The organism is Sporolactobacillus shoreicorticis (assembly GCF_024125445.1).
Lineage (GTDB): Bacteria > Bacillota > Bacilli > Bacillales > Sporolactobacillaceae > Sporolactobacillus > Sporolactobacillus shoreicorticis.
Genome location: NZ_JAMXWM010000014.1, coordinates 1 through 105,850 on the forward strand (window position 1 = coordinate 1; position 105,850 = coordinate 105,850).

Consider the following 105,850-nt stretch of genomic DNA (forward strand, 5'->3'; position numbering starts at 1 on the left):
CGACTATCAAAACCGCTAACGCGATTCAATCAAGTCCCAAGTAAAGTCAAATTACTTGGGACTTTTTCTTGCTCATTTCACCGTGCCTCCACACAATGACACTCGACTTCAACTTCTTCCCCTTTTGTCAGGCCGTACCAACTTTAGGAGGGCAGTTCATGTTTAGAAATCATCCGACAATGTCCTTTTTTATATGGTTAGATTGATCGTTAATTAACTTTTACAACCATTCTTCCGACAGCCTTTCCATCCAGCAATTGTGGAAGCTTACTCGGAAGTTCAGAAAAGTTAATTTCTCTTTTAATAAGATTAAGTTTCCGGCTGTCTTTAAATTCGTCCGCCATTCGGTTCCAAACTGTTTTTCTGAGGGACATCGGGCAATACACGGAATCAATGCCAAGCAGATTTACACCACGAAGAATGAACGGAAAAACAGTAGTTGGGACCTTGCTGCCGCCAGTTAAGCCGCATGCAGCAACTGATCCGGAATAGTTGATTTTGCTTAAAAGTGAGGCAAGTTGATTTCCGCCGACCGGGTCAACTGCTGCCGCAAATTGTGTTTTATCTAGAGCTTTAATTTTTCCATCGAAAACAGCAGTTCTCGGTAAAACGGCAGTAGCACCAAGCTGTTTCAAAAAGGCTGTTTGCGAAAATTTTCCGGTACTTGCAACCACATCATAGCCTAGCTTTGCAAGCATAGCTATAGCCGACGTCCCAACGCCACCGGTCGCTCCAGTGACTAGAATTTTTCCTTTTTCTGGTGTAATTCCATTTTGTTCGAGCTTGTTTATGGCAAGTGCAGCCGTGAATCCGGCGGTACCGTAAATCATTGCTTCTTCTAATGTAAGTGCATCAGGCAGTGGTACAATCCAGTCGCCCGGAAGTGATGCATAGTCGCAGAAACCTCCGAAATGACTGACACCGATACCGTAGCCGGTAGCAATGATTTTATCACCTTCTTTGAATCGCTTATCCGTAGATGAAACGACGATACCCGCCAAATCAATGCCCGGAATAAAGGGATATGATGCCACGATTTTTCCATCAGGAATGCACGCAAGCGCATCTTTATAATTGATACTGGAATAATGAACCTTAACCACTACATCATCCTCAGGCAATTGACTCATGGTTATGTTTTTAATTGCGACCGAGAATTGTTCACTGGTTTTATTGACAACTAACGCCTGAATTGTTGAGTTCATAGCAATCCCACCTTCCATCTCCATTGTAAATGTAAACGGTTTAAATTGATATATAAATCAATGAATAGAAATAGAAAATGATATTAAGACTGGACAGCATCGATATTCTATATTAAAATAATTATAGATAAGTAATTAATTCAATTAAAAGGAGAGATTTCTATGGCCATTGCACGAGGCAAGACAACAAAAACCTTTTTAAACCAGCAAGTAGCAAATTTCGGATTGTTTTACACAAAGCTTCATCAACTACATTGGTATGTGAAGGGCCCGAGTTTCTTTACACTGCACATTAAGTTCGAAGAGCTGTATGATGAGGTAACTGCTATTCTTGATGAGGTAGCAGAACGACTGATTCAAATTGACGGCGAACCTTATTCGACACTGCAGGAATTTCTAGAGCATGCCACAATCAAGGAAAAGCCCTATACCAAACTATTGAGTGAAGATGAAATGGTACAGATTGCCATTGATGATTTGGTACAGCTGCGTGATGAACTGGCAGAAGGCATTGTCTTGGCGGATCAGGAGGGCGATGCTGTAAGCAATGATCTGCTGATTGCGGTAAAGAACAAGATTGACAAAGATATTTGGTTCTATTCTTCATTTCTTGGAAAAGATCCGGTACCTCAGAACAACCCTAAATGAGAATAGTTATATAAAAATGAAAATCGATATTTTTCGGTTTTCATTTTTTGTATCCAAATTATTAGCACCTAGTACTAATAACTGATATAATATTAAAATCAGAAGTAAGGAGGGCGGACGGCGATTGGAATCAAAAGCGATAATAACGGCGATCGGAGCATATGTTCCGGAACATCGAATGACGAATCATGATTTAGAACAACTTGTCGATACATCAGATGAATGGATCGTAAGGCGGACAGGGATGAAAGAGCGAAGAATCGCTGCTCCTGAGGAATTTTCCAGTGATTTGGCTTGTGGTGCGGTTCGGGATCTTGTTGACCGTTGCAAGACAGATCTCACTGATGTGGATTTAGTGATTGTTTCGACAACGACGCCGGATTATGGGTTTCCAAATGTTTCTTCAAGAGTTCAAGCAGCCTTTCAACTCAAGCATGCAGGAGCAATTGATTTGAGTGCAGCCTGCTCGGGATTTGAATATGCGTTACACGTAGCGAATGGACTTGTTTCAAGCGGATTGAATAAAAAAATACTGGTGATCGCAGCCGAAACAATGTCCAAGGTTACTGATTATACAGATCGAACAACCTGCGTGTTGCTCGGTGACGGAGCGGGTGCTGCCCTTGTGGAAGATACAGAAGCGAAGGGCGGTTTTCTCGGTTCATATATGGGTGCTGATGGAAGCCTTGGGAAGGCGCTTTATCGCACAGGCTTGTCGAATGTTATGGACGGTGAACCGCTGATTGATACGCAAAAGATGGTTCAAAACGGACGGGAAGTATTTAAATGGGCAGTTAAAACGGTGACTTCAGGAATTTCGATATTGCTTGAAAACAGCGGGTTGCAGATTCCAGAGATCGACTGGTTTATTCCGCACAGTGCAAATTTAAGGCTGATTGAAGCCATATTTGAACGATTGAACGTGCCGATGGACAAAGTGTTATATAGTCTGGAATATTATGGAAACACCTCTTCTGCTTCAATTGCTTTATCAATATCCGAGGCAGCCAAAGCAGGAAAAATTAAGAAAAATGATCGCTTGCTCTTATATGGATTTGGCGGAGGGCTTTGCCACTGCGGTCAAATTATTGAATGGAAACTGTAAATACAATAGATCAGGAAGAAAATGTCGTTGGTTTCTTCCTGATCTATTTTTCTATATGAGTCAATGAAAATCAAGCTGCCTTATTGAACTGTTCACTTTATATCGGCCGAATCGTAAAAGCCGTGTGCAGAACTCGTCCAGCATTTGCACTTCAGGAAAACAGGTCTTCAAAATATAGCAGCCGTCACCAGAAATCTTATGAGCTTCGATACAATGCGAATGTTCAGCGATCATCTTTTCAAATCCGCCGTAATCGGCCGAAGACATATAAACGGTTATAAATTGAATCGAATCATGGCGCTGATCGATAGTAAAACGGCGAATGATACCTTGCTCGATCATGTGCTGGACGCGAAGGCCTGTTGCTTGTCCGGTCATATGAATTTTATCGCCAATCTGTTTCCATGTGAGGCGGCTGTTTTTGGTTAATAAGCAAATGATCTTCCGGTCGATTTCATCCATCGTCGATTTCCTTTCATCTTGAAAAAATAAGGGAGTAATTCTGTTCATCAGCTACTGTAAAGCAATACTTCCATTCCTGTACAATCACCTTATCAGATCTTTTGGAGGGTGACAAACATGAATGAAGCCTTACTTATTATTGATGTTCAGAACGATTACTTTGCGGGAGGCAAGATGCAGCTCGAAAAAACTGAAGCGGCACTTGGTGAAATCGAAAAAGTGCTCGATTATTTTCGCAAAGAAGAAAAGACGATCGTATTTATTCAACATATTGTGAAAAGCGCAAGCGCAGCATTTTTTGTTGAAAATACGTTCGGGGCAGAGATTCATTCTGCGCTCACGTCAAAAAATCACGGAAATGAATTCATTGTACAGAAGAACTTTCCAAATAGTTTTCTTAAAACACGATTGCAAGAGGTGCTTACAAGTAAACAAATCGATTCGTTAGTGATCTGCGGCATGATGACTCATATGTGTGTGGATTCAACAACGCGGCAGGCGGCTGAACTTGGTTATCATTGCACACTGCTTGGTGATGCCTGTGCAACGAAAGATTTAGCACTAAAAGATAGCACCGTGCAGGCCGGTCAAGTACAGGCTTCTTTTCTCGCAGCTTTGCAAAGTTTTGCGACAGTAAACACAACGAATGACTTTCTACAAGAACAGTGAAGTTTGTGATCACCTGCACATGAATCATACAAAAAACTAGATGTACTTGCCCCCGGCAATCCACAAGCACCGCTTCAGTGGATTACCGAGCGAGATGATCTAGCTTTATGGCTTCTGAAGCTGGCAGAGAAGGAGCGAACCGGTGTGTATCATGCGACCGTCCCGAAATTCTCATTGACATGGAGCAATTCCTTGAAGCATGTAAAGACATTTTAAATTCGGTGCGTCATCATGGGCTTCAATTCTTAATGAACAGCACGTTGCCTATTGGTTGGGGATACCGTTTTGGGTTCCAAAAGAAGCTCATATGGATGAATTTTTAGCTATAGATAATAGAAAAGCAATCAAAGGCATGGCTTAAATTTCGCTTCATTTAAAGAAATCAACCGAGGTGCTGCGGCATGGCTTGAGACCCGCACAGCAAATTATAAATGGAGGCGAGATCGGACGCTAATCGTAAAAAGGAACTTTTGATGCTACATGGCAATAGGAATGAATAATTTAAGAAGATTGCGCTCATTAATTCAATGAAATAAAATGTCTTCGCAAAGTCGCGATTCATTGTATAATGAAGATTAAATCTGATCTCATTTCAAGAATTAAGGCGGTGTTCTGGTGAGCAAGTGGCAGACGAAAGAGGCATTGATTGAATTATTGAGTGAACTGGTTCATGTTCCGAGTGTTTCCGGTTCACAAGCTGAAAAAGAATTTCCCGAGCTGATTTTACATAAGTTATCTGAACTGAACTTTTTTCAAACACACCCAAAATACTTAAACCGAATCCCCACGGATGACGGACGCTCTTTTATCTCTGCCTTTGTTCGTGCACCCAAGCCTACTGCTAAAACGGCCATTCTTTTCAGCCATTTTGATGTTGTTGATGTGCAGGATTACGGACAATGGAAAGATTTTGCTTTTGATATTAAGAAATTGACCGATCTTTTTTATGCGGAGAAAGAGAGCCTTCCGCATAGGGTTCGTAATGATCTGAAGGCGGGCAGATGGCTGTTCGGCAGAGGGGCGATGGACATGAAGAGTGGGCTTGCGCTTCATATGTCGCTGATTGAAAATGCGTGTTCTGGTGAGTTCGACGGCAATCTTTTACTTATTTCTGTTCCGGATGAAGAAGTAAATTCGGTAGGTATGAGAGCAGCCGTTCCTCATTTGCTTGAGCTGAAGGAAAGATATGACTTGGACTATCGTGCGGCGTTAAATTCCGAGCCAATGTTTTCGCTCTACCCGGAAGATCGCACAAATTATATCTACACCGGTTCAATTGGCAAGATCATGCCTGGTTTCCTATGTTATGGAAAGGAGACGCATGTCGGTGAACCTTTTTCCGGCCTGAATGGCAACCTGATGGCCTCATTTGTAACGGAGGAACTTGAATTAAGCACGGAACTGTGTGATGAAGATGAAGGCAAGGTTGCGCCGCCGCCGTCGAACCTGATCCAAAAAGGGCTGAAAAATTCCTATTCGGTGCAGATTCCGCATCGATCGGTGACACTTTTCAATCTTTTTATTTTAGAGCGCTCCATTGACGAAATAACGGAACTGTTGCTTAAAAAAGCAGATCGTGCGGCAAAAAAAATCGAAGCGCTGTATCAAAAGCAGGCACGGCAATATGCCCAGTTTACCGGTTCCATTGCAGCAGAACGAAAAGTAAAAGTGCTTCCTTTTGAAAAATTGGTTTCCGAGGCACGAACTTTGTTGGGAGAAGCACAGGTCAATGAAGTGATTGATAGAGTGGTTGCGTGTGGCAAAAAAGATGATCGTGAAATATCCATTCAGATTGTGGATCAGCTGGCGATTCGCTGCAAAACGCTGGCACCAATGATTGTACTGTTCTATGCACCGCCTTTTTACCCTGCGGTTCAATCACATCGCTGCCGGCTAATTCAAGAAACCGTTGAAAAAGTTCAGAATCGCGCTCGTGAAACCGATCACATTGAACTGACAGAACAACATTATTTCAGCGGTATTTCGGATTTAAGCTATATCGGTATACCGGTCAATCAGCCATCGATGAATCAGCTGATCCGCAATATGCCGGTATGGAATCGTGTCTATTCCATTCCATTTGAAGCGATGGAGCAGCTCTCCGTGCCTGTCTTGAATCTCGGACCAATTGGGCGTGATGCGCATCAATGGACTGAGCGCCTCGATGTGGATTTTGCTTTTGGTCCATTAAAAGATTTGTTAACACTCAGTGTTCATCAGCTTTTAAATGAAAATTAAATCAGCTGACAAAATAAATCTATAGAAAATAGAAATAGAACAAATAGGATAAACAAAAGAAGGCTACCGTTGCAAATTAATATTGGTTAGTTCATGGATTTCTTGGACTAATGCATCGTGTAAAGAATTTAAGCCAAGTACCTTGCAGATGGAAAGTCCTTTATTTATATAATTCAATCCTTCTTTTTCATTGTTCATATTGATCATGACCATACCTTTTCTTTCATAAGCAACAGCTAATCCTTCATATCTTCTAATTAATTTACATTCGTTAATAGTTTTCTCAGCATAGTCAAGTGCCTTTAAATATTTTTGATTTTTAATAAACAGAATAGTTATATTTAATAAATATGACGATTTTAAATCTGTATTTCGAATGATATACGAAAAACGATCAATTTCTTGTAGGGCTTTGGTAGCAATTGAAATAGCCGTTTCTAATGGAAAAAAGAAGAATATATTATTTATAAGTTTTAACTCGATAGAATACCAATTATCAAGCTTTGAAAGTCGATCCCATATTTTCTTAGCATAGGGCAAAGCGGAATCAAAACTTTTATCAAAATGTATTGAAATAAGTGCTTTACAAGCAGAACGGATATCGTCAACTACATTATCTGAATTGTTCAGCAGATATTGCTCGCATTTATCATTTAGTGATTGTATTTTACGAGTTTCTGTACTAAAGGATAATTGAAAAAAATCATGGATAATTTCATCTTTTCCGTTTAATTTGTATGAGTGCTGAATATATGTCAGCTCTTCGTATGTAATGTCCAGCTTTTTTAAAATGTGCATGAACTTCCCGACCGTTGGCTGCATGTTGCAAGCTTCAATTTTTGCATAAGTAGCTCTTGACATTTCATTTCCAGCAACATATTTCTGTGTATAGCGTTTTGATTGACGAACCTTCTTTAACACTTCTCCCAATTGATAGGCCATGAGAACATCCTCCTACATATGTGAGTATATTATACATTTTAATATACTCATGTCGAATCATGCTACTATTAATTCATCAAAGGAGGTGACGGGCTGTGTTTAGTCCTGATATTATTTGGGCCGTTAAACCAAGTCTGTGAATGAAGCTATTGTTGATGCTCCCCTTAACGATAGCATACGTATTGTGGACTGCTGTGCAGTCTTCCAATGTTTCTCTAAAAGAACATTGGTGGTAGTTGAGAATCAATAGATGGGTGAAAATGGCTCGATTTGATTCTCAACTCATTTTTTACATTTAAATTACATTATTTGTATAAAAAGATAAAAAATAGCAATGTACGGAACCTTTTTATCAAATGATGGGCAGATGCAATTTATTGAAGACAGAAAATTAAGATAAAAAGGAGAATGCAAAATGATTATTCAGGCACCCTTAAAAAAAGCGATGGTTGCAGTTACCGCTGTGGCACTGTTTCTGGGGATGGGCACAACATCTACCTATGCAAAACACGCAAAGCATGACTATAAAGACTACGGTATCTCTCATATCACACGTTACGACATGCTGAAGGTATCGAAGCAGCAGGGAAACAGCCGTTTCGAGGTTCCGTCATTTGACGCTTCGACAATTAAAAACTTGGATACAGTAAAAGGACTTGATGTATGGGACAGCTGGCCTCTGCAAAATGCTGATGGAACTACAGCAAATTATCATGGCTACCATATTGTTTTTGGGCTTGCCGGGGATCCGAAAAATGGAGACGACACGTCAATCTATCTATTCTATCAAAAAATCGGTGACAACTCGATTGACAGTTGGAAAAGTGCCGGTCGTGTATTTAAAGACAGTGATAAATATGTACCTAATGATCCATATTTAAGCCATCAGACTCAGGAATGGTCGGGATCTGCGACATTGACACGCGATGGAAAAGTACGTCTTTTCTACACGGATTATTCGGGAGCACCGGAATTAGGTGGTACCGGAGACAGCAATCAAGTGCTTACAACTGCGCAAATCAATTTAAGTCAACAGGGACAAAATGATCTTAAAGTAGATGGCGTTCAAGATCATAAGTCAATCTTTGACGGCGGTGACGGCACCATTTATCAAAATGTGCAGCAGTTCCATGATGAAGGTCTGTTTGCTTCTGGTGACAACCATACATTGCGTGATCCTCACTATGTTGAAGACAATGGACGCAAGTATCTCGTGTTTGAAGCCAATACAGGAACTGAAACCGGATATCAAGGTGATGATCAATTGTATAATCCGGCCTATTACGGCGGGAGCTACGCATTTTATAAATTTGAAAAAGAAAACCTCCTGAACAGCTCGAAAAAACAGTTGGCTTCACTGGCAAACGGGGCACTTGGGATCATCGAATTAAATAATGATTTTACCTTAAAGAAAGTTATGAAGCCTCTGATTACGTCAAACACGGTTACTGATGAAATTGAACGAGCCAATGTTTTCAAGCTGAACGGAAAATGGTATCTGTTTACGGATTCTCGCGGTTCAAAAATGACAATTAACGGAATCGCTGATAAAGATATTTTTATGCTCGGTTATGTATCAAGTTCATTGACCGGTCCATATAAACCGCTCAACAATAGCGGACTCGTTCTTCATATGGATCTTGATCCACAAGATCTGACCTTTACTTATTCACATTTTGCCGTACCACAGAAACGAGGAAATAAAGTAGTGATTACAAGCTATATGACCAATAGAGGATTCTTTGCAGATCATCAGTCAACATTTGCACCAAGCTTCCTGCTCAGAATAAACGGTTCACAAACCTCTGTTGTTCCTAACAGCACGCTTGAACAAGGACAGTTAACGATTGAAAAGCGCCGATGAATATCTGAATGATCAATTTATGATGAAATGAAAACAAGATCCCACAGTGAGATTTCTCTGCGGAATCTTGTTTTTTGTGGTTATTTACAAAAGGTAGTGATCGTGAACCGCATCGGCATTAGTGCTTGGTCTGTACCCTGATCAAAAAATGATGGGAAACACAACTCTTTTACTAAGCAGGCTAATGGATGACAATTCAGTAGTAATGAGCATGTTTTTTCAGTGGGTAATCTGTAAAAAAATTCGTGATGGAGCTTTAAAAGTAGTGTATAGTTACAAGTAAGGTGCAATTTTCCATGTTTAAGAGTTGCGGTTGTACGTTATCAACTGACAAGGGAAGACTACATTGCTGTTTATTCTAAAGGCGAATGAACCTTTTCAGGCAATGAATCGATTATTATGAGCAGCATCTCTCTGTATCTGTCTGTCCTTTTTTCAGTGATCGTTCTGTCATAGACAGTGTTTTCATGTCAGGGTATTTGTCTTCTCCTGCTTTCTTGCTATTGTGTGGTTCTTCATCACTCCTGAATTCTTTATCCGAAGGTCAGACGCAATCTATTGAAAATAATTGATGAAAAATGGGTAATTATCTATCGGTGAATGAACGGACTGAACTGTCAGCAGAAACACTCATTGAAGACGGCGACTCGGATCAAGAATAGTGAGCTTCATGGGCAGGTATTGTCAAAATCACGGAAACTTATATCAACCCAATGACAGCGATCATATGACCAAAGAAAGCGACTGAAAGTCGTGAATTGGATAAAACTCTTAAAAAAATTGTTCCTAATTCCGTAATTGAAAAATAAACAGGAATAACTACGACTATGAGGAGGTTCCTTCTTGAAAAGAACTGGTGAAATTGCTTTAACTATTATTGGCGGATGCATCAACCTTTTATTTTTACTGATCGGAATACGCTTGAATACAGTTGACTATTCAGCTCTTCAGACGCAACTGAAAGCGACAAGTGAAGAACAAAATTTAACGCCGCAGCAAATTAATGAAATTGTGCACTATGCACAAACCGCTGGAAATATGATTTTGGTGTTTACAATCATTATCTTTTTACTGACGGCCATTGGACTGTTTCTATTATTAAAGCTGAAAAAAGCGAAAAGCGCCGGTGTACTCATTCTTATAGCCGGTGTATTGAGTCTTCCGGAGCTGCTGATTCCGGGTATCCTGCTGATTATTGCAGGTATTATGGCCCTGGTCAGAAAACCGAAAGAACCTGTCGATTCTTATTGATTTTTCAAACTGAAGTATGACTATAGTACAAAAGCCGTCTGAGGCAATTTCTCGGACGGTTTTTGTATTACTGATTAAGCACGCTTCCAGATAATCTTTTGTATTTCCATATGTTTTTTCAATGTGATGCTCACCCCATTTGCATAGCGAACTAAGAATCTCTCTCAGTGAATCGCCATACTCGCTTATCTCATATTCGACTTTTGGAGGCACTTGATTATAGACGATTCGATTAATAATGCCATCATGCTCCAGCTCCCGCAATTGTTGCGTGAGCATTTTCTGCGTAATCTTTGGAATTAATCGTTTCAGCTCACAGGTTCTTTTCTTGCCATGAATTAAATGACAAAGGATCACTGGCTTCCACTTTCCACCAATCACTTCGAGTGTCGCTTCAACGGATATGTTATATTTTTTAACCATTTAAAAGCCTCCATTAGTTACATGAAAGTATCTATCATACATAAAAGTGCGTACTTGTTGTAATAGAATGCACCATTCATAATAGCATATGCAAACAGTAATGAACACATTTTTGGAAGGAGTTTTCTTATGTCTTCTAAAGGCAATTTATTTTCATTAATTTCATTGGCAATTAGCGCGTTTGCTATTGGAACAACTGAATTTATCAGCGTGGGACTTCTCCCGCTCATAATGGATGAATTTCACGTGTCGTATTCGCTTGCAGGATGGACAGTAACGCTTTACGCACTTGGAGTTACAGTAGGTGCTCCGGTTCTAACGGCACTGACCATAAGAATCCCGAAAAAGCAATTACTGATACTGATCATGGTGGTATTTCTCATTGCAAACTCACTTGCAGTAGGAGCCTTATCGTTCTCTATGCTTCTTGCGGCCAGAATTCTTTCTTCTTTTTCACATGGCGTTTTTATGTCAATTGGTTCAACGATAGCGGCGGATATCGTTGCGCCAAACAAAAGAGCGAGTGCAATTGCTATTATGTTTACAGGGGTTACTCTTGCAACGGTTACCGGGGTTCCGATCGGCACATTTATCGGACAGACCCTGGGCTGGCGAGCGGCATTTGTGATTATCGTTGCTATTGGGCTGATTGCATTGATTACAAGCAGTATTCTAATTCCATCAAAGCTTAAGAAGCTGCCTAAGATGAAGTTTACGGATCAATTCAGGTTAATTAAAACCGGTCCCTTGCTCCTCGTATTTGTAATTACGGCACTTGGCTATGGCGGTACCTTTGTCGTATTTACTTATTTATCGCCTCTGTTGGAGACAATCTCCGGATATTCGACGAGCGCGGTTGCCTTAATTTTGTTTCTTTACGGGATAGCGATCGCGGTAGGAAATACAGTCGGGGGAAAAGTATCAAATGCTAATCCAATGAAAGCTTTAATTTTTATGTTTTTACTTCAAGCAATTTCAATTTTCCTGTTGTATTTTACGACCTCAAACAAATGGGCTGGATTATTAACGATCGTATTTATGGGATTGTTCGCGTTTATGAACGTGCCCGGATTGCAGCTTTATGCTGTTCTGCTTGCCGAACGTTTTGTTCCGGAAAGTGTGTCGGTTGCATCGGCAGTGAATATTGCTGCATTTAACGGCGGGGTTGCACTAGGATCATTTATTGGTGGGCTCGTCGTCGAACATATTGGACTTATAAATACGACTTGGATTGGCGCCTTGATGGTCCTGTCGGCTGCCTTTCTCAGTATTTGGAGTTACAGATTGGAGCGACAGTTCAATGAGCGAATGGCCTGTTCAGGGTAATAGATTCAGTAAATGACGGCACATTAAAAACGTTCTCCGTTTATGGTGAACGTTTTTTTGGGGAGCAATAGTAGATGATTAAAAGAGAACTAGGTTAGTTATAGCACTCATATATAGTTTAAGTCATGAGCGATGGGTGTCTGGAGCCTGCGCTTCACTTCCGAAAGATCATTTGTTGTCCCGAGAATCCACATAAGCTTGGCGACAATTGCTTCGGTGTTCATATCGCCAGCCGTGATTCCTCCGGCTTCACCAACCTTTTTACCTACTTCGTATATCGACATGTTCTGCCCTTCTTCAAGGCATTGAGTGGTGATGACGACAGGAATGCCTGAGTGTACCAGATCATAGACATAAGTTACCAGATTCCTCTTTTCGAAAGGTAGTCCGCCATTTCCAAAACTTTCGATAATTAATCCCTTTGCGTTCTTTTTAATAAAATCAAAAAATTGCGGGGAAAGGCCAGGAAATGCTTTAACTAAAAAGACATTGGGGCATAAATTCATTTTGTTCTCAAAGTTGATCGTTTCGGTTTCAGGACGATATAAAATATCAAGCCTGCCTTGACTAATTGCGGCAATATATGGGAAATTGATACTATTGAAAGCATCATAGCTTTTCGTTCTCATCTTGATTGCCCGCGTGCCTAAGATTGCTTTTCCATCGAAAACAACATATACACCGGACAGTTCAGCATGCTCTGCAAAGGTAAGTGCATCCTCAATATTTTTCTTAGCATCAGTCTTTCTAAAACTGATTGGAACTTGTGATCCGGTTATGACGATTGTTTTATCAATCCCGCTGAGCAAATAGGAGAGGCCTGCTGCAGTATAAGCCATTGTGTCCGTTCCATGGGTAATTATAAAACTGTCATATTGATGACGATTTTCATAAATGGTGCGAGCGATGTGCAACCAGTCCTCTGGCTGCATGTTTGTACTGTCCTTATTCATCAACACTTGAAACGAAATCTGCGCATCTGAATGATGACTTTCCTTGAAGTAGTACGAAAGCTGCTCAAGACTCAGCCCGGGAGCAAGGCCATTTTGCTGGAGGGTTGAAACGATGGTTCCACCGGTTGCTAATACAAGAATCTTCTTCAAAATTTTTCCTCATTTCACCACATAATAAATGTTATTATACTGAATTTCTCTTATTCTGGATACAATAATTCTTGTTGGTGTTTTTAATTTATAAAAAAAGGCACCTGCGCGGCACCAAATCGTTTTTCATAAGATTTATTTATTTTAATCGAGAATAAATTTTTCAATGGCGTAGGCGACACCGTCTTCTCGATTTGTTTTTGTTACAAACTGTGCCTCATTTTTTAATTGTTCGATTGCATTTCCCATTGCGACGCCGAGTCCGGCATATTTAATCATTGCCAGATCGTTTGCTTCATCACCCAATGTCATCATTTCTTCAGGTGCAATGCCAAGAAATTTGCCGAGTGCTTGCAGTCCTTTACCCTTGTCTACCTCTTTATTTAGAATTTCAAGTAAAAATGGCCTGGATTTCATTATGGTAAAGCTTTCAAAATAGTGTTTCGGTATTTTCTCTATAGCCAGATCCAATAGACTTTGATTGATGCAGAATATTGCCTTGTTTGCTTTAAAGGATTGCGGAATATGCTCCATTGTCGTTTGGGTGAACGGAAGCGCCTTCATGATTTGGCTGTACATGGAGGGTTTTCCCTCGGGATAAGGGGGGCAATAAACACGATGCAGATCTATAAAATTCATTGGTACGTCGAGCGTTTGGCTGAGCTCATAAATCGAGAGAAGCTGGTCACGTGTCAATACTTTTTCCGAGATCACATTACCTGTATCTGCATGCTGTACGAGTCCACCATTATACGTAATTGCGTAATCCCCTTGATCAGTCAGGCCGAGAAGATTTAAAAATTCTTTGATCCCAAGGAGCGGTCTGCCTGTGCATAAAACAATCCTAATTCCTTGATTTTTAGCCGCTTTCAACACATGCTGGGTTCGCTCCGATATTTGTTTGTTCTCATTCAGCAGTGTTCCATCCATATCAATGGCAATCAGTTTAATCACAATTTTCCCTCCATTGCTTGATCTTATTTATAGTATACAGGGTTTGTCGCTTGAACAGAATGAATAAAATTCGATGTAAGAGCGGAGCAAATGATTTCAAAAAACGGAAGGTGGCCCGAGAAGCATTACCGGCTGGCCTTGCTAGAATACATTCAGTTACCAGACTTCTGAAATTTGGGAGCGCGCATGGGTTTCATTAATGATCATCAAAAGAATTAAGCGTCACCAGGTTTATTTGAAACATATAAAAGCAGCCGACGGTTGACTCATCGACTGCTTTTTTTACAGAATTAAAATGGGATTACGATTTTTAAGAAACAAACATACCCTGTGACGCTGCCGAGCAGCATGCCGGCCAGGACATCCGACGGGTAGTGCAGACCAAGAAATATTCGTGAAACAGCAACACTGAGGCCGACAGGAAGCAGGATGAGACTGAGTGACGGATGAAATAAGATAAGCGGTATAATAACTGAGAAAATGGCAGTAGTATGCCCCGACGGGAATGAATGATCCTGCAAGGGATTGATCGGATGGTTCGTTCCATCGAGAATTAAATAAGGGCGTTTTCTCGGGAAACACAGCTTAAATACCTGAACAACAATATGACTGATGGTCAAGGATACGGCGCATGCCAATGCGGTCAGGCGCAGTTGTCCGTGTGCAAAAATCAGCAGGAAAAGGACAAGCAAAATCTCCAAGACAGCGCCGCCGATATTGGTGATGGTACGGAAGTACGCATTCCAGAGTTTGCGTTCAAAGTGCCGGTTTATTTTTTTGAATAAACGGCATTCCATTTCGTAAAGAACATTAAAGGGCAGCAATCGACTTCACCTCCCAATTGCGCATCATGCTGATTTTATTGAAGATCAGTTTTGAAATATACTATTCGGTGAAGCTCTTCATTTTCTGATCAGCATGTGCACCTGATCTTATTATATAGTAAATGATCAATGTTGAGAAAACTTTAACCTATATTTAAGGCTCTGTGAATGCTCATTTTTTCTTAAATGACTGAAGGGAGCGAGCAAATTATATTATATGCCGCATCACTTAAATGATTTGAATTAAGTCACAGTTTACAAGATTGTTCCTCAATAGTATACTCGATTCAACATCTACCATGAAACACATTAAATCAATACATAATTGACATATTGGAGGAAATGAGACGATGGAATCCAGGTTTGACGTGAGGAATGACAGAGATCTCACGATGCTGGTTGATTTTTACGAACTAACAATGGGGAATAGCTATCTTGCTGAAGGGGTAGGAGATCAGATCGTTTATTTCGATATGTATTTTCGCAGGGTTCCGGATGGCGGCGGCTATTGTATTATGGCCGGTGTGGAACAACTGATTGAATATCTAGAAAATCTTCGGTTTACTGACGAGGATATTAATTATTTGCGTTCAACAAAAGCTTTTTCGGAGAAATTTCTTGATTATCTTTCGACATTCACATTTTCTTGTGACGTTTGGGCAATTCCTGAAGGTTATCCGGTGTTTCCGAATGAGCCGCTTGTAACAGTCCGAGGTCCTGCGATTCAGGCGCAGCTTCTTGAGACGATGATTCTCGTTACAATCAATCATCAGACCTTGATTGCCACTAAAGCAAGTCGGATCTGCCGTGTCGCCGGCAACCGTCCCGTTATGGAATTCGGTTCGAGACGTGCCCAAGGCTATGACGGTGCGATTTATGGTGCCCGTGCCGCGGTGATTGGCGGATGTTCGGCGACGGCCAACACATTGGCAGGAATGATGTTCGATATCCCTGTTTCCGGGACGATGGCGCACAGCTGGGTTCAGCTGTTCGACAGTGAATTGGAAGCATTTCGGGCATGGGCCAATGCATATCCGGATCAATGTCTGGTGCTGATCGACACATTTAATGTTTTGAAATCCGGTCTTCCGAACGCGATCCAGGTATTCAAAGAATTACGCGCACAAGGGCATGAACCGCTAGGCATTCGCATTGATTCCGGCGATATTACTTATCTGACCAAAAAAGTGAGAAAAGCGTTAGATGACGCAGGATTTCCTAAAGCGATCATTGTCATTTCCAATTCACTTGATGAGCATATCATAAAGGATGTACTTGCCGAAGGTGCGCAAATTAACTCGTTTGGTGTTGGTGAACGGCTGATTACGGCACGTTCCGAACCGGTGTTCGGCGGTGTGTACAAGCTTGTTGCTGTTGAAAAAAATGGAGAAATTGTTCCACGAATTAAGATCAGTGAAAATGAAGAAAAAATCACAAATCCCGGTTTTAAAAAGATTTATCGTATTTATGATAAGGACGCGGATAAAGCAATTGCCGATCTCATTTGCGACGAATCGGAAACGATTGATGAGTCGAAGCCGCTGACTTTGTTTGATCCGGTGTTTACTTGGAAAAAGAAAAAGTTAAAGAGGTATAAGGCTGAGCTCCTGCGCAAAAAAATTTTTAAAGACGGAAAGCTCTGCTATAAAAGTCCTTCTGTAAAGGAAATTCGCAAATTTGCCCAGGAGCAGGTTCAACGCCAGTGGGCAGAAGTTCTCCGTTTTGAAAATCCCCACAACTATTTTGTGGATCTGTCATGGAAGGTTTGGAATGCAAAATATGATCTCTTGAACAGCTATTCAGAGGAATTCAGCGGTAAATAAACGAATGACAAACAATAGAGAACCGAAAGGCGCAAAATGTCTTTCGGTTCTTTTTCCTATTTATTTGTTTTTCGATCATTTTTTGGTCGTGTACCAAAAACAGGACACTATCCATTCATTTAAAGGAGCAGCTCCTTTTTTAAAATTGGAATGTTTATTTTATTTTTAGTGCGACCTGCTCTGCGCTCTTTTCGGAACAGATGACATAAACGCCACACCTCAGGTGTAAAACCGAATAAGGGCACTAGTAAATCAATGGTTATGTGGTTTTGAAGCAATTTCAAATTTGTTATCTTGGAGAGCTCTTGTCCAACGGTCATTTTTCCAACCGCCTGCGGTCCGAATACTAAGTACAAATTTCATAAGTAGTTCCCCTTGTCTCTGTAAAATCATGTGTTTGTTATTTGTCTGTCTTTACTGATGATTTTTTGCTGCTTCATGTGTATTGATTGGTAAAAACAATAGATACCGGCGCAACTGAATAGCGAGAAGAGAGCAGCCATTCCGTAAGATGGAAGAAAAGCGCCGATGATGACGCCAAGCGATCCAAAGATTTTCGCACCTTGGAAAACAAGTCCATAGACAGCCATGTAGGTACCGCGCACACGTTCCTGAGCCATTGACGCAAGCATCGTTTGGCAATTGGGGACGTACATCAGCTCCCCTAATGAAGAGACAATGATCATGAGGAACAGAAGCAGCCAATGATTGCTGAATGCGAGTGTTATGTAGCCTGAACTGTACAAAACGAGTCCGGTAAAAAGGACATGATTAGGACGATAATGCTTCATCCATTGATTGACAACCAGTGTAAAAACAACGATGAATACTGTGTTTTCAACACGCAGCCAGCTCAGCAATGTCAATCCGTCCACATTGCGGTTCCAGATGACTGAATGAAACTCACGCGAAAGGCGTATCGCAATATAGTTGTTCATTTGAAATTCAAGTGAAAGAATAAGTAGGTGAGCGAGACAAAAAACAAGAAAACGGCGGTTGGTCATTACAGTTTGGTAACTCTTACCCATATCTTTAATAAATTGGGCAACGGTCGCTGTTTGATTATTCCGAACATGGTGCCGACGATTTTCATTCATAAAGAAAGCGAGCAGAACGAAAACAACGATTGAGGTCAGGGCGAGAATGATAAAAAGCATGAAGCGATAACGGTTAAAATATAAACCACCGATAATTGTACCAGCAGCGATCGAAAGATTTACCGACCAATAGTTCATGCTGTACATAAATTGCCGATTCTCATTTGTGCTTACGTCAATGAGCATTGCCTCAGCTGCGGGATTCATGAATCCACTGCTGACACTTTGAAGGAGCATCATAATAAACGTAATCTCCGGCGATAGAAACCAAGGGGAATTTGCAGCTGCCATTAAGGAAAAGGCGGCAATTTGTATTAGTTGAGCACTGATCATTACTCGTTTTCTGCCAAAGCGATCGGACGTATACCCGCCGAAAAAACTAACGCTTAATGAAGTCAGTACATTAAGCAGCAGAAGAAAACCTGCTGTTGCGGTACCGAACTCTTTTGCAAAGTATATGGCCATAAATGGGAAAACCATATTTCCGACGAATCGTGAAATAAAAGAAGTAAGAAGACGGATTTTAATGTTCCGGTGCAAGCTTAGAAATGTGTTCATGCATTCAACCCCTGTCATTGCGCAATTGGTATGATCATTGTGGTATAAAATAAACAATGAAAAAAGTGTAGAATGAAATAAATCATTTTCCCTTTTCTACAGAGAAAAAAAGGTACAATGAGAAGAGGCGGGAAAGCAGGTGAACAATGAATGCTATTTGATTACTACACAGAATTCTATCTGGCTAAAGCTCAAGGCGCGTATCAACAGGTGAAGATAAGTATCAGTGAGTGCGCTCGTATTTTTTATTGTTCGGAGCGTAATGCGAAACTAATCATACATAAGCTTGAACATGAGCATTGGATTCAGTGGGTAAGCGGACGAGGAAGGGGAAATAAATCACAGGTCGCTTTTCTTAAACCCTTGAGTTCGCTCGTTGACGAGCAGATTGATCAATTCATTAAGTCGCATCAATTGGACAAAGCACTCACGTTCATTCAATCACATTCACTTCCTGACTCCGTAACAGAGAAATGCTACAAACGGATAACGCAGGAGTTTGGCTATCGGACGGAAAACAAGGAACACCAGGAGATGGATATACTCCGCATTCCAATGAGACGACGGCTTGCTACACTGGATCCCGCGTTTGCCGCAATCACAAGTGAGTCACATATTGCTCGGCAGCTGTTTGATTGTTTAGTAAACTATAATATTGATTTGGATGCATTTGTGCCTCATTTGGCTCATTCTTGGGAGGTATCATCAGATCAAAGAAGGTGGACGTTCTATCTGCGAAAAGGGGTGACCTTTCATCATGGCAGAGAACTGACTTCAGAGGATGTTTTGTTCACCATTAGGCGCATTTGCGATCCGGTAAATCAAGTGCCATGCCGCTGGTACTTTCGATCAATAAGCGATGTGTCCGCGGTCCATCCTTATGTGCTTAAGCTGACTTTTACCGAACCGACACCGGCTTTGCTATTCTTTAGTTCATTAAATCTCGCCATTCTATCTTCTGATGTTGGATTTAATCCGGAGCACATTATTGGAACTGGCCCCTTTAGAATCGTAAAATACAATAGTCGGCAGCTTGTACTCGAACGTTTTGGAGATTATTTCAACTTGCGTGCATTGCTGAACCGCGTTGAGCTCTACTACGCACCGGATCTGATCAGTTCGCAAAAGACTTATGATGTCCCCAATAAGCAGCGTCAATCGGTCAATCATGAGGAAGTTCATGAGGATATCGGCAGTAATTATATTATGTTTAATTTTAAGAAAAAAGGTCCGCAGCAAGACTATCAGTTTCGAAAGCTGTTTGATTTGATTATTGATCGTCAGGCGCTGATTCATGAACTTGGAGGCAATCGTGTTCGAGTCTCGAATAGCTTTCTTGAGACAGAATCCGGAGAACCGTCGCGCGTTATTGCTAGGGATGATCAAGTGAAGCAATCCCTTTTTCACAGTCGTTATAATGGAGAGATGCTTAAATTCTATTATTTTGGTCATCATGCGGTGAAATTGGACGCGCAATGGATTCAAAAACGGGCGGCAGAACGCGGGATTCATCTTGAACTCCATCCATTGTCGCTGAGTGATTTCTATAGTGAGCAGCTTACCGAGGAAGCGGATATGGTATTGGGTGGAGAAGTAATGGAAGAAAATCACGAACTCGGTATTGCTCATCTGTTTCGTGATGAAAGCAGTTTAATTAGGCGAATGATCAATCAAGAACAGGCGCGTCGAATCGACCTTTTTATTGATCAGTTTCTTCAAACGGGTAACGAGATTGCGACGTGCAGAGTCTTTCAACAGCTCGAGGATTACATGAAAAAGAATCACTTACTGATCTTTATGTATCACAGCAGCCGGGAAATCATGTTTCATTCGGCCTTGGAAGGTATAAAGCTTAATGCGTTCGGTTGGGCTGATTTCAGCAAATTGTGGATTAAGCCTGACCTGAGCGCAGGAAAATGACTGATTAAGGAGAAAATGATGAAGTTTATTTCATGGAATGTTAATGGATTTCGCGCATTGCAGCGAAAAATGGATGTTTACAGCTGGCTTGTGGAAACGGGGGCCGACGCCCTCTGCATTCAAGAAACGAAAATGCATCGGGACCAAGTTCAATTTGAAACGCCAGGCTATTTTCAATATTGGAACGAGGCTGTTCGCAAGGGGTATTCTGGAACGGCAATTTTCACAAAAAATGAGCCGATAAATGTTACCTATGGAATGGGTATTGAAGCGCACGATCAAGAGGGAAGATTGATTACGCTTGAATACGATAACTACTATTTGATTACTGTTTATACGCCCAATGCAAAGCGCGATTTGACGCGGCTGGATTATCGACTTGAATGGGGGGCGGCATTCACAAACTATATCCAACAGTTAGATCGGATAAAGCCGGTTATTTTCTGCGGGGATTTGAATGTCGCGCATCAGGAAATAGACCTGACCTACCCGAGGAATAATAGTGGAAACTCAGGCTTCACTCAGGAAGAACGGGAAGATTTTTCTGCTCTGCTAAGCAATGGATTTATCGACACCTATCGCGCGCTTTATCCTGATCGAACAGGTGCTTATTCATGGTGGTCGTTCCAATTCAACGCAAGACAAAGAAATATTGGCTGGCGCATTGACTATTTTGTTACGTCACAATGTTTGAAAGAGTACATTATTGATGCGAAAATTCTCTGGGATGTGGTTGGCTCTGATCACTGCCCGGTCGAACTTAAACTTGCTGAATAAGAGGCACATGGCGTGGGTGGAGCGAAAAACGCGTACACGTTTTTTTCGTTCAACTATTATTTAGTGCTAGTGCGGTACCCGCTTATTCCAAATCGAATGAGATTTCGGTCGCGATGAATGAGGAACAGATCGAAACCGTCATTCAGGAATAGGGTAAGGTGAGAAGACGGGTGGACGAATCAAATTAAAACAGTGCTCGATTTAGATCAACAAAACGAACTGGTTGTTCCGGATCGTTTATGGTCGATCATTACAACGAGAATGGCGGGTTTCCAATAAAAAACGGGAGTGAATCAACAATGATTCATTCCCGTTTCGTTCTAAATTATTTTACAGCGTTTTGTTCTGACCATTTTTCCAATTCGATCATCGCGTTATAGACTGTGTCAACCGTGCATTTCATTGGATGCATGTGAATTAAGGACGTCGGTTTCAATGCGGAGACGGCAATATCACGGATTTCATCCATGCTTAAATCGCCTAAAGAAAGATCCGCTAAAGAAAGAGGAAGTCCGAGCGCACGGTAAAAAGGCAACAGGCGTTGCATTTCATCCATCTTATTCTCAATCACCAGCTCTACTAAAATTCCGTAAGCTACCTTTATGCCATGGAGCAGGTGATGTGTCTCAGCTCTGATGGTGAGTGCGTCATGAATGGCGTGAGCAGCCGTTGCCCGGCCGTACTCATCACCGAAACCTGCAACCAATCCGCTTGCCATAATATTTGTTTCCATGACTTGAGTCCAATCGTCAGTAAGCCTGCCGTCCCTCATGTCTTGAATCGCCTTCTCTGCATGATTCAGCGGGATTTCAAGACATTGTCGTGCAGCCTCACGTGCGAAGAACAGTGCGAGGCTTTTTCGCGTTGTCTGCTGAAGAAGTAGATCGGATTCGTACCATTTAGCAATGGTATCCGCCACTCCGGCGATAAAATAATCGATTGGCGAGTCCAAAATTACCCGAGGTTCAACGAGAACGAGACTCGTCTGTGACGGATAGATCTCATGACCGATGCATTCACCGTTATCTTTATAGAGCACGGAAAGGCAGGACCATGCAGCACAATTGCTGGCCATTGTCGGGAGTAAAATAACGGGAACAGAACCAGCCTTATATCCGGCAGCTTTTGCTGTATCCAGTACCTTGCCACCGCCAAGGCCGATGATTGCGTTGATTTTCTCATTTTTGACCAAATCAATGATTCTCTGAATTTCGTTATTAGAGCACTCGCCGTTAAATAAGACATCAACGACTTGAATGCCTTGTCTTGATAAATCAGGTAAATACCTAGCCGCCTTTTTCATCGATTTTGTCCCATGTAGAAAGAGCACGCGTTTGATGAAACGTGTTTCGAGTGCCGATGCGAGTCGCTCATAGGCACCAACCTCCGAAATATATTCCTGAGGAGCAATTCTTGAAATTAATTGTAATGTCATGTGCATTCTCTCCTTAAAAAAGATCCTTTTCATCTGTTCAGGTTTTGTTAATTTTATCTTGCGATTATCAACGTGGCGGCAAATGAGCTGAAAAACATTAATTATAACTATAACGGTGCATTGTTGATTACTTTTGAAACAAACACATCAGGTGAACTTTATACTAGTCGTTTATTATTGAAACTGTCAATCTAAAAGTGCTTGAAAAACCAATCTTTTTTATCGGATTTTAATGCAAATATAGCATCATTTTAATTCAATAGTCTGTCAAGCCTTTTTATAGCTTCATCATGGTGATTTTATTATACTTATTTATAACTGAATCGTTTATTGAAATGGATCAGATTTTCTACGAAATGACCAAAATTTTTGGAAAAGAGAGACGGGTGAAGACATTGGAGAAGATCATATTTGGTTTTGATGAAGAATTCGATTTGCCTGAAATTGATATTGAAGCATTGAAAAAGGAATATGCGAATCGATTTGAGTTTGTTACCTTGTGGAATGAAGCAATTCCTGATGGTGTGTTTATTGAAGATGCTGTGGCATTCATTGGCGGGCCTTCAAGTGAATTGCTGCGAAAAATGCCTTCTCTGCGCTGGCTGCAGCTGCCTAGTGCCGGGGCAAATCATATGACGCAGCACCCTGATCTGGCACGTGAGGTGACACTCACGAATTCCAGCGGTGTGTTTGGTGTGCTGGGGGCAGAACATACCATAGCGCTACTCCTTGCATTCACAAGAGAAATTCCACGCTATGTAAAACAAACAGCGCGTCGAATCTGGAATTTAGGTAATCGATGTCTGCAAATTGACGGTTCAACAGTTGCAATCATTGGTTATGGCGACATTGGATCGGAAATTGCGCATCGATTAAAAGCATTCGGAGCTCAAATTCTTGCTGTAAAAAGAACGGCGGGAACGATTCCGGAGGATGCAGACGCTGTTTTTACAATGGACGGACTTAATAAGGTGCTGGCAGTTTCGGATTTTGTTGTCAATGTACTTCCTTTAACAAAGGAAACCGAGCATGTATTCAATGACAAGCGCTTTGAATCAATGAAAAGCGGAGCGATTTTCATCAATGTTGGACGTGGAGGTACTGTTGATGAAGATGCTTTGATTCATGTGTTGACCTCGGGGAAACTTGGCGGTGCGGGCCTTGATGTAACCGGCAACGAGCCGCTGCCGGAGAATAGCCGATTATGGGATCTTCCTAATGTGTTAATTACCTCTCACTCATTGGGAGTCGGGCCGGACAAATACACGAAAAGGGCAGCACTGATCAAAAGAAATATAGAAAAATTCAGTAAGAATGAGCCGCTTGAAAAGATTGTGAATCGTAATCTTGGCTATTAATTGTTTTTTTTTTGCTTCATCGGTTGTCGCCAAATAAATACAGATGAGGGATTCCCAAATTAGGGGGTCCTTTTTTCGTGACTTACGACTTATTCACCTCTTTTTCATCAATCGAAACAAAGATGTAATCAAATTTTGTCGGAAAAACGCGTCATGAGTTGTTATAATAGAGTCAGGCAAAAAATTACGAGTTAGATAATCTCATAGCAAATAGAGCAGACACCTTTTTTAATCGTGCATGCTTTCTTGATGTGCTTAAGGAGTAGAGTGATGTTCAAACCAACGAGAATTAAAATAATAACAACAATCTGTCTTTCTTGCTCCTTGATTTTGGGAATTAACAGCGCGACTGTGTTCGCGAACACACAAACGAAGCTTGACGACAAGCTGAATGATATTCAAAATCAAAAAAAAGAAAATAAGGGTAAACTTGCTGTTTCGAAAAAGAATCTTTCTGAGAATCAGAAGAAGCAGGACACGGTGATTAAGAATATTAAAGCATCGGATAAAAAAATTACCTCCATGAATGGAAAAATTGATCAAACAAAAGAAAAGGTCCGTCAAAATCAAGCAAGTGTGGTTCAACTAAAAAAAGAAATAAAAAAAATTAATGCACGTATTGATACACGCAGTCAGCTACTCAAAGGCAGATTGCGGTCAATTTATATCAATGGCGGTGCGGTCAGTTATTTAGATGTTCTCATGGGGTCAAAGAGCTTCGGTAATTTTCTTGATCGGTTGCTCGTTGTAAAAATGATTACCGACCAAGATAATAAAATTATTAATGATCAGAAACAAGATAAGCAGGCACAAGTCACCAAACGAAAGAAGCTACAGACGGTTCTTGTTCAAACAACAAACGACCTACATAATCTTCAGACAATGAAGACTGGGCTTGATCAAGAAAATAAGCATAAGCAGAACCTGCTTGAAGAATTGAAGGATCAGGCATCTGATATCGAGAAAACAGTGATCTCGTCCAATGAGCAGACGGATATTTTGAATGCGCAAGAATCGGTTGTCAAGCAGCAATTAGCAGATCTTGCAGCGCAGCAAGCTCAAGAAAAAGAGCGGGCAGCTGCCGAAGCGAAAGCAAAGCAGGAGGCGCAGGCAAAGAAGACTGCGGGGACAGCGAAGCAAGAAACATCGAAGGAAGAGACTTCTTCCGCAAAATCGGTCACCGTTTCCAATAGTACGCAGACGGCTGCTGAGACGGTTACGTCTTCAGACGATTCAAAAGAGAACAGCAGCGATCAATTCATGATGCCGGCAGCGGGATATATTTCTTCAGGCTTTGGTTATCGATCTTTTGACGGTGAATTTCATCCGGGCATTGATATTGCAAACAGTACAGGTACTCCCATTCACGCAGCAGCAGACGGTACCGTGTTCCAAGCATATACTTCGTCAAGTTACGGGAATTGCGTTATGATCTCACATGTCATAAATGGACAACTTTATACGACCGTTTATGCACATATGTCTGCAATTTACGTTTCTGACGGTCAGAGTGTGTCACAGGGACAAACAATCGGAACGATGGGCAATACGGGTGAATCATTCGGAACTCATCTTCATTTTGAACTATACAACGGCCGCTGGACTCCGCCGCCGCACAATGGAGCAGTTAATCCATTGAATTTTATCCACTAATGAAGCTGCCCGAGAATAGAAGCGTTTTGATTTCTTTAATTCAAGAAATCGAATAATGAATAAATGAAAAGAACGCCGGAGTGAAACAAACACTCCGGTTTTTCTTATATAAGTTCATGGTGCCCCTTGTGAGCGCAATGCATCTTCTTATGACCTTTACTTTTCCGTAAGCATATAAAAACTGCATGCTGCGACCCGTATTTCCGCAAATTTGTTTATTTGCAGTCTATCTGTGAAACATACCGAATTTTTTTATGAATATATTTATCTATATCGTCAAAGGGAACTTGTCTTATATGGAGGTGGGGGCCATCCTGAATCAGTATAAAATTTGCGGAATCGTAAATCTGTCCGAATCAAAACAATTAACGAATCCACTCACTCGTTATCGACCGGTTGCTGGATTGCCATTTTGCAGCAGCTATCGGCTCATCGATTTTCCCTTATCCAATCTCGTATCTGCGGGCGTAGAATCAATCGGTATTTTTATGAATGGGCAATATCAATCAATTTATGATCATGTTTTAAACGGTAGCGACTGGGATCTGGACAGTCTCAATGGAGGAATTTTCTTTTTCGATTCAGGCACAGAGCAGATCAATGGATTAATCCGTGATGATCTTGAAGCTTTCCACAATAATCTTGAATTTATTGAAAAATCAAGATCAGACTTTGTCATTATTATGGGTTCTCGTGCGTTGTGCAATATAGATGTTCAAGCGGTTTTGCGCCATCATTTAGAACAAAAGGCTGAAATCACCTTAGTCTATAAAACAATTTCTTGTTCTGCAGCAGACGATCGACCGATAACCTGTGTTGAACTGGATGAAAATAATCGTATTCGCAAGATGAAATCCTGTATGCTCCGGCATGATGGTCAGTCTGCGGTAAATATGGAAATCTACGTTATGAGGTGTTCGCTCTATGCTCAAATAGTCAGACGGTTTATGGCATGGAATGAAGTTTACAATTTACGAGATGCAATCCACCAAGCGGTTAGAACTGTTAAGACAAACGGATATGAATATACCGGCTATTTTAAAAATATCACTTCAATCAAATCCTATTATGACGCTCACATGGATATGATCGAAGAGTTCAACCGGAGTGCGCTCTTTGGAGGCGAGCATCAAATTCACACCAAGATAAAAAATGAAGTGCCTTCATATTATGGAAAAAATACGGCTGTATCAAATTCACTTATAGCTAATGGCTGCATGATTAACGGAATAATCAGCCATTCGCTTCTTTCTCGGAATGTAGTTATCCATAAAGAGTCAAAGATCGTTAGTTCAATTATTATGGAAGGAAGCGTTATTGGTGAGGGGGTTTATTTGAGCAATGTGATTATGGATAAAGAAAATCATATTCAACCGGGATCAAGGATCATTGGGTCGGCGGATCATCCAGTTGTAATTGAAAAGAAATCAACGATTTATTTAGGATCATAATGTTTATCGGATAAACTGTGTTTGGAACTAAGAACTATAATGAAGTTGCGTGTCGTATGAGATAAATAATGGTTTTCATTCATAAAAAAAGGGTAATAGATTGATAAGGTCTAATGAATTTGAGGAGGGGAGCTAATGAGCAAATTGATTTTCTATACGTACCCAAGCTGTACATCTTGCAGAAAAACAAAAGGCTGGTTTAAGGATCATGATGTAAGCTATGAGGAGCGTCACCTATTTCGTAACCGGCCGGATGCAAATGAGTTAATGGAACTGATCAAGTTATCCAAGTCGGGAATCGATGATTTACTTGCAACACGGAGTGCGACGTATAAACGGCTGAATGTGAATCTAAACGATTTGCCGCTGAGCAAGGCTCTTCAACTTCTCTCTGATCAGCCCAAATTATTAAAAAGACCGATTATTACCGATGGGAAACAGTTGATCGTGGGCTATCACCAAGAGGATTTGCAACGAATCGCATTTAATGACAAGTCTTATAAGGAAAAGTCAATTGGATAATAGAATTGCGTTTGCGGCCGGTGCCATTGAGATGCCGGCCATTTGAATGATTAATTAATATTTTCATGGAAAAGAAGGAACGGCTGTGTTGATTGTGGAATACGTAGTTAACCCTGAAAACTGAAAACAAGCCTGTTTTTATTTCACAATGAAAGCAGGTGCTGTTATATGGATCAATTAGAGAAAAATACAGTGAAGCAAAGCCGTAAATTGCTGAATCAAGCGTGCGGCGCCGGTGCCTCGGACATCCATTTTACTCCGCGGAGAGACAATACGCTGGTAGAGTTCAGGATTAACGGATATCTTTTTGAACATGAAACCTTCGACGCTTTGTCCGCTGAACGTATGATTAACCATTTTAAGTTTTGCTCAGGAATGGATATTGGTGAACATCGTCTTCCTCAAAGCGGAGCGATGCAAACCGTAGTCAATCATGTCCCCATTTCATTGCGCATGTCTGTGCTGCCTACGCCAAACAAAGAAAGTCTCGTCATCCGAATTCTTCCCCAAAGAAATGAACTTCCTATTGAAGAATTAACCGTATTTGAGGAAGCGAAACGCGGACTCGCCTCCTTGCTGACTTATGAAAACGGTCTGATTCTCATTTCCGGCCCGACAGGATCCGGGAAGACAACAACCCTGTATGCACTGCTTTCAACATTACAAAGACGATACCGCGCACGAGTGATTACCATTGAAGATCCGATTGAAAAGAAGAACGACTCATTTATCCAAATGGAAGTGAATGAAAAGGCGAATTTTAGTTACGCCAAGGGATTTCGCGCGCTTTTAAGGCACGACCCTGACATTATTATGATAGGAGAAATTCGTGATGAAGAAACGGCAAAAATCGCTGTACGTGCATCGCTAACCGGACATCTGGTGCTTTCGACTGTGCACGCCTCAAATGCGTTATCCACACTGCAAAGAATGTTTGAATTGGGAATACCTAAATTTGATTTGAAGGAAACCTTAACGGCGGTCATTGCCGAGAGACTGGTGACCATTCAATGTCCCGACTGCGGTAAAGCCTGCACTCGACATTGTCCGCATCGACACCATCCGAAGCGCACCGGTGTCTATGAAATTCTCGCAGGTATGCCGCTTCACGATTATTTATCGGGACAGATGTCGCGCCCGGCCGCATCTGCTTATAAAACGATTGAGGATTATCTTGAAGAGGGGATTGAAACAGGCTGGATTCCCAAAAATACAGCAAGGAGGAATTCAGATGGCTTTTCAAAAAAATTGGACTAAGAAAGAACAGGCACAATTATTGATTGATCTTGGAGAATGCTTGAAAAACGGTTATCCGATGAATGTCGCATTCACACTCCAGGCTGGCCGAAAGCAGAAGTTTTTTCGTTTGAAAATAAATCGGATGATTGATCGGCTGAAAGCAGGAACGATGCTGCACGAGATCCTTCGTGATGAGAAATTTCCACAGGATGTAACGAGCATCATCTATTTTGCTGAAGAGACAGGCGGTCTGCCGGAAGCACTGATTGAAAACGGTACAATGATCCTGCGTCGCGAACGCTATGTTCAGACTCTTCGCCGTTTAATGCGCTATCCGCTTTTTCTCTTATGGTTCCTCACACTTGTTCTTTATGTTGTCGGAAAATTTCTTCTGCCTAATTTCATTCAGCTGTATCAGTCGTTATCGCTCAAACTTCCTGCTATTACCCGAATGATGCTTTATCTTGCAGCGCACATGGCGACGATACTGGTGATCACGGTCTGTTTTATTTTTGCTATCATATTATGTGTGCATCTATTTCGGCGTTGCGCACTTTTGAAGAGAATCTCATTTGCAGCACAAGTTCCGTTTCTTAAGGTGTTTATCCAAGTACATTTTACCTATCAGTTAGCGATTCAATTGAGTGGACTGCTTCGTTCGGGACTGACCATAAAGCAAGGTTTTGATATTCTCTCCCAAAAAGGTGCCTCACCATTCTTGAAATTAGAGTCCAAAAGAATTGCGGAAAAATTAATTCAAGGTTATTCCTTTGAAGCATCGGTCAACGGCATTATGTACTATTTGCCCGAATTTCAAACGATCATCGAACAAGGGTGTCATCAAGGATCGTTTGGGAATGCGTTGTATCGTTACAGCGACGAGCTGATGAAACAAATGGAACTGAGGACGCAATGGCTGCTTTCGATCACGCAGCCCATCATTCTGATCATCATCGGTGGATTCGTACTCATTTTATTTCTTTCTATTTTGCTGCCGGTTTTTCAAATGATTAACGGTCTTTAATAAATTGCGGCATAAATGTTGATGATTGCAGATAAAACAATCCGGCATTGACGAGTCTAATCGTGATTCTCGGCTTATATTGTTCTTCCAACGCTTTTTTTTCCTGATTGTATCGATCAGGCTTCTCCTCTTCTTGTTCGTAGAAGGCATCCAGCAAATCTTCATCTTTCTTCCATCGCTCGCTCGCCTGATCTGCCCATTCGTACGGTTCAGTTTCTAATTCGGATGCAATAAATCGTTCAATTCGCTGAATTCCGCTTTTGACAGTGATTAATGGGCTCAAGGTGTAGCAGTAATCCGGAAGCTTTTGAATGAGTTCAAGTTTCCCCAGCATGGATTGAAAGCCTTCAATTAATACACCATTTACTAATTGAAGGCCAATTGAAATCAGGCGGTCTTTTTTTAAATCACATTGATAGCTGACTTTCATATTTAGGCCGAGCCATGGTTCAAGTGCGGGGGCGGCTTGCGAGGGGAGAACTTGATAAAGACGGATATACCGTCCCATTTCTTCCGCAGTGTTGAAAATTTGGTGAAGACGCGGAGATCCAAAATGGATGAACTCTCCTTCATCAATTTGATCATCGAACCGAAACGTAAGGGTTGCTGTTTCCGGAACAGCGCCGATTTGTTCAATGTAATGCCAATAAAAGGGGCGATTCATAAGCAACTTGTCCATTTGTTTCGTTAGTTTGACTTTTAATTGAGTTTGATTGTCAACAGGAAGCAGAGTGCATTCTGAACTTGAGAAAAAACGGATAAGAAAATCACGAATTTCCGCTTGCTGCATGGTGATCCCTCTCTTCTAATTGATTCTGTTCAAAATTAATGACACTGCTAAGATTATCTAACTTGACTTTAATTTCCCCATCAGATTCAGACTCTTCGAAAATCTGTGTGACCTGCTGATCGACATTTTTCAAATCAATGTGAGTGAGTATTTTATCCAGATCACCGATCACTTGTTCAAACAAATGGATCTTGTTATACAGTAGATGTAAAATATGACTTTCAACGGTTCCGCGGGTAGCAAAATTATAAATATGCACGTCGTTTTCTTGACCCAATCGATGAATTCGTCCGATTCTTTGTTCAATGCGCATTGGATTCCAAGGCAGATCATAATTAATCATGTGGCTGGCAAATTGCAGATTAATACCCTCTCCGCCTGCTTCTGTTGCAATCAGTACTTGAACCTTGTTTTGAAAGAGCATGCGCATCCAATCTTTTTTGTTCCTTCTGAAGCCCCCGCTAAACGGAACAGAAGAGATATCATTTTTCTTCAAAAACCATTGCAAGTAAAGTTGAGTCGCTCGATATTCTGTAAAAATAATGACTTTGTCATTGATTTGCTTGATTAATTCCAGCGTTTTATTTGCCTTCGCATTTTGATTGACACGGTTTAATTTATCAAACAGATTATGCCACAACCGTTCGTTCATTGGGTGGGCTGTAGATTTGTAGATCTTATTCAGAGTGACAAAAGCAGCTTCACGGCTGCTGCACGCTTCACGTTGAAGCGTAAGCAGTGAAAAAGGCTGAATGATACCGTTTTCTTTTAGTTCACTTAAACTTTCATAAAATGTTTGTTCAGCTTCGGAGAATGGAATATCAAAGGACTTAATAATACGCTTCGGCCAATGAAGTCCTGTATCCTCCCTGCGGTTGCGCACCATCACTTGATTAACGAGTGCTTTTAGTGTGTCTTCGTTTTTTACAGATCGAGTCCCTGATTTGAAGTTTTTCGAGAAACTTTCTGCATCTCCAAGATAGCCTGGTTTCAGCAGGGAAACAAGATAGAAAATTTCACTTAGGCGATTTTGAATCGGTGTTGCTGTAAGCAAGAGACAAAACTTTTTCTTAAGTGTCTGGACAAATTGGTAATTCTTCGTTTTATGGTTCTTCAGTTTATGTGCTTCATCAATAATAATCAGATCGTAATCCTGCTCCATGATGATGTCATGGTGTGGCTGCCTCTTTGCCGTATCAATAGACGACACAACAATGTCGCATTGGCTCCAGACATAGGCTTTGCGCTGCGGGACGGCAGGTATATAAAATTTGGTATTGAGTTCGCTTACCCATTGAAGGACTAGAGAAGCCGGGACAAGAATAAGTACTTTTTTAACAAGTCCGCGTATCATATATTCTTTAATAATTAATCCTGCTTCAATCGTTTTGCCAAGTCCGACCTCATCGGCAAGAATGGCTTTACCGTGCATGTCCTCAATGACCATTCGTGCTGTTTCAATCTGGTGAGGGTGCAATTTAAGCTGCGGAAGTCGTCTGGGAGCGATCAGTCCATGAAATGAAGGAACGCTACGTTCTTTTTCCGCAAGATAAGCAAGTGAAAAGAGTTCTGATTTTGTCCATGGTCCGTCTTCATTTATTCGTTTGAAAAATTTTTCATGCCAGGTTCTGTCAAATTGGATGAGAGGCTTCATTGAAAACACCTTTATATGTTAAAATTTTGTGAACAAAGTATTGCTAATTTCACTGATAAAATGGTAGGATAACATTGTTAGTATGTACGACAATGGCTTGAGTTAAACGATTATTATTCAATTGAATGGATTGCGGATGACGTTATGGGGAGAGATCGCTTAAATGCGGTCGCCGAAGGAGCAAACAAGCAGTGAATCTCTCAGGCAGACAGGACTCATAATGGACGCACCTCTGGAGAGTGCCACGGGGCTACCAAAGGGGATACCGCCTTTGAGCGATAAACTTTCAGGTATAAGGACAGGGGAGACATGTAAATTGTCTTCTGCTGCCCTTTTTTGTTTCCATTCATTTTATTGTCGGTTAATTCGCAAAATTTTACCTGAGCGGGGGGAACAACGGAATGCCGGACTTGAAAACAACGCCTTTATATGATTATTACAGAAGCCATGATGCGAAACTGATTGACTTTGGCGGTTTCCTATTGCCTGTACAAATTACGGGAATTAAGAACGAGCATGATGCGGTGCGAAACGCAGCGGGTATTTTCGATGTGTCGCATATGGGCGAATTTCTCGTTTATGGTGAGGAAGCAGAAAACTTTCTTCAAAAAATGGTCACGAATGATGTCTCCAAGGCGCGTCCGGGAGATGCGCTTTATACAGCAATGTGTTATGAAAATGGCGGAACGGTCGATGATTTATTGATCTATTGTCTGAATCAAAATAAATACCGACTCGTTGTCAACGCAGCAAACATTGAAAAAGATTTCAACTGGCTCTCTGAACATGCCTCGAAAAAACTAAAACTAATTAATCAATCGGATAAAATAGCGCTGCTCGCTGTGCAAGGACCGCTTGCTATGTCAATTGTTCAAAAAATTACCAATTATGATTTATCAACGATAAAACATTTTAAATTTGCGGACCAGATTCCATTAGAAAATGTAACTTGTTTGGTCTCGAGAACAGGCTATACCGGTGAGGACGGTCTCGAAATCTATTGTTCTTGGGAAAAAGCGACAACGCTATGGAATGCGCTGCTGACCGCCGGCGAAGCGAATGGATTGATTCCGTGCGGATTAGGCGCTCGTGATACGCTGCGCTTCGAAGCGCGTCCGCCATTATATGGACAGGAATTGAGTGCGGCTATTACACCGCTGGAGGCAGGAATTGGTTTTGCCGTGAAAACAGGAAAGACCGAAGACTTTATCGGCAGGGCAGTGTTGAAACAGCAAAAAGATAATGGATTGACACGTAAAATTATTGGTCTTGAAATGATTGACCGCGCGATTCCACGTGCACATTACAGCGTTTATGCAGGTGATACTAAAGTTGGCGAAGTGACGACAGGAACACAGTCTCCGACCCTTGGCAAGAACTTGGGTCTTGCATTAGTCGCTACCGAATGGACTAAATTAGGAACCGTGCTTGATGTAGTTATTCGAGGAAAACGAAAAAAAGCAAAGGTTGTTAAAACACCTTTCTATAAAAGATCCTAGGAGGAAATCAAATGTCAGAGTTTCGCTATCTTCCGGTAACGGAGGAAGATCGCCGGGAAATGCTTGACGTCATTGGCGCTCAATCGGATGAAGATTTATTTTCGGATGTACCGGATAAAATCCGATTTAAAGGGGAATTGAAGCTTGAACCAAAGCTCTCCGAGCCCGAACTGATTCGCTTTTTAACCGGTCTTGCAAAGAAAAATGTGAGCACAAGTGATTATCCATCTTTTTTAGGCGCAGGCATCTATGACCATTATATTCCGTCAGTTGTAGACAGCGTCATCTCGCGCGGTGAATTTTATACGGCGTACACACCCTATCAAGCAGAAGTATCGCAGGGCGAATTGCAAGCAATCTTTGAATTCCAATCGCTCATTTGTGAACTGACCGGCATGGAGGCTGCGAATTCATCGATGTATGACGGCTCGACCTCGCTCGCCGAAGCGGCACTGCTTTCAAGCAATGTAACACGCAACCAGAAAATTATCGTTTCGGAGGCGGTTCATCCTGAATATCGCCAAGTTCTTGCAACCTATGCACATGGACGGAGACTGAAGATTGTCACCGTTCCGGAAAAAGGGGGAAGGACTGATCTTCAAGCGCTTGAAGCCGCAATCGATGATCAAGCGGCATGCGTGATCGTTCAGTACCCGAATTTCTTTGGGCAAATTGAGCCGCTTAAGGAAATCGAAACGATTGCGCATGGCAAAAAGAAGGTAAAACTCATTGTTGCGAGCAATCCGCTCTCACTTGGTTTGCTGATTCCTCCCGGTGCATTCAATGCGGATATTGTGGTCGGTGATTGTCAGCCTCTCGGCATTTCCGAATCGTTCGGCGGACCGCATTGCGGCTATTTCGCGGTATCGAAGAAATTAATACGTAAAGTGCCGGGACGCTTGGTTGGTGAAACAGTCGATGATCAAGGACAGCGTGGTTACGTTTTAACGCTTCAGGCACGCGAACAGCATATTCGTCGCGAGAAAGCAACCTCCAACATCTGCTCCAACCAGGCGTTGAACGCCTTAGCATCGTCTGTTGCCATGAATGCCTTTGGGAAGAAAGGCATTCGCGAATTGGCAGAGCAGAACATCCAAAAAGCACATTACGCCGTAAGGCAGATAAAGGCGGAGGGCATTGCCGTCAGCAATGATCATTCCTCCTATTTCAATGAATTTGTCATTGATTGCGGAAAGCCGGTGTCGGAGGTCAATCATGCGCTTCTGGAGAAGGGAATTATCGGCGGCTATGACTTAGGCGAGTCCTATGGTCAGCATAAAAATAAAATGCTTGTTGCGGTCACTGAAATGCGGTCGAAAGGTGAGATCGATCAATTCGTGGAGTCGTTAGGGGGGATTATCGGTGGATAATCAAAATCAGCCGCTTATTTTCGAACAAAGCAGACAAGGGAGAACGGCCTGTAGCCTACCGGTGCTTGATGTACCAGAAACTCCTTTAGTCGAAATGGTAGGCGAGGATTATATACGCGAAGAAGAGCCGAACTGGCCGGAGGTTTCTGAGCTAGAGTTAGTTCGTCACTACATGGCCTTATCACGCAGGAATTTTGGTGTTGACAATGGTTTCTATCCCTTAGGATCGTGTACGATGAAGTATAATCCTAAAGTGAATGAAGTTGTTGCCCGCCTTGATGGATTGACTCACATCCATCCTTATCAGAATGAAAAATCAGTACAAGGCGCTCTTGAGCTGCTTTATCGTCTTCAGGAAAATCTTCAAGAAATAACGGGCATGGATGCGGTCACGCTGCAGCCGGCAGCAGGTGCACATGGTGAATGGACCGGTTTGATGATTATTCGTGCTTTTCATGAAGCTAATGGCGATACGAAACGTACCAAGGTTATTGTTCCGGATACGGCACATGGCACGAACCCTGCCTCCGCAGCTGTTGCGGGATTCGAACCAGTCACCGTAAAATCTGATCAAAACGGACTTGTTGATTTGGAAGATTTGAAGCGTGTTGCTGATGAAACAACTGCCGCATTAATGCTCACGAATCCAAATACTTTGGGTTTGTTTGAAACACATATACAGGAGATTGCAGAAATTGTTCATGCAGCGGGTGGGAAAGTATATTATGACGGAGCGAATATGAATGCCATTATGGGGGTCACCCGACCCGGAGACATGGGCTATGATGTCGTGCATCTCAATTTGCATAAAACATTTACGGGTCCTCACGGCGGCGGCGGACCAGGATCAGGTCCAGTGGGTGTTAAAACAGAACTGGAACCGTTCCTGCCTAAGCCGCTGATTGTGAAAAAAGAAGACGGCATGTTTGGATTCGATAATGACCGTCCGCAATCCATAGGCCGTGTTAAGGCATTCTACGGGAATTTCGGTATTAATGTTCGCGCTTATGCTTACATTCGTACGATGGGCGGCAAGGGGCTGTTTCAGGTGTCCAAAGATGCTGTTTTAAATGCGAATTATTTGTTAAAAAGACTTTCCGATCATTTTGACACACCATTTAAACAGCTATGCAAGCATGAATTTGTACTTTCGGGAAGCAGACAGAAGAATTTAGGGGTACGTACGCTTGATATGGCAAAACGTCTGCTTGATTTTGGCTATTATCCGCCGACCATTTATTTCCCGCTCCTCGTTGACGAAGCGCTGATGATTGAACCGACGGAGACAGAGTCAAAGGAAACATTGGATGCGTTTGCGGATCATTTGATTGAGATCACAAAAGAAGCTGAGCACACTCCTGAACGTGTTCAAGAAGCGCCGCATCAAACGATGATCGGCCGGCTTGATGAAACACAGGCTGCTCGCCATCCGGTTCTGCGTTATGTAAGACAGTAAAAGGCGTAAGAACAATAAAAAAGCATCTTCTCTTGAAGATGCTTTTTTATGTGACGAAAAACTAAAAAGGTTGTGCTGATCATCTCATCCTTTTTTAATTCGTCCGTTCCATTTCTTGAATCCGCCATCAAGCTGGTACAGATTTGTGTATTTCATTCGCTTAAGAGCTGCCGCTGCGCGAGCACTGCGTGTGCCATTGGTGTCGTACAGATAAATCGGCATATCATGGCGAATCTCGGTATGACGCATTTTCAACTGTGTTAATGGGATGTTCCTTGCGCCAAGAATGTGACCGTTCTTAAATTCATCAGGCTCCCGTACGTCAATTAATTGTGCTTTACGGTAGCCTGCCCGAAAATCGACTTCTGATAATGTAGTGAGATAGCGCCGCTGCATATATCTGGCAATAAAAAAATAACAGAAATATGCGGCAACCATCGCAAGTAAAAAGATCCAACCCATGACTTGTTGTCCTCCTAATTCATTTCAATTTTCATTATAACGATTTGCACCGTTTTATGAAAGCCTTGAAACCGCTTTATTTATTGAATTACAGAACAGGAAGTATTGATTACAGAAGGTATTTCCTTGTTTTTTAAGCGCTGTTATAGTAACATGGGATAGTGAAAATGGGAAGTGGTTAGGGGGAGACACGATGTCGCCTACTCCAAGTATGGAAGACTACATTGAGCGAATTTACTGGTTGATTCAAGATAAAGGCTATGCACGCGTTTCCGATATTGCGGAAGCGTTAGATGTTCATTCTTCGTCCGTGACGAAGATGGTGCAGAAGTTAGATAAAGACCAGTATTTGATTTATGAAAAATACCGTGGATTTGTTTTGACCCCAAAAGGAAAAAAAATGGGCAAACGGCTGGTATACAGACATGAATTACTTGAAGATTTTCTGAAACTGATTGGCGTTCATGAAGAAAATGTCTATAAAGATGTTGAAGGGATTGAGCATCATCTCAGTTGGGACTCCATTGATCGAATCGGGGATGTTGTTCAGTATTTTGAAGAAGATCCGAAACGTGTAAATCAATTGTTTGAAATAAAAGAACGAAGCGATGAAGAAGAATAATCAAGGAGATCGGAAGAATAAAACTTCCGGTCTCTTTTTTGCAGTGCGCTCATTTAATGATAAGTGAGGGGGGATGCGGTGTGTTCATTGATATTGTCTTTTCCGGAGGCGGAGTCAAGGGATTCGCGTTTTCTGGGGCGCTGCAAGTACTGGAAAAATCGGGCTACACATTTAAGCGAACAGCGGGAACTAGTGCCGGTTCTATTGTTGCAGCACTTATTGCTGCCGGTTACACTTCTAAAGACCTGAAAAAAATAATGAGCGAAATGGATACAAATAAGCTGATTGAACCTTCGGCACGTATGCGTTTCCCATTATTCAAGTGGCTTCGTCTGTATTTCAAGATGGGTCTTTTTAAAGGAGATTATCTTGAACGTTGGATTGCCGATTTGCTCAAGGCGAAGGGGATAGAAGAATTCGCCGATCTGCCCAGAGATCGTTTGAAAATTGTCGTTTCGGATGTTACGAAAGCAAGGCTTGTCGTGATTCCCGACGATTTAAAGGATTACGGATTAGATCCGAATCACTTTTCAGTTGCGCGTGCTGTAAGAATGAGCTGTTGTTTGCCTTTCTTTTTTGAACCCGTGCCGCTTTATGATGCAAGCGGAGTGAAATCGCTAATTGTTGACGGAGGCATATTGAGTAATTTTCCATTATGGATTTACAATAAGGAGGATGAACTGCCTGCCAGGCCGTTTCTCGGTTTGCAGATCGTAGACAAAGATTCGGATTTTAAAGAAGCTTTTAAGGTTCGGAATGCAGCAGAGCTCTTTCGTGGCCTCTTTAAAGCAATGCGTGAAGCCCACGATGAGCGAATCATTGAGAAACTAAAAGGGACGAATATTATATGCCTTCCGGTAGATAGGGTGAAAACGAAAGATTTTCAAATATCCGAAGAAGAACGGGAACGCTTGTTTAAAATTGGTGCGAATTATGCACGGAAGTTCCTTGAACAGTGGTCTTATTAACAGAATAGATGAAAAATGGGATCAGCAGAATTCTGCCGATCCCATTGTGTTAAGCCATTAATTAAAAGCGGGAATTGGTGAATGATTATTCACAAACCCCATTTAAAAAAGCAGTCTTTTCTTTTTTTTATTTTTGCGCCCTTCGATGACCGTTAAATGCCCATGATCTTTAGTCGACTGATGTGTAAACGTTTTAAGTGAAGAAGATTCACTCTTAATTACTTTGAATTTTGCCGCGGGATGGATGGTTCGCACCTTGCGACCGATTGAAGTCATTTTCTTCCTTTTGCGTGATTGCCGCAAAGCTCTATTGTAACGTGCCTGATCTCCATTTCCCGTCCATTCGGCGAGACGTCTGAAAAAGAAAAGGCCTACAATAACAATCAGCGCGATAATAATTAACTGGGCAATGATGACACTTTTCTGACTGGGCAAAAACATGGAGAGCAGCCCGAACAGTCCTAGTCCTCCGATTACAAGGAAGGCAACAGAATAGAAAAAGGTTTTCACGGACACTCACCTCCGTTTTTTTAAAGCACCTGCCGCACAAGTGCTTGCTTTTTTTCAATGACTGATTCCCTTCGCCGCATCTCTTCAAACGCATGAATGCCGATTTCAATCTGGTCATCATCAGGCTCTTTCGTTGTCAACAGCTGAACCCACAGCCCTGGATAGCCCAGCCATTTCAGCACAGGTATATGGCGCACTTTATTTGTAAGTCTGAGAATTTCATAGGCCAGCCCAAGGTCAAGAGGAATCAGTGCGATTCGATAAACGAGTCTGAGCCATAACGGTTCGGTCGGAACAAAAAAGTAAAGAAAGATACTGATAATCGCAGTAAAGAGAATAAAGCTTGAACCGCATCTGTAATGAAGTCTTGAGTGCCGGCGCACATTTGCAACAGTCAGTTCGTCGCCGCTTTCAAATGTATTAATTACTTTATGCTCCGCTCCATGATATTGAAACAGCCTTTTCATAATCGGCGTTAATGAAACAAAATAAACATAGCCGACAAGAAGTAAAATTTTGAAGAAACCTTCAAGCAGTACCTGAGCAATATCACCGGAAATAATTGGTTCGAATAAATTCGCAATGAACGCAGGGACGAGCGTAAAAATAAACTTAGCAAAAAGAAATGAAATAATGCCCAATGCTGTAAGGCCGATTACAGTTTCTAGATGAAATCCTTTCTTAGGTTCCTCACTCGCGTCGATTTTTGCGTCCGGATCTTCATCAAAGACCTCCGAAGCATAGTTCAGATGCTTTGTGCCGAGAGCACTCGCTTCAATAATGGCCACAATTCCTCGGATAACAGGAACTTTGCGGAAAAGTGCGAGGGATTGAATTTCTTTTTTTGGTGCTTCAAAGTAAGTAACCGATTGATCCCTTCGCCGCACGGCCGTCACGGTTGTGTATTTGCCGCCCATCATCACACCTTCAATAACCGCTTGCCCGCCATATATAGGAAGAATTTTTTCCATTAACTAATCAGCCCGATTCTAATCAATAATTTTATATCTCTATACTTATTCTTATTCTACCCGAATTTACTTAAAACCTCTAGATCTGTGCAGCTATCTGTTCATAGTTTTCTAGTTGAGAACTTATTTCCGACGGTAGAACGAACTTTTTTGCCATATAAGTACATGGATTGTATCGAGTTGGGCATAATGAAGCGCATGAACTAGGATTATAAGAGGGAATAATTAAATCATGGTTAGACATAAAAAAAAGATAAAGGGAAAGAAAAAAAATAAATTATCGAAATCAATCGGACGTACGGCGATTACCGGTTTGTTCGGGGGCATGTTTTGGTCCGCGATGGGGCTCATCTGTTATTTGTTAAATTTCAGCATAGTTGGTCCGTCTTTATTATTTGCACCGCTTACCTTTTGGAAATGGAGAAATGAAATTGGCGGGCAACTTATAGCTATTACCGGGATCGGTGTCATTTCTATTCTCATTGCTTTAATTTATATGCTGCTATTCAGCAAAATAAAATCAATTTGGTTTTCAATTGGTTTCGGCCTTCTATTATGGGGATGTGTCTTTTTCCTTTGTCAGCCATTTCTTAACGGTTTACCGTATTTGACGAGGTTGGATAGGAACACATTGACAACGACACTATGCTTGTACGCGCTCTATGGTCTGTTTATCGGCTACTCTATTTCTTTTGATTTTGAGGAAAATTCAAAGGGGAGCAACTATTCAAATCAGTGATGCTGTGGTAAAATGTCTAAAGTGAATTTTGTCTGCGCACCGTTCATCGATGCGAGCGGGAAAATCCTTGTTAGAGCGCTTTTCAATGCATTTTTTCCTGAATAAGGGAATGAATGCTTTTTTCATGGGTGTGGGCATGAGCGTTTTCAGACATTGTTTTTCATTATTTAAAATGAGTGACGGGGACGGTCCCCATAGCAACAAGTGGCGCATTTAAAGGAGGAAGCTTATGATTTCTGTAAACGATTTTAAAACAGGTCTGACAATTGAGGTTGACGGAGATATCCTTTCCGTTATCGAATTTCAGCATGTAAAGCCGGGAAAGGGCGCTGCATTTGTGCGTTCGAAATTAAGAAACCTTCGTACCGGAGCGATTCAGGAAAAAACATTCCGCGGCGGCGAAAAAGTAAATCCCGCACGTATTGAGAATCGCAAGATGCAGTATTTATATTCGAGCGGATCAACTTATACATTCATGGACATGGAATCTTATGAACAACTCGATTTGGATGCAAGTCAAATTTCGGATCAACTGAACTTCTTGAAGGAAAACATGGAATGCAATATTCAATCCTATCAAGGTGAAACGCTTGGTGTTGCGCTGCCTAATACGGTTGTTCTTGAAGTTGTCGAGACAGAACCGGGAATCAAAGGCGATACGGCTTCAGGCGGTTCAAAACCTGCAAAACTTGAAACCGGTTATGTTGTCAGTGTTCCGTTCTTCGTCAATGAAGGGGACAAATTGGTCATTGATACTCGTTCAGGACTTTATGTTTCCCGGGCATAATTAGTTTAGGCAAATACTTAAAAAAGTGGCTTCTTCGGAAGCTGCTTTTTTTATATTAAGCAATGTTAAACACTAAGCTAGTACTAACAACGTTAAAAAGTTTTCTCATTCGCCGCTCCAATTGATGCAAATACGTATCTCCTTTTTTATTCCTCAAACTCATGCGCCTTTTCCCTATGGTTCCCGTGTTAATCTAGGCTGAAGCAAGCATATTGTGTACAAGCCGGCATATATTTTGAGAAGAACTATAGAACTGTTCAGCAGTCTTTATCCGAGGTGATTCTTTTGAACGAGATTCTGCCCTATCTTCCTGAATCATTCCAGCAAATCATTCTTCGGATGCCTGAAAAAGAACGCAGCATGCTTGAGGAAATACGCTGTCGTACAGATCGGCCATTAGAGTTGATCGTATCCGGAAGTCAATGGGTGCCGGGTGACAATACAAGAATGCCGACTTTCAGCAGGGAGCAGGCACGCCAACTGCTTCAGAAAATAGGAAAATATTCATTGTACACACTTGAAGAGGAATTGAAACGCGGTTACGTAACCATTCAAGGCGGACATCGAATTGGGCTGGCCGGGCGCGTAATCACGGAACATGGCCATGTGCTCCGTTTGCGGGATGTAACTTTTTTCAATATTCGTCTTGCGAAACAGAAAATTGGTGCCGCACTTCCCCTAGTACCTTTTCTTTACAGCCATCGGCGCTGGTTTAATACACTGTTAATCGGAGCACCTCAAACGGGTAAAACGACAATGCTCAGAGACTTGGCACGTCTTGTAAGTGAGGGTATTGAGGAACGTTACATTGCGTCCCGGAAGACAGCCATTGTTGATGAACGCTCTGAAATTGCCGGTTGCGTGAACGGTGTTCCTCAGAATCGGTTAGGCATACGTACCGATGTAATGGATGCGTGTCCGAAGGCTGAAGGAATGATGATGATGATTCGATCAATGAGTCCAGAAGTACTTATTGTCGATGAAATTGGCGGATCTGATGACACAGCCGCTTTGTTTGAAGCGTTAAATGCCGGTGTGACCGTTATGGCGACCGCCCACGGCTTCACGTTTGATCAGCTCTCGCAGCGGCCGTCCATTCGACCATTAGTCAATGCCCAGCTATTTGATCGCTATGTGGTTCTGTCGCGTAGGAATTATTCAAATCAGGCGGGCTGTCGGTTAACGATACTTGATCAATTGGGTCGGAAAATGTCTGCAACAGAGGGGATCTGGCAGTGATAAAAATGATCGGATCGCTTCTTATTTTATTTGCGTCGACTGCGGCTGGACTGCTTCTTGCGAGACGATTCCGAGACAGACCAAGAGAAATCAGACAATGGCGATCCGCTCTTCAATCCATTGAAGCAGAAATCATTTATGGACGTGTTCCAGTCGATCAATTGGCAGAAGACCTCTCCAGACAAATGCCGGAGCCATTGAACGTTTTTTTTACTTTACTTCGCGACCAGCTTCGCATAAAAAGGTTACCGCTTCAGGAGGCCTGGATTAACTCTGTGGAACAATTTTGGCCAAGCACATCAATGAAGGTTCCGGAAAAAGAAATTATTCTTCAGTTTGGTACAACGCTTGGAACCGAAGACGCAGACAATCAAAAGAAACATATTCAGCTTGCTCTAGCACATTTAGAGCGTGAGGAATCCAACGCGCGTCAGTCTCAACAATCAAATGAGAAAATGATGCGAAGTCTGGGCTTTTTAACGGGCATACTGGTTATTCTTTTATTCATATGAGCGACATCAAATGCCGAGTTTCTAGGAACAATGATCGCACAACTACCTTACGAACCTACACCCTAAGTCTGTGAATGATTTTAGGCAACTTGATTTTCTAGCTTCTTTTGTTGGTTAGCGTCTTAATGAATTGATTATAGAACGTAGGGTTACTTTTACGGATGAGGTCGCCCGAGATACCGATTCATCTCGGTAATCTATTATCGAGCTTTCTCAGTTATCGATCTGTCTTTGGTTGAGGGGAGAGGGGGGGTTCTCAGTGTCATTAGATGTGAATACAATCTTTCAAATAGCTGGTATCGGCATCATCGTTGCTATGATTCAAACGGTTTTGAAACAGATGGGCAAAGATGATTGGGCGCAGTGGGTCACTCTAATCGGATTTATTGTGATTCTCTATATGGCCGCGACACTCATTGATGATCTCTTTGAAAAAATACGTCAAGTATTTCTCTATATGTAGAGAGGAACGGGCCAATGGATATTCTTCAGATCGTCGGCTTGGGACTGGCTGTCACCTTTCTTGCACTTATCTTAAAAGAGAAAAATCAAGTATTCGCACTGATCGTATCACTTGTCGCCGGTGTATTCATTCTGCTTATGATGGTCGATCAAATTCGTCTGGTTATGGATATGCTGAACAACATGGCGCAAAACGCACATTTGAATAATGTCTATGTCGCGACGATTCTTAAAATTATCGGCATTGCTTATATTTCCGAATTTGGTGCGCAAATTGCTAAAGATGCGGGACAGAACTCGATTGCCGGTAAAATTGAACTGGCCGGCAAACTGATTATTCTCGTCATGGCGATCCCTATACTGACCGCCATCGTCGACACGGTGATGCATCTAATGCCGCAAATGGGAGGTGGTTGAGTTGTCACTTGTCTTGAAAAAAAGAGGTGGTCGCAGTCGTATTCTTTTTATCATGATGATTACCTTTTTTCTTGTGCTTTGCCTGGACAAGCCTGCTTATGCCGACCAATCCGATCAAGCAATCAATAAATGGTCGGATCAACAGCTGGATAAGATTGATACGACTCAAATCGAAGCGTACTGGAATAAGGTTGTTACCGATTATGGCGGCTTTTTGCCTGAAACAGAGCCTGATTTTAAAAACTTTGTGCATTCAAACAAGCAAAATTTTTTTAAAAAACTCATTAATGGCGCTGTTGACTATTTTTTACATGAGCTTGTTGTAAGCAGCAAGCTGCTTGGCACATTAATTCTACTCACGGTGTTTTCCACATTGCTGCAAACAATTCAATCAGCCTTTGAACATAAAGCAGTTTCTAAGATTGCTTATCTTGTCATTACGTTAGTTCTGGTGATCTTGCTTCTTAACAGTTTCCGACTTGCTATCGGTTATACGAATGATACCGTGAGCGCCATGAGCCAATTTCTTGTCGCACTCATTCCACTCATCTTTGCCTTGACTGCTGCCACCGGCGGGATTGCTTCGGTCGCCTTTTTTCACCCGCTCGTGATTTTTCTTGTGAATGCGTCAGGTTGGCTGATTTCATCATTTGTCCTCCCATTGCTTGTTATGTCTGCATTGCTCGCAATTGTGAGTACTCTTTCGGACCATTACAAACTCACGAGGTTGAGTGAACTACTCAAAAATGTGGCGCTTTTCACTTTAGCGGGCTTTTTTGCCATATTTCTTGGTGTCATATCCGTTCAGGGAGCTGCAACTTCCATATCTGATGGATTGATGGTGAAATCAGCCAAATTTTTTACAGGAAATTTCATTCCGGTTGTCGGCAGGATGTTTACGGAAGCCGCTGACACAGTGATGGGCGCATCAGTGCTTCTCAAGAATACAATCGGAATTGCAGGACTATTGATCTTAATTTGTATCACTGTTTTTCCACTGTTAAAAATAGTGTCTCTTGCCTTTATTTATAATTTGGCGGCTGCGGTTCTGCAACCGCTTGGCGGCGGTCCGGTCATTGACTGTTTGGTCATCATGGCTAAAAGCGCCTTTTATTTATTTGCATCGCTTGCTGTCGTCTCACTCATGTTCTTTCTTGCGATTACCATCATCGTTGCTTCCGGAAATCTCTCGCTGATGGTGCGATAGGGGGTGCAATTGTGAGTTATCTCATCAACTGGGTGTCGGAAATTGTTTTGATTGTCCTTTTTGCTGTCATTCTTGAATTGCTCGTACCGTCGGGAGCATTTCAGAAATATATCAAATTTGTCATTGGTCTTGTGCTGATTGTTGCGCTTATGGATCCGGTCATCCGCCTGTTTCAGGTGGATCCGAGCAGCCTGCTTCAAGGGCTTAAATCGGAGCAACATGATGCACCGATAAAAAGTGAGACAGCTCGTCAAAAAAATGAAATACAAAAGGCCCAAGCTGCATATATTCAAGAACAAGTGGCTGTCCGTATGAAAAATCAAGTAAAGGAGGAGTTGAATGAGAAATACGGATTGCAGATCACAAAATTGGCATTATCAGCTCAAAAAGTTGTTGGACAAGAACTGTCATTGGATAAGGTTACAGTCACCGTCGGAAAATCGGAACAAAACCATCGTCGTCAAGAATCCGGAATTCGGACCATTCAACCCGTTAAAAATGTATCCATCGACTTAGGGAAAAACGATTCAGAAAAAAACAAGGTACATGAATCCGATGAGATGAAAAGCGTCCGCTCCTTCCTTGCCAAACGATGGGAACTCAATCAGAGACTCATCAAAGTAAATCGTGAAGGAGGGAAGAAGAGCCAGTGAAAAGATGGATTGAGAGTATATCCCGGTTGTTTCTCAGTGGAAAGGACAAAAACGGGAATCCTGTTAAGAATACAAAAGGGGCTTTGATAAAACTGACGATGCTTGCGCTGGTTGGCATGGCGCTTCTGGCGGCAAATCATTATTCTACCGGAAGTCAGGCAGGTCAAAAGCTTGCAACCAAACAGACGTTCAGTACGAAAGATTCAAAGACTCTTTCGGATATTAAGACAGGCAGTCAGCAGGGCTCAATGACATCAATTGAAAAATATGAAAGCTATGTGAATCAAAATCTAAAAAATATATTAGAACAGATTCGCGGTGTATCGAATGTATCCGTTATGGTGACCTTTTCTTCAACTGAAAAAAAAATCTATCAAAACAACACCAAAATTCAGGATAACCAAACGAGCGAGACCGACCAAAAAGGCGGAAAACGTGTGGTCAGTCAAAAAGATGAGGATACGGAGGTGGTCATGATTGATCAAAACGGCAGTAAAATTCCTGTAGTCATTGGTAAAGAACAACCGACTGTCCGCGGCGTTATCGTCGTCGCTCAAGGTGCACAGCAGCCTACTGTTAAGGTACAAATTATGGATGCGGTCGCAACTGTTTTGGACATTCCTTCATATAAGGTAAAGGTACTGGAAAAAAATGAATGAGGAGGCAATAACATGATCAAGAAACAAACTGTTTGGCTACTGACTATGCTTAGTTTAATCGTTGTATTATCGGTGTACGCGTTATCCTCTCCAGGAAGCAATTCAGGGCAGGATGGGCAGTCAGCCGCCGAAAAAGCTAAACCCGCAGCAGCGGATGTGAAAACGGGAAAAACGGTAGCAACTACTGTCGCAGCGACAAAATTAGCAGATATAGAATTGAGTAAAAATGATGAACGCGCACAATTGGAAAAAAAGTATGAAAATGTGATTGCGTCAAAAAACAGTTCCGCAAAGGAAGTGAGTGCGGCATATGACGCGATGGCGAACCTGAAAACATTGGCGGATAATGAAACGATGCTTGAAGATGTCGTTCAATCAAAAGGTTTTAAAAACAGTGTTGTAAAAACAAGCGGAAGTCAAGTACAAATTTTTGTTGATTCAAAAAAATTAACAGATAAACAAGCAAATCAGCTGATTCAGCTTGCTAATGAATATCTTGGTACAGGCAGAGTTGTCAGTGTTACCTACGCATTGAATGAGAAGTAAAAAGAAAATCCATTTTTTGAAGATTTTTTGAACAAAATTAGGTAGAATAGAAACTGTTGCAATTTCCTGCGACAGTTTTTTTGCGTGATCCGAAACATTTCATACAAGTTCTTCGTAGAACTTAAAGGCTGTCGTTCCCGGAAAATGAGTAAAATTAAAATAAATTTCCCAAACAAACTACCTTAAGTTCATTTATTGAAACAGGAATGATATGGATGATATGCTATAATTGAGAACAAAGGTACGGGACAAAGGAGTGCTGGATTTGCTAAGTATTGAAGACATTAAAGCATTAATAAAGGAGATGGATTCATCTTCAATAAGTGAGCTGAAATTTGAAGCAGAGGATGCAAAGCTTACCTTAAAAAAGGCTGAAGCATTCGCAGGAAAAGCAGTCGTCCAAGCTGCTGTACCGCAGGTGGCAGATATACAGCCAGCAGCCCAACCGGAAGCTCATGCAGCTGCGCATGCAAACCATGCAACAACAGATGAGAGTATGGATGATTCCTCACTGCACAAGATTACGGCTCCGATGGTCGGAACCTTCTACTCTTCTTCGTCCCCTGATTCAGGAGCCTTCGTCAAGAAGGGTTCGAAAGTAGACAAGAAAACGGTCGTTTGCATTATTGAAGCCATGAAACTCTTTAATGAGATCGAAGCGGAATGCAAGGGAACCATTGTTGATGTTCTCGCAGAGGACGGACAGCTTGTTGAATATGGTCAGCCATTATTTCTGGTTAAGGAAGATTAAGGAGTTCATTATTTATGATAAAAAAAGTTTTAGTAGCGAATAGAGGAGAGATCGCGGTTAGGATTATCCGCGCATGTAAAGAATTAGACGTAGAAACGGTCGCAATTTATTCCCAAGCGGATAAGGATGCACTTCATGTTCAACTGGCTGATGAAGCCTATTGCATCGGACCAAATGCACCGAAGGACAGCTATCTGAGTTATACGAACATGATCAGTGTAGCAACGTTGACGGGCTGCGATGCTGTTCATCCCGGTTACGGCTTTCTTTCCGAAAATGCTGATTTTGCTGAAATGTGCGAGGAATGCAACCTTAAGTTTATTGGTCCTACCTCTGAAGCAATCAGCAAAATGGGGATTAAGGATATTGCCAAACAAACTATGAAAAATGCGGGAGTGCCCGTTGTTCCTGGTTCTAATGGAGTAATCAGCAGTATTGAGGACGGGATGAAAATCGCCAATGATATCGGTTATCCTGTCCTAATTAAAGCAACAGCCGGCGGTGGCGGAAAGGGCATCCGTGTTGCCCAGGATGAGGAAGAATTACGACACGGCATCACAATTACGCAGCAGGAAGCAGACACATCCTTTGGCAACTCAGGGGTATATATTGAGAAATATATTGAAGATTTTCGTCATGTGGAAATTCAGATACTCGCCGATACTCAGGGGAATGTGATTCATCTTGGCGAGCGAGATTGTACGATCCAAAGACGTCTGCAAAAATTATTGGAGGAATCACCTTCACCTGCACTTAATGAAGCAAAGCGCCGAGAGATGGGGGATGCAGCTGTTCGTGCCGCCCGCGCCGTTCATTATCGTGGTGCCGGTACCATTGAATTTATTTATGAGCCCAATGGTTCGTTTTATTTCATGGAAATGAATACGAGAATTCAAGTGGAACATGGTGTTACGGAGGCGGTGACCGGTTTGGATCTTGTGAAAGAACAGATTCGAATTGCTTCTGGCGAACCCTTATCGGTAAAACAAGAGGATATTTATCTGCGTGGTCATGCGATTGAATGCCGGATTAATGCTGAAGACTCTGAAAAGAATTTCATGCCGTCATGCGGACGCGTGGAAACCTACCTTGCCCCCGGAGGACCTGGGGTGCGCGTGGATTCAGCGGTTTATCAAGGCTATTTTATTCCGCCGTACTACGACTCAATGGTATCAAAAGTAATTGCCTATGGAAAAACAAGAGAAGATGCGATTGCGATTATGCGCCGCGCACTTGGGGAATATGTGATTGAGGGAATTAAAACAACGATTCCCTTTCATCTTCAATTGCTGCAGCATCCGGTCTTCGAGAGTGGTGCATTCAATACTAAATTCTTGAAAAAATACCCGCTTAACGAACAAAGCTAATCATGGAGGTGTGACATTCATGCCCGAAAACGAAAATCGTTCAATAGAAGTTGAGGAACAACAGGAGGATCTAGGCAGAATCGAAATTTCTCCTGAGGTTATTGAGGTCATTGCGAGTCTTGCCGCAGTTGAAATTGTCGGGGTCAGTGATTTGCATGGTAATTTTGCTTCAGGAATGGTTGAGAAGCTGAGCGGCCGCAACTATCGAAAAGGTGTCAAAGTTGACTTGACCGATGACGGTATTATCATCGATGTTCAGCTGACGATGAATTACGGTGTCTCTATACCTGATGTCGCTGAGAAGGTGCAGGATAATATTGTACAGACATTGAAACGGATGACAGCGCTAGATGTTCATGAAATTAACATTCATGTTGTCGGCGTTCGTTTCGATCACAAAGAAAAGACTGATTCCGAGATCGATTAAGAAGCAAAGGACAAGAGCTTTCCCTTTGCTTCTTTACATGTCCTGTGAACGATGAAAGCCGGGAGCAACGCGTGATACGTTGTTTCGTTACTCTAAAGAGAGTCAGTATTAAGTGAAAGGGAGTCAGTAATGAACCGAAGAGAAGCACGCAAAATGGCGCTCCAAGCCTTGTTTCAGATGACGCTCAGCAAAACAGACCGAGCGACAGCACTTGGAGCTGTCAACGAAAGTGGACAGCCCATTGATTCATTTGTGAATCGTTTATTGGATCAAACCTTGAATAATGAAAAGGAAATAGATCAATTGATCAGCAAACATCTGCAAAATTGGTCACTGGATCGCGTTGGGAATATCGACAAAACAATTTTAAGAATTGCGGTATGCGAAATTCTCTATTTTGATGACATTCCAATCACTGTTTCGGTAAATGAAGCAGTCGAGTTATGTAAAATTTATAGTGATGAACAAACAAGAAAGTTTGTGAACGGCGTATTATCTGGTATTTCCAAGGAAATTGAAACGAAAAGTCTATAATCTCAGAAGGATGGTTGAATGATGGGTGCACAACGAATTGATGGGAAATTGATTGCTGCTGAAAAAAAACAAGCGATGAAATCTCAGATTGAGTCGATGAAACAGCAAGGATATGTTCCTGGACTCGCTGTTATTCTTGTGGGAGAAGACCCTGCATCCATGTCCTATGTAAAAGGAAAAATTCGTGACTGCAAAGAAGTTGGCATTTATTCTGAACTAATTCGTTTTTCCGAAACAGTAACAGAAAAACAGGTGCTGGATGAGATAGGCAAGCTCAATGAGAATGATGAAATACATGGGCTTTTAGTTCAGTTACCACTCCCAGATCATATTTCTGAGCAAAAAGTTATTCAGACGATCAGTCCTGAAAAAGATGTTGACGGCTTTCATCCGATCAATGTCGGCAGATTGGTTACGAAGCAAGAGGGGTTTGTTTCATGCACGCCGGCAGGCATTATTGAAATGCTGAAGGCAATTAATGTTCCGATATCCGGAAAACATGTTGTTATTGTCGGCCGAAGCAATATAGTCGGAAAGCCTGCTGCAATGCTTTTCTTAAATCATGACGCAACGGTAACGGTTTGCCATTCGAAGACAGAGTCTCTTTCAGAGTACACGAAACAGGCAGACATCCTAGTTGCTGCAGCAGGAAGAGAGGCACTCATTCACGCCAATGATATTAAGCCCGGTGCGGTTGTCATTGATGTCGGTATGAACCGCAGCGGTTCAGGAAAACTGGTTGGTGACGTAGTATTTGATGAGGTAAAGGAAAAAGCAAGCTACATTACACCGGTTCCCGGCGGTGTCGGACCGATGACCCGAGTGATGCTTCTCGAAAACACATTAATTGCTGCAATGCGTCAAAATAAAAAGGCGGGTAGGCAGTAATGGAAAATGATCGATATATTAGCGTTACTAAACTGACTCGATATATTAAACAATTAATGGAGACCGATGGAAATCTGCAAAATATCTGGCTGCGCGGTGAGATATCAAATTTTAAACGACATTCTAGGGGCCATCTATACTTAACGATTAAAGATAAAAATTCAAGAATACGTGCGGTCATGTTTGCAGGCAACGCGCGCCAATTAGCCTTTGAACCAAAAGACGGTATGAAGGTTCTCGTTCAGGGCTCGGTTGCGCTTTATGAACCATACGGTGAATATCAGATTTATATTCGCGAGATGCAGCAAGATGGGTTGGGGAAGCTTTATCTTGCCTATGAAGCGTTGAAAAAAAAGCTTCAAGATAAAGGAATGTTCGATTCCTCATTAAAGAAACGTATCCCTGAGGTTCCCTATGAGGTAGGCATTATCACCTCAACAACCGGAGCTGCTATTCGTGATCTGTTTACGACGATTAAACGAAGGTTTCCCGCAGCAAGAATTACTGTGTTTCCAGTACTTGTTCAAGGTGTGGAAGCCGCTCCTTCTATTGCATCTGCAATAAATCAGGCGAATCAAGTGCGTGAGCTTGATGTACTGATTGTCGGCCGCGGAGGCGGTTCAATTGAGGATCTATGGGCATTTAATGAAGAAATCGTTGCTGATGCAATCTTTAAATCACGGATTCCGGTCATTTCTGCAGTCGGGCACGAAACAGATTTTACCATAGCGGATTTTGTTGCAGATAAACGTGCACCGACGCCTACGGCAGCAGGTGAATTTGCTGTTCCGAATCGTGATGATTTGGAACGGAGAATGAATCAATCTGTTTCACAATTGGTCCAGGCGTTAGCCGGTAAACTGCGCGAAGAAAGACTGCGTCTGCATCGGCTGCAGCAGTCTTACGCTTTCCGCTACCCGGGGCAGCTCATTCTGCAAAAAGAGCAAGAATGCGACAGGCTGATCGAGCGTTTGAACAACGCGGCAGCCGGACAGCTTCTTCGAAAACGGGAACGTGTTACAATGATTGACCGTTTATTAGGTCAGAGCGGACCGCAGCAGTTAGTCGCAAGAGCACAACGTTCCCTAGATGATCGACAGCAGCAGTTAGTACGAGCTTTCAAGGTCTTACGTAAAGAAAGGGGAGCGTACTTTGAAAAGCTGGTTGCTCAGCTGAACGGCTTAAGTCCACTTAAGATTATGAGCCGCGGCTATGGACTGGCATTTAACGAAAAAGATCAATTAATTAAATCGGTACGCGAGATAGCACCTGGTGATATGTTTAATCTTAAGCTGCATGACGGAAATATAGATTGTCAGGTTTGGGGCATAGAGGAGGCGGATGAACATGTGTGATTCGATGAATAAAAATGAGAAGGAACCCGTTTTTGAGGAAGCGATGGATCAGCTGGAGCAAATTGTGAAGCAGTTGGAAGAAAATGATGTACCTCTCGAAAAGGCGATCGGACTTTTTCAAGAAGGTATGGCGCTCTCAAAGCTGTGCCATGACAAGCTTGAAAAGGTCGAAAAGAAGATCGATCAGCTCATCGGACCGAATGGTGAAACAAAACCTTTCTCGGTTCAAGGAGATGATGAACAATGAATCAAATGCTGAAGGCCTATATGGCGAACAAAAAAGCATGGTTTGAAGCAGAGCTTCCCATGCTTTTTCAAAATGCGGCTATTACACCGAAGTTAAAACAGGCAATGCTCTATTCATTGGAGGCGGGAGGAAAAAGAATCCGTCCGATATTGCTTTTTGCTACATTGCATTCATTGGGGAAAGCGGAAGATAATGGCTTAAGTACGGCACTTGGTTTGGAAATGATACATACGTATTCGTTGATCCATGATGATCTTCCGGCAATGGATAATGATCGCTTAAGACGAGGAAAGCCAACAAATCACTGCGTTTTTGGTGAAAGCACAGCTATTTTAGCCGGTGACGGTTTATTAACCGCAGCCTTTCAATTGATTGCGAATGATCCGTTCATTGATGAGAACACTAGAATTAAGCTTGTTTATTTGCTTGCAAAGGCTGCCGGACCGGAGGGAATGGTTGGCGGCCAGCAAGACGATCTTCAAGCAGAAGAAAAAAAGATAAATCTAAATGAACTCATGTCTATTCACAAAAGAAAAACAGGACGACTGATCCGATTTCCTGTAGAAGCCGCTGCTGTCATTGCAAAAGTAGACAAAAAGAAAAAGCAGACATTAGTTTTGTATGCGGAACATCTTGGACTCGCCTTTCAGATTGGTGATGATATTCTTGATCTTACCGGCGAAGAAAAGGCACTTGGAAAGCCTGTTGGCAGTGATATTGCCAATCATAAAAACACATATGTCAGCCTTCTCGGTACGAACGGGGCTAAAGAAAAACTTGAACAGGAAGTAAATGCATCGCTTGCTGAACTTAGAAAAATTGGACTTGAAAATGGTTTGCTCTCCGATCTTGCAAGCTATTTGCTCCATCGTACCTATTGATATTAATGGAACAAAGTTTGAGCGTTTGTCGGATTTGTGATAAACTTAAATGCGATAAATTGATGGTGCAGTATTCTAGTCACTCTACTTTACTTGAAGACGGGGCTAAAAATCCGTCAAAGGGCACATCGATGAAGTTCCTGGTGCCGGCTTAAGGCGCCCAGCTTTGGGCTTGTGCTGGGAGTAAAGGGCGTAGGGCGATCCGCAACGGCATGTGGGCGAAGACCCTGCGCCCGTGGAGACACGTACGTTGTTTGCTTTAAATAGCTATGACTATGTGGAAAACCTGTTTCGTAAGTACTTAATCATTAAGGAAAAGCGAACAGCGTAGCCTGCCTTGAGTGGGAAAGAGGGGATGGTCGGTGCATAACCTTGAACTACTTGGCCGGTATGATAAGGGGCACCTTCCTGAAATCAATTCTGCAAAAGAGGCTAGAGTAAAGTTTCAAGAGTGCTTGAGGAAATCTCCTAGACTGTCTGCAGATCTGCAGCATTTGAAAAGGATTATGGTGCGGTCTGAGTGGCGTTCCAGTTCGATGTGCGGCGACGGCATCGGCCAAGTTTTAATAGGAAACTGCCTGCTTGGCAACAACAGGTAACTTGGCGGGAAAACCTACTGGACCTAAGCCGCAATGTTTACTTTTCAAATGACCTCGCTACATAATTCATACCGCATAGAAATAAGATATTTTTTAAGGATGTGAAACGTCCATTTTGCAGTTAATTGTGTCAGGATGGAATACACATGAAAAATGAGCTTAAAAAAGCATTAAAATGGGCGGTACCCTTAGCTGTTATCACGTTTGTGCTAGCGGCTATTTTTTCAATTGTTTCGACTGCTGTACTTAGTAATGCTAATGTCATCAGCGGTACTATTGTCGTTCTTGTTATTATTCTTATTGCCCTTTTCTTTGATATAATCGGTGTTGCTTCCACGGCTTCCAGTGAGGCCCCCTTTCATGCAATCGCATCAAAAGGTATGAAAGGTGCAAAATACTCGGTTTGGTTGACAAAAAATGCCGACCGGGTTAATACCTTTTGCACTGATGTTATTGGTGATGCAAGCGCTATAATCAGCGGTACAGCTGCGTCCGTTGTTGTAGTAGAAATGATGGCGCTGCTCGTTTACAATAAAAGCGGGGTTGTTGAGTATATTATCTCTGTGATTGTGACGAGCTGCGTTGCAGCACTGACTGTTTTTGTGAAAGCACTTGGCAAAGGATTTGCTATTAAAAATTCAACGAAAATCATTTACAGAGTCGGCTATGTCATGTACTTTACCGAAGCTCGTTTGCACATTCCGATCCTTAAGATTCTTGATACAAAGAAAAAAAGAGTAAGAAGAGAAAATCGGTAAAAAAGGATGGGTGACATTTATGGACGTTTCAAAAATAAAGAATCCACAATTTCTAAAAAAAATGTCCGTCAGTCAAATGAACGAACTCGCCGGCGATATCCGCTCTTTTCTTATTAAGAAGCTGTCAAAAACCGGGGGGCATCTTGCGCCGAATCTTGGCGTGGTTGAGCTGACACTTGCGCTTCATAAAGTGTTTAACAGTCCAAAAGACAAATTATTGTGGGATGTGGGGCACCAGTCCTATGTGCATAAGATCCTGACCGGAAGAGGAGACCGTTTTGATTCGCTGAGACAATATAAAGGATTGTGTGGTTTTCCTAAACGAAGTGAGAGTGAGCATGACGTTTGGGAAGCAGGACACAGTTCAACGTCTCTTTCTGCTGCGCTAGGTATGGCTGTTGCCCGGGACCTGAAACACGAAAATTTCGAAGTCGTCGCAGTTATTGGCGATGGTGCATTGACAGGAGGAATGGCGCTGGAAGCGCTGAATGATATTGGCCATCAGAATAGAAATATGATCATTATTCTGAATGACAATGAAATGTCGATTGCGCCTAATGTCGGTGCACTTCACAATATGCTGAATCGAATCCGCTCGGCGAATAAATACAATAAGGCCAAAGAAGATCTTGAATATCTTATGAAGAAGATTCCGGCGTTTGGCGGCAAAATTGCTTCAGCAGCCGAGCGTTTAAAAGATCGGCTGAAATACTTGCTTGTATCCGGCGTGTTCTTTGAAGAATTGGGGATTACTTATCTTGGTCCGGTGGACGGACATAATTTGAGTGCACTCATGGACAGCTTTAACTACGCCATTAAGAAAAAAGGGCCGGTTATTATTCATGTTCTGACCCAGAAAGGCAGGGGTTATAAACCTGCGGAGTTAGATGAAGTCGGTACATGGCATGGGACTGGACCTTATAAAATAGAATCTGGAGCATTCATCAAACCGATTGCGGCAGCACCGGCTTACAGTAAAGTCGTCAATGATACCTTGCAGGAGCTCGCACGCGAAGACAAGCGAATTGTTGTTATTTCGCCCGCTATGGTTGTCGGTTCCAAGCTAGAAGGGTTTGGCAAAGAATTCCCTGATCGCTTGTTTGATGTTGGCATCGCCGAACAGCATGCGGCGACTTTCGCTGCGGGCTTGGCGACACAAAAAATGAAACCCGTATTAGTTATCTATTCAACGTTTATGCAGCGTGCTTACGATCAAATTTTACATGATATTTGCAGACAAAATTTAAATGTTGTGATTGCTGTGGATCGGGCCGGTTTGGTCGGCGCAGATGGGGAGACACATCAAGGTGTCTTTGACATCGGCTTTCTGCGTAGCTTGCCTAATCTAACCATTATGATGGGTAAAGATGAGAATGAACTGAGAAACATGATTTATACGGCAATAAACGATAATCAAGGACCAATCGCTGTTCGTTATCCACGCGGAAATGGCATCGGAGTGGCAATGAACTCGCCTTTACATGAGCTCTCGATTGGTTCCTGGGAAGTTATCCGCGACGGCCGTGACGTAACGGTGCTGGCGTTCGGTCCAATGCTGCAAATTGCGTTGAAAGCGGCGAAGCAGCTTGAGACGGATGGTATCCAAGTACAAATTGTTAACGCACGCTTTATAAAACCGCTTGACAGTAAGATGTTATCTGAGCTTGCGGCACATGGCAGACCGATTTTAACCGTTGAGGAAGGGATGCTTGCCGGAGGATTCGGATCAAGCATCTTGGAGTTTTTTCACGACCAGGGCATCTACGATTTAATGATTGAACGAATGGGGATCGATGATTGCTTTGTTGAACACGGCAGTGTCAATGAATTATTAAATGAATTGGGATTAACCAGTGAGCATATCAGTATTCGGGTGAAACAAATGCTTAAAAATAGAACCGGAACGAATCGGATTAGGAAGGCCATTACTTCATGAAAGATCGGGAACGAGTTGACGTCCTTCTTGTCAAGAAGGGATTGTTTGAATCTCGGGAGAAAGCGCAAAGAGCGGTTATGGCCGGGATGGTTTACCATGGTGATTTGCGAATTGACAAACCGGGAAGCAAGGTTGACAGTACATTTGAATTAAATATTAAAGGGAATCCTCTTTCGTATGTGGGACGCGGCGGACTAAAGCTTGAAAAAGCGCTCAAGGTATTTAAGTTGGATCTTAAGGGAGTGCTGATGCTGGATATCGGCGCATCGACGGGTGGGTTTACCGACTGCGCGCTTCAAAATGGGGCGAAGAAAGTATATGCGCTTGATGTCGGTTATAATCAATTAGCTTGGAAATTACGCAGCGACCCGCGTGTCATTGTCATGGAGAAAACAAATTTCCGCTATTGCACTCCTGAAAATTTTCAAGAAGGTCTGCCTCAATTTGCATCGATTGATGTATCGTTTATCTCACTGAAAAAAATCCTGCCTCCATTGATCGAAATTTTGCAGCGCAATGGAGAAGTCGTTGCACTCATCAAACCACAATTTGAGGCGGGGAGAGATGAAGTCGGAAAGAAAGGCATCGTCCATGATCCGAAAGTGCATGTGTCCGTTGTGAATGAAATCCTTCAATTCGCGCTCGATTGCGGCTACTCACTGCTCGACCTCAGTTATTCACCGATTACCGGAGGTGATGGAAATATTGAATTCCTTGCTTATCTACGTTCGAGTAAAGGGCACGCAGTCAATTTGTTGCAGAAATCGCCTGAGGAAGTTGTTCGCAGCGCTCACCGGAATTTCAAACAAAAAGATAATAAGGCATAAACCTGAAAACGGGTTTGCTTTATTATTTTTTTTACATGATCGCCAAAATTTTTCGCTAATATATTGACGGCTTGAGTTGAACGCGAGAAAATAGATATAGGAACGAACGTTCGAATCAAAGGGGTGAATCCTTGATGCTAGCGGAACTTCAAATCATAAATTTTGCAATTATAGACAAACTTAATGTGTCGTTTAATAATGGGCTGACTGTGTTTACCGGAGAAACAGGTGCCGGCAAATCGATCATTATTGACGCGATCGCTTTACTGGCAGGCGGAAGAGGATCAGCAGAATATGTGCGTCATGGTGCGCAGAAAGCAGAGCTTGAAGCATTATTTGATATAGAGGATCAAAAAGCGTTTTCCCATCTGCTTGATCACATGGGAATGGACAGGACAGACGGGCAGATCATTTTAAGAAGAGAAATTTCTCGGACTGGAAAAAGTGTCTGTCGCATAAATGGTAAACTCGTGACCTTATCAATCCTTCAGCAATTCGGAGAGCGGCTTGTTGATATTCATGGTCAGCATGAGCACCAGCAGCTTTTAGATTCATCGAATCATATCAGTTTTGTTGATCAATTTGGCGGATCAGCAATCGCAAAACTTAAGCATGCTTATTCTGATGATTACAAGCATGTCGCAAAATTGGTGGAAGAATGCAGCAAATACAATCGCGATGAGAAAGAGACTGCTCAGCGAATTGATTTGCTCCAATATCAAATTGGTGAAATCGAATCGGCCGAGTTAAAGTCAGGGGAAGAAGATCGGATTCTTGAAGAAAAAAGAAAATTAATGAATTTTGAAAAGGTGTTCCACGCGCTGAAAGCAGGCTATCAGGCATTGGGCGGAGAAAATGCCGGATTGGATATGCTTCGACTTGCTTCGGGGAGCTTGGATTCAATTCGCGACCTGGACCCGGAACTTGCCCATTTTTCCGATTCCGTATCCAATTGCTATTATCTCCTGGAAGAGCAGACTTCAACAATGCGTGCTTATTTGGAGCAAATGGAATATAATCCGGAACGCCTGGATGCGATTGAGGCTCGATTAAATGAAATTCATTTTTTAAAAAGAAAGTATGGCAATACAGTCGAGGAAATTTTAAGTTATTACGAACAAATAAAAAAAGAACTTAACGAGCTGAATTCACGAGATCAAAACTTTGATGCGCTGAATGAAGAACTGAAAGCCGGTTTAAGCTCGCTCAGAGAAAAGGCAGTACAATTATCGACGGCAAGAAAAAAAACAAGCGGCAAGCTTGCTCAGGCGATTAACCGTGAATTTAAAGACTTGTGCATGGAACATGCATTAATTGAAATCCATATTCAGATGAACAGCAGTCTGGAGTCATTTGCCGGATTTGATTCAAATGGAATTGATCAAGTATCCTTTTATATAACAACGAATCCTGGCGAACCGTTTAAACCGCTGGCAAAAATTGCATCGGGCGGTGAATTATCTCGGATTATGCTGGCGATTAAAACCGTATTTAAGAAAATTATTGGCTCTGCAACGATCATATTTGATGAAATCGATACTGGCGTTAGCGGAAAAGCTGCGCAGGCAATGGCTGAAAAGATCAGCAGCCTGGCTCAGAATGCTCAGGTATTCTGTATTACACATCTTCCGCAGGTGGCAGCAATGGCTGATCGCCATGTTCTGATTGAGAAATATACGACCAAGGATAATCGAACAGGTACACATGTAAAAACGCTGAGTAAGCCGGATCAGGTTCGTGAAATCAGTCGAATGATTTCCGGATCGCAGATGACCGATCTTTCTCGCCGGCATGCCAAGGAATTGATTCAGATGGCCGATAAGATCAAGCAGTAAAAGAGGTTGGCATACTCATCCTTTACTGGAATTAATCGTTTTGCGGGATAGCTCATAATTCTTCTTTACTCAGGCAACTTTAATAAATGCACTGCAAGACAAAGTGCGGGTTCGGAGCGAGGAGAGTGAGTTATGAAAAATAGGAAAAAAATGGGCATTGCGATTGCAATTGTTCTGCTCAGTTGTTTCATCATCTGTTCAGGTATACGAACAGAGCAATTTCTTTTCCATGCATGGCAGAATAGCGGATCAATGAATAACGAACGCTTTCAGTCGGGCACTGAATTGGCCAGTGGTTCACCGATCACAATGCTGGTCAAAAAGAAAAAAGTTCGTGCTATTCGCAAATCACATGTAATGAGAAATGCGACTGCCGTATCAAATCATGTTTCGGCATTGCCCACAGAGATTTCTGATAAGAACATACGATTGATACCGGGCGGGCAGTCGATCGGTGTACAGCTCAGCACCAAGGGGGTACTTGTAGTCGGTTATCATCTTGTATCAACAGCAGGTGGGGAGGAGTCTCCTGGTGAATCGGCAGGCATTCGGGTCGGCGACGTGATTACAAAAATAAATGGCAAATCAATGCGATCCATCACGGATGTGCGCCGATTGATGCATGTCGCTAAAAACAGCGATCCGCTACAAGTAACATTAGTTCGTCAACGAATGGTAGTGAAGAAGCATTTGATACCGATTATGGACAAACAAAACCGCCACTATCAAATGGGGCTGTTCATTCGAGATTCTGCTTCAGGAATCGGCACAATGACCTTTTATGATCCGAGTACTGGTTCCTACGGTGCATTGGGACATGTGATTTCAGATCGGGATACCGGGCAGCCGATCATGGTTAAAAACGGACGTATTGTTCGTTCAATCGTTCAGGCCATTGACCGGGGCCAGGAAGGGAAACCTGGGGAAAAGATTGCTTTCTTTCCGGAAAATGCAGTCAGCATCGGAGCCGTTTCCAAGAACACTCCATTCGGTATTTTTGGAAAAATGGAAAAAAATTATGTCATGCGTTCGGATATGGACCATGCAGCACTTCCAGTTGCAAAAGCGGATCAAGTCAAAGAGGGACCGGCAAAAATGCTTACAGTCCTAAATGGGAATAAGGTTGAAGCATTTGATATCCGAATTCTGAATTCAATTCCGCAAAAGCATCCGGCTACAAAAGGTTTGGTTATCAAAATTACCGATCCGAGATTGCTTAAAGCAACCGGCGGTATCATTCAGGGAATGAGTGGGAGTCCGATCATTCAAAACGGGAAATTAGTCGGTGCTGTTACACATGTTTTTGTAAATGATCCGACAAGCGGTTATGGCGTGCACATTGAATGGATGATTAACGAAACAAGTGTGAATCATGATTATCAAGCAATACACAAAAAAGCTGCAAGCTAATCGTCAAAAAATATTCGACAAAAGCCTGTCGATACAGATAGAAAAAACACGAAATGAGTAATTTAGCCTGCTTTTAGGAAGAAAATGAAAGAAAAAAATAGATTGAAGTGAAAAAGAATAAAAAGGATACTCTTTCCTCTTGTCGAAAAGGATACATATAGAAATTCGACAAGGGGGATTTTGTTTTGCAAAAGATTAAAGTCTGCTTAACTGATGATAACCAAGAATTAATTATGCTGATTACCGAATACTTGAAAACGCAAGATGATATTGAAGTTATTGGCACGGCGAGCAATGGTCAGGATTGTCTTGAAATGCTGGAAACCATTTCACCCGACGTCCTTTTATTGGATATTATCATGCCGCATCTTGACGGAATCGGAGTTTTAGAACGCATCCATTCAAATCCTAACCTTCCAAAACCAGGCATTATTATGCTGACAGCTTTTGGTCAAGAAGATGTAACGAAGAAGGCTGTAGATTTGGGTGTGTCCTATTTTATCCTTAAACCATTCGATATGGAAAATTTAGCGAATCATATTCGTCAAGTCGCTGGGAAAAAGACACTCAGTCCAGTTTTTTCGTCGCAAACGAACACAATTCAACGCCCTTCAGCATTCGATAAAAAACATGATCTTAACGCAAGCATTACTGACATTATTCACGAAATCGGTGTACCGGCACATATCAAGGGCTATATGTATCTTCGTGAAGCTATTTCGATGGTTTACCATGATATCGAACTGCTGGGCTCGATTACGAAAGTGCTCTATCCGGATATTGCCAAAAAATATAAGACGACTCCTAGCCGGGTCGAACGTGCGATCCGCCATGCAATAGAAGTTGCTTGGAGCAGAGGAAATGTAGAATCAATTTCTAAACTGTTCGGCTACACGGTATCTATGTCTAAAGCAAAGCCGACAAATAGCGAATTCATTGCCATGGTTGCCGACAAACTCAGAATTGAAAATCGTGCCGAAGAGTCGATGAAGATTCTGTGATACAAAAGGCATTTGAGACATGGGATTATATGGACACCACAACGGGTTAGCCAATAAACAACCAATTTTTTCAATATTCAACCCCACAAATTTTTATTCTGGATGAATATAAACACCTTCATTTATTGGATTGAGAAATTCAATAAAAAGGAGGTGTTTTTGTATTTTGAAGGACTCCGATTTTTACATTGAAAATTTCATGCTGTATTGCACATCCAAAAATCTATCCAGAAAAACCATGATGAGCTATGAACAGGCACTGAAATTATTTTTTAATTATATGGAAAATGAATTTCAAATTGATGAAGTGGCTAAAGTTGAAAAAATTCATATCCAGAAATACATTCAGCATTTAAAGCAACGAGGAAAATATTCAGCAGTAAGTAATCCGGAAACAACGAAAATTAATCATCCAGATAAGCGAACGGATTACAAAAAAGAATTGTCGATGACAACGATTGCTAATTATGTGCGTGATCTTAAAGTGTTTTTTAATTATTTGTTCTCAGAAGAGGAGGTGTTGGTTAGAAATCCAGTCAAAAAAATACCCAGCATCAAACCTGAGCGAAAAGTTAAAAGACTAATATCTGACGATGACTTTATCAAAGTCATGAATCAATTTGATATAGTTACTTTTCACGGATACCGTAATTACACTGTTTGTCTCCTGATTTTTGATACCGGGGTTCGCATTGGTGAGGCACTCAATATCAAAGTTGCTGATTTAGATTTTAACCATAAGTCGTTAGTGGTGACAAATCCAAAGAACAAAAAGCAAAGATATGTTTTCTTTTCAATGGCCATGATGAAGCATCTTAAACGGTGGATAAAATTTTGGGATCGTTATGCAGATAGTGAATGGTTATTCCCGACAAAACGAGGAACAAAACTTGAAGAAAGAAATTTTGAATATGCATTACGCGCGGCAGGAAAGAAGGCAAACGTTCCCATTCATCCGCACCTGCTCAGAAACAATTTTGCTAAGCGCTATTTATTAAACGGCGGAGATTTAGCAACATTAAGCGTTATTTTAGGTCATTCTTCGGTTGATGTGACTAAAAAAGCATATTTAGATTTTAGCGATCAAGAGATCGGACAGATATATCAGCATTTTTCACCATTGAGTCATCTAACAAAAAAATTGAAATAGGGGAGTCCTTAAAATGACAACATCAAACACAGCAATCAATCCATCCACTAACTCTAATTCACTCAATGTTTTCGCTAATCTTAATCAACCCATCCGCTTTAGCGCCCAAGCGGCCAACAAGTTTGAAGCGATGGCAGATCTGCAAGATCCAGCAAATATTATCGACTTATCAATCACGAATTGTCTCACTGGCAACAAATTAAATGTCACTTTACTTGATGATCCTGATATTTCTTTCATGGGTGTTATGGACGCTGAGACAAGTGAAGAGTTGATTTCATTCGATAGTGATGGGAATATGAATGATCCTGATTTTGAAGAGGATGTGAAAGCAGGGTTGTTAGTTCCAATGGAGAGGATGAGTCAGCAGAAAGATGAACCAGTTAATCTTCCTGAATCCATTTTAGATGCGCTCAAGGCTGAACAAGAGAGACTTTTCCAGGCAGCAAATGATACAGATGCTTATTTCTACGCGACTAAATTAAGCGGCTTTGAGAAGGCTCTTGAATTGATCGGCATTTCAATTCCTTACTCAGCAGAGGAGGGTGAATCAAAATGAGCGCATCACCTATTTTATCCAACAATGAGCGCCTTGTCGTCAACAGTGAAGTACAGAAAAATGGGAAGTCTACTGGTGTTGCATATGCCTTCTGGTTCTTTCTTAGCGCGGTCGGTGGACATCGCTTCTACTTGGGTCATAAGGGATCGGCTATTGCTCAATTAATTCTAACGCTAACTCTTGTTGGTGCAATTGTTAGTGGAATTTGGGCAATCATAGATGCGTTTCTCATTCCTGGCATGATTCGTGATTTTAATCAGAAGGTTGAAAACGAAGCTACTCAACAAGTCGTAAGCAATCGAAGTGATAACAATGATTGAGTTAATGGATCTCCATCAATCCATGCAGAACACAATCTCGCAAATTGATGCGTTCATTGAAAATTGGACTTTTGGCACTCTTATTGTTGAGGATAACCATGCATTTCTTGCTTTGGAGATTGGTGAAGTCATCTTACTGGATCATGAACAATTTGAGATTGAAATTCGCAATGGTGATGAATTTATGCCGGTCACGCTTGATCAAGTATTGACTTCTAAAACAGTTGAAGGTTGGCCGCTGTATGCCGGATTAGATGCAAGGATACGACAAAGGGGAGCAGCTTAATCGGTGATTGATAAAACAAAATGAAAGCACCTGTTTGCAGACAGATGCTTTCTTGTACTTGAATATACGATTTATCAACTAAATCAATTATACATTGTTCGGTTTTTAAATTCAAGCCGCAATGCGTGTATTTAAGTGCGCCAATTTTAGATAAAATGGAGCGTACAACAATGAAAACACGAACAACCAAGAGAAAAATTGTTGAGCATTCACAATTTAAGCAGATGTTAAGCTATCGCATTTGCTATAAAGATAAATCAGAGCAACAACAGATTAAGAATCAACTCAAAGATGAAGTTGTGACCGCATATGGTGATAAGTGGATAAGATTAGCAGAAGGAACGAGATCAGCAATAGATGAAATGGTTTTCATGGCAACAGAGCGAGGATTTAGTTTCATGTCTAAAGATTATTTAACAAGACATGGAATCAGTAAGAGAACTTTAGATAGAGTATTTAATTTCTTATCTGATAAAAGATTAATCCATATTGTGTACCGGAGAAAAGGCTGCCTAAACCTAACAGGAAAGCCTATATTCCTATTCAAAAATCATCCATATTTCAAATATTGGATTGATTTTTTGTCGCTTGATGTCGCTAATGATGACGTTGCCAATGTCGCTGCTGAGAACTCTCAGGATACTACTCTATCAAGTGATTTGGAAGATATTCACGTTTCTACCAATCTATTACCTGGAGATCACAAAGAACTTGAAAAAGATCGTAGCAAGGATGATCCAATCATTGATACCGCGAAGATGATTCCTGAATATATCCCCAAAGCTTTTAGCAAGCTGTATCAAGCTTATTTTGGTGTAGAGGTGGAATCAATCAATGAACTGTGGATAATCGCTCATAGGCAATTTTGGAAGGTAAACATTGAAGAATACCATTATACTGATGCGGCTTGTGACAGTTTATCTCAACTTGTTGGACAGATGAAAATTGGACGAAAAATAAAGAATAAGCTGGCGTATTGGACAACCATCTGCAAAGCGACAGCAAAAAGGATATTTGATCAAGAGTTAGAGAATATGGGCTTTTGGGATCATGCACCTGAAGGGGAATTATCATTCTCAATGCCCCACAACTGAAATTCTCTTGCCTATTCCTTACCCGTGAACCATCCTAATCCATTTCAGGTGTAATCCTATCACAAATGAATAGGATCGCTCAGAGACGCTATTAGACAAGTTTAAAACGAAATGTACATTTTTGCACTTAATAGGTTATTATGATTTTTTGAAATAACTCAGGGCGACACCCCAGGCAGCACCAAGGATAATACCCAATGTCAGATTGTTAAATACAGTCCCAATTCCAGACCCTATGCATATGCCGATGGCTATATACAAACCTTGATTCTTTTTATTTGTTTTCTTGTTTGCATTATCGTTTTGAGACATAGAATAATCCTTTCAATTCAGTTAAGGAAGCTTAATGTCAGTTTATCTTAAGTTGATTGAAATTTCTACATGGGATGATTTCGTTGCCGTTCTCAGCGACAACAGATTATTTAATGGGGATGAATTTCATGTCCCTTTGACGGATCTGTTCTAAACATTCAAAACGAATGTTTTAAATTTTATTTTCACAGCGCAACTTTGCGCCTTTAAACAGGGGGTGCCTCAAATTTGAGGCAGGGGTGTTTTGCCCCTCTACTACCCAAACTCTCTAAAAACAAATTACTTGTTTTTAGACTTTTTTCCTTCAAAGAGAAAAATCAATGATTCACTTCCAAGGAAAACATAAAAGGGTCTGTATGTACTGCATACCCAGTTACCCACACTTCGAGGGGTATTGGTAGTACCGACACCCTTAGTTATAAGGGAGGAGCAAATTTGATCCCCCTTCACATATGATGCACTCTAATCAAATAGAAAAAAATGTGAGAACTATTTGTTGCCAAGCAATGTAGCTAATTCTTGTGTATAAGTATTTGCTGTGCCAATAGCCGTAATTGAATTATTCATCTTATCACTTATTGAAGTTGAGTTTAGAAAAATATCTGAAAATGAAATGTTCCGATTTAATTTAGCAATAATTTCTGCATATATTTCTTTGTAATTTTGAAGTGCAATGCGAAATTGACTAATGATACGGTTGATTTTTATTTGTTCATTTCTTGATGCATTAGTTTCACGTGCAATTATATCAAGGCTATTAACAGCATTTTTGTTTGTTGATACAATACTATACCAATTATTCAATTGAGTTATGGCTTCTTTTTCATCCATATTATTAGAATATCTAATCATATTATTCAAATTGTTTGATATTTTTAACAAATCTTTAACTTTGGCAACGGATCTTTGAAGAAATTCAATTGACTCATCCTGTTTTGGAGATTGAACATTTTTTTCAGAAGATGAGACGCTTGAATTTGATACAGATGATGTTGGTTCCTTTGTCACTGGATGGTTTCTTTTTTCCTTTTTCTTTTTGCTTCCAGTATCTTTGGACTCAGAAACGACATTATGTGAATTATTTTCTTTAGATTCCGAAGAATTATCTTTTTTCTTCGCAGGTGATTTCTCAACAGCTAAATTTATTGATTGATTTTTGGTAGTTTGATTACTATGTATTTTTTGATAGATCATATATGATCCCATAATAAGAATGATTAGACTTAAAAATGAAATCGTGATTATTGCCATGTGTTTCTTGATAAAGTGAAATATTCTCATATGCTATCACTTTTTTCAAATGTGAAATTGACTATTATTATATTACCAAAATATTCTATTATGTAGATTATACTACGCGGGTTCCATTAAAAAAGTAACCCTAAATAAATAAGAGAATTCAGAAAATAATTTGTGGAAATTCTGCATTAGAAAACAATAGGAAATTAAAACGAAATAACCACTTTGATGATCTAATGTATAAATAGTCATGAATAGGGTTTTGCTAGATTGTATGTATCGTTAAGCAATCAAAATCATTTAATATAATGCTGCTTGTCCTAAAAATTTGACCTTATTTGACCAATGGGAAAAATATGGCTATAATAAAATTATCAAGAGAGGAGGTGACATACAAATGACATATGAAGAAGCGGAACTGAAAAATCAGAAGTGTTTATTATATGAATTTCTCAGCCGAAACAACTTAGAAGATACATACATAAGTTTCCTTGAAGAACTTGTCCAGGACAAGAAAAATGGTGACACAACGATTAATTACATGTTTGGTGATGTTGAAGATACACTTGAAGAAACCAAAGAAATCATGAGAGGGGACTATGTTTGATGGAGAATGAATTAATCAAAGACATTCAAAATAAACTAGCGAGCATTGAAAATTTTGGATTTGTCATGATTAATGACAGAAAAAAGACTTATAAGCGATTCATAATCGATGACAAAGGCAAACATGGAGAGATCATTAATAGAGAACAATATCTTGAAGACTGCATTGAATCATTGATAGGTGATCTAGAATGTTTATCATATGATATTTACGAAAATACCCAAATTGACTGCGATGAAAAATTTGAGAATGGAGTGATTGGTTATTGACATATACCTATGAACAACTCAACAATGCACAAATAAGATTGGCACATGAAAGTAATAAATTATTAGCTACGGATAATGTCACAGATGTATACGCTAGAGACTATCTTATTAAAATGATCACTCTTGATGTTAAATTGCACGGAACTAAAGAAAGTCGAAAATTAAGAAAACAATCGAGTCCAAAATCAAGATTTGATGATACACAGTCAACTCTTTCTATTATGTCTACATTATCTCCAAATGAAATAATGAGATTATTTCCCATTGCCAAGCATTATGATGGCGACAAATGGGGAGAAATTGACTATTTCTCTACTATTAAACATGTGAAAGAGTATCCTCTAAACAAGCCTGTGGGATATGAACAGATTTCTGAATTTCTAATGGGGTATGATAATCCTGATATTCGCCGTTTAATGGTTGATATGATGATGGCAACTTCTGACATGATGAAACAAGAAACTGGCGAGAGTTTAGCTGAGAAAATGGGCATTCCCACTGTGACCATGCAAGAAGGAACAAACGGACAGAAATATATGATTGATGAGAATGGGCGAAGTAAGCCGGTGATTGAGAAAAAGAAACGTCCAAAATATCTGAGGGTGGTAAAGTGATGGAGGATGAATAATTTGAAAATAATAAATACATTAAGTGAGCAAACAATTTATAAATCGTTATGTAGTATCTTCAACATAGATGAATCTGTAATGAAAAAATACATCCTTGATAATAAATTTAGAATAATGAATCAATATAGTGAGAATGCAAAATGTATAAATCTTAAAGATTTTTTAAATACGGTAGAATCTAAAAAAGAACCATCTGATTTATTTGATTATGTTACATTGTCTCATCTTACCACCAGGATTTCCAACCCGAAAAATTCGCCACTCTATAATTTAGATACATCTTTACTGAAAAATACGGATATAAGTAATTTCTTTAAGAAATGTGGTATTTTATTCAGATCAGAAAATGGCAAAATTAAAGTTATTAATGACGGTAAGAAGGTTGACTGGAATGAGTATGAGCAAAGTGGCACAGTTCAAATGATAAAACATAGACTTGAGTACCTTAATAAATATATGGATAGATGCATAAATGGTTATTTATTTAATGAAAAAATATATCATATAAGGGATATAAATCATTTGAACAGCTGTCCAGAAATTATTCAAAATATTTTATGTGCATTAAACAAAAATAAATATATCTATGATTGGTATAAAAATGCGAAACCATATATTCTTACATTTCGAGCCAATATATCTGATATTATTTTTGACGGAACGGGATTAAACTATTTAACGAAGAAGCAAAAAACATATAGAATACTTAGATGTGTGTTGTTTTATTTGAGCAAGAAATATCTTAACAGATGGTCAAATGATGATAATCCAATGGTAAGATTAAAAGATAAGTTAAATGTTCGGTGTGAAGATATGGTGAATATCCAAATAATAGAAAAAGATTAAACATAGGACATAGGCAATAGATCAAACTCCATCAATGAACATACTTTTTATATATGTAATCAAGAAAATATCAAATTAGGGAAATAACAAAATTAACAATTGGTTGGGAGTGAAATTGTGATATATATTATTTCTGCTGCCTTATTAGTTATCACGTTGACCGTATCTTGTGCTTATTATTTCTTATCAATATATAAAAAGAAATTAGATATTATTTCAGATCAATTATTAGACGAAATTAATAGCTTTAATAAAGAGATAAATGGGGATAGCGAAAACGAAAAAGATGATACATCTAATAGTATAAACGCAATATTAAATCAATATTCAATAAAAAATGACTATAAACAATTTATTATGATCGATGATGTATGGCTTAATAATATACTAACTCTACTGATTAAGCCTTTAAGAATTGATGAAAAAAGTAAACTTCGAATTGATCTTCTGGCAACACTCAAAAAATTCTCAGCGACTATATCAAAAGGTGAAATAATTGAAGGTGAGGATAGAGAAACTTTATTAAAAACGGTTAAAAAATTATTTGAGATGGATTCAATAAATAGTAATGGTAATTATATTGCCTGTTATTTTGTGTTTTCATCCGATGGCAATTACTTTTTGAGGATTGTTCTGACTAATACTGAAGTGAATCAATTTTCAATACGAATGGGAATTTTGCAGCGAAATGAAAAAAAACCTTTTTTATTCAATAAAGTCCCATTACCATTTAATGATAGAGAGAATAATAAATATTGGAGAGGTTATTTTATTAATGAATATAGAGTTTAGTTATCTTTAATGATCAATAAATTATTTGTTTTATTGAAATTGAAAGGAATGATGGAGATGGATTCTCTTTTAAATTTGCCTGTAACATATGAAATCACATTTGCAACTCGTCAAGCAGCACATGACTACTATGATAAGAGTGTGGACTATTGGAGTAGTCAGATAGGTAAACGAACGGTTAATAATAATGCTTGGTATGTATTTACGAAATTGGAAGAGACACATTTTAAAGAAGAAATCAGTAAATTATTTATTAAAATGGATATTTCTTCCGACAAATATAAGATAATAAAAACTGATATTGGTTATTGGCAATCTCCATTTTGATGTTTTTTCAATAGATAAAGAGACCGGCACACAACCGATCTCTTTATCTTATAGAAACAAAATAATAAGCAACAGTACAAATTGTATTATACTGAATGCAATATTCCCCCTTGAATGATCGTTGATTAAGTGGATGATTAAAATCACGCCAAAAATTATAGCGATAATCCCATTTACGAGCATATTGTGAAATGGTTGGAAAAAATGAGCAATTGCGAGGAAAAAAAGAATAGCAATTAAACACACATAGACATTAGAAAATTGTTTAATCATCTTCAAAGTGATCTTCGCTGACATTAATTGTTATCTTTTTGTCTTTGAAGTCAATTAGTGGATTAGAGTCATAACCAACATCATGAATCTGTATGCTTGTATCTGTCAAGCTAAAAATTAAACCAAGTGTATGATCTTCGTCTAATACAGTGTACGATTGAGTGTTCTCAATGCTTTTAAAAGCAGAGTATGCTTCCGGGAGATCAATTGTCCATCCGTTGCCAAGAGAAACATTTTTAAACTTTACATCGCTCAAAACTTATCGCTCCTTATGTATATTAGTCACACAGTTGTCACATTTAATCTATAAAAATATCAAATAGCCCTTGCATTTAAATTGCAACGGTAGTAAACTAATTATGTGCCTATTTATTTACTGGTAGGTACACTTATCCAAATTACTCTTACTTTACAAGTTTTATTCTACAGGAGGTTATGCAAATGGTCAATAGAAATTAGCAAATTTGTTCAAGAAAATTGTCGGTGAGTAACGAGACGGTGAACATACATAACAATGAGAGGGACATACATATAATGAAAGCGGAATTGAAAAACATACGATTTTTTTATTGTTACGACAAGGAACTTGAGAGATACCTATCCAATCATGGACTTCGCTATATCACCCATTCAATTAGTGTGCAGAATAATTTACAGTTTTGGCAGTATTTCCAAACAACGGAATTGAGTAGATTGATCGATGCATACAAGAAATTGAAGAAAATAGAGTATGTCAAAAACTAATAAAAATTTCTAAGACTATTTCAGAGCCATGTCAAAAAATAATAAAAAAATCTATAGATTTTGACAAGACGTGTCAAAAACTAATAAAAAAATTATTAAAATTTGACATGGTGATGTCAAAAAGTAATAAAAAATTTATTAAATTTTGGACTGTTTATATCTTTACTTCTCTTTTATATTATTACTTCTTCTTACAGGAGCGCTTGCGCCTACGGCGCTGCGCTTGGAAGAAGAGAGAAATTGAAAAGAGACAAAAGAAAAGACAAAAGCAAGAGCAAAGACCAAAAGACAAAAGCGCAAATGCGAAAGACAGGAGTAAACCAATAATATATGGGAAAAAATGAAAAACAATCAGTAAATCCTAAACTTATCTTATACAACGTGTTCGCCGAACCTAAGTCAAAATATCATTTGACAGTTGATGAGTTGTTTCTCTATTCATTTCTACTCTCCAATAAAAATCATTTGAACTTTTTCGGGACGGACATTAACTACATAACGTCTATCATCAAACCTCATGTCAAATTACCTTATCAGATGACCAAGCGCAAGAAACAAATTAAATCAATGCTGCTTTCGATGCTTAACAAACAAATTATTTCATTCAATTTTGATGAAAATCCCAGTGCCAGCGCACCACTAAAAATTACGTTTTTTGACAATCTGGAAGATTCAAGTATCGGCAAAGGTATTAAAGGTTTTGTTCCGATTGATATTAAAAAATATTTCTCATTTGATGATTCGTTTGACTGGTACATATATTTTGCTGTTAAGCGATTTGATAGCGTAAATGGTTTTGTCTCAGACTATAAACGATGGGCAAATATTTTAGAATGTACACGAAATACGGCAATCAGTAAAGTTCAGCACGCAATAAACAAAGGATATATTTTTTGCAACACAGGTGATTATGACGAAACACATAAGCACCAATCAACTAATACATATAAAACTATACCGTTTTCAAGCGAAGATAAAACGAAACAGACAATTAAGAAAGAGAAGCAGGACAGCAAGAAGGCAACTCAACAATCCTCAAATGAAGTGGACACTGGACACTGGTTAAATGGTGGCAAGATTGATATTGATGATTGGAAGATTTATCTAACATCTGATGATGCTAAGTTTAAGAAAAAATGTGATCGAGTTTATGAAGCTATTATCACCAAAAGTCCGGGCAGTAAAAAATATCTTGATAGAACACGAGAAGAAGCTGAATATGATTTGAGAAAAAAGAGAGAAAAACAAGAACTTGAATCCATAAAATCAGCTAAAAATGCTGCAAGATTAAAAAATGGATCGGTTGTCATTGTTACACAAGAGAACATAGATCAATTGTTACCACAAATTACTGAAATGTTTTTCTCAAGTGCTGAGGATTGCAGTCAATTAAACGATTACAAAAAAGTAACTGTATTCAATCCAAATATGACCGATGAAGAAGGAAATAAACAAAAAATTGATCGTCCAGATATGATTGACTATGGAAAAGATTTATATGCTCAGATTGTTAAAAAAGATGAAATGTTGACTTGGGATAAATTCAAAGAATTGATCAATGAAGTAAATAAAAAGTTTGGATTTGACACAGTTGGAAATCATCATCAAGTCATTCATGTTGATGTTAATAGAAATAGTTTTAACGTTTTAAAACCAAAACTGGAAAAGAAAAAAGTAGAAAAGATAGACATGGATGCGATGGAAGAACAGCTTAAAAAAGAACGTGAACTTAATAAATAATGGAGGATTACATAGTGAAACATAATAAAACTGAGATTTTATTGAATGACCAAATATTCTTACTGAGTGTTGATAGTATGGCATTTTTCACTGATAAAGAAAAATGGTTATTCTATCTTCAAAATGAATTTAAGCACATGAATGAAGGAAAGAATAATATGGATTTACGTGTCTGTGATTATTATGGTCAAATTGATGCTGAAAAGTTTAAGAAGAAATTATCAAAAGCATATGGGAAATACAGAAAACTTTTACTCAAGAAATTTGGTGAACTTACTAACACAAGACAGATCAGAAAGGATTATTTGTGTTATTTAGATAAACGAGACAAACATTTCCATTTAAGAAAAAGTAATATCATTTCAATGTTTGATGGAATATTGACAAGGTTGATTGGATGTCAAAAAGGACAGATTACAAAGGAACTTATTATCGTTAAAAATTTTTATTATCCCGTTATGGAACAATTAATTCACAATGGTTTTGACTTTGGAAATATTCACTATCGGTATTTATCAAGTGGATCAGGTCAGATAAAAGAACATAAAATGATGTTTATTCGTGAGAGTACATACAATAAAATTAAGAACAGATTAATGTGTGGGCTGACCATTGATGAAATTAACCGAAAGGGTGGAGTAAATCCAAACAAGTTAAATAGTTATTTAAGTTTGGCTGCATCGGCTTCCGCACCATGGGAAGATTTTCCGATTAATGATGTTCTCGTTGTTCCTGATTATTCAACCAATGTCACGGACGCTTTTGATTTTATTGATAAAGTTGAAAAAACAAGAAAAGTTAAGGATAGTAATGGGAAAATTAAGGAAGAAAAATTTCTTCAACTTTCAGAGGATATTAACAAAAACAATGAAATGACTGTTCCAGTTGAGTCATTTGACGGTTTTGGAATTGTTGATCCGGAAATTGCAGATAAAATTTCAGACATTTTCATCTTTCGTGCACCTTGGTGTAAGGGATTGCTGGCAAGTGTTCCATTCATGGATTATTTTGATAATCTTCCTGAGGCCAAGAGTGGTCATTTAATAGTAAAAGATGCCTGGGGTGATGATTATGACATACTTAAAAATAAGCCTAAAATCATCATGACAGACAGCCAATTAAAAATGAGAAAGTATTATGATTCGCTTGATGACTTTAAGAAAAGGTTCAACGACAATAATTGTTTAGCCGGTATCGCATCAGTAAATGACATTAGAAATAGGGTAAATCTAAATTATCAATTTTTGCAGACGCTTGATCTAACCGATGATGAACTAAACGAATTGATTAAACCATTGAAAGACACAATTCGGAAGATCAATGTAGGCGATAATGAAACCATGTTGAAGGTCATTGGTGCAACTCAAGATCAAAAAGAAATTAAAGACAGTCATATAAAGGCGGTCAGCTTGTATCATAATTTGCTTAGAGATCCATTCATTAAAAAGTTGGTAACAGATACTAAAGCCGCAATGATTAAAGATGTTTTGGGTGGCACTTTCAAAATTGATGGCTATCGCAATGTGTTTATTCTGCCTGATGTCGTCAATTTTATGAGCCAGATTGTTTATGATGAAGAACATGCTGAATTTGCTATTGAGAAGAATCAAGTTATTTTTGACAAATATAAGCCAGGTACAACCGTTGATGTACTGAGAAGTCCCCATTTATATGTGGAGCATGCACTCCAAACAGTTAGTAGGGTTGAAGAAAAATATAAGAAATATTTTTGTGGAGATGGATTATACATAAGTAGTAAATCATCAACCTCACTTTTGATCATGTGTGATTACGATGGCGATCATGTGAGCGTGACAAATAACAATATCTTGATTGGTGCGGCTAAAAGAAAAATTAAGGAGTGTGACATTCATCCGCTTTACTATGAGATGTTTTCTTCAGACCCCGTTCCGATCAATAATGAGGTGATCGGTGAAAATTTGAAAGTAGCATACGGTCAGAATATAGGGATTATTAGCAATGCAATCAGTAAAATTTTGAACGGTGAAAAACCTGATATGGACGCTGTTCGGTTGCTTACTGCTAAAAATAATTTTACAATTGATTTTGCTAAAACATTGACTAATGTTGAATTGCCGGAGAAAGCTAAAAAATATTTGAATAATAAGGTTAAGCTGCCGCACTTCTTTAAATATGCGAAGGATAAAAAAGAAAGTCAAATGGTCAGAAGAAATGAAAGTACAGTCAATCGGATTGAACGACTAATGAAAGATCCTGAAGGAACGAAAGATAAAGATAAAATATATAGGAATATTGCTTTTAGGGATAGTGTTCCGATGTATGAGTATCAAAAAATGATCAGCAAAAATAGAAGATGGAATGACGAGGCAGCAATCAAAATAAGGAAAAAATATGATGCAGCTAATAAACAAAAGCTCAAGAGCATGCCTAAAGATGGAGAAGATCATACAGCTAAATACTTCTGTAATAAATTAAAAAATGAGTTAATCAAGACTGTCGAGGATAACAAAAAGAATTATTCTGATGTAGATGCTGAAAAATACGCCTGTGACATCCTAGTCAAATATTTATACGGAGATAAAAAAAGCAAGAGTAAAGATACACTTTGGAAAATGTTTGGTAATCAGATTGTCGAGAATATTATCTGCTATCAAAAAACGCATATGAAATGTCTCCGATGTGGCAAGGAAATTGAGAAAAATAAAAATCGGAAATACTGTGATGATTGCAATAAACTTGTGACAGCGGAAAATAAGAAAAAGAGTAGACGTAAAAAACAATTAATGGGAGCCTGAGAGGGCTTCTTTTTTGGTGCGAAAAGAATAATAGATCAATAATAGTCATTATAAGTTGATATTAAACGTTATTTTGATATTGTCAATTCTAATTATTTTGACTATATCCATAATACGTTGATATAAAAGGGATTGAAGCGTATTGAGATAGACACCATTAGGGAAGCAATACAATTTATTTTAAATTAAACTTATCAATTAAAGCCTTAATAATTGCAATTAAATTGGCTTTTATAGATGGAATCTTGAAGAAAGGAAGGAATGATGATGACATATGATGAGATCGAGAAGTTGGCCGAAATCAAACGAAGAAAGAAAATAACGGGACGTAAATGCGCTCAACAGATCGGAGTTTCAGATCCAATGATTAGTTACTTTTTCAATCACAGAGAAAGTTTGTCATTGGACAAGCAAGAAAAGTTAAAAAACTTCATTGATGATTATCCGGAGTATGTCTTGATCCGTATGCCGGTGAAATCCGAATAAAACTTGTCGTCACAAGTCAGCGACAATAAACAATTGAGCATGGTGCTGAACCAATCCGCACCTTAATCTCGATTGGGAATTTTTTATCACACACCATTTGACGGCAAGGACAGTGTTCCGCTGTGCCACCTGCGCCCACTCCGTCAAAAAATAAAAGGACGCCCCTCCTATATTTTTACTATTGTTGTAGGGTTGTAGTAGCGCAGACGAGAACTACTGAAATAATCTCGTTAAGTTGTTTTGTGTTCATTTTTTAATTCTCCTTTATTATTTTGTCAGGCATTTTGCCTGGCTTTTTTATTTTGCTAATAATTAACATTTATATAGATTTTTGATTTTATTTTGAAAAGAAAGGAATGAGGAAATGCAATTTAGTGATCGAGATCAAGATTACAGAAATCATCAAAAAGCTTACTACTATAACGAGAAACAAGAGCAGAGTAAACCATATTGGACAAGGGATAAAAATTATTACGATGAAATGAGACGACCGCACAAAGATGACACAGTGAAGGTAATTATGACTCAAAACGAACTAGAAAAACTGATTTTCAGTCAGGTGATGAACGCGCAGGAGCATCTGTTAAATATTATTATGAATCGTTTCCGAATACTGACGAAGAACCAAGAAGAAATTAAACAAGCGGAAGGGACTATCTTTAGTTTAGTCAATCAGATAGTTGGGGATAATCGAGAGATTTACAAACAATTAAATGAATTAAAAAAGGAGATTAATTAATATGGAAGAAAAAAATCAGATTAAGACAATTAACAACAGTAGCAGAAATTATCAAGCACCGACCGTGCATCAACAGTGGGTTGGGTTAAAGCTGAAATATTTGGATTCATTGGTTGCCATTGATGCAGAACGTGATGACGTTAATGCAAGCAATGAAATCAAAAAGTTAATTGAAATTTTGAATGATGAACTGATTGTGGCCGGCGGTGAGCGTAAATAATGAGCAATGATAAGGAATATTTTACAATCATCAATACACGTGATAACGGGATTGAAATTGCATATCTCACGAGAGAAGAAATCATTGATAAGACTGCTGATTTATTTGAAATGAATTATGTTTATGCGCGAAATCGGGAAGGTATCCTGAGACAAATTCTGGATGTCATTTTATTGGATGACAAAAATGAAGCTGTATCAACAACGGCATTAGCAAGCGAATGTGGAACAGATGCAGAATATCAATTTGAGATTGATCAATTATTGAAAAATGCTGAAGTAGACGAGTACGCGGAGATTTAATGCGTGAAAGAAAAATAAACAACGTAACAAACCTGAATGATGATTAGAATAAGAGTTTCTTCAAAATTGAATGAAATTAAATGAAATAAGGGAGAGGATTAAGATGATTTATCAAGTAAATGAGTATGGGATTGTGTCTGTTGTAAGAAAAGGATTTGGAGAATTTGGAAACAATCAAAGATGTTGTGAAGGATTACACGGTTGGTAAAGGGAAATACAAAAGTACAAAAGATCAAAAAGCCTATGATTGCTGGAACTCAATGATTAGACGTTGTAAGTTAAGCAATACATATAATTATAAAAATTGGAATACATACAAAGACATTGAAATTTGTGATGAATGGATGAACTTCCAAACCTTCGCCGAATTTTACTATGACAATATTTATAGTGTGCCAACAGGTGAGAGGGTTGAAATTGACAAGGACATATTGCAACATGACGGACGAAAAATAAAAATTTATAGTCCTAAGACTTGTTTATTTGTCCCTCATTCCATTAATTCAGCCTTAACAAATAATCGGAAACTAAGAGGGGAATATCCGATAGGTGTTTCCTTTTATTGTGGTAAGTATTGGGGCGAATGTGTTTCAGTCGGACACGAGAAAGCAAAGAAATCCTTTAATAATCCTAATAGTGCCTTCAAATTTTATAAACGAATGAAAGAAAAATACATAAGAGAATTGGCTGAATACTATAAGAATTGGATACCAGAAAAATTATACAATGCCTTAATGTCATATGAAATCAGAGAGGATGATTAAAAATGGAAACGAAAAAAATAATCATTGTCATGGACAGCTGTAAAGAGTATCCAGTTGAGGTTGATGCGGATCGTGTTGATGATTTTATTGACCAATTTTATAATGAACAGCGGTCGCCTTCTCTTTTTGAGCAGGGGAGCGTGTATTATGTGACGAGAAATCATTTTGATCGACTGGATGAGCATGTGTTTATTAATCCAGCACACATTTCATCGATTGAGATTGTGGAATTTGATGAGAAATAAAGGTTTGGAAAGTCCGATTTTACAAAAATGGGAAGACAAAATTAAACCATTGGTACAGCAGTACGTTCGACAAATTTATGATTGTCAATCGACTAATGATCATTTAGCAGTAGCTAAAAAGAAAAGTCAACTGAAAAAATGGAGTAAATGGAAAAAGAAAAAATAATTCATTATTTCCCCAAAGTCTTTATGTATCTTGTAAAAACCCATCCATATTTCAAATCACTATTACCACGATATCTAACAAATGACCAATTCTTGTGCTTGTCTATAATTTCTACGATTTTGCCAATATAAAGTTTATCAATTTGCGTTGATGTAGTTCTCATTCTTAGAAAGACAGGAAGTTCATCTTTAATATTTACTCTATAGTTTTTGATGTAAGAAGGCATATTAGTGTTTTTAAGTACTTTTCTTTCATTTTTTATAATGATTCTATTTTGATAGTTATAGTTGTTAATAACTTGAGGTGGATTGTTAGCCAAACAAAGATTGAATATTTCAAATAACATCATGATAATTTCAAATATATGCTTTATTAAAAATTGAACTAGTATCTGTTTATGTGTGGGATCTTTCACATGACCAATTTGTTCCATTCCTTGTTTATAATAATTATTAATCGTTATATTAATATCATGGATGGATGAAATATTGTTCTTTGTAATGGCATCATCGAAAGTTTCTTGTAATTCTTCAATTTCTTTTGAAACTTCAGGTTGATTGTAGGAATTGTTATTAAATTGACTTCTCCATTTTTGTAAATCAAGTGATCCCATCATACTTCTGAACTTGCCAATAGTTTCAATAAGATCAGAGAATTGACTGCCTGATGTCATTAAGGGAATCTGACTAGTAATTTGTAACATACTCATACTACGAAGAGATTCATTATTTTTGATTAAATCCATAATGTTTATGGTGTCTTTAAACATCCCATTTAATGAATTTTGGATATTCCCTATTTGTATAGCTTGATTCATCAATTGCTTGGAATTGTTTATCGATTCAATTAAATCTGCATAATTCATTTTTGTTGATTGATGGATGAGCTTCATCATATTTTGCATGTTTAGATGGTATTTATCTGAGACTAATTTATTTATATCAGTTGGACGACTTTTCAAAAATATCACCCCTATGTATTTATTTTAGCATTATATGTCATTAAACACACAATTTCCTATGAAATAAGTGAAGGCGGCCATGTCATCGGCCACCTTCAATAAGCAGGAAAAATCTCCTATTTTGTAGAATATTGAGGTATTCTGAAATGGGAGATGGAAAGTTATGGGATTTGATTTTAGTACAAGAAATCTAAATTCTCAACAAAAACATATTATTGCTGGACGAAAGAAAAATGAAGAATTGATAAAAGAGGATCATGAAAGGATTGAACAAATTAAAGTGAAGGAAAAAGAAAAGAAAATATACACATTTGAAAAGAGTAAAGAACTAGAACAATATGTTATACAAACTGCCTCAGATCGTGGTATCGGAGTAAACCTTACAGGTCAATTAAATAGTGAGATAAGCGACCATCTTGATTTTCGGTGGATTAATAATGAAAAACTGTCTACGATGCAGAGAATAGAACATTATTTTTCTATACCATTTGATCTGTCAGAAACTAAAGTTGATGAATTATTAGCTGAGGAATTTGGAAAAATTAAGAATTTAAAAAAATAAAATTATGATTAAGATGAGCATCCTCTAATCTGAGGGTGTTTTTATTATGCACAAATTTAATTCAATAAAATAATTCAAAAGGAGCTTCCTAAATGGTATATAGACCTATTCAACAGTATCGTGGAAACGAATCCGATCTACCTGAACTATTACCAGGTGAATTAGCTGTAACGACAGATTCTAAAAAACTGTTCTTCGGCGCATCAGGCAACAATGAGGTAGCAAAAGCTGAAGATATTAAAGGTTTTGGTGATCAGATTACGGATTTAACGAAGAACATGGATGAATGTAAGACAAGCATTGGTAATCAGATTAATAGTATCAATGGTGAAATTACAACGATTAATAATAAGATTGATGGTATGGGCAATGGCGGCAGTGGTGGAAGTGCTAACTACCAAGACGATCACTTCAAAGCCGAAAATTCGAGCGGTTCCATTTCAGGCAATCCTCCCCGTTTATCGGTAAGTAGTAGTGCGGGTAATTCAATTATGCTTGATGCGAACGGAGGCGAAGATGGCACTAAAGAGGGCAGCATTACCATATATGATAAGGCCAATGACAATTTCGGCCTTACGACCGCCAGCGACTGTTTTCAGCTTGCTATACATGGCAGTGGTAAGCGCGCGAGTGAACGGTTTGAACTGACCAATCCGCAAACGGGCGTGATCCTCGGCATCGACAATAAGGGCGCGTACGGCTTTACGACCGGCGAATCCGGAAATTGCTATATCAGTTCTGGCAGCGTGCTCATGCGCTCTGTATCGGCATCGAAATATAAGGACGCAATTAAATATGATGTTGATCTGGATTACGCCAAAAAGTTATTGTCCGTAAACCCTGCCTCATGGCATGACAAGGCAGAAGACGAAGCCTTAAAATATGCAGCAGAAAACAAGGGAGAGTTACCTTCTTCTTACAAAGATGTGTGGCCGCGTAAATATGTTGGTGTAATTGCCGAGGACGTGGAGAAGGCAGGGCTTACCGAACTGATCAATTATGGGGCTCCGGACAAAGACGGTAAGCGACCGGTCGAGGGTCTTATGTATGATCGGATCGGCGCGCTCATGATCCCTATGATTAAGGATTTGTATGAAAAAATTGAAACACTGCAGACTGATAATGAAGATTTATCGAAAAAATTAGCAGAGCAAGATGAGAAAATTAAAGCTTTGCAGGACAATAAAGTAGCGCCTACTGTTACCAGTGATTCGGTTACGGATAACTCTGTAGATTTGACATGGAAATAATCAAATAAAAAAGGACGGAGGTGTAACCAATCTCAACAACCATTATCCCATACATTAACACTTCAAAATCTCCGGCAATTCCTCAGCTATTTCTCTGCAAGCCAAATAAATCCACCATTGGCAAACTCAAGTATGCCGATAATGTCACATTGTCACTCAAAACAGGCACAACCATGTCAGAGTTGAATTTTACCGTTCCGAAGAAGATATTCCGTGGAGAAAAGCAAATCCGTTATCCCTATTTTGACAAATTGAAATTGAAATTTTTGATTCGTGTACAAGCTGAATGGGGAACTGATTATTATGTGATTGATGCACCTGCTTATCAGAATGAAAATGATCAATGGTCGATTCATGCCTATGCTTTGCCATTTCAACTTCAAGGGAAAAAAGTATATGGATTTACGACGACAAAGACAGTTAGCGTAACCACAACTACAACAAAGACAACAGTATCAACTGATAATAGTAGTGATGATAGTGATATTAGTGACACTGCCACTGATACTGACACGAGTGATGCAGACACCACTGAAGACGTGGATACACCAGTTAACATTATGACGGCTTTGAATACGATTCTGGCAAATTGTTATTCGTGGCGCATCGGTCACATTGATGACAGTTTGTTAAGCAAGACAGGCTCATTCAGCATTGACGATACAACCGTATTAGATGCAATTAATACTATTGCAACCACGTTTAATGCGATGGTTACATGGAATACGGTCAATAACCAAGTCAATTTTTATGATGCGGAATCATGGCAGGGACGAAATCGGGGCTTTGTGATTTCTGATAAGCGATATTTGACTTCTTTAAGCGAAAATCTTTCTTTGGATGGCATGGTCACGAGATTGCATCTGAAGGGTTCAGATAGCGTTGATGCTAAAACGGCGAATCCCACGGGTCAGGATTATATTGAGGATTATTCATATTTCATTGGTGACTATGCCACAGATGAAAATGGAAAAGTCCTCAAACATTCTGACTGGATGAGCGATGGTTTATGTCAGGCATTGCTCGATTATAAGAAGAAAATCGAAGATAACACGGAAACATTCGATGAATACTCGGCTGATTTAATTACGCAGGAAAGCAAAATGACCACATTGCAGACGGATATGACCACACTCAAATCTAGTTTGGCAGAAATTCAGGATAAAATCAATGATGCTATCAAGGACAAAAATTATTTTTATCTGAGCAAGAGTTATGACGGCAAAGGGTGGAGTTATCGAGCACCATTAGATGATTCTAATAAGTATATTGTCATGGCAAAAGCGGATAGTCCAATTAATGCAGTGGTGAATAAGAGTGCATATACAATAGAAGAAAATTGGAAAGTCATTGAGAAAATCAGCGATCAAAAAGCGTTATATTTCACTCTTTCAAGTGGCCAGGTTTTCAATAACATCAATTTGATTGTCATTTCAATTGAAGATGATGAATTCACTGCAAATGACAATGAAGCGGCACTATTGGCCGAATACAACATTTATTTAAAGCAAGATGAAATGAAAGCTAAACAAGCTGAGATTGAAACGGTTGATGATCAGAGTATGAAAGATCAAAATCAGATTACTTCCATTAATAGTGTCTTGAGCATTGAGAATAATTTTTCTCAGGATCAAATGGAAGAATTGGATCAGTTTGTCATTGATGACACATATAGCGATTCCAATGCGACTGATGCATTCACATTGATGAGTAATGGTAAAATCCACTTGGCAACGATGCAGATGCCGTCTGATTCGTTTAGCTTGAGTCTGGTTAATTTTCTCGAAATTGTTGAATGTCAAAGAGATTGGGACAAATTGTATCTGAATGATGTCGTGACCATTAAATACGATGATAACTTAAAGATACAAGCAAATGTGAATGAGTTGGATTTTGACTTTGGTGGTGGAACGATTAATGTCGTCATCTCGAATATGAAACACGTGACAGATGAGACAAATAAATTTGCTGATCTGATTGCGAAAACGAAACAGGCAGCCGATGAGTTGAATCGGAAGCAGTCAGAAATAAATAGTATTAATCTGACGAAAAAACGGTTAGATAGCTTTTTGAGTGGACAGATTTCATTAAATAGTCACAGTTTGATCGGTGGCATCAACAATTCTGAAACGATTGATCAGCTAGGTTATAAATCAGCTTTTGATGATCAGAATTATTTAAGATTATATAAGGGCTGTATAGTCAGCACTAATGATGGCGGAAAAACATGGAATGCAGTGTTTACCCCCAATGGCTTATCCGCTGAATCCATCACAGGTAATCTGATGCTTGATGATAAAACCAAAATATCTTCTTCCACTGGCTCTATTCAACTCACCAACCAATCCTCACAAATTGATGGTTCCTCTCTCTCGGTTATCAATGGTGGACTATCTCCTTCAAGTATTGATGCTACATTAGTCAATAATGCTACGCTTGGTGCTCAGGCAAAGGATCAGATTGATAATCTTGAAGTAGGTGGCGTAAATCTCATTTCAAGAAGTAATGCTATTGGCAGTATCACATCGCTCACGTCCAGTGTTGGACATTCTGATTATGGATTGAAGCTGGAATATAGCGAACCGAATGGCTTTACTGTACCCATGAAATATAGTGGTTGGGTTACGGTTAGTTTTGTGGCTTGTGCCAATATGGACAATACAACTCTATATATGAGTTTGAACACGAAAGATCAATCGGATTTATCGGCTGATCATAGTGTCGATGTGGATACGAAGTCGCGGATCTATACATGGGTTGTGAATTATAATGATGCCAATCTATTAACCAAAGAGAATCTATTAAAATTCTGGCATGTTGATCATGGTGCGGAAATTTTAGTGCAGGATATACAACTGGAAGATGGGAAGATTAGAACGGGATATAGGGAGTAAGGTGGTGACTAAATGTTTAACAAATATTTAAATCTGGTGTTTGACGGGAAGGAAAGTAGAAAATCAGGATTCATGTGCGTGCAATTGAATGAGGGATTGATGAGCGATACATTCATTGCCAATAAGACGATTAATGAAACCAGCGCAGAGAAAAGAGATGTTCCATACTTTCGGTCAGTTTCATCAAGTCCGCTTGAGTTTGATCTCAATCTATTGTGGATCAATAAGATTACGGAAAAAGGCGAACAGTTACTCAGACAGTGGCTGAACAAGAAAACCTATTCAGAATTCTATTTTAAAGAATATCCAATCAGGCGTTACTTTGGAATTATGACAACAGCATCACAGAATTATTCTGGCGCAAACGAAGGATACACAAGTATACACATTCGCTGCAATTCTCCTTACGCCTACTCTCCTGCTTTCCATGACTATATTAATGTTCCTGATGAGGGTAGAAATTATGAGTTGTGGAACCGTGGAGATCAATTGATGTTTCCGTTTATTGAGTTCACGAAGATTGGTGATGGCTCATTGGCTATTGTGAATAAGACGAATGGCAATGATACATTAGCGATTGACAATCTCAAAGATGGTGAAGTGGTTACGATTGACAATGATAATGAGATGATTGAAAGCAATCGGGATAATGTCTATCATGCCAATGACTTTAATGATGTGTGGCTAAAGTGTCCATTGGGTCGTAATCGTTTGTTTATTAACGGCAAAGGAAAAATGAAAATGTATTGGCGATATGTCTATGATTAAAATGAAACATGTGTGCAAGTGGAGCGGATGCAATGAGTTGATTGATATAGATGAAAAGTATTGTGACAAGCACAGAGACAAAGCGATGAAGATGATTGAAGAAGAAAAAAACAAACGCAATCAAGACTACAATGAGCGTGTGCGTTGGACAGAGCATGACGGTAAGTATGCTGCTTTTTATCAATCAAGTGCTTGGAAGAAAACAAGGGCATATGTCATAGCAAGAGCGAATGGATTGTGTGAAGAGTGTTTGGCAAAGGGATACATAAAAGCAGGTCGAGTCGTTGACCATGTGATTCCATTAAAAGAAAGATGGGATTTGAGATTGGACGTGGACAATTTAAAATATCTTTGTCAAGATTGCCACAATAAAAAACATAAATTGAATCGTTAATTTTATAATAGGGACATTTTATGTCCCAATAAAAAATAATTCCCCTATAAATATTGATAGGGGGGCTATGCTTAAATTAATCGGGACATCGAGCGTCCAGTTTCGGCGCGCGATTTTTAGCGTTTCCAAAACAATTTTTACCAATTTTAGAATCAAGGAAGTGATAAAATGGCTAGTGGAAGCCGACCAGGTGAAGGTAATCGTGGTGGTGGACGCAAGTTAAAACCACTGTCTATAAAGAATTATACGCCACCTGCTGAGCGAAAACAACGGGAGCAAGCTGAGGAGTCCATGAAAAAATTGGCTGATATAGAAATTGATCCACCTGATTATCTCGATGACATCGCAAAGCAAGTATGGTTAAGGATTCTTCCTGAAGTCAAGAAACTTCCTCTTAAATTTCTCGATCAATCCACGTTTGAACAATTTTGTACATTCTATTCGATTTATATTCAATCTTCGAATGACATTAAATTAAATGGTATCAAATCCTCAGATGGCAATCGTAAAAATGCATCTTATCAGATCATGTCTGATGCTGCCAAAAATATGCGGCAATGCGGTTCTGAGTTGGGCTTTAACTTCTCCTCACGTATGGCAATGTTAATTTCCAAAAATGATGAAAACAAAGATGATGATAATCCATTTGCAGATGGGACACTTGGTGAAATAAATGTCTGAATATCAAGATGCAGCTTATCAATATTGCAGGAAAGTATTAAACGGTGAAATAATTAGCTGCCATAAAATCAAGCAAATGGCAAATCGGCATCTCAATGACTTGGAAAGACAAGGTGATGAAGATTTTTCCTATTTTTGGGATGCTGATATTGCTAAAAAGGCCGATATATTTATCCAATCTGTCCCTGATCCAGATGTAGGGCAGCCGATTCCTCTGGCTCTCTATCAGCGCGCTTTATTCCAAATGATCTTAGCGTGGAGAAAGAATGACGGGAGAAAACGATGGTCAAAGGGAGTATTCAGCGTTTCTCGACATAATGGAAAAACTCAATTCGCTTCAAATTTAGCAACGTATGAATTTTTATTTGGGACACCCAAACACAATAGACAAATTATATGTGCAGGTCAATCCAATGAAACAGCTAATCACATTCTATCTTATTGTAAAGATGCGTTACCATACATATTAAAGAAAATGAAGAATGAAAAATTGAGTAAGATGATTAGCATCAACGAGCATGAAATAAAGATAAATGGTGCCAATACTTTTGTGAAAAAACTATCAAGTGAAAGTAAATCTCTTTTTGGTTATCATCCGACTTTTGTTGCTTGTGACGAGTATCATACGATGAAAGACCGAACATTTGTACAAAAGCTTTCATCTGGTATGTTGTTCAACGATGCATTATTTCTCATTATATCAACATGCGGTGCTGACTTGAAATCGCCAATGTACCAAGATTATGAACATTTATGGACTCCGATTCTTGACGGGAAAATAAAACAAGATGATTATTTTGTCGCCATATATGAGCAGGATGCTGATGACGAAGCTTATCAGCCTGAGACGTGGGAAAAGAGTAACCCTCTATTTGCTATTAAATCAGTCAGAGAGGATTCTATTGATAAATTTATTTCGGAACGTGATGTTAACGTACAGCAAAATAATCTCGCGAAATTTATCAATCAAAATATGAACCGGTGGAAATCACTTTCAGATAAAAGCCTTATCAACAATATTGAGGATTGGAAAGAATCTACAAATACAAATTTTGACATTCGTGCACAGCCTTGTTACATTGGGATCGATATGAGCATGACTGGGAATGACAATTCAACTGTTGCTTTTGTGTTTCCATATCAAGATTCAGAGGGTAATAAAAAATGGCACCTAAAGCAACATAGTTTTATTGGTATGCTTCCAGGGATTGGAATTGAGGGAAAAGAGAAAAAGGACGGTATATCTTACCGGCGATTAGAGCGGAAAGGTGAAGTATCTATTACAAAATTAGCAAGCGGATATATTGATCCAGATGCAGTGTTTCAATATATTTGTAATTTTGTTGATGACAATAATCTGAATGTGATCGGTGTATTTTATGATCCATATGGCATGAATTCAATAATTTCGAAAATGGAAAACGATTTGTCACATCAATGGAATTTAGTTGAAGTTAAGCAAAATTTTCAAACTTTAAAAGACCCAACAAATCAGTTTGTGATGTTGTTTGATAATCATCAAATTACACATGATGATGATGAAATGTTAGCAGGTGCTTTCAATAATGCAGTCATTGTAGAAAATCAACACGGATTAAAGATTGATAAATACAAGAATAAGGCAGGATTCCGTATTGATCCGGCTGATGCTGTGATCGATACTTTTGTCAAAGCCGGATTTTATTTTGACGAAGATCATGATGATCTAATTTACAATATGACAAACGATGAACTTAATGACTTCTTTAAATCTAACAAATTCAGCTTTTAAAAGAGGCAGGTGAAAATGATGGTTAAAAATTTATCTAAGATGTTTCATTCGCTCTTTAATTTCATTAAGCAGAATATCCACACACTTTTGTTGTTGGCGGGTGTGTTATTCGTTGACGTAGCAGCATTCTTCGTCTGCCTCACTGTTGGATTAGTTGTTACGGGGATCAGCTTGATCAGTTTGGCTTTGTTAATTTCACATGAAAATGACAAAGCAGATCAAGAGGCGAGGAGGTGAGACAAATAAAACATGTTCTTTAAAAAATTAAATGAAACACGTTCACGCAGTTTAGGTAGTGGTAACAATGATTTTGGCCTTGCGTTTATTAATGAAAAAGTGACTATCGGCAGCACAAGTATTTCACCTTATCGAGCCATGAAAAATAGTGACATTTTCGCAGCAGTCAATTTGTTGTCCAGTCACATCGCAGCCTGTCCCTTTAAAATTTTAAACGGAAATGAACCCGTTTTAGAATATTTGCTAAATGATCGTCCCAACAATTTGACAAACGGATTTACTTTTTGGCAGTCAGTCATGACACATTTATTGCTGCATGGTAATGCTTATTGCATCATTTATCGTGATCAAATAGGCACTCCTATAAAACTTGAATTTGTCAGCGGAAATCAGGTTAATGTTCTTTTATCCGATGATTCACAAAACCTCTTTTATCAATTCAACTTTAATGACAATAGAAAACCCACACTTTTAAATTCTTCGGATGTTCTACACATTCGATTGATTTCAACAGATGGTGGTATCCTCGGAAAATCTCCACTTATTTCATTAATTCCCGAACTTGATCTCCAAGAACGAGTAAACAAATTGACTTTAAATTCCTTAGATAAGGCCATCAGTCCGGCCGGTATTCTCAAAATTGATAAAGGGATTCTTGACCACCAAGCAAAAGAAAATATTCGTTCTGAATTTGAAAAATCAAATACGGGAGCAAATGCCGGCAGGGTTATGGTATTGGATCAGATCATGACCTATCAGGGACAAGAGATCAATGCAGACATACTTAAAACATTGATTACTCAAGTGAATTGGTCGAGACAGCAGATTGCTAAAGTGTTCGGTATACCTGCCGACATGTTGGGTGCTGAATCCTCTCATTCTAATATTGATCAGATTCGTGGACTTTATGCGACATCTATAAACCGTTACACTTATCCACTAACTTCTGAGATTACTAATAAATTGCTTACTGATCCAAATGAGACAACTCGATTAGACATTGCCGAAGTCATCGATCCCGATAATTCAAGTGCCGTTAAGAATCTTGACATTCTTACGAAAGATGGCATCTTTGATACTGCAACAGCAAAATCAATTTTGTATGCCAAGGGTGGAATTTAATTTTGAAAGGTGGTGATAGAAGAATGCGTGAAATTCGCACGGTAAATTTTGAAATGCGTGCTTTGACAAACCAAGAGAGCAATCAAAAAGTTATCTCTGGTTATGCGCTTGAGTTTAATACATTATCTGATGATCTTGGTGGCTTTAGAGAAACATTGTCTCAAACTTGTTTGCAGAGTACGGATTTATCAGATGTACGATGCTTATTCAATCATGATCCGAATATGATTCTTGGTCGCACTGGTAAAAATCTTGAATTGACAATTGATCAAAAAGGTTTGTATTTTTCTTGCACATTGCCAGATAGGGACTATGCAAACAATGTTTACCAAAATATTCAGGACGGGTTGATCAATCAATGCTCTTTTGGTTTCGTTGTTGCTGACGGTGGGGAAGCATGGTCAGAGGACGGCAATGGAGACTATATCCGAACCATCACGAATATTGCTGAAATTTTCGATGTGTCGCCTGTCACCGTCCCAGCTTACAGGCAAACCAGTGTAGAAGCTGCTCAAAGATCATTAAATATATTTAAGCAGAAGCAATCTGAAACACGTAACAATGCGATTAAACTAGCAAAAATTAAATTGAAATTAGCCGAATTAGACATCTGATTATAATACATAAAAGGTGGTTATTTAATTGACAATTGAAGAATTAAAATCTCAAATTAGTAAAAAAGTTGAATCTCGCAATAAATTGATTACCGAAACAAAAGCGATGGCAAATGCGGAAGATGCAGACATGACGGAAATTAATAAGCGCATGTCAGATATTGATTCTGAAAAAGTTGAAATCGACAAGTTGAAAAAGCAGCTTGAAACACGCAGTAAGATTGAAGCATTGAAAGAGGAACAAAATAAAACGGATAAAAAAGAAGGGGAAATGCGTAACATGAAAATTGTAAGTGACAATGGAAAAGATCAGGCAATCGCTGAAAAGCGTTCTGCATTGAACAATTTTGTTCATTCTAAAGGTCAAGTTAGAGATGGGCTTGTAAGTGATGATGTCGGTGTAACGATCCCGGAAGAATTGATTTATCAGCCGGAAAATGAAATTAAAACAACGTATAATTTGAAACAATATGTTAACGTTGTTCCGGTTAATTCCGCAAAAGGATCTTACCCTGTTCGCAAAAAGGCAACCGCACGATTCAACACGGTGGCTGAGCTTGAAGCCAATCCAGCACTTGCTAAACCGGAATTTAACAATGTGGATTATGCAGTTCAAACTTATCGCGGTAGCTTGAGTTTAAGCCAAGAATCCATAGATGACTCACAGATTGATGTGACTGGTTTAGTTAATAATGAAATTACGGAACAAAAATTAAATACAACCAACAGTAAAATTGCAGAAGTATTGAAATCGTTCACAGCAAAAGAAGTAAGCGGTGTTGATGACATCAAACATGTAATCAATGTTGACCTTGATCCGGCTTATAGCAAATCCATTGTCTGCTCTCAGTCCTTCTATCAAATTCTTGACACATTAACGGATAAAAACGGACAGTATCTACTCCATCAGGATATTTCTAGCAACTCTCCGACCACTTTTCTCGGCTTAAATGTCGTTGTTGTTGCTGACGATTTGTTAGGCGCAAAAGCTGGCGATCAAGTGGCATTCATCGGTGACTTAAAGCGTGGTGTACTCTTTGCAGATCGTGCAGATGTATCGATCAATTGGGCAGAAGATCAGATTTATGGAAAATATCTCATGGGCGCTATTCGCTTCGATGTTAAGAAAGCTGATGCTAACGCGGGATTCTATGTCAACTTTCCGGGCAACGAACAAACGACCACTTCCACAACTGTAAACCCCTAACACCCCGCTCGCTGGAATCGTCAAATCCAACGAGTAACTCTGTTGATTTGACTTGGGAATAATTCGGATTTCAGTGGAGTGGGCTTTCATAGAATTATATTAAATAAGGAGGAAATAATTTTGGCAATTACATATACTGTTTATGGTAAGAAAACAAGTGATTCCGGCAATGCTGCTAAGATTGCAGAAGGGATCATTGAAAAGAAGTATACAGTTAAAAACCTTGATGCTGGTACGGAATATCAGTTTCAGGTAGCGACTGTTGATGAAGATGGAAAAGAATATTTGAGCGATATAATTAAGGTGAAAACATTGGCCGCAAGCACCACGACCACTAGCACTACAGTAGCACCGACCACTACAGTAGCACCGTCTACAACCACTTCTACCACAAAAGCACCGGCTATCCCTGACGCACCTACCATTTCTGCTGTTGCCAAAGATGGTCTTGCTGAATACACGATCACCCCGCCGGCTAATGACGGAGGTTCGGCAATCACCGGCTACAATGTCTACGTTAAGGAAGCAAGCGCGAATTGGCCTGATAAGCCTTATGCCACACTTACTGATTTGACTGGTAGTGTTACGGGATTAACTAATGGTACGGAATATACAATCGCGATTGAAGCCGCTAATGCAGCGGGGCATAGTGATAAACAAGCTGCTCTTGCTCATGTAACACCTGTAGCTGTTACGACTACATCGACTACGGCCAAGGGATAATCGCTTATGGCTGTAACTGTAAATCAGATGAAACATGCCCTTAGATTAGACACGGATGAGGACAATGATTATTTGGCGGTGTTGATCGAAGCGGCACAGGAACGAATCATACATAGCGTTGATACATCAAAGTCACTAGCAGATTATCAGCAATATAAAATCTTTGATATTGCTGTGATGATGGTCGTGGCTGAGTGGTATTTTAATCGCACAAATTTAATGGACAGCAAAAATGTTGAAATTCCCAATGGTGATACTTCCATTATTGTGTCATTGATAGGAATCATGGTTGGCGGTGATGATGATGCCACTGATTAACGATCCTTCACGACTAAACCATACGATTCAATTCGGAACGGTAATAAGTATTGACAATGATAACCATGTTCCCATTTCTACATTTTCCCCTCAATTTTCCTGCTATTGTGCTATTTTCAAGCGCACCATTGATCAGACATTTTCCACACTGCAAACGGAGCAACAAGATAATGTTACGGTCATCATTTATCACAATGAAAAAGTCAACACTTCACTGAGCGCTATTCTGAATAAGATTAAATATAGAGTGATTGACGTGGAACCTGATGAAACATCGGCAATTATTCGCTATGACACCGTTATTTTGAGGAAGGTGAGCAAATGAGTAATGTAGAGATCACTGGTTTAGATGACATTGTAAACAACTTAGATCAACTCATTATATCCGAAGTTGCTAAGCAAAATGCGATTAATGCAGCAGCTAATGTCTATGCTGAAGCATTGGAGCAAGTAAAGTTTAAGCATGACGGCGAAAAGGGAACACATCTGAAGGATCACGTCACCTTCAAGAAGGATCAGTACGATGATCATAGCACAGATGTTGGCTACGACAAAAAAGGTTTTTACTATCGCTTTGTCAATAATGGGACGAAATATCAACCGGGACAGCATTTCATGGAGCATGTTTTTGATCAGCAGCAGGAAGCGATGAAGCAAGCTATGTTTGACGAACTGAAAAAGGACGTTGATCATCATGCTTAATGTTTCTGCTGTGGTTGATCTACTTAAGAATGATCCTCAATTAGCTGTCTTTATTCCCTCTGATCATATCAAAGGTTATAAAATCCCTGATGAATTCAGAGAAATTACCCCGGTTGTCCTTGTGACAGATATTCGCTCTGAATTTATGGCGTATGGCAGTGATCATGCAGGTGGCCGTTATCGCACCGTACAGATTCAGATATGGTTTGATCCTGCTGATCCGAATATTGAAACAGTGGAGTTATTGATTAATTCCATTATGGAGAACAGCAGATGGATGTATACATTCGATAGCGGTGTTGAAATTGATCAAGACACACTAAAGGATTTAGTATTGACCATGCAATTTTCTAAAAATGATTATAAATTAAATTAACTGAAAAGGACTGATACATACATGTTAGTTGGATTTTCTAAAGCCCGCATTGGCATCATGACAGATGGTGAAGAAACTTTTACCGCAGATAATATTTTTGAGTTAAATGCAAGAAATGGTGGCCGCACACAAACGGCACAGATTCAAAACTTAAGCGCTTCCAGCACAACGGTTTATGGATCAAACACACCGCGTACGATTCGAGGAAAAGGAGCAGGCAACACGACGCTTACTTTGACAACGGAACTCATCCCCGCCGATCGCCTAGCGCAGATGACGGGATTAAAGAAAGAAAATGGTATTTATTCCGTTGATTCCGATACGGTGGCTCCGTATTGTGCGGTTGAGTTGATTGCAAACGATGAAAATGATAAACCCGTGCGAATTGCTTTATTAAAGGGCGTATTCACATACCCCGAACAACAATTGAACACGAACGATAACAGCGGTCAGAAAGAAAATTATCCGCAAATCACGTTTACGGCCAGTGCGCGAATGATGGATAATCGAGTATACGCGAAAGCGTTTGAAGCTGATGAAGATTTTAATATTAACGCATGGAACATGGTAGTATTCCCGATGGCTGATTTGACGGCTTCGGCTGCACCGAGTGTTGATGTGACCGTCAAAAAGGGGATTTTTACCTACACGATTACGCCTCCTGAAAACGATGGTGGCGCAGAGATCGAATATTTTACTGTCTATTATGGTAATCATGATGACAATAATAATACACAGTACACAGCAATCAAAACATTCACACCCAAAAATGTGTTTGCATGGTTTAAAAATAATGATGATGTGGATGTCTACGTGACAGCAACCAACAATGTCGGGGAATCTGATGCGAGCGAGATTGTGACGTTGTCTCCCGATGTCAATGTCACCACGACAACTACTGTACCTGTATCTACAATAACCACGACATTAAACCCCTGATTGCCCAGGATCTAACGGCAGGTAATATTACTTCTGATTCGGTAAATTTAACTTGGAAGTAACTAGATTTTGGGCCAAAAATAAATTCTAAGGCACAGGTCAATTGGCTTGTGCCTTTTTCTTTTACAAAACTAATAAAAGGATGATTATAAATGGCAAGAATTACAATTAATGAAAATGAATTTGAAATTAAAGAGAGCGTTATTAACTATAAGAAGACACTTAAAATGCAAAAGGTTTTGCTTGAGTCGGAAAAGGAGAAAGATCCAGTTAAGTATATCGATGCACAGATTAAGCTGACTGATGAAGCAGAAAAATACATTTTAGACGTGATTAACAGTAAAAAGATCACAAGTAAATACTTGGAAGAAAATTTCAGCGTTGAAGAATTGGGAAATTTGGCTGGGGAGATCACCAATAAAATTCTTCATATCGAAACAGATACAAACGATGATGAAGCAAAAAACGTGAAAGCCGATCAGGAGAAGGGGAAGTAGTTTCTCCTGATTCGGCGTTAAGAGACATCAATAAGCTGATTCGGCAACTCATGGATGATCGGAATTGGACGCTCAATCAGGCGCTGGAAGCAGACTATTGGGAGTTAATGGAATTATATTCTGCCGAATACGCTGATGATTATATGAGTGTGGCAGATTTCGCAAAAATTATTTAATCGCCAAAAATAGAGAAGGTGATCAATCAATATGGCAATTGGTAGCACGAAAGCGTTAGGCAATTTTGTTGTCCATGTCGGATTACAGGACACGGGTTTAACGCAATCGTTAAATTCAATTAAAAATGGAGTGAGGGCATCTTCGAGTGAAATGAAAGCTCAGATGTCTATTTTTAATTCTCTGGGTGACAATTTAGGTAAAGCTAAAGCCCATTACGAAGGTCTAACCAAGACCATTGAAACCCAACAAAAAGTGGTTGAAAAACAGCGCAGCGAATTTCAATCTATGGGGCAGAGGACGAAAGAGAATGCAGAGCAATATGATAAATTAGCCGCTCAGATTAATAATAATGTGAAGAAATTAGCAGCGATGACGGCTGAACAAGAGAAAGCACGGAAGATGTACGATTACGAGAAATCGGGCATTCGTGAGAATAAAGAAGAATTGTCCTTGCTTCAACGTGAAATGCAATCCACAGTTAATCTATATAAAGCCGAAGGTAACGAAGAAAAAGCATCGGCCGCACAAGCAGAAGGATTACGCAAACAGCTTAGTCAATTAACCTCTATTCGCGAAAAAGAGCGTGACATTTTAGAGAAAGTCAAGAATGAATCGGGTGAGAGTTCGCGTGAATATCGTGAGCAAGCGATTCGCGTCAATGAACTTTCTGCAAAAATTAATCGTGCTGAAAGCAATTTACATGGGTTAGGCGAAGCATCAGTCAAGTCAGAAGGTCGCCTTTCCCGATTAACTTCATCCGCCCACAAACTTTCTGATGCATTCAAGGGTTCTTTCCTCGGTTCAATGGCTGGAAATTTAATGTCCTCAGCAATGATGACTGCAACTAATGGGATACATAGCATTATTGATGCAGGCAAGGAAGAAAATGCAACGCTGGAATCCATATCATTAACTTGGAAAAACATGGGCATGAATACTCAGCAAGTCAGTGGCATGACGGAAGCCATTGAGAAAATGCATGAGCAATCCCATTATTCGTTGACGGGAATTAATGCATTATCCAAAGCTGCATTTGCTTTAACGAAGAACAAAGAAGGTATGACTCAGCTTGCTACATCCATACAGGAAGTAGGGCGCGCTAAAGGGCTTGATGAAGGGAAAATGCAACAAGTCACCAAACGTTTGATGCAAGTTGGCATCACGGGCAAAGTTACATACTCTGATGTTGCTAAGATGACACGAACGTTGCCCGGATTTTCCACTGCAATGGCACAGACAATGGGCGTCAGTGCTGATAAGCTTGTTGAAATGGGCAAGAAGGGTAAGCTGACACAGAAAGATTTTGTCGATACGATCAATGCCATGGGTAAGGCAAACGCAGGCTCATTTTCAAATTATGAGCATACAACGGCAGGATTCAGTGCTGTCATGCATGATACCTGGGATAAGTTATCTGCTCATCTCATGAAACCGATCTTTGACAGTAAAAAATCAGGGCTTGGCGATCTTGCTAAGTTTGTACAGTCGAAAGAAATTGAAAAAGCTGCTGAGGATTTAGGTAAAGTTTTAAGTCAAGTCATGAGTGCAGCAACACGGCAATTGGCTAATTTTGCGAAATATGCAGAAGCACATAAAACAGAACTGAAAGCAGATTTTAATGCAGTCAAAGAAGCTGTATCGACAACATGGGTAGCAGTTAAACCGGTGATTACATGGCTGGTTGATAATCCGAAGGTATTTGCTGGTGTAACGGTCGGTTTATTGGGCATGAAAACAGGCCTAATTCCGGTGCGGACACTGTTTAAAGATTTAGGTGGTGTGGTCAATGGAACCACCAATGCTTTTAAGTATATGGCAAAAGAAGGAACAACAGGCAATAAAGCCATTACTGGACTTGGTAAGGGTATTAAGAGTATCGGTAAGGGAATCGGCTCAGGCGCAGTAAAGGGGATCAAGGGCATTGGCACAGCAGCGAAAGCGTCTGCTAAATGGATTGGCTCAATGACTACTGCTGCCTTGTCGTTCGGCAAAACGGCGGTTATATGGGCAGCACAGAAGATTAAAATTCTAGCTGTTGCAGCAGCAGAAAAGGTAGCAGCGGCAGCTACAAAAGTGTGGTCAGCGATTCAGGCAGGTTTTAACTTTGTCATGAACCTTAACCCAATCGGATTGATTGTCACAGCCATCGGCCTCTTGGTTGTTGGTCTGGTCGAGACATACAAGCATAGCAAAACTTTCCGCAAGTTTGTTAATTCTATGGGCAAGTCTCTCGGAAAAACCTTTAAATCAATTGGTAAATGGTTTTCCGGTGTCGGCAAGAGTGCTAAGAGCATGGCATCGAACACGGGCAAATGGTTTTCTAATATGTGGAAATCCACAACGAAAACGGCGGGGCGTATGGCTTCGGGTGTCCGTGGAGCGTTTAATAACATGCGTAAATGGTCACAGAATGCGACAAATAGTATGGTTAAGCAAGTTTCTGACAAGCATAGCTGGCTCAATAAGCATACCAATGGCGCAGCAGCGACTATGTTTAGCGGACTAAAGAAAACCTACAGCAAAGGTCATGCCACGCTTGAAAGCGGCACAAAAGTGTTTTCGGATATTATACACGGCAAGTGGAGCAATCTCGGCGGCGACATCAAACACTTTGCCAGCAATGCCATGAACTTTGTCAAATCGTTCTGGCGCACGGCCTATAATTCTCTTAACAAATTGACCGGTGGTTGGATTGGAAAGACAGTTGGATGGTTTAAAGGGCTACCTGGTAAATTAGGCAGCGCATTGAAAAATGGTTGGCATGCGGTAGAAAGTGGAGCACGATATTTAGCCAATGGTATGATCTCAGGCATTGGTAAAGGTGTTAATGGTGTCATCGGTGGGATTGACTGGATTCTGAAGAAGGTCAATGCTCCTCAGATTTCACACTGGGAAGTTCCTCAATTCGCCGCTGCTGGACTTGCTCAAGGCCTAGCCATCGTTGGTGAAAAAGGGAAGCATGAGTTAATCAAACATGAGGATGGACAAATTGAAGTCAGTCCGAATAAGGCCACACTGTATAATTTCAAGCGTCCAGTGTCAATCCTCGGTGGCGATAAAACCGAACAATTGATGAAGATGAATATCATTCCCCAATTCGCTTCGGGTAACTGGTTTGGATCAGCCGTTGATTTTATTAAAGGTGGGTTCAGTGCAATTGCCAACACCGCTTCAGGTTTCTGGAATGCGGTGACTCATCCGGCTCAATTGTTGAATACAGCCGTTAATAAGTTTACCGATCTATCTGGTTTAAAGGGTACTATTGCAGATATGGCTAAAGGCACAGTGACTTACGCAACCAAGGAATCATTAAATTGGTTTAAGAAACAATTGTTTACAAGCAATAACCCGTCAGGTGGGAATATTGATCGCTGGAAGCCGTATGTATCCCGTGCCTTATCAATGACTGGATTACCCACATCATCGGCTTATGTCAATGCCTGGATGAAACAGATTCAATCGGAATCAGGTGGTAATCCTAACGCTGTACAGCATGGCTATACCGACATCAACACGTTGACTGGCGATCTTGCCAAAGGATTGTTGCAGACGATTTCAGCAACGTTTAATGCCTACAAGATGCCCGGTCATGGTGACATATTTAACGGTCTGGATAACATGCTGGCCGCCATGAGGTACGCAAAATCCAGGTACGGGAAAAGTGGCATGCTCGATGTGATTGGTCATGGTCACGGCTATGCAAATGGCGGCTTAGTTACCACGGAACAGATCGCCCGAATCGCAGAAGGCAATAAAGCGGAAATGGTTGTACCGCTTACAAACACAACGAAAAGTATTCAGATGTTGCGTATGGCGAATGATTATCTGGCGGCAAAGCTAGGCATTCAACAATCCAAAGCGAATGATCAGGTACAAGCTGTATCGACCAATCTAACCATTGAAAATGTCAATATTAATATTGATGGAAACACGGATACAACCAATGCTAAAGATATTGCTAATCAAGTGATCAAAAAAATTAATGATGCATTGAAGGGAAAAGGATTGAAGTTAGCGTGATTTTCTGTTTTGATCGATCAAATTAGAAAAAATACAAGGGGCATCACCTGTTTATGCGGGTGGTGCTCTTTTTTGCTTTTTATGAACGTGTAAATATGAAAATAAGGTAGTGAAATTATTGATTGAAATATGGAGAAACATTAAAGATTATGAAGGACTGTACCAGGTATCAAATTGTGGAAGAGTTAAAAGATTAAGCAATAATAGACAAATGAAAGAAAAAATATTACGATCTGTAAAACATGGCCGTGGATATTTAAAAATTGGATTACATAAAAATGGATCTCAAAAGGATTATTTTATTCATCGCTTAGTAGCGCAAGCATTTATCATTAATCCAATTAATCTTCCCGAAGTAAATCATCGTGACGAAAACAAACATAATAATAATATCAGTAACCTTGAATGGTGTTCATCAAAATATAATGCAAATTACGGAACGAGAAATGAGAGATGTCACTTATATAAGGACAAAAATATTATTTTAGCAAGTTATTGAAATCTAAGAGGTTATTCTATGAGTAAAAAAACTCGGATAGCCTCTTTTTTATTGTAAACAAAGCAGGAAATTTGTCCTATTTTGTGGAATAAATTGATATTCTGAAAAATGGGAGATGATCACATTGGATACTAAAGAGGAGATATATTATTACACATTTTACTTTGTTGATAATTCAAAACTTGATTTTGCTAAAAATGAATATGAGGGATATGATCCATTACTTACACTCAGTGAGGATAAAAAAGGCTGGCTTGAATTAAATGGGACATATATTAGATTAGAAAATATAAAATATGTCCAAGTTGAAACAGCCATACAGAGAGAGGAACGATTAAACAAGAAGAAAGAGAACATAAACAAGTTTTTGAAATCATATTAATTGTAATTGAAGCACCCACGAGGTGCTTTTTTCTATTTATGACATCAATTTACCAATTCAAATTTTAATGATCTTAGGAATGCAGCATGGAGAAATGAAATAAATAAAAAATTTATCAGGAAATCATTTGACTCCTTTATCATCTAGAATTATACTGTTAATGTAAGTTAAGCAACTAACTAAGATAACTCAAACCAATAAATGTTTATATAATTCAAAAATTGAATAAAAATTTGTGCTTGAAAAATCCCATTGTACCGGCATTCTACACCATCTCCATGTCAAAGGCGAAACCGACGAACAGCGAATTCATCGCCATGGTCGCCGACAAGCTGCGGATCGAAAATCGTGCCGAGGAATCGATGCGGATTTTGTGAACGAAAAGGATTTCTCTAAGCAATGCTAAAGAAATATAAAGCACCTCATTTGTCAATGGTATTCGTTGACAAATGAGGTGCTTTCTTTTAATTTTAAATCAAGATGTTCTATGCGGCATAATTTATTTTGAATAGCTGACGATCTTAGTTCTTTCTCATACATGTTTGTTTTTATTAAAATCAGTATGGTGCTTTATTTGGATACAATTCGTTGATTTGTATAGCTGATCAAAAAATCTCAGATTTGTTTATGGAGAAAATGGGGCAGGAAATTAATTTCTATGTTATAGTTTATTTTGTCAAAAAATGCTAACCGTGATATACATAGAAGGCAGCTGTTGAAAACATAAATGATCAATAGGGAATCGATTTGCTTCCATTCATTGTGAGGCTTTGGAAGGTGTGGAAGGTTTGACAGGTTTGATGATTTCGCTTATTCCAGCACTTCTTTGGGGAACACTTCCACTTGTCAGTGCAAAAGTGGGCGGAACACCTCATCATCAGGTGTTTGGAATGACGATTGGCGCATTATTTTTTTCGATGGCGCTCTTTTTCTTTATACCGCCACAGCTCAATGCAGCAGTCATTTCGGTAAGTTTGCTGTCTGGACTTTTTTGGGCTGTCGGACAATTTTATCAGTTTGCTGCCATGAAAATTCTCGGAGTTTCGAAAACGATGCCGCTTTCTACCGGTATGCAGCTCGCGGGAGTCGCATTATGCGGAATTTTTATTTTTCGTGAATGGGATACCGCTTTTCGAATGATAATAGGATTGTCTGCGTTAGCCCTAATTGTCATTGGTGTTCTGCTTACATCAAGAGAGCGGCGTTCCAAAGAAAAAAACACCCATCCAGTGTTTAAAGGGCTTGTCCTTCTGGCTGTTTCCACCTTTGGGTATATTTCTTATCTAGTGATCCTCCGTTTGTTTCGCATTGACGGCTGGTCGGCGATACTCCCACAATCAATTGGTATGATTATTGGAGCAGTCATTCTGTCTGGCAAAAAAGTAAAAATGCTTCATAATCGGCACACCGCATTTAACATTATTTCAGGATTGATGTGGGCCGGTGGCAATCTTGCCCTTCTCATAGCTACAAAGCTTGAAGGAGTTGCCATCAGCTTTTCAATGTCGCAAATTGGAACCGTGCTCTCTACATTAGGCGGTATCTTCATTCTGGGTGAAAAAAAGACTAAGAACCAGATGGTATTTCTGCTTATAGGATGTACCATGATCATTTTCGGTGGTGTGCTTTTAGGGAAGACAAAGAATTAAATCATGACAACAGTTAAATTGATTTCATTTTTTTAGCCGTTAGGTCATGACATGAGCGGAAATGAATGATAAAATGTAACTAAGCTTTTTGAAGAATGCTGTCATCTGAAGAGATGAAAACGGTTCTTTAAAGATATTGCAGGTCAATATATTGTTGAATCCTGTTCAATTCAAATATTAAGCAAATGAATGGAGCGAGTAGAAAAATGGAAAAAACGTATGTAGTCACTGATGAAACGGGTATTCACGCACGCCCGGCAACCGTGCTTGTAAGTGAAGCAAGCAAATTTGAATCAAACATCAATATTGAATATAATGGCAAGAAGGCCAACCTGAAGAGTATCATGGGTGTTATGGCTCTTGGCATTATGCAAGGCGCAGAATTCAAAATTGTTACTGAAGGCTCGGACGCTGATGAAGCATCTGCTGCAATCGGCAATGTTATTTCGGCTCAGGGCATTGGCAAAGAAAAATAATGCTCAGCAGATAAAAAAAGAAGCGGACTTGAGGAAAATCCTCAGATCCGCTTCTTTTTTATGCTTTTGAAATTTCAGGTTCTTGTTTCTTCATTCTTTGGAGCAACATATGTGAGAAATACGTTTGTCCGATTAAAAAGAGTCCACCGACAACCCAATAAAGTGGCAATGCGGCTGAGGTTGACAGAGATGCAAATACAATCATAATCGGAGACATTAATCCAATCCATTGAAACGACTTTTGCTGTTCTGTGTCCCCAACGGTTGGTATCAGTTTTTGACTGATCTTAAATTGCAAGAAATAGACAACTCCGGCAATAATCGTGAGTACGAAATCTGTGTGCCCCAAACTGAACCAGAGAAAATGGTGAGTTGCAATCTCATGCGAACTTCTGATGGCATAATAAAACCCCATTAAGATCGGCATTTGTACGATGATCGGTAGACATCCGATTGCTGAAAATGGATTAACATCATGCTTTTTATAAAGTCCCATCATTTCCATTTGAACCTTTTGCTTTTCAGCAGGGTCTTTGGTTTCAGACAATCTTTTTTGAATAGCGGTTAATTCTGGTTTTAACTTGTCCATTTTTTTCTTAACTTCAAATTGCCGCACGTATTGTCGGACCATCAAGGGGGCAAGCAGGAAACGGATTAAGAGTGTTAAAACAATAATGGCTGCCCCATAACTATTCCCCAAAAAAGAGGCGGTTCCTTGAATCATCAGTGTAAAAGGTTCGATGAATGTATTCATGTATTCAGTTCCTCCCGGCTGTTATTAAAAATTAACTCGTTTAAAATGCCGGGAGAAAACAATGGTTTTTCGAATCTGATTGTTTGGAATCTCTGCGTCTGACCGTCCGTATAAGATAGAACATAATATGACTGATTTTCGCATTCCCGGAGTTGAATGCCAGTGCTAATAGCATACAGGTACCAGAAGGCACGCCATCCTGCATGTATTTATTGAACTGAGTTCGTTCGGTGCGGATTGAGTGCTGAATGATGTGAAATGACAGTTCCAATGCGATCAGAAGCGCAGGAAGTGCCGGATCGTTTAATAAATAAGCACAAAGATCAAGCGTAGCGGTCACCTGCCTCTCTAAAGATACTATAAAACATCATACCACGAATGGCGAACGTGTAGCACTTATAAATAAGCATAAAATCCCCTCCGGCACTTTGACGGAGAGGATTAGTCATGTTAAAAATAAGGATTGCTTATAGAAGAATCAGCGGTGTAAGGATCGGCGCGAATACAAGTGTGAATATTGCTGCGAGCACCATAGCGAGACTTGCCGCCGCCCCTTCCTCGCTGCCGAATTCCAGCGCTTTTGAGGTGCCGGCTCCATGCGCGCCCATACCTAAGAGCAATCCCTTTGCCAATTTTTCTTTGATATGCAAATATCGGATGATCATTGGACCGAGAATCAATCCTGTAATTCCGGTGACGATGACAAAGATTGCTGTCATCGTCGGCATGCCGCCAATGTCAACGGATACTGCCATGGCGATTGGTGTGGTTATCGAACGCGGCAGCAGACTAAGCAAATAGTTGTCATTTAATTTTACGATATGGCTGAATACACCTGAACTCAGAATTGCAATAGTGACTCCTGCGCTCATGCTGACTACTATAATTTTTGCATATTTTTTCATGACCTTGCGAAATTTATAGAGCGGTATTGCAAAACCGACTACAGCTGGTTGAAGCATATTGCTTAACCAGCGTCCACCGCTGTCATAATCCGAATAATTTATATGAAATCCAACCAGCATTGATGAAAGAATGCATGGGGCGATTAACAGAGGTGAAAGAAATGCAAATTTAATTTTTTTATACAATTGCTTTGAAAGAAGGTAAACAAGAACCGTGAGCAGGATGCAAATAAACGCAATCATTTTCCAATCTCTCCTTTTTTATTTGCCAGCCTGCGAATGGAAAATTGGGCGACAAGACCTGTGACAATCATGACTGTAATTGTGCTTAATAAAATCACGATCAGAAATTGCGAACCGTGCTGAATAATTTCATCTTTGTACTGAATAATTGCTACTGCGGATGGAATAAAGAAAAGGAGCATTTCAGACATTAAAAAACCAGCACCGAGTTCTACCGCAGACAATTTCAGAACTTTGAAATGAAGGAGGGCGAGAACGATAAAAAGCCCGATGATGCTGCCGGATATCGGCAAATGTAGCCACTTGACCAGAATGTTGCCGAGTAAAGCAAATAAATAAAGATAGCAAACCTGGAGGGCAACGCGAAAAAATTTTAGCAAATTTCAAACACTTCCTTATTTTTGAGAAAAGCAAATGTGACCTATGTCACAGTGTATTATACAAAAGTTAATTTTACAGGTACAATAGATTTCGGGAATACATGTATTCCTATCACCTATAACTTGGAGGCGGTGACCACGGATATTAAACATCTTCACTATTTCTTAGAAGTAGCGGTCAGAAAAAGTTTCACGAAAGCAGCGCATCATCTTTATGTAACACAGCCGACGATTAGTAAAATGGTGAGAGATATAGAGGATGAACTTGGCATGGTACTGCTTGATCGTACTGGAAAAGAGATTGAATTGACAGATGCGGGCAAGATTGTTTTTGAACAGGCACAGCAAATTGTTCAGTCGTTTGCTCATTTGTCTGACGAATTAAGTGATTTAACCCATGCTAAAAGAGGAAAGCTGACAGTCGGACTTCCTCCGATGATTGGAATTCATTTTTTTCCTTCAATTCTTAGTCGGTTTCGCAAGGATTTTCCTGGAATCAGTCTTCATATTGCAGAGTACGGCGCTAAAAGAGTTGCTGATTGTATAACTGAAGGGTTGCTGGAAGTCGGGGTTACTGTTGGAAAAATCAATGAAGAGTATTTTAATTCATTTGTTTTCTTTGATGACTGCTTGCGTCTTGTTGTGAACACATCAAGTCCGCTTGCCAATAGGAATCAAGTAGCCTTAGCAGATCTTTATAATGAACATTTTATTTTATTTCCGGAAGATTTTGCTTTACGTGGCATGATTATTAATTGTTGTAATAAAGCAGGCTATCAACCGAACATTGTATTCGAAAGTTCACAGTGGGAGTTTATTGTGAAAATGGTTTCCGAAGGATTTGGCATTGCGTTTCTGCCAGAACGCATTATCCAAAAAATGGAAAAGAAAACAGAGTCCATTGTTACACTTCCAATAGTTGAAACTGAGCTTAATTGGCGACTGTCAATGATATGGAAGAAAAACCACTATTTATCCTATGCGGCGAGAACATGGGTTTCTGAAACGCGAGCTGCTTTAAACGGTGTTAATTAAAGAAAAATTGATTTCAAAAAAATGCTGAAATTAATTGTTGACAGCATGACTTGTCAATGATATATTATAAAAGTTGTCGCTATTGATATCATATTTTTATATTGACAATTGATGGGACAGGCAGTATAATGAAATATGAGTCATCGAAATCAATGTTTGACAAAGAACAGTTATTGTGTTAAACTGCGCAACTTGTTTATTGATCAAAGATGATTTGA

110 protein-coding genes, 3 pseudogenes and 1 riboswitch are annotated in these 105,850 nt (G+C 39.7%); of the genes and pseudogenes, 90 read left to right on the forward strand and 23 right to left on the reverse strand.

The genetic code is table 11. The annotated features are described in order from the left end of the window. Nucleotides 1-209 precede the first annotated feature (209 nt). Complete coding sequence (locus tag NIE88_RS12280) at nucleotides 210-1,205, reverse strand: acrylyl-CoA reductase family protein (RefSeq protein WP_253062484.1); 996 nt, start codon at nucleotides 1,203-1,205, stop codon at nucleotides 210-212. Nucleotides 1,206-1,367: 162 nt separating this feature from the next. On the opposite strand from NIE88_RS12280, the gene NIE88_RS12285 reads away from it, so the two are divergent. Continuing rightward, complete coding sequence (locus tag NIE88_RS12285) at nucleotides 1,368-1,853, forward strand: Dps family protein (protein WP_253062485.1); 486 nt, start codon at nucleotides 1,368-1,370, stop codon at nucleotides 1,851-1,853. A gap of 124 nt (nucleotides 1,854-1,977) precedes the next feature. After that, complete coding sequence (locus tag NIE88_RS12290; RefSeq protein WP_290446456.1) at nucleotides 1,978-2,958, forward strand: ketoacyl-ACP synthase III; 981 nt, start codon at nucleotides 1,978-1,980, stop codon at nucleotides 2,956-2,958. 60 nt (nucleotides 2,959-3,018) lie between these two features. Here NIE88_RS12290 and NIE88_RS12295 read toward each other — a convergent pair whose 3' ends face one another. Continuing rightward, nucleotides 3,019-3,420, reverse strand: coding sequence for an Lrp/AsnC family transcriptional regulator (locus NIE88_RS12295; RefSeq protein ID WP_253062486.1), 402 nt, complete (start codon nucleotides 3,418-3,420; stop codon nucleotides 3,019-3,021). Nucleotides 3,421-3,537: 117 nt separating this feature from the next. Between NIE88_RS12295 and NIE88_RS12300 the strand changes: the two genes are divergently transcribed. Beyond that, nucleotides 3,538-4,089, forward strand: coding sequence for a cysteine hydrolase family protein (locus NIE88_RS12300; RefSeq protein WP_253062487.1), 552 nt, complete (start codon nucleotides 3,538-3,540; stop codon nucleotides 4,087-4,089). A 615-nt stretch (nucleotides 4,090-4,704) separates the two neighbouring features. Then, entirely contained in the window at nucleotides 4,705-6,327 is a 1,623-nt protein-coding gene (locus tag NIE88_RS12305; RefSeq protein ID WP_253062489.1) for a M20/M25/M40 family metallo-hydrolase, read from the forward strand. Nucleotides 6,328-6,390: 63 nt separating this feature from the next. On the opposite strand, the gene NIE88_RS12310 is transcribed toward NIE88_RS12305, so the two are convergent. Further along, a complete protein-coding gene (locus NIE88_RS12310; RefSeq protein WP_253062491.1) occupies nucleotides 6,391-7,269 on the reverse strand; it encodes a helix-turn-helix domain-containing protein in 879 nt (292 codons plus the stop codon). Between the two features lie 415 nt (nucleotides 7,270-7,684). On the opposite strand from NIE88_RS12310, the gene sacB reads away from it, so the two are divergent. Beyond that, entirely contained in the window at nucleotides 7,685-9,133 is a 1,449-nt protein-coding gene (sacB, locus tag NIE88_RS12315; protein WP_253062493.1) for a levansucrase, read from the forward strand. 843 nt (nucleotides 9,134-9,976) lie between these two features. Beyond that, nucleotides 9,977-10,384, forward strand: coding sequence for a DUF4064 domain-containing protein (locus NIE88_RS12320; RefSeq protein WP_253062495.1), 408 nt, complete (start codon nucleotides 9,977-9,979; stop codon nucleotides 10,382-10,384). Between the two features lie 69 nt (nucleotides 10,385-10,453). Here NIE88_RS12320 and NIE88_RS12325 read toward each other — a convergent pair. Next, a pseudogene (locus tag NIE88_RS12325) lies at nucleotides 10,454-10,807 on the reverse strand (winged helix-turn-helix transcriptional regulator); the annotation flags it as partial. 129 nt (nucleotides 10,808-10,936) lie between these two features. On the opposite strand from NIE88_RS12325, the gene NIE88_RS12330 reads away from it, so the two are divergent. Beyond that, nucleotides 10,937-12,133 carry an MFS transporter gene (locus NIE88_RS12330; RefSeq protein ID WP_253062497.1) on the forward strand — a complete coding sequence of 399 codons (1,197 nt, stop codon included), beginning with the start codon at nucleotides 10,937-10,939 and terminating at the stop codon, nucleotides 12,131-12,133. Between the two features lie 107 nt (nucleotides 12,134-12,240). On the opposite strand, the gene NIE88_RS12335 is transcribed toward NIE88_RS12330, so the two are convergent. The 3 genes from NIE88_RS12335 to NIE88_RS12345 all read right to left on the reverse strand — a co-directional run bounded on the left by NIE88_RS12335 (nucleotide 12,241) and on the right by NIE88_RS12345 (nucleotide 15,011). Further along, nucleotides 12,241-13,236, reverse strand: coding sequence for an asparaginase (locus NIE88_RS12335; RefSeq protein WP_253062499.1), 996 nt, complete (start codon nucleotides 13,234-13,236; stop codon nucleotides 12,241-12,243). Nucleotides 13,237-13,380: 144 nt separating this feature from the next. Beyond that, entirely contained in the window at nucleotides 13,381-14,190 is an 810-nt protein-coding gene (yidA, locus tag NIE88_RS12340; protein WP_253062501.1) for a sugar-phosphatase, read from the reverse strand. Between the two features lie 290 nt (nucleotides 14,191-14,480). Beyond that, complete coding sequence (locus tag NIE88_RS12345) at nucleotides 14,481-15,011, reverse strand: phosphatase PAP2 family protein (protein WP_253062634.1); 531 nt, start codon at nucleotides 15,009-15,011, stop codon at nucleotides 14,481-14,483. Between the two features lie 353 nt (nucleotides 15,012-15,364). On the opposite strand from NIE88_RS12345, the gene NIE88_RS12350 reads away from it, so the two are divergent. Next, nucleotides 15,365-16,837, forward strand: a complete 1,473-nt coding sequence (locus NIE88_RS12350) for a nicotinate phosphoribosyltransferase (protein WP_253062503.1) — start codon at nucleotides 15,365-15,367, stop codon at nucleotides 16,835-16,837. 185 nt (nucleotides 16,838-17,022) lie between these two features. Here the strand turns inward: NIE88_RS12350 and NIE88_RS12355 are convergent. Together NIE88_RS12355 and NIE88_RS22825 are read right to left on the reverse strand one after the other, a co-directional pair. Continuing rightward, a pseudogene (locus NIE88_RS12355) lies at nucleotides 17,023-17,200 on the reverse strand (DEAD/DEAH box helicase family protein); the annotation flags it as partial. A 26-nt stretch (nucleotides 17,201-17,226) separates the two neighbouring features. Then, nucleotides 17,227-18,492, reverse strand: coding sequence for an MDR family MFS transporter (locus NIE88_RS22825; RefSeq protein ID WP_373689436.1), 1,266 nt, complete (start codon nucleotides 18,490-18,492; stop codon nucleotides 17,227-17,229). Between the two features lie 150 nt (nucleotides 18,493-18,642). Here NIE88_RS22825 and NIE88_RS12365 point away from each other — a divergent pair, with 150 nt between their 5' ends. Beyond that, a complete protein-coding gene (locus tag NIE88_RS12365) occupies nucleotides 18,643-20,412 on the forward strand; it encodes an ABC transporter substrate-binding protein (RefSeq protein ID WP_253062507.1) in 1,770 nt (589 codons plus the stop codon). 18 nt (nucleotides 20,413-20,430) lie between these two features. Beyond that, complete coding sequence (locus tag NIE88_RS12370; protein ID WP_253062636.1) at nucleotides 20,431-21,189, forward strand: exodeoxyribonuclease III; 759 nt, start codon at nucleotides 20,431-20,433, stop codon at nucleotides 21,187-21,189. Nucleotides 21,190-21,514: 325 nt separating this feature from the next. On the opposite strand, the gene NIE88_RS12375 is transcribed toward NIE88_RS12370, so the two are convergent. Further along, the gene (locus NIE88_RS12375; protein WP_253062509.1) at nucleotides 21,515-22,624 is read right to left on the reverse strand and encodes an iron-containing alcohol dehydrogenase family protein; all 1,110 of its coding nucleotides are present in this window, start codon (nucleotides 22,622-22,624) and stop codon (nucleotides 21,515-21,517) included. Nucleotides 22,625-23,010: 386 nt separating this feature from the next. On the opposite strand from NIE88_RS12375, the gene NIE88_RS12380 reads away from it, so the two are divergent. The 6 genes from NIE88_RS12380 (at nucleotide 23,011) to comGB (ending at nucleotide 29,871) form a co-directional block, all read left to right on the forward strand. Further along, nucleotides 23,011-23,982 carry a D-2-hydroxyacid dehydrogenase gene (locus NIE88_RS12380; RefSeq protein WP_253062511.1) on the forward strand — a complete coding sequence of 324 codons (972 nt, stop codon included), beginning with the start codon at nucleotides 23,011-23,013 and terminating at the stop codon, nucleotides 23,980-23,982. 270 nt (nucleotides 23,983-24,252) lie between these two features. Further along, a complete protein-coding gene (locus tag NIE88_RS12385) occupies nucleotides 24,253-25,635 on the forward strand; it encodes a murein hydrolase activator EnvC family protein (RefSeq protein ID WP_253062512.1) in 1,383 nt (460 codons plus the stop codon). A 296-nt stretch (nucleotides 25,636-25,931) separates the two neighbouring features. Then, complete coding sequence (gene glgD, locus NIE88_RS12390; protein WP_253062513.1) at nucleotides 25,932-27,086, forward strand: glucose-1-phosphate adenylyltransferase subunit GlgD; 1,155 nt, start codon at nucleotides 25,932-25,934, stop codon at nucleotides 27,084-27,086. Nucleotides 27,087-27,221: 135 nt separating this feature from the next. Further along, entirely contained in the window at nucleotides 27,222-27,608 is a 387-nt protein-coding gene (locus tag NIE88_RS12395; RefSeq protein ID WP_253062514.1) for a Spx/MgsR family RNA polymerase-binding regulatory protein, read from the forward strand. 168 nt (nucleotides 27,609-27,776) lie between these two features. Continuing rightward, nucleotides 27,777-28,865, forward strand: coding sequence for a competence type IV pilus ATPase ComGA (gene comGA, locus NIE88_RS12400; RefSeq protein WP_253062515.1), 1,089 nt, complete (start codon nucleotides 27,777-27,779; stop codon nucleotides 28,863-28,865). Beyond that, nucleotides 28,840-29,871, forward strand: a complete 1,032-nt coding sequence (gene comGB / locus NIE88_RS12405) for a competence type IV pilus assembly protein ComGB (RefSeq protein WP_253062516.1) — start codon at nucleotides 28,840-28,842, stop codon at nucleotides 29,869-29,871. Before comGA ends, comGB begins: the two co-directional genes overlap by 26 nt. Here the strand turns inward: comGB and NIE88_RS12410 are convergent. Both NIE88_RS12410 and NIE88_RS12415 read right to left on the reverse strand, forming a co-directional pair. Beyond that, nucleotides 29,858-30,661, reverse strand: coding sequence for a YqhG family protein (locus NIE88_RS12410; protein ID WP_253062517.1), 804 nt, complete (start codon nucleotides 30,659-30,661; stop codon nucleotides 29,858-29,860). The genes comGB and NIE88_RS12410 overlap by 14 nt on opposite strands. After that, entirely contained in the window at nucleotides 30,639-32,315 is a 1,677-nt protein-coding gene (locus tag NIE88_RS12415; protein WP_253062518.1) for a DEAD/DEAH box helicase, read from the reverse strand. The genes NIE88_RS12410 and NIE88_RS12415 overlap by 23 nt, the downstream gene beginning before the upstream one ends. Nucleotides 32,316-32,451: 136 nt before the next feature. Beyond that, nucleotides 32,452-32,542: riboswitch (glycine riboswitch) on the forward strand. 174 nt (nucleotides 32,543-32,716) lie between these two features. Between NIE88_RS12415 and gcvT the strand changes: the two genes are divergently transcribed. Genes gcvT through gcvPB form a run of 3 tightly spaced genes read left to right on the forward strand, consistent with a single transcriptional unit; the run spans nucleotide 32,717 to nucleotide 36,640 of the window. Beyond that, nucleotides 32,717-33,814, forward strand: a complete 1,098-nt coding sequence (gcvT, locus tag NIE88_RS12420; RefSeq protein ID WP_253062519.1) for a glycine cleavage system aminomethyltransferase GcvT — start codon at nucleotides 32,717-32,719, stop codon at nucleotides 33,812-33,814. An 11-nt stretch (nucleotides 33,815-33,825) separates the two neighbouring features. Continuing rightward, entirely contained in the window at nucleotides 33,826-35,184 is a 1,359-nt protein-coding gene (gene gcvPA / locus NIE88_RS12425; protein WP_253062520.1) for an aminomethyl-transferring glycine dehydrogenase subunit GcvPA, read from the forward strand. Further along, complete coding sequence (gene gcvPB, locus NIE88_RS12430; protein WP_253062522.1) at nucleotides 35,177-36,640, forward strand: aminomethyl-transferring glycine dehydrogenase subunit GcvPB; 1,464 nt, start codon at nucleotides 35,177-35,179, stop codon at nucleotides 36,638-36,640. The genes gcvPA and gcvPB overlap by 8 nt, the downstream gene beginning before the upstream one ends. 84 nt (nucleotides 36,641-36,724) lie before the next feature. On the opposite strand, the gene NIE88_RS12435 is transcribed toward gcvPB, so the two are convergent. Beyond that, a complete protein-coding gene (locus NIE88_RS12435; protein ID WP_373689437.1) occupies nucleotides 36,725-37,102 on the reverse strand; it encodes a rhodanese-like domain-containing protein in 378 nt (125 codons plus the stop codon). 193 nt (nucleotides 37,103-37,295) lie between these two features. Here NIE88_RS12435 and mntR point away from each other — a divergent pair, with 193 nt between their 5' ends. Together mntR and NIE88_RS12445 are read left to right on the forward strand one after the other, a co-directional pair. Next, nucleotides 37,296-37,724: a transcriptional regulator MntR gene (gene mntR / locus NIE88_RS12440; protein ID WP_253062524.1), complete on the forward strand. Its 429-nt coding sequence runs from the start codon at nucleotides 37,296-37,298 to the stop codon at nucleotides 37,722-37,724. An 80-nt stretch (nucleotides 37,725-37,804) separates the two neighbouring features. Further along, nucleotides 37,805-38,692 carry a patatin-like phospholipase family protein gene (locus tag NIE88_RS12445; protein WP_253062526.1) on the forward strand — a complete coding sequence of 296 codons (888 nt, stop codon included), beginning with the start codon at nucleotides 37,805-37,807 and terminating at the stop codon, nucleotides 38,690-38,692. A 102-nt stretch (nucleotides 38,693-38,794) separates the two neighbouring features. Here the strand turns inward: NIE88_RS12445 and NIE88_RS12450 are convergent, their stop codons facing one another. After that, entirely contained in the window at nucleotides 38,795-39,202 is a 408-nt protein-coding gene (locus NIE88_RS12450; RefSeq protein WP_253062528.1) for a hypothetical protein, read from the reverse strand. A gap of 20 nt (nucleotides 39,203-39,222) precedes the next feature. After that, nucleotides 39,223-40,173, reverse strand: a complete 951-nt coding sequence (locus NIE88_RS12455; protein ID WP_253062530.1) for a DUF1385 domain-containing protein — start codon at nucleotides 40,171-40,173, stop codon at nucleotides 39,223-39,225. A gap of 232 nt (nucleotides 40,174-40,405) precedes the next feature. Between NIE88_RS12455 and NIE88_RS12460 the strand changes: the two genes are divergently transcribed. The 29 genes from NIE88_RS12460 to NIE88_RS12605 all read left to right on the forward strand — a co-directional run bounded on the left by NIE88_RS12460 (nucleotide 40,406) and on the right by NIE88_RS12605 (nucleotide 65,619). After that, complete coding sequence (locus NIE88_RS12460) at nucleotides 40,406-40,912, forward strand: YqhR family membrane protein (protein WP_253062532.1); 507 nt, start codon at nucleotides 40,406-40,408, stop codon at nucleotides 40,910-40,912. A 229-nt stretch (nucleotides 40,913-41,141) separates the two neighbouring features. Further along, nucleotides 41,142-41,699: an elongation factor P gene (gene efp, locus NIE88_RS12465; RefSeq protein ID WP_253062534.1), complete on the forward strand. Its 558-nt coding sequence runs from the start codon at nucleotides 41,142-41,144 to the stop codon at nucleotides 41,697-41,699. 285 nt (nucleotides 41,700-41,984) lie between these two features. After that, nucleotides 41,985-42,938, forward strand: a complete 954-nt coding sequence (spoIIIAA, locus tag NIE88_RS12470) for a stage III sporulation protein AA (RefSeq protein ID WP_290446459.1) — start codon at nucleotides 41,985-41,987, stop codon at nucleotides 42,936-42,938. 5 nt (nucleotides 42,939-42,943) lie between these two features. Beyond that, nucleotides 42,944-43,450 (forward strand): stage III sporulation protein SpoIIIAB, encoded by a 507-nt coding sequence (gene spoIIIAB, locus NIE88_RS12475; RefSeq protein WP_253062639.1) that lies wholly within the window; start codon nucleotides 42,944-42,946, stop codon nucleotides 43,448-43,450. A gap of 259 nt (nucleotides 43,451-43,709) precedes the next feature. Then, nucleotides 43,710-43,913 (forward strand): stage III sporulation protein AC, encoded by a 204-nt coding sequence (gene spoIIIAC / locus NIE88_RS12480; RefSeq protein WP_023511026.1) that lies wholly within the window; start codon nucleotides 43,710-43,712, stop codon nucleotides 43,911-43,913. 14 nt (nucleotides 43,914-43,927) lie between these two features. Further along, nucleotides 43,928-44,329, forward strand: coding sequence for a stage III sporulation protein AD (gene spoIIIAD, locus NIE88_RS12485; RefSeq protein WP_253062536.1), 402 nt, complete (start codon nucleotides 43,928-43,930; stop codon nucleotides 44,327-44,329). Nucleotide 44,330: 1 nt separating this feature from the next. After that, nucleotides 44,331-45,536 (forward strand): stage III sporulation protein AE, encoded by a 1,206-nt coding sequence (gene spoIIIAE / locus NIE88_RS12490; protein ID WP_253062538.1) that lies wholly within the window; start codon nucleotides 44,331-44,333, stop codon nucleotides 45,534-45,536. An 11-nt stretch (nucleotides 45,537-45,547) separates the two neighbouring features. Continuing rightward, nucleotides 45,548-46,189, forward strand: a complete 642-nt coding sequence (spoIIIAF, locus tag NIE88_RS12495; protein WP_253062539.1) for a stage III sporulation protein AF — start codon at nucleotides 45,548-45,550, stop codon at nucleotides 46,187-46,189. Next, nucleotides 46,186-46,848 carry a stage III sporulation protein AG gene (gene spoIIIAG / locus NIE88_RS12500; RefSeq protein WP_253062540.1) on the forward strand — a complete coding sequence of 221 codons (663 nt, stop codon included), beginning with the start codon at nucleotides 46,186-46,188 and terminating at the stop codon, nucleotides 46,846-46,848. The genes spoIIIAF and spoIIIAG overlap by 4 nt, the downstream gene beginning before the upstream one ends. 12 nt (nucleotides 46,849-46,860) lie before the next feature. After that, the gene (locus tag NIE88_RS12510) at nucleotides 46,861-47,394 is read left to right on the forward strand and encodes a SpoIIIAH-like family protein (protein ID WP_290446461.1); all 534 of its coding nucleotides are present in this window, start codon (nucleotides 46,861-46,863) and stop codon (nucleotides 47,392-47,394) included. A 265-nt stretch (nucleotides 47,395-47,659) separates the two neighbouring features. Further along, nucleotides 47,660-48,145, forward strand: coding sequence for an acetyl-CoA carboxylase biotin carboxyl carrier protein (gene accB / locus NIE88_RS12515; protein WP_253062641.1), 486 nt, complete (start codon nucleotides 47,660-47,662; stop codon nucleotides 48,143-48,145). 14 nt (nucleotides 48,146-48,159) lie between these two features. Then, a complete protein-coding gene (gene accC, locus NIE88_RS12520) occupies nucleotides 48,160-49,512 on the forward strand; it encodes an acetyl-CoA carboxylase biotin carboxylase subunit (protein WP_253062541.1) in 1,353 nt (450 codons plus the stop codon). Between the two features lie 19 nt (nucleotides 49,513-49,531). Beyond that, entirely contained in the window at nucleotides 49,532-49,939 is a 408-nt protein-coding gene (locus NIE88_RS12525) for an Asp23/Gls24 family envelope stress response protein (protein ID WP_253062542.1), read from the forward strand. Nucleotides 49,940-50,068: 129 nt separating this feature from the next. After that, nucleotides 50,069-50,473 (forward strand): transcription antitermination factor NusB, encoded by a 405-nt coding sequence (nusB, locus tag NIE88_RS12530; protein WP_253062543.1) that lies wholly within the window; start codon nucleotides 50,069-50,071, stop codon nucleotides 50,471-50,473. Between the two features lie 21 nt (nucleotides 50,474-50,494). After that, nucleotides 50,495-51,361 (forward strand): bifunctional methylenetetrahydrofolate dehydrogenase/methenyltetrahydrofolate cyclohydrolase FolD, encoded by an 867-nt coding sequence (gene folD / locus NIE88_RS12535; protein ID WP_253062642.1) that lies wholly within the window; start codon nucleotides 50,495-50,497, stop codon nucleotides 51,359-51,361. After that, nucleotides 51,361-52,716 carry an exodeoxyribonuclease VII large subunit gene (gene xseA, locus NIE88_RS12540; RefSeq protein WP_253062544.1) on the forward strand — a complete coding sequence of 452 codons (1,356 nt, stop codon included), beginning with the start codon at nucleotides 51,361-51,363 and terminating at the stop codon, nucleotides 52,714-52,716. The genes folD and xseA overlap by 1 nt, the downstream gene beginning before the upstream one ends. Continuing rightward, complete coding sequence (gene xseB, locus NIE88_RS12545) at nucleotides 52,709-52,963, forward strand: exodeoxyribonuclease VII small subunit (protein WP_253062545.1); 255 nt, start codon at nucleotides 52,709-52,711, stop codon at nucleotides 52,961-52,963. The genes xseA and xseB overlap by 8 nt, the downstream gene beginning before the upstream one ends. Further along, nucleotides 52,960-53,844 carry a polyprenyl synthetase family protein gene (locus NIE88_RS12550; RefSeq protein ID WP_253062547.1) on the forward strand — a complete coding sequence of 295 codons (885 nt, stop codon included), beginning with the start codon at nucleotides 52,960-52,962 and terminating at the stop codon, nucleotides 53,842-53,844. Before xseB ends, NIE88_RS12550 begins: the two co-directional genes overlap by 4 nt. A gap of 745 nt (nucleotides 53,845-54,589) precedes the next feature. Continuing rightward, nucleotides 54,590-55,201 carry a hypothetical protein gene (locus tag NIE88_RS12555; protein WP_253062549.1) on the forward strand — a complete coding sequence of 204 codons (612 nt, stop codon included), beginning with the start codon at nucleotides 54,590-54,592 and terminating at the stop codon, nucleotides 55,199-55,201. A gap of 19 nt (nucleotides 55,202-55,220) precedes the next feature. Then, complete coding sequence (gene dxs / locus NIE88_RS12560; RefSeq protein WP_253062551.1) at nucleotides 55,221-57,137, forward strand: 1-deoxy-D-xylulose-5-phosphate synthase; 1,917 nt, start codon at nucleotides 55,221-55,223, stop codon at nucleotides 57,135-57,137. After that, nucleotides 57,134-57,964: a TlyA family RNA methyltransferase gene (locus NIE88_RS12565; RefSeq protein WP_253062553.1), complete on the forward strand. Its 831-nt coding sequence runs from the start codon at nucleotides 57,134-57,136 to the stop codon at nucleotides 57,962-57,964. Before dxs ends, NIE88_RS12565 begins: the two co-directional genes overlap by 4 nt. A 134-nt stretch (nucleotides 57,965-58,098) precedes the next feature. After that, nucleotides 58,099-59,799 carry a DNA repair protein RecN gene (gene recN / locus NIE88_RS12570; RefSeq protein ID WP_253062643.1) on the forward strand — a complete coding sequence of 567 codons (1,701 nt, stop codon included), beginning with the start codon at nucleotides 58,099-58,101 and terminating at the stop codon, nucleotides 59,797-59,799. A 132-nt stretch (nucleotides 59,800-59,931) separates the two neighbouring features. Beyond that, nucleotides 59,932-61,209 carry a SpoIVB peptidase gene (spoIVB, locus tag NIE88_RS12575; protein ID WP_253062555.1) on the forward strand — a complete coding sequence of 426 codons (1,278 nt, stop codon included), beginning with the start codon at nucleotides 59,932-59,934 and terminating at the stop codon, nucleotides 61,207-61,209. Between the two features lie 185 nt (nucleotides 61,210-61,394). Beyond that, nucleotides 61,395-62,210: a sporulation transcription factor Spo0A gene (gene spo0A / locus NIE88_RS12580; RefSeq protein ID WP_290446462.1), complete on the forward strand. Its 816-nt coding sequence runs from the start codon at nucleotides 61,395-61,397 to the stop codon at nucleotides 62,208-62,210. 199 nt (nucleotides 62,211-62,409) lie between these two features. Continuing rightward, nucleotides 62,410-63,360: a tyrosine-type recombinase/integrase gene (locus tag NIE88_RS12585; RefSeq protein WP_373689438.1), complete on the forward strand. Its 951-nt coding sequence runs from the start codon at nucleotides 62,410-62,412 to the stop codon at nucleotides 63,358-63,360. Between the two features lie 13 nt (nucleotides 63,361-63,373). Next, nucleotides 63,374-63,919, forward strand: coding sequence for a hypothetical protein (locus tag NIE88_RS12590; protein ID WP_253062558.1), 546 nt, complete (start codon nucleotides 63,374-63,376; stop codon nucleotides 63,917-63,919). Continuing rightward, on the forward strand, nucleotides 63,916-64,239 hold the full coding sequence (locus NIE88_RS12595; protein WP_253062559.1) for a TM2 domain-containing protein: 324 nt from the start codon (nucleotides 63,916-63,918) through the stop codon (nucleotides 64,237-64,239). Before NIE88_RS12590 ends, NIE88_RS12595 begins: the two co-directional genes overlap by 4 nt. After that, on the forward strand, nucleotides 64,232-64,525 hold the full coding sequence (locus NIE88_RS12600; RefSeq protein WP_253062560.1) for a hypothetical protein: 294 nt from the start codon (nucleotides 64,232-64,234) through the stop codon (nucleotides 64,523-64,525). The genes NIE88_RS12595 and NIE88_RS12600 overlap by 8 nt, the downstream gene beginning before the upstream one ends. A 170-nt stretch (nucleotides 64,526-64,695) precedes the next feature. Continuing rightward, entirely contained in the window at nucleotides 64,696-65,619 is a 924-nt protein-coding gene (locus NIE88_RS12605; RefSeq protein ID WP_253062561.1) for a hypothetical protein, read from the forward strand. 138 nt (nucleotides 65,620-65,757) lie between these two features. Here the strand turns inward: NIE88_RS12605 and NIE88_RS23025 are convergent, their stop codons facing one another. Beyond that, nucleotides 65,758-65,931: a glycine zipper domain-containing protein gene (locus tag NIE88_RS23025; protein WP_507237324.1), complete on the reverse strand. Its 174-nt coding sequence runs from the start codon at nucleotides 65,929-65,931 to the stop codon at nucleotides 65,758-65,760. 489 nt (nucleotides 65,932-66,420) lie between these two features. Then, nucleotides 66,421-67,125, reverse strand: a complete 705-nt coding sequence (locus tag NIE88_RS12610; protein ID WP_253062562.1) for a hypothetical protein — start codon at nucleotides 67,123-67,125, stop codon at nucleotides 66,421-66,423. Nucleotides 67,126-67,567: 442 nt separating this feature from the next. On the opposite strand from NIE88_RS12610, the gene NIE88_RS12615 reads away from it, so the two are divergent. The 6 genes from NIE88_RS12615 (at nucleotide 67,568) to NIE88_RS12640 (ending at nucleotide 70,640) form a co-directional block, all read left to right on the forward strand. Next, nucleotides 67,568-67,777 (forward strand): hypothetical protein, encoded by a 210-nt coding sequence (locus tag NIE88_RS12615; protein WP_253062563.1) that lies wholly within the window; start codon nucleotides 67,568-67,570, stop codon nucleotides 67,775-67,777. Then, on the forward strand, nucleotides 67,777-68,046 hold the full coding sequence (locus tag NIE88_RS12620; protein WP_253062564.1) for a hypothetical protein: 270 nt from the start codon (nucleotides 67,777-67,779) through the stop codon (nucleotides 68,044-68,046). The genes NIE88_RS12615 and NIE88_RS12620 overlap by 1 nt, the downstream gene beginning before the upstream one ends. Beyond that, entirely contained in the window at nucleotides 68,043-68,660 is a 618-nt protein-coding gene (locus NIE88_RS12625; RefSeq protein ID WP_253062565.1) for a hypothetical protein, read from the forward strand. Before NIE88_RS12620 ends, NIE88_RS12625 begins: the two co-directional genes overlap by 4 nt. Nucleotides 68,661-68,675: 15 nt before the next feature. Further along, entirely contained in the window at nucleotides 68,676-69,521 is an 846-nt protein-coding gene (locus tag NIE88_RS12630; RefSeq protein WP_253062566.1) for a hypothetical protein, read from the forward strand. 117 nt (nucleotides 69,522-69,638) lie between these two features. Next, nucleotides 69,639-70,313 carry a hypothetical protein gene (locus NIE88_RS12635; protein ID WP_253062568.1) on the forward strand — a complete coding sequence of 225 codons (675 nt, stop codon included), beginning with the start codon at nucleotides 69,639-69,641 and terminating at the stop codon, nucleotides 70,311-70,313. Between the two features lie 57 nt (nucleotides 70,314-70,370). Continuing rightward, complete coding sequence (locus tag NIE88_RS12640; RefSeq protein WP_253062570.1) at nucleotides 70,371-70,640, forward strand: hypothetical protein; 270 nt, start codon at nucleotides 70,371-70,373, stop codon at nucleotides 70,638-70,640. Between the two features lie 265 nt (nucleotides 70,641-70,905). Here the strand turns inward: NIE88_RS12640 and NIE88_RS12645 are convergent, their stop codons facing one another. Continuing rightward, nucleotides 70,906-71,169: a hypothetical protein gene (locus NIE88_RS12645; RefSeq protein ID WP_253062572.1), complete on the reverse strand. Its 264-nt coding sequence runs from the start codon at nucleotides 71,167-71,169 to the stop codon at nucleotides 70,906-70,908. An 818-nt stretch (nucleotides 71,170-71,987) separates the two neighbouring features. Here NIE88_RS12645 and NIE88_RS12650 point away from each other — a divergent pair. From NIE88_RS12650 to NIE88_RS12685, 8 genes are all read left to right on the forward strand, one after another. Beyond that, nucleotides 71,988-73,397, forward strand: coding sequence for a hypothetical protein (locus NIE88_RS12650; RefSeq protein WP_253062574.1), 1,410 nt, complete (start codon nucleotides 71,988-71,990; stop codon nucleotides 73,395-73,397). 14 nt (nucleotides 73,398-73,411) lie between these two features. Next, complete coding sequence (locus NIE88_RS12655) at nucleotides 73,412-76,174, forward strand: RNA dependent RNA polymerase (protein ID WP_253062576.1); 2,763 nt, start codon at nucleotides 73,412-73,414, stop codon at nucleotides 76,172-76,174. Between the two features lie 267 nt (nucleotides 76,175-76,441). Beyond that, nucleotides 76,442-76,660, forward strand: a complete 219-nt coding sequence (locus NIE88_RS12660; protein WP_253062578.1) for a hypothetical protein — start codon at nucleotides 76,442-76,444, stop codon at nucleotides 76,658-76,660. A 364-nt stretch (nucleotides 76,661-77,024) separates the two neighbouring features. Beyond that, nucleotides 77,025-77,399, forward strand: coding sequence for a hypothetical protein (locus tag NIE88_RS12665; RefSeq protein ID WP_253062580.1), 375 nt, complete (start codon nucleotides 77,025-77,027; stop codon nucleotides 77,397-77,399). Nucleotide 77,400: 1 nt separating this feature from the next. Then, nucleotides 77,401-77,619, forward strand: coding sequence for a hypothetical protein (locus tag NIE88_RS12670; RefSeq protein ID WP_253062582.1), 219 nt, complete (start codon nucleotides 77,401-77,403; stop codon nucleotides 77,617-77,619). Next, nucleotides 77,619-77,921: a hypothetical protein gene (locus NIE88_RS12675; protein WP_253062584.1), complete on the forward strand. Its 303-nt coding sequence runs from the start codon at nucleotides 77,619-77,621 to the stop codon at nucleotides 77,919-77,921. The genes NIE88_RS12670 and NIE88_RS12675 overlap by 1 nt, the downstream gene beginning before the upstream one ends. A gap of 164 nt (nucleotides 77,922-78,085) precedes the next feature. After that, a complete protein-coding gene (locus tag NIE88_RS12680; protein ID WP_253062586.1) occupies nucleotides 78,086-78,685 on the forward strand; it encodes a hypothetical protein in 600 nt (199 codons plus the stop codon). 2 nt (nucleotides 78,686-78,687) lie between these two features. Next, entirely contained in the window at nucleotides 78,688-78,930 is a 243-nt protein-coding gene (locus tag NIE88_RS12685; RefSeq protein WP_253062587.1) for a hypothetical protein, read from the forward strand. Between the two features lie 170 nt (nucleotides 78,931-79,100). Here NIE88_RS12685 and NIE88_RS12690 read toward each other — a convergent pair whose 3' ends face one another. Then, nucleotides 79,101-80,057, reverse strand: coding sequence for an SH3 domain-containing protein (locus NIE88_RS12690; protein ID WP_253062589.1), 957 nt, complete (start codon nucleotides 80,055-80,057; stop codon nucleotides 79,101-79,103). 163 nt (nucleotides 80,058-80,220) lie between these two features. On the opposite strand from NIE88_RS12690, the gene NIE88_RS12695 reads away from it, so the two are divergent. From NIE88_RS12695 to NIE88_RS12810, 25 genes and pseudogenes are all read left to right on the forward strand, one after another. After that, the gene (locus NIE88_RS12695) at nucleotides 80,221-80,619 is read left to right on the forward strand and encodes a hypothetical protein (RefSeq protein WP_253062591.1); all 399 of its coding nucleotides are present in this window, start codon (nucleotides 80,221-80,223) and stop codon (nucleotides 80,617-80,619) included. A 92-nt stretch (nucleotides 80,620-80,711) separates the two neighbouring features. Further along, the gene (locus NIE88_RS12700; protein ID WP_253062593.1) at nucleotides 80,712-81,869 is read left to right on the forward strand and encodes a hypothetical protein; all 1,158 of its coding nucleotides are present in this window, start codon (nucleotides 80,712-80,714) and stop codon (nucleotides 81,867-81,869) included. Nucleotides 81,870-81,946: 77 nt separating this feature from the next. Beyond that, nucleotides 81,947-84,763, forward strand: a complete 2,817-nt coding sequence (locus NIE88_RS12705) for a hypothetical protein (protein WP_444965494.1) — start codon at nucleotides 81,947-81,949, stop codon at nucleotides 84,761-84,763. A gap of 12 nt (nucleotides 84,764-84,775) precedes the next feature. Continuing rightward, complete coding sequence (locus tag NIE88_RS12710; protein ID WP_253062597.1) at nucleotides 84,776-85,531, forward strand: phage tail domain-containing protein; 756 nt, start codon at nucleotides 84,776-84,778, stop codon at nucleotides 85,529-85,531. Between the two features lie 37 nt (nucleotides 85,532-85,568). Beyond that, nucleotides 85,569-85,925 (forward strand): HNH endonuclease, encoded by a 357-nt coding sequence (locus tag NIE88_RS12715; protein WP_253062598.1) that lies wholly within the window; start codon nucleotides 85,569-85,571, stop codon nucleotides 85,923-85,925. Nucleotides 85,926-86,093: 168 nt separating this feature from the next. Further along, nucleotides 86,094-86,606: a phage terminase small subunit P27 family gene (locus tag NIE88_RS12720; protein WP_253062599.1), complete on the forward strand. Its 513-nt coding sequence runs from the start codon at nucleotides 86,094-86,096 to the stop codon at nucleotides 86,604-86,606. Further along, complete coding sequence (locus NIE88_RS12725; protein ID WP_253062600.1) at nucleotides 86,599-88,377, forward strand: terminase large subunit; 1,779 nt, start codon at nucleotides 86,599-86,601, stop codon at nucleotides 88,375-88,377. Before NIE88_RS12720 ends, NIE88_RS12725 begins: the two co-directional genes overlap by 8 nt. A 15-nt stretch (nucleotides 88,378-88,392) precedes the next feature. Continuing rightward, nucleotides 88,393-88,614, forward strand: coding sequence for a hypothetical protein (locus NIE88_RS12730; protein ID WP_253062601.1), 222 nt, complete (start codon nucleotides 88,393-88,395; stop codon nucleotides 88,612-88,614). A gap of 12 nt (nucleotides 88,615-88,626) precedes the next feature. After that, nucleotides 88,627-89,736: a phage portal protein gene (locus tag NIE88_RS12735; protein WP_253062602.1), complete on the forward strand. Its 1,110-nt coding sequence runs from the start codon at nucleotides 88,627-88,629 to the stop codon at nucleotides 89,734-89,736. Between the two features lie 2 nt (nucleotides 89,737-89,738). Then, on the forward strand, nucleotides 89,739-90,350 hold the full coding sequence (locus NIE88_RS12740; RefSeq protein ID WP_253062603.1) for an HK97 family phage prohead protease: 612 nt from the start codon (nucleotides 89,739-89,741) through the stop codon (nucleotides 90,348-90,350). 28 nt (nucleotides 90,351-90,378) lie between these two features. Further along, nucleotides 90,379-91,557, forward strand: coding sequence for a phage major capsid protein (locus tag NIE88_RS12745; RefSeq protein WP_253062604.1), 1,179 nt, complete (start codon nucleotides 90,379-90,381; stop codon nucleotides 91,555-91,557). 120 nt (nucleotides 91,558-91,677) lie between these two features. After that, nucleotides 91,678-92,280 carry a fibronectin type III domain-containing protein gene (locus tag NIE88_RS12750; protein ID WP_253062605.1) on the forward strand — a complete coding sequence of 201 codons (603 nt, stop codon included), beginning with the start codon at nucleotides 91,678-91,680 and terminating at the stop codon, nucleotides 92,278-92,280. A gap of 6 nt (nucleotides 92,281-92,286) precedes the next feature. Then, nucleotides 92,287-92,598, forward strand: a complete 312-nt coding sequence (locus tag NIE88_RS12755; RefSeq protein ID WP_253062607.1) for a head-tail connector protein — start codon at nucleotides 92,287-92,289, stop codon at nucleotides 92,596-92,598. Next, nucleotides 92,585-92,923: a phage head closure protein gene (locus NIE88_RS12760; RefSeq protein WP_253062609.1), complete on the forward strand. Its 339-nt coding sequence runs from the start codon at nucleotides 92,585-92,587 to the stop codon at nucleotides 92,921-92,923. Before NIE88_RS12755 ends, NIE88_RS12760 begins: the two co-directional genes overlap by 14 nt. Next, on the forward strand, nucleotides 92,920-93,300 hold the full coding sequence (locus tag NIE88_RS12765; protein ID WP_253062611.1) for an HK97-gp10 family putative phage morphogenesis protein: 381 nt from the start codon (nucleotides 92,920-92,922) through the stop codon (nucleotides 93,298-93,300). Before NIE88_RS12760 ends, NIE88_RS12765 begins: the two co-directional genes overlap by 4 nt. After that, entirely contained in the window at nucleotides 93,293-93,676 is a 384-nt protein-coding gene (locus NIE88_RS12770) for a DUF806 family protein (protein ID WP_253062613.1), read from the forward strand. Before NIE88_RS12765 ends, NIE88_RS12770 begins: the two co-directional genes overlap by 8 nt. A 21-nt stretch (nucleotides 93,677-93,697) precedes the next feature. Beyond that, on the forward strand, nucleotides 93,698-94,615 hold the full coding sequence (locus NIE88_RS12775) for a major tail protein (RefSeq protein WP_253062615.1): 918 nt from the start codon (nucleotides 93,698-93,700) through the stop codon (nucleotides 94,613-94,615). Between the two features lie 152 nt (nucleotides 94,616-94,767). Beyond that, nucleotides 94,768-95,112: a phage tail tube assembly chaperone gene (locus tag NIE88_RS12780; RefSeq protein WP_253062617.1), complete on the forward strand. Its 345-nt coding sequence runs from the start codon at nucleotides 94,768-94,770 to the stop codon at nucleotides 95,110-95,112. 50 nt (nucleotides 95,113-95,162) lie between these two features. Next, a complete protein-coding gene (locus tag NIE88_RS22445; RefSeq protein WP_290446464.1) occupies nucleotides 95,163-95,288 on the forward strand; it encodes a hypothetical protein in 126 nt (41 codons plus the stop codon). Between the two features lie 31 nt (nucleotides 95,289-95,319). Continuing rightward, entirely contained in the window at nucleotides 95,320-99,309 is a 3,990-nt protein-coding gene (locus tag NIE88_RS12785) for a tape measure protein (protein ID WP_253062619.1), read from the forward strand. 118 nt (nucleotides 99,310-99,427) lie between these two features. Then, on the forward strand, nucleotides 99,428-99,808 hold the full coding sequence (locus tag NIE88_RS12790; RefSeq protein ID WP_253062620.1) for an NUMOD4 domain-containing protein: 381 nt from the start codon (nucleotides 99,428-99,430) through the stop codon (nucleotides 99,806-99,808). Nucleotides 99,809-99,932: 124 nt separating this feature from the next. Continuing rightward, entirely contained in the window at nucleotides 99,933-100,190 is a 258-nt protein-coding gene (locus NIE88_RS12795) for a hypothetical protein (RefSeq protein ID WP_253062621.1), read from the forward strand. A 266-nt stretch (nucleotides 100,191-100,456) separates the two neighbouring features. Further along, nucleotides 100,457-100,567: pseudogene (locus NIE88_RS12800) on the forward strand (sporulation transcription factor Spo0A); the annotation flags it as partial. Nucleotides 100,568-100,969: 402 nt separating this feature from the next. Then, entirely contained in the window at nucleotides 100,970-101,839 is an 870-nt protein-coding gene (locus NIE88_RS12805) for a GRP family sugar transporter (RefSeq protein WP_253062622.1), read from the forward strand. A 206-nt stretch (nucleotides 101,840-102,045) separates the two neighbouring features. After that, nucleotides 102,046-102,315 (forward strand): phosphocarrier protein HPr, encoded by a 270-nt coding sequence (locus NIE88_RS12810; protein WP_253062623.1) that lies wholly within the window; start codon nucleotides 102,046-102,048, stop codon nucleotides 102,313-102,315. Between the two features lie 58 nt (nucleotides 102,316-102,373). On the opposite strand, the gene yidC is transcribed toward NIE88_RS12810, so the two are convergent. From yidC to NIE88_RS12830, 4 genes are all read right to left on the reverse strand, one after another. Next, nucleotides 102,374-103,069 (reverse strand): membrane protein insertase YidC, encoded by a 696-nt coding sequence (gene yidC / locus NIE88_RS12815; protein WP_253062624.1) that lies wholly within the window; start codon nucleotides 103,067-103,069, stop codon nucleotides 102,374-102,376. Between the two features lie 40 nt (nucleotides 103,070-103,109). Beyond that, nucleotides 103,110-103,409, reverse strand: coding sequence for a hypothetical protein (locus tag NIE88_RS12820; RefSeq protein ID WP_253062625.1), 300 nt, complete (start codon nucleotides 103,407-103,409; stop codon nucleotides 103,110-103,112). Between the two features lie 127 nt (nucleotides 103,410-103,536). Further along, entirely contained in the window at nucleotides 103,537-104,217 is a 681-nt protein-coding gene (locus NIE88_RS12825; protein ID WP_253062626.1) for an LrgB family protein, read from the reverse strand. Next, a complete protein-coding gene (locus NIE88_RS12830) occupies nucleotides 104,214-104,597 on the reverse strand; it encodes a CidA/LrgA family protein (RefSeq protein WP_253062628.1) in 384 nt (127 codons plus the stop codon). The genes NIE88_RS12825 and NIE88_RS12830 overlap by 4 nt, the downstream gene beginning before the upstream one ends. Before the next feature lie 132 nt (nucleotides 104,598-104,729). Between NIE88_RS12830 and NIE88_RS12835 the strand changes: the two genes are divergently transcribed. Beyond that, nucleotides 104,730-105,632, forward strand: coding sequence for a LysR family transcriptional regulator (locus tag NIE88_RS12835; protein ID WP_253062630.1), 903 nt, complete (start codon nucleotides 104,730-104,732; stop codon nucleotides 105,630-105,632). Nucleotides 105,633-105,850: the final 218 nt, after the last annotated feature.

Excerpts from the sequence above, each read along its gene's own strand:
- NIE88_RS12385 (WP_253062512.1), top strand. The coding sequence starts at position 24,253 with ATGTTCAAACCAACGAGAATTAAAATAATAACAACAATCTGTCTTTCT.
- efp (WP_253062534.1), top strand. The coding sequence starts at position 41,142 with ATGATTTCTGTAAACGATTTTAAAACAGGTCTGACAATTGAGGTTGAC.
- NIE88_RS12720 (WP_253062599.1), top strand. The coding sequence starts at position 86,094 with ATGGCTAGTGGAAGCCGACCAGGTGAAGGTAATCGTGGTGGTGGACGC.
- NIE88_RS12295 (WP_253062486.1), bottom strand. The coding sequence starts at position 3,420 with ATGGATGAAATCGACCGGAAGATCATTTGCTTATTAACCAAAAACAGC.
- NIE88_RS12770 (WP_253062613.1), top strand. The coding sequence starts at position 93,293 with ATGCTTAATGTTTCTGCTGTGGTTGATCTACTTAAGAATGATCCTCAA.
- comGB (WP_253062516.1), top strand. The coding sequence starts at position 28,840 with ATGGCTTTTCAAAAAAATTGGACTAAGAAAGAACAGGCACAATTATTG.
- NIE88_RS12415 (WP_253062518.1), bottom strand. The coding sequence starts at position 32,315 with ATGAAGCCTCTCATCCAATTTGACAGAACCTGGCATGAAAAATTTTTC.
- nusB (WP_253062543.1), top strand. The coding sequence starts at position 50,069 with ATGAACCGAAGAGAAGCACGCAAAATGGCGCTCCAAGCCTTGTTTCAG.
- mntR (WP_253062524.1), top strand. The coding sequence starts at position 37,296 with ATGTCGCCTACTCCAAGTATGGAAGACTACATTGAGCGAATTTACTGG.
- gcvT (WP_253062519.1), top strand. The coding sequence starts at position 32,717 with ATGCCGGACTTGAAAACAACGCCTTTATATGATTATTACAGAAGCCAT.
- NIE88_RS12460 (WP_253062532.1), top strand. The coding sequence starts at position 40,406 with ATGGTTAGACATAAAAAAAAGATAAAGGGAAAGAAAAAAAATAAATTA.
- yidC (WP_253062624.1), bottom strand. The coding sequence starts at position 103,069 with ATGAATACATTCATCGAACCTTTTACACTGATGATTCAAGGAACCGCC.
- NIE88_RS12410 (WP_253062517.1), bottom strand. The coding sequence starts at position 30,661 with ATGCAGCAAGCGGAAATTCGTGATTTTCTTATCCGTTTTTTCTCAAGT.
- NIE88_RS12760 (WP_253062609.1), top strand. The coding sequence starts at position 92,585 with ATGCCACTGATTAACGATCCTTCACGACTAAACCATACGATTCAATTC.
- spoIIIAD (WP_253062536.1), top strand. The coding sequence starts at position 43,928 with ATGGATATTCTTCAGATCGTCGGCTTGGGACTGGCTGTCACCTTTCTT.
- NIE88_RS12395 (WP_253062514.1), top strand. The coding sequence starts at position 27,222 with ATGAGCAAATTGATTTTCTATACGTACCCAAGCTGTACATCTTGCAGA.
- NIE88_RS12665 (WP_253062580.1), top strand. The coding sequence starts at position 77,025 with ATGCAATTTAGTGATCGAGATCAAGATTACAGAAATCATCAAAAAGCT.
- NIE88_RS12640 (WP_253062570.1), top strand. The coding sequence starts at position 70,371 with ATGGATTCTCTTTTAAATTTGCCTGTAACATATGAAATCACATTTGCA.
- NIE88_RS12600 (WP_253062560.1), top strand. The coding sequence starts at position 64,232 with ATGATTGAGTTAATGGATCTCCATCAATCCATGCAGAACACAATCTCG.
- NIE88_RS12755 (WP_253062607.1), top strand. The coding sequence starts at position 92,287 with ATGGCTGTAACTGTAAATCAGATGAAACATGCCCTTAGATTAGACACG.
- NIE88_RS12675 (WP_253062584.1), top strand. The coding sequence starts at position 77,619 with ATGAGCAATGATAAGGAATATTTTACAATCATCAATACACGTGATAAC.
- NIE88_RS12610 (WP_253062562.1), bottom strand. The coding sequence starts at position 67,125 with ATGATCTATCAAAAAATACATAGTAATCAAACTACCAAAAATCAATCA.
- NIE88_RS12700 (WP_253062593.1), top strand. The coding sequence starts at position 80,712 with ATGGTATATAGACCTATTCAACAGTATCGTGGAAACGAATCCGATCTA.
- NIE88_RS12525 (WP_253062542.1), top strand. The coding sequence starts at position 49,532 with ATGCCCGAAAACGAAAATCGTTCAATAGAAGTTGAGGAACAACAGGAG.
- NIE88_RS12735 (WP_253062602.1), top strand. The coding sequence starts at position 88,627 with ATGTTCTTTAAAAAATTAAATGAAACACGTTCACGCAGTTTAGGTAGT.
- NIE88_RS12365 (WP_253062507.1), top strand. The coding sequence starts at position 18,643 with ATGCTATTTGATTACTACACAGAATTCTATCTGGCTAAAGCTCAAGGC.
- NIE88_RS12435 (WP_373689437.1), bottom strand. The coding sequence starts at position 37,102 with ATGGGTTGGATCTTTTTACTTGCGATGGTTGCCGCATATTTCTGTTAT.
- NIE88_RS12615 (WP_253062563.1), top strand. The coding sequence starts at position 67,568 with ATGACATATGAAGAAGCGGAACTGAAAAATCAGAAGTGTTTATTATAT.
- NIE88_RS22825 (WP_373689436.1), bottom strand. The coding sequence starts at position 18,492 with ATGAACACATTTCTAAGCTTGCACCGGAACATTAAAATCCGTCTTCTT.
- NIE88_RS12695 (WP_253062591.1), top strand. The coding sequence starts at position 80,221 with ATGGGATTTGATTTTAGTACAAGAAATCTAAATTCTCAACAAAAACAT.
- NIE88_RS12310 (WP_253062491.1), bottom strand. The coding sequence starts at position 7,269 with ATGGCCTATCAATTGGGAGAAGTGTTAAAGAAGGTTCGTCAATCAAAA.
- NIE88_RS12455 (WP_253062530.1), bottom strand. The coding sequence starts at position 40,173 with ATGGAAAAAATTCTTCCTATATATGGCGGGCAAGCGGTTATTGAAGGT.
- NIE88_RS12300 (WP_253062487.1), top strand. The coding sequence starts at position 3,538 with ATGAATGAAGCCTTACTTATTATTGATGTTCAGAACGATTACTTTGCG.
- NIE88_RS12825 (WP_253062626.1), bottom strand. The coding sequence starts at position 104,217 with ATGATTGCGTTTATTTGCATCCTGCTCACGGTTCTTGTTTACCTTCTT.
- spoIVB (WP_253062555.1), top strand. The coding sequence starts at position 59,932 with ATGAAAAATAGGAAAAAAATGGGCATTGCGATTGCAATTGTTCTGCTC.
- NIE88_RS12370 (WP_253062636.1), top strand. The coding sequence starts at position 20,431 with ATGAAGTTTATTTCATGGAATGTTAATGGATTTCGCGCATTGCAGCGA.
- NIE88_RS12565 (WP_253062553.1), top strand. The coding sequence starts at position 57,134 with ATGAAAGATCGGGAACGAGTTGACGTCCTTCTTGTCAAGAAGGGATTG.
- NIE88_RS12590 (WP_253062558.1), top strand. The coding sequence starts at position 63,374 with ATGACAACATCAAACACAGCAATCAATCCATCCACTAACTCTAATTCA.
- NIE88_RS12785 (WP_253062619.1), top strand. The coding sequence starts at position 95,320 with ATGGCAATTGGTAGCACGAAAGCGTTAGGCAATTTTGTTGTCCATGTC.
- NIE88_RS12620 (WP_253062564.1), top strand. The coding sequence starts at position 67,777 with ATGGAGAATGAATTAATCAAAGACATTCAAAATAAACTAGCGAGCATT.
- NIE88_RS12330 (WP_253062497.1), top strand. The coding sequence starts at position 10,937 with ATGTCTTCTAAAGGCAATTTATTTTCATTAATTTCATTGGCAATTAGC.
- NIE88_RS12280 (WP_253062484.1), bottom strand. The coding sequence starts at position 1,205 with ATGAACTCAACAATTCAGGCGTTAGTTGTCAATAAAACCAGTGAACAA.
- xseA (WP_253062544.1), top strand. The coding sequence starts at position 51,361 with ATGGAAAATGATCGATATATTAGCGTTACTAAACTGACTCGATATATT.
- NIE88_RS12650 (WP_253062574.1), top strand. The coding sequence starts at position 71,988 with ATGGGAAAAAATGAAAAACAATCAGTAAATCCTAAACTTATCTTATAC.
- NIE88_RS12780 (WP_253062617.1), top strand. The coding sequence starts at position 94,768 with ATGGCAAGAATTACAATTAATGAAAATGAATTTGAAATTAAAGAGAGC.
- glgD (WP_253062513.1), top strand. The coding sequence starts at position 25,932 with ATGGAGGTGGGGGCCATCCTGAATCAGTATAAAATTTGCGGAATCGTA.
- NIE88_RS23025 (WP_507237324.1), bottom strand. The coding sequence starts at position 65,931 with ATGTCTCAAAACGATAATGCAAACAAGAAAACAAATAAAAAGAATCAA.
- NIE88_RS12375 (WP_253062509.1), bottom strand. The coding sequence starts at position 22,624 with ATGACATTACAATTAATTTCAAGAATTGCTCCTCAGGAATATATTTCG.
- NIE88_RS12660 (WP_253062578.1), top strand. The coding sequence starts at position 76,442 with ATGACATATGATGAGATCGAGAAGTTGGCCGAAATCAAACGAAGAAAG.
- NIE88_RS12670 (WP_253062582.1), top strand. The coding sequence starts at position 77,401 with ATGGAAGAAAAAAATCAGATTAAGACAATTAACAACAGTAGCAGAAAT.
- NIE88_RS12595 (WP_253062559.1), top strand. The coding sequence starts at position 63,916 with ATGAGCGCATCACCTATTTTATCCAACAATGAGCGCCTTGTCGTCAAC.
- NIE88_RS12775 (WP_253062615.1), top strand. The coding sequence starts at position 93,698 with ATGTTAGTTGGATTTTCTAAAGCCCGCATTGGCATCATGACAGATGGT.
- folD (WP_253062642.1), top strand. The coding sequence starts at position 50,495 with ATGGGTGCACAACGAATTGATGGGAAATTGATTGCTGCTGAAAAAAAA.
- NIE88_RS12685 (WP_253062587.1), top strand. The coding sequence starts at position 78,688 with ATGGAAACGAAAAAAATAATCATTGTCATGGACAGCTGTAAAGAGTAT.
- NIE88_RS12765 (WP_253062611.1), top strand. The coding sequence starts at position 92,920 with ATGAGTAATGTAGAGATCACTGGTTTAGATGACATTGTAAACAACTTA.
- recN (WP_253062643.1), top strand. The coding sequence starts at position 58,099 with ATGCTAGCGGAACTTCAAATCATAAATTTTGCAATTATAGACAAACTT.
- NIE88_RS12605 (WP_253062561.1), top strand. The coding sequence starts at position 64,696 with ATGAAAACACGAACAACCAAGAGAAAAATTGTTGAGCATTCACAATTT.
- spoIIIAB (WP_253062639.1), top strand. The coding sequence starts at position 42,944 with ATGATCGGATCGCTTCTTATTTTATTTGCGTCGACTGCGGCTGGACTG.
- NIE88_RS12585 (WP_373689438.1), top strand. The coding sequence starts at position 62,410 with ATGCTGTATTGCACATCCAAAAATCTATCCAGAAAAACCATGATGAGC.
- gcvPA (WP_253062520.1), top strand. The coding sequence starts at position 33,826 with ATGTCAGAGTTTCGCTATCTTCCGGTAACGGAGGAAGATCGCCGGGAA.
- accC (WP_253062541.1), top strand. The coding sequence starts at position 48,160 with ATGATAAAAAAAGTTTTAGTAGCGAATAGAGGAGAGATCGCGGTTAGG.
- NIE88_RS22445 (WP_290446464.1), top strand. The coding sequence starts at position 95,163 with ATGGATGATCGGAATTGGACGCTCAATCAGGCGCTGGAAGCAGACTAT.
- comGA (WP_253062515.1), top strand. The coding sequence starts at position 27,777 with ATGGATCAATTAGAGAAAAATACAGTGAAGCAAAGCCGTAAATTGCTG.
- NIE88_RS12725 (WP_253062600.1), top strand. The coding sequence starts at position 86,599 with ATGTCTGAATATCAAGATGCAGCTTATCAATATTGCAGGAAAGTATTA.
- NIE88_RS12285 (WP_253062485.1), top strand. The coding sequence starts at position 1,368 with ATGGCCATTGCACGAGGCAAGACAACAAAAACCTTTTTAAACCAGCAA.
- NIE88_RS12730 (WP_253062601.1), top strand. The coding sequence starts at position 88,393 with ATGATGGTTAAAAATTTATCTAAGATGTTTCATTCGCTCTTTAATTTC.
- NIE88_RS12810 (WP_253062623.1), top strand. The coding sequence starts at position 102,046 with ATGGAAAAAACGTATGTAGTCACTGATGAAACGGGTATTCACGCACGC.
- sacB (WP_253062493.1), top strand. The coding sequence starts at position 7,685 with ATGATTATTCAGGCACCCTTAAAAAAAGCGATGGTTGCAGTTACCGCT.
- NIE88_RS12555 (WP_253062549.1), top strand. The coding sequence starts at position 54,590 with ATGAAAAATGAGCTTAAAAAAGCATTAAAATGGGCGGTACCCTTAGCT.
- NIE88_RS12710 (WP_253062597.1), top strand. The coding sequence starts at position 84,776 with ATGTTTAACAAATATTTAAATCTGGTGTTTGACGGGAAGGAAAGTAGA.
- NIE88_RS12510 (WP_290446461.1), top strand. The coding sequence starts at position 46,861 with ATGATCAAGAAACAAACTGTTTGGCTACTGACTATGCTTAGTTTAATC.
- NIE88_RS12350 (WP_253062503.1), top strand. The coding sequence starts at position 15,365 with ATGGAATCCAGGTTTGACGTGAGGAATGACAGAGATCTCACGATGCTG.
- dxs (WP_253062551.1), top strand. The coding sequence starts at position 55,221 with ATGGACGTTTCAAAAATAAAGAATCCACAATTTCTAAAAAAAATGTCC.
- NIE88_RS12550 (WP_253062547.1), top strand. The coding sequence starts at position 52,960 with ATGAATCAAATGCTGAAGGCCTATATGGCGAACAAAAAAGCATGGTTT.
- xseB (WP_253062545.1), top strand. The coding sequence starts at position 52,709 with ATGTGTGATTCGATGAATAAAAATGAGAAGGAACCCGTTTTTGAGGAA.